The sequence below is a fragment of the Pseudoalteromonas sp. SCSIO_11900 genome (assembly GCF_000576475.1).
GTDB classification, from domain to species: Bacteria; Pseudomonadota; Gammaproteobacteria; order Enterobacterales; family Alteromonadaceae; genus Pseudoalteromonas; species Pseudoalteromonas tetraodonis.
This window is the reverse complement of sequence record NZ_KK070025.1, coordinates 456,974-572,316: the sequence shown is the minus strand read 5'-3', so window position 1 is coordinate 572,316 and position 115,343 is coordinate 456,974. Positions and strand designations below refer to the sequence as shown.

At 39.9% G+C, this 115,343-nt stretch carries 111 protein-coding genes and 4 pseudogenes (2 of these 115 running past the window's edge); 54 read left to right on the top strand and 61 right to left on the bottom strand.

The features are described 5' to 3' along the window. Positions 1 to 117: the 5' portion of an alcohol dehydrogenase AdhP gene (gene adhP, locus BG00_RS16800; RefSeq protein ID WP_036984016.1), read on the bottom strand. The gene continues 894 nt to the left of window position 1, outside the view; only the first 117 of its 1,011 coding nucleotides appear in the window; it begins with the start codon at positions 115 to 117; the stop codon falls past the left edge of the window. Between the two features lie 217 nt (positions 118 to 334). On the opposite strand from adhP, the gene BG00_RS16795 reads away from it, so the two are divergent. Continuing rightward, positions 335 to 883, top strand: a complete 549-nt coding sequence (locus tag BG00_RS16795; protein ID WP_013463314.1) for a GbsR/MarR family transcriptional regulator — start codon at positions 335 to 337, stop codon at positions 881 to 883. A 48-nt stretch (positions 884 to 931) separates the two neighbouring features. Here BG00_RS16795 and BG00_RS16790 read toward each other — a convergent pair whose 3' ends face one another. Together BG00_RS16790 and BG00_RS16785 are read right to left on the bottom strand one after the other, a co-directional pair. Further along, positions 932 to 1,948 (bottom strand): lytic murein transglycosylase, encoded by a 1,017-nt coding sequence (locus BG00_RS16790; RefSeq protein ID WP_016900168.1) that lies wholly within the window; start codon positions 1,946 to 1,948, stop codon positions 932 to 934. Next, positions 1,941 to 2,222, bottom strand: coding sequence for a YcgL domain-containing protein (locus tag BG00_RS16785; protein ID WP_036984015.1), 282 nt, complete (start codon positions 2,220 to 2,222; stop codon positions 1,941 to 1,943). Before BG00_RS16785 ends, BG00_RS16790 begins: the two co-directional genes overlap by 8 nt. A gap of 155 nt (positions 2,223 to 2,377) precedes the next feature. Between BG00_RS16785 and minC the strand changes: the two genes are divergently transcribed. The 3 genes from minC to minE are packed head-to-tail and all read left to right on the top strand — an operon-like array spanning position 2,378 to position 4,162. Then, positions 2,378 to 3,082 carry a septum site-determining protein MinC gene (gene minC / locus BG00_RS16780; RefSeq protein ID WP_036984014.1) on the top strand — a complete coding sequence of 235 codons (705 nt, stop codon included), beginning with the start codon at positions 2,378 to 2,380 and terminating at the stop codon, positions 3,080 to 3,082. Positions 3,083 to 3,087: 5 nt separating this feature from the next. Next, positions 3,088 to 3,897 (top strand): septum site-determining protein MinD, encoded by an 810-nt coding sequence (gene minD / locus BG00_RS16775; protein WP_013463309.1) that lies wholly within the window; start codon positions 3,088 to 3,090, stop codon positions 3,895 to 3,897. A gap of 1 nt (position 3,898) precedes the next feature. After that, the gene (gene minE, locus BG00_RS16770) at positions 3,899 to 4,162 is read left to right on the top strand and encodes a cell division topological specificity factor MinE (RefSeq protein WP_008111532.1); all 264 of its coding nucleotides are present in this window, start codon (positions 3,899 to 3,901) and stop codon (positions 4,160 to 4,162) included. 54 nt (positions 4,163 to 4,216) lie between these two features. On the opposite strand, the gene rnd is transcribed toward minE, so the two are convergent. The 3 genes from rnd to BG00_RS16755 all read right to left on the bottom strand — a co-directional run bounded on the left by rnd (position 4,217) and on the right by BG00_RS16755 (position 8,017). After that, positions 4,217 to 5,347, bottom strand: coding sequence for a ribonuclease D (rnd, locus tag BG00_RS16765; protein ID WP_013463308.1), 1,131 nt, complete (start codon positions 5,345 to 5,347; stop codon positions 4,217 to 4,219). Positions 5,348 to 5,397: 50 nt separating this feature from the next. Next, a complete protein-coding gene (fadD, locus tag BG00_RS16760) occupies positions 5,398 to 7,050 on the bottom strand; it encodes a long-chain-fatty-acid--CoA ligase FadD (protein ID WP_036984013.1) in 1,653 nt (550 codons plus the stop codon). Positions 7,051 to 7,165: 115 nt separating this feature from the next. Then, positions 7,166 to 8,017: an alpha/beta hydrolase gene (locus BG00_RS16755; protein WP_036984012.1), complete on the bottom strand. Its 852-nt coding sequence runs from the start codon at positions 8,015 to 8,017 to the stop codon at positions 7,166 to 7,168. 187 nt (positions 8,018 to 8,204) lie between these two features. On the opposite strand from BG00_RS16755, the gene BG00_RS16750 reads away from it, so the two are divergent. Beyond that, on the top strand, positions 8,205 to 9,491 hold the full coding sequence (locus BG00_RS16750; protein WP_036984011.1) for an alkaline phosphatase: 1,287 nt from the start codon (positions 8,205 to 8,207) through the stop codon (positions 9,489 to 9,491). Between the two features lie 68 nt (positions 9,492 to 9,559). On the opposite strand, the gene BG00_RS16745 is transcribed toward BG00_RS16750, so the two are convergent. The 8 genes and pseudogenes from BG00_RS16745 to BG00_RS16720 all read right to left on the bottom strand — a co-directional run bounded on the left by BG00_RS16745 (position 9,560) and on the right by BG00_RS16720 (position 15,661). Then, positions 9,560 to 9,889, bottom strand: coding sequence for a hypothetical protein (locus tag BG00_RS16745; RefSeq protein ID WP_013463304.1), 330 nt, complete (start codon positions 9,887 to 9,889; stop codon positions 9,560 to 9,562). Between the two features lie 74 nt (positions 9,890 to 9,963). Beyond that, entirely contained in the window at positions 9,964 to 10,665 is a 702-nt protein-coding gene (tsaB, locus tag BG00_RS16740; protein ID WP_036984010.1) for a tRNA (adenosine(37)-N6)-threonylcarbamoyltransferase complex dimerization subunit type 1 TsaB, read from the bottom strand. Between the two features lie 8 nt (positions 10,666 to 10,673). Further along, positions 10,674 to 12,590: a DNA repair helicase YoaA gene (locus BG00_RS16735; protein WP_013463302.1), complete on the bottom strand. Its 1,917-nt coding sequence runs from the start codon at positions 12,588 to 12,590 to the stop codon at positions 10,674 to 10,676. Positions 12,591 to 12,690: 100 nt separating this feature from the next. Further along, a complete protein-coding gene (locus BG00_RS18340; protein WP_253861425.1) occupies positions 12,691 to 12,861 on the bottom strand; it encodes a hypothetical protein in 171 nt (56 codons plus the stop codon). A 78-nt stretch (positions 12,862 to 12,939) separates the two neighbouring features. Beyond that, complete coding sequence (locus tag BG00_RS18335; RefSeq protein ID WP_253861432.1) at positions 12,940 to 13,170, bottom strand: PPC domain-containing protein; 231 nt, start codon at positions 13,168 to 13,170, stop codon at positions 12,940 to 12,942. 26 nt (positions 13,171 to 13,196) lie between these two features. Then, the gene (locus tag BG00_RS18330) at positions 13,197 to 13,469 is read right to left on the bottom strand and encodes a hypothetical protein (RefSeq protein ID WP_253861424.1); all 273 of its coding nucleotides are present in this window, start codon (positions 13,467 to 13,469) and stop codon (positions 13,197 to 13,199) included. A gap of 175 nt (positions 13,470 to 13,644) precedes the next feature. Continuing rightward, positions 13,645 to 15,045, bottom strand: a pseudogene (locus BG00_RS16725) (pre-peptidase C-terminal domain-containing protein); the annotation flags it as partial. Between the two features lie 382 nt (positions 15,046 to 15,427). Continuing rightward, the gene (locus tag BG00_RS16720; RefSeq protein ID WP_036984009.1) at positions 15,428 to 15,661 is read right to left on the bottom strand and encodes a hypothetical protein; all 234 of its coding nucleotides are present in this window, start codon (positions 15,659 to 15,661) and stop codon (positions 15,428 to 15,430) included. A gap of 396 nt (positions 15,662 to 16,057) precedes the next feature. On the opposite strand from BG00_RS16720, the gene hisG reads away from it, so the two are divergent. The 10 genes from hisG to BG00_RS16670 all read left to right on the top strand — a co-directional run bounded on the left by hisG (position 16,058) and on the right by BG00_RS16670 (position 23,988). After that, entirely contained in the window at positions 16,058 to 16,957 is a 900-nt protein-coding gene (gene hisG / locus BG00_RS16715) for an ATP phosphoribosyltransferase (protein WP_036984008.1), read from the top strand. A gap of 5 nt (positions 16,958 to 16,962) precedes the next feature. Further along, positions 16,963 to 18,264 (top strand): histidinol dehydrogenase, encoded by a 1,302-nt coding sequence (hisD, locus tag BG00_RS16710; protein WP_036984007.1) that lies wholly within the window; start codon positions 16,963 to 16,965, stop codon positions 18,262 to 18,264. Continuing rightward, positions 18,254 to 19,354 carry a histidinol-phosphate transaminase gene (gene hisC / locus BG00_RS16705; RefSeq protein WP_036984006.1) on the top strand — a complete coding sequence of 367 codons (1,101 nt, stop codon included), beginning with the start codon at positions 18,254 to 18,256 and terminating at the stop codon, positions 19,352 to 19,354. Before hisD ends, hisC begins: the two co-directional genes overlap by 11 nt. Beyond that, on the top strand, positions 19,351 to 20,412 hold the full coding sequence (gene hisB / locus BG00_RS16700) for a bifunctional histidinol-phosphatase/imidazoleglycerol-phosphate dehydratase HisB (RefSeq protein ID WP_036984005.1): 1,062 nt from the start codon (positions 19,351 to 19,353) through the stop codon (positions 20,410 to 20,412). Before hisC ends, hisB begins: the two co-directional genes overlap by 4 nt. After that, the gene (gene hisH, locus BG00_RS16695) at positions 20,409 to 20,999 is read left to right on the top strand and encodes an imidazole glycerol phosphate synthase subunit HisH (protein ID WP_036984004.1); all 591 of its coding nucleotides are present in this window, start codon (positions 20,409 to 20,411) and stop codon (positions 20,997 to 20,999) included. Before hisB ends, hisH begins: the two co-directional genes overlap by 4 nt. A gap of 28 nt (positions 21,000 to 21,027) precedes the next feature. Beyond that, on the top strand, positions 21,028 to 21,762 hold the full coding sequence (locus tag BG00_RS16690; protein WP_036984003.1) for a 1-(5-phosphoribosyl)-5-[(5-phosphoribosylamino)methylideneamino] imidazole-4-carboxamide isomerase: 735 nt from the start codon (positions 21,028 to 21,030) through the stop codon (positions 21,760 to 21,762). Beyond that, the gene (gene hisF / locus BG00_RS16685; protein WP_036984002.1) at positions 21,744 to 22,520 is read left to right on the top strand and encodes an imidazole glycerol phosphate synthase subunit HisF; all 777 of its coding nucleotides are present in this window, start codon (positions 21,744 to 21,746) and stop codon (positions 22,518 to 22,520) included. Before BG00_RS16690 ends, hisF begins: the two co-directional genes overlap by 19 nt. Beyond that, positions 22,514 to 23,128 carry a bifunctional phosphoribosyl-AMP cyclohydrolase/phosphoribosyl-ATP diphosphatase HisIE gene (hisIE, locus tag BG00_RS16680; RefSeq protein WP_013463284.1) on the top strand — a complete coding sequence of 205 codons (615 nt, stop codon included), beginning with the start codon at positions 22,514 to 22,516 and terminating at the stop codon, positions 23,126 to 23,128. The genes hisF and hisIE overlap by 7 nt, the downstream gene beginning before the upstream one ends. 141 nt (positions 23,129 to 23,269) lie before the next feature. After that, positions 23,270 to 23,785 (top strand): hypothetical protein, encoded by a 516-nt coding sequence (locus BG00_RS16675; RefSeq protein WP_036984001.1) that lies wholly within the window; start codon positions 23,270 to 23,272, stop codon positions 23,783 to 23,785. Positions 23,786 to 23,799: 14 nt separating this feature from the next. Next, the gene (locus tag BG00_RS16670; protein ID WP_036984000.1) at positions 23,800 to 23,988 is read left to right on the top strand and encodes a DUF1289 domain-containing protein; all 189 of its coding nucleotides are present in this window, start codon (positions 23,800 to 23,802) and stop codon (positions 23,986 to 23,988) included. A gap of 16 nt (positions 23,989 to 24,004) precedes the next feature. On the opposite strand, the gene BG00_RS16665 is transcribed toward BG00_RS16670, so the two are convergent. Both BG00_RS16665 and BG00_RS16660 read right to left on the bottom strand, forming a co-directional pair. Continuing rightward, the gene (locus tag BG00_RS16665; protein WP_036983999.1) at positions 24,005 to 24,664 is read right to left on the bottom strand and encodes an NADPH-dependent FMN reductase; all 660 of its coding nucleotides are present in this window, start codon (positions 24,662 to 24,664) and stop codon (positions 24,005 to 24,007) included. Between the two features lie 68 nt (positions 24,665 to 24,732). Then, positions 24,733 to 26,004 carry an O-acetylhomoserine aminocarboxypropyltransferase/cysteine synthase family protein gene (locus tag BG00_RS16660; protein WP_036983998.1) on the bottom strand — a complete coding sequence of 424 codons (1,272 nt, stop codon included), beginning with the start codon at positions 26,002 to 26,004 and terminating at the stop codon, positions 24,733 to 24,735. A 317-nt stretch (positions 26,005 to 26,321) separates the two neighbouring features. Between BG00_RS16660 and BG00_RS16655 the strand changes: the two genes are divergently transcribed. From BG00_RS16655 to BG00_RS16645, 3 genes are all read left to right on the top strand, one after another. After that, entirely contained in the window at positions 26,322 to 26,645 is a 324-nt protein-coding gene (locus tag BG00_RS16655; RefSeq protein ID WP_036983997.1) for a hypothetical protein, read from the top strand. A 154-nt stretch (positions 26,646 to 26,799) separates the two neighbouring features. After that, entirely contained in the window at positions 26,800 to 27,681 is an 882-nt protein-coding gene (locus BG00_RS16650; protein WP_036983996.1) for an NAD-dependent epimerase/dehydratase family protein, read from the top strand. A 279-nt stretch (positions 27,682 to 27,960) separates the two neighbouring features. Beyond that, positions 27,961 to 28,323, top strand: a complete 363-nt coding sequence (locus BG00_RS16645) for a hypothetical protein (protein ID WP_036983995.1) — start codon at positions 27,961 to 27,963, stop codon at positions 28,321 to 28,323. Between the two features lie 175 nt (positions 28,324 to 28,498). Here the strand turns inward: BG00_RS16645 and BG00_RS16640 are convergent, their stop codons facing one another. Together BG00_RS16640 and BG00_RS16635 are read right to left on the bottom strand one after the other, a co-directional pair. Next, positions 28,499 to 30,670, bottom strand: coding sequence for a S46 family peptidase (locus BG00_RS16640; RefSeq protein ID WP_036983994.1), 2,172 nt, complete (start codon positions 30,668 to 30,670; stop codon positions 28,499 to 28,501). A 149-nt stretch (positions 30,671 to 30,819) separates the two neighbouring features. After that, positions 30,820 to 32,607: a M61 family metallopeptidase gene (locus BG00_RS16635; RefSeq protein ID WP_036983993.1), complete on the bottom strand. Its 1,788-nt coding sequence runs from the start codon at positions 32,605 to 32,607 to the stop codon at positions 30,820 to 30,822. A gap of 489 nt (positions 32,608 to 33,096) precedes the next feature. Here BG00_RS16635 and BG00_RS16630 point away from each other — a divergent pair, with 489 nt between their 5' ends. The 8 genes from BG00_RS16630 (at position 33,097) to ilvN (ending at position 42,829) form a co-directional block, all read left to right on the top strand. Further along, the gene (locus tag BG00_RS16630; protein ID WP_081762936.1) at positions 33,097 to 34,605 is read left to right on the top strand and encodes a GGDEF domain-containing protein; all 1,509 of its coding nucleotides are present in this window, start codon (positions 33,097 to 33,099) and stop codon (positions 34,603 to 34,605) included. 77 nt (positions 34,606 to 34,682) lie between these two features. Continuing rightward, entirely contained in the window at positions 34,683 to 36,026 is a 1,344-nt protein-coding gene (ppnN, locus tag BG00_RS16625; RefSeq protein ID WP_036983991.1) for a nucleotide 5'-monophosphate nucleosidase PpnN, read from the top strand. An 8-nt stretch (positions 36,027 to 36,034) separates the two neighbouring features. Further along, positions 36,035 to 36,808: a flap endonuclease Xni gene (gene xni, locus BG00_RS16620; protein WP_013463270.1), complete on the top strand. Its 774-nt coding sequence runs from the start codon at positions 36,035 to 36,037 to the stop codon at positions 36,806 to 36,808. A 69-nt stretch (positions 36,809 to 36,877) separates the two neighbouring features. Next, complete coding sequence (locus BG00_RS16615) at positions 36,878 to 37,273, top strand: DUF3192 domain-containing protein (RefSeq protein WP_036983990.1); 396 nt, start codon at positions 36,878 to 36,880, stop codon at positions 37,271 to 37,273. Beyond that, on the top strand, positions 37,273 to 38,955 hold the full coding sequence (locus BG00_RS16610; protein ID WP_036983989.1) for a hypothetical protein: 1,683 nt from the start codon (positions 37,273 to 37,275) through the stop codon (positions 38,953 to 38,955). The genes BG00_RS16615 and BG00_RS16610 overlap by 1 nt, the downstream gene beginning before the upstream one ends. A gap of 179 nt (positions 38,956 to 39,134) precedes the next feature. Further along, complete coding sequence (locus BG00_RS16605; RefSeq protein ID WP_036983988.1) at positions 39,135 to 40,142, top strand: isocitrate dehydrogenase; 1,008 nt, start codon at positions 39,135 to 39,137, stop codon at positions 40,140 to 40,142. A gap of 462 nt (positions 40,143 to 40,604) precedes the next feature. Beyond that, entirely contained in the window at positions 40,605 to 42,329 is a 1,725-nt protein-coding gene (locus BG00_RS16600; protein ID WP_036983987.1) for an acetolactate synthase 3 large subunit, read from the top strand. After that, positions 42,329 to 42,829 carry an acetolactate synthase small subunit gene (gene ilvN / locus BG00_RS16595; RefSeq protein ID WP_013463265.1) on the top strand — a complete coding sequence of 167 codons (501 nt, stop codon included), beginning with the start codon at positions 42,329 to 42,331 and terminating at the stop codon, positions 42,827 to 42,829. Before BG00_RS16600 ends, ilvN begins: the two co-directional genes overlap by 1 nt. 64 nt (positions 42,830 to 42,893) lie before the next feature. Here the strand turns inward: ilvN and BG00_RS16590 are convergent, their stop codons facing one another. The 15 genes from BG00_RS16590 to BG00_RS16520 form a co-directional block, all read right to left on the bottom strand. Next, positions 42,894 to 43,169 (bottom strand): HU family DNA-binding protein, encoded by a 276-nt coding sequence (locus BG00_RS16590; RefSeq protein WP_008112559.1) that lies wholly within the window; start codon positions 43,167 to 43,169, stop codon positions 42,894 to 42,896. Positions 43,170 to 43,377: 208 nt separating this feature from the next. Continuing rightward, on the bottom strand, positions 43,378 to 43,917 hold the full coding sequence (locus tag BG00_RS16585) for a DUF3833 domain-containing protein (RefSeq protein ID WP_013463264.1): 540 nt from the start codon (positions 43,915 to 43,917) through the stop codon (positions 43,378 to 43,380). A 1-nt stretch (position 43,918) separates the two neighbouring features. Then, the gene (locus BG00_RS16580; RefSeq protein ID WP_013463263.1) at positions 43,919 to 44,407 is read right to left on the bottom strand and encodes a chalcone isomerase family protein; all 489 of its coding nucleotides are present in this window, start codon (positions 44,405 to 44,407) and stop codon (positions 43,919 to 43,921) included. Positions 44,408 to 44,437: 30 nt separating this feature from the next. Next, entirely contained in the window at positions 44,438 to 44,938 is a 501-nt protein-coding gene (locus BG00_RS16575; RefSeq protein ID WP_036983986.1) for a DUF2878 domain-containing protein, read from the bottom strand. After that, positions 44,916 to 46,178: an SAM-dependent methyltransferase gene (locus BG00_RS16570; protein ID WP_036983985.1), complete on the bottom strand. Its 1,263-nt coding sequence runs from the start codon at positions 46,176 to 46,178 to the stop codon at positions 44,916 to 44,918. The genes BG00_RS16575 and BG00_RS16570 overlap by 23 nt, the downstream gene beginning before the upstream one ends. 49 nt (positions 46,179 to 46,227) lie before the next feature. Further along, the gene (locus BG00_RS16565) at positions 46,228 to 46,965 is read right to left on the bottom strand and encodes a DUF1365 domain-containing protein (protein ID WP_036983984.1); all 738 of its coding nucleotides are present in this window, start codon (positions 46,963 to 46,965) and stop codon (positions 46,228 to 46,230) included. After that, positions 46,958 to 48,211: an NAD(P)/FAD-dependent oxidoreductase gene (locus BG00_RS16560; RefSeq protein ID WP_036983982.1), complete on the bottom strand. Its 1,254-nt coding sequence runs from the start codon at positions 48,209 to 48,211 to the stop codon at positions 46,958 to 46,960. Before BG00_RS16560 ends, BG00_RS16565 begins: the two co-directional genes overlap by 8 nt. Further along, positions 48,208 to 48,918: an SDR family NAD(P)-dependent oxidoreductase gene (locus tag BG00_RS16555; protein WP_036983981.1), complete on the bottom strand. Its 711-nt coding sequence runs from the start codon at positions 48,916 to 48,918 to the stop codon at positions 48,208 to 48,210. The genes BG00_RS16560 and BG00_RS16555 overlap by 4 nt, the downstream gene beginning before the upstream one ends. 2 nt (positions 48,919 to 48,920) lie before the next feature. Beyond that, the gene (locus BG00_RS16550; protein ID WP_036983980.1) at positions 48,921 to 49,349 is read right to left on the bottom strand and encodes a nuclear transport factor 2 family protein; all 429 of its coding nucleotides are present in this window, start codon (positions 49,347 to 49,349) and stop codon (positions 48,921 to 48,923) included. A 1-nt stretch (position 49,350) separates the two neighbouring features. Beyond that, complete coding sequence (gene phrB, locus BG00_RS16545) at positions 49,351 to 50,745, bottom strand: deoxyribodipyrimidine photo-lyase (RefSeq protein WP_036983979.1); 1,395 nt, start codon at positions 50,743 to 50,745, stop codon at positions 49,351 to 49,353. Next, positions 50,745 to 51,698, bottom strand: a complete 954-nt coding sequence (locus BG00_RS16540; protein WP_036983978.1) for a YbgA family protein — start codon at positions 51,696 to 51,698, stop codon at positions 50,745 to 50,747. The genes phrB and BG00_RS16540 overlap by 1 nt, the downstream gene beginning before the upstream one ends. Positions 51,699 to 51,706: 8 nt before the next feature. Then, entirely contained in the window at positions 51,707 to 52,372 is a 666-nt protein-coding gene (locus BG00_RS16535) for a ChrR family anti-sigma-E factor (protein WP_036983977.1), read from the bottom strand. Continuing rightward, positions 52,365 to 52,988, bottom strand: a complete 624-nt coding sequence (locus BG00_RS16530) for a sigma-70 family RNA polymerase sigma factor (RefSeq protein WP_036983976.1) — start codon at positions 52,986 to 52,988, stop codon at positions 52,365 to 52,367. Before BG00_RS16530 ends, BG00_RS16535 begins: the two co-directional genes overlap by 8 nt. 70 nt (positions 52,989 to 53,058) lie before the next feature. After that, the gene (locus tag BG00_RS16525) at positions 53,059 to 53,637 is read right to left on the bottom strand and encodes an LON peptidase substrate-binding domain-containing protein (RefSeq protein ID WP_036984076.1); all 579 of its coding nucleotides are present in this window, start codon (positions 53,635 to 53,637) and stop codon (positions 53,059 to 53,061) included. 228 nt (positions 53,638 to 53,865) lie between these two features. Beyond that, positions 53,866 to 54,144 carry a hypothetical protein gene (locus BG00_RS16520; RefSeq protein ID WP_036983975.1) on the bottom strand — a complete coding sequence of 93 codons (279 nt, stop codon included), beginning with the start codon at positions 54,142 to 54,144 and terminating at the stop codon, positions 53,866 to 53,868. 281 nt (positions 54,145 to 54,425) lie between these two features. On the opposite strand from BG00_RS16520, the gene trhA reads away from it, so the two are divergent. The 4 genes from trhA to BG00_RS16500 all read left to right on the top strand — a co-directional run bounded on the left by trhA (position 54,426) and on the right by BG00_RS16500 (position 58,416). Next, positions 54,426 to 55,055, top strand: coding sequence for a PAQR family membrane homeostasis protein TrhA (trhA, locus tag BG00_RS16515; protein ID WP_036983974.1), 630 nt, complete (start codon positions 54,426 to 54,428; stop codon positions 55,053 to 55,055). Between the two features lie 295 nt (positions 55,056 to 55,350). Beyond that, positions 55,351 to 55,938, top strand: a complete 588-nt coding sequence (locus BG00_RS16510; protein ID WP_190276285.1) for a cold shock and DUF1294 domain-containing protein — start codon at positions 55,351 to 55,353, stop codon at positions 55,936 to 55,938. 198 nt (positions 55,939 to 56,136) lie between these two features. Further along, on the top strand, positions 56,137 to 56,793 hold the full coding sequence (locus BG00_RS17180; protein ID WP_051498262.1) for a hypothetical protein: 657 nt from the start codon (positions 56,137 to 56,139) through the stop codon (positions 56,791 to 56,793). A 180-nt stretch (positions 56,794 to 56,973) separates the two neighbouring features. Then, complete coding sequence (locus tag BG00_RS16500) at positions 56,974 to 58,416, top strand: IS1182 family transposase (protein WP_004589456.1); 1,443 nt, start codon at positions 56,974 to 56,976, stop codon at positions 58,414 to 58,416. Positions 58,417 to 58,879: 463 nt separating this feature from the next. Here BG00_RS16500 and BG00_RS16495 read toward each other — a convergent pair whose 3' ends face one another. Beyond that, on the bottom strand, positions 58,880 to 59,185 hold the full coding sequence (locus BG00_RS16495) for an MGMT family protein (RefSeq protein ID WP_036983973.1): 306 nt from the start codon (positions 59,183 to 59,185) through the stop codon (positions 58,880 to 58,882). After that, positions 59,175 to 60,077: a LysR family transcriptional regulator gene (locus BG00_RS16490; RefSeq protein ID WP_036983972.1), complete on the bottom strand. Its 903-nt coding sequence runs from the start codon at positions 60,075 to 60,077 to the stop codon at positions 59,175 to 59,177. Before BG00_RS16490 ends, BG00_RS16495 begins: the two co-directional genes overlap by 11 nt. Positions 60,078 to 60,199: 122 nt before the next feature. On the opposite strand from BG00_RS16490, the gene BG00_RS16485 reads away from it, so the two are divergent. Both BG00_RS16485 and BG00_RS16480 read left to right on the top strand, forming a co-directional pair. Beyond that, entirely contained in the window at positions 60,200 to 61,282 is a 1,083-nt protein-coding gene (locus tag BG00_RS16485) for an efflux RND transporter periplasmic adaptor subunit (RefSeq protein ID WP_036983971.1), read from the top strand. A gap of 2 nt (positions 61,283 to 61,284) precedes the next feature. Further along, positions 61,285 to 64,350 (top strand): efflux RND transporter permease subunit, encoded by a 3,066-nt coding sequence (locus BG00_RS16480; protein WP_036983970.1) that lies wholly within the window; start codon positions 61,285 to 61,287, stop codon positions 64,348 to 64,350. Positions 64,351 to 64,410: 60 nt separating this feature from the next. Here the strand turns inward: BG00_RS16480 and rluF are convergent, their stop codons facing one another. The 10 genes from rluF to BG00_RS16430 all read right to left on the bottom strand — a co-directional run bounded on the left by rluF (position 64,411) and on the right by BG00_RS16430 (position 79,816). Continuing rightward, on the bottom strand, positions 64,411 to 65,400 hold the full coding sequence (rluF, locus tag BG00_RS16475; RefSeq protein WP_036983968.1) for a 23S rRNA pseudouridine(2604) synthase RluF: 990 nt from the start codon (positions 65,398 to 65,400) through the stop codon (positions 64,411 to 64,413). Positions 65,401 to 65,443: 43 nt separating this feature from the next. Further along, positions 65,444 to 66,529 carry a DUF418 domain-containing protein gene (locus BG00_RS16470; RefSeq protein WP_036983966.1) on the bottom strand — a complete coding sequence of 362 codons (1,086 nt, stop codon included), beginning with the start codon at positions 66,527 to 66,529 and terminating at the stop codon, positions 65,444 to 65,446. Positions 66,530 to 66,556: 27 nt separating this feature from the next. Then, positions 66,557 to 67,771 carry an EAL and HDOD domain-containing protein gene (locus BG00_RS16465; protein WP_036983965.1) on the bottom strand — a complete coding sequence of 405 codons (1,215 nt, stop codon included), beginning with the start codon at positions 67,769 to 67,771 and terminating at the stop codon, positions 66,557 to 66,559. An 83-nt stretch (positions 67,772 to 67,854) separates the two neighbouring features. After that, a complete protein-coding gene (locus tag BG00_RS16460) occupies positions 67,855 to 69,387 on the bottom strand; it encodes a glycogen synthase (protein ID WP_036983964.1) in 1,533 nt (510 codons plus the stop codon). A gap of 48 nt (positions 69,388 to 69,435) precedes the next feature. Then, a complete protein-coding gene (glgC, locus tag BG00_RS16455) occupies positions 69,436 to 70,698 on the bottom strand; it encodes a glucose-1-phosphate adenylyltransferase (RefSeq protein WP_036983963.1) in 1,263 nt (420 codons plus the stop codon). A 20-nt stretch (positions 70,699 to 70,718) separates the two neighbouring features. After that, positions 70,719 to 73,244, bottom strand: coding sequence for a glycogen/starch/alpha-glucan phosphorylase (locus tag BG00_RS16450; protein WP_036983962.1), 2,526 nt, complete (start codon positions 73,242 to 73,244; stop codon positions 70,719 to 70,721). Next, complete coding sequence (gene glgX, locus BG00_RS16445; RefSeq protein ID WP_051498261.1) at positions 73,237 to 75,300, bottom strand: glycogen debranching protein GlgX; 2,064 nt, start codon at positions 75,298 to 75,300, stop codon at positions 73,237 to 73,239. The genes BG00_RS16450 and glgX overlap by 8 nt, the downstream gene beginning before the upstream one ends. Further along, complete coding sequence (glgB, locus tag BG00_RS16440) at positions 75,293 to 77,515, bottom strand: 1,4-alpha-glucan branching protein GlgB (RefSeq protein WP_036983960.1); 2,223 nt, start codon at positions 77,513 to 77,515, stop codon at positions 75,293 to 75,295. Before glgB ends, glgX begins: the two co-directional genes overlap by 8 nt. Next, positions 77,516 to 79,504 carry a 4-alpha-glucanotransferase gene (gene malQ, locus BG00_RS16435; RefSeq protein ID WP_036983958.1) on the bottom strand — a complete coding sequence of 663 codons (1,989 nt, stop codon included), beginning with the start codon at positions 79,502 to 79,504 and terminating at the stop codon, positions 77,516 to 77,518. 9 nt (positions 79,505 to 79,513) lie between these two features. After that, a complete protein-coding gene (locus BG00_RS16430) occupies positions 79,514 to 79,816 on the bottom strand; it encodes an isoamylase early set domain-containing protein (protein ID WP_013463235.1) in 303 nt (100 codons plus the stop codon). A 384-nt stretch (positions 79,817 to 80,200) separates the two neighbouring features. Between BG00_RS16430 and BG00_RS16425 the strand changes: the two genes are divergently transcribed. Continuing rightward, positions 80,201 to 81,124, top strand: coding sequence for a hypothetical protein (locus tag BG00_RS16425; protein WP_036983957.1), 924 nt, complete (start codon positions 80,201 to 80,203; stop codon positions 81,122 to 81,124). A 1-nt stretch (position 81,125) separates the two neighbouring features. On the opposite strand, the pseudogene BG00_RS18505 reads toward BG00_RS16425, so the two are convergent. The 3 genes and pseudogenes from BG00_RS18505 to BG00_RS16410 form a co-directional block, all read right to left on the bottom strand. After that, a pseudogene (locus BG00_RS18505) lies at positions 81,126 to 82,004 on the bottom strand (GGDEF domain-containing protein). Positions 82,005 to 82,300: 296 nt separating this feature from the next. Further along, positions 82,301 to 82,675, bottom strand: coding sequence for a hypothetical protein (locus BG00_RS16415; protein ID WP_036983956.1), 375 nt, complete (start codon positions 82,673 to 82,675; stop codon positions 82,301 to 82,303). 255 nt (positions 82,676 to 82,930) lie between these two features. Further along, positions 82,931 to 83,359: an Lrp/AsnC family transcriptional regulator gene (locus tag BG00_RS16410; protein ID WP_036983954.1), complete on the bottom strand. Its 429-nt coding sequence runs from the start codon at positions 83,357 to 83,359 to the stop codon at positions 82,931 to 82,933. A 190-nt stretch (positions 83,360 to 83,549) separates the two neighbouring features. On the opposite strand from BG00_RS16410, the gene BG00_RS16405 reads away from it, so the two are divergent. From BG00_RS16405 to BG00_RS16390, 4 genes are all read left to right on the top strand, one after another. Continuing rightward, a complete protein-coding gene (locus BG00_RS16405; protein WP_036984073.1) occupies positions 83,550 to 84,755 on the top strand; it encodes an aspartate aminotransferase family protein in 1,206 nt (401 codons plus the stop codon). A gap of 81 nt (positions 84,756 to 84,836) precedes the next feature. Continuing rightward, positions 84,837 to 85,871 (top strand): arginine N-succinyltransferase, encoded by a 1,035-nt coding sequence (astA, locus tag BG00_RS16400; protein ID WP_013463229.1) that lies wholly within the window; start codon positions 84,837 to 84,839, stop codon positions 85,869 to 85,871. Positions 85,872 to 85,879: 8 nt separating this feature from the next. Next, positions 85,880 to 87,346: a succinylglutamate-semialdehyde dehydrogenase gene (astD, locus tag BG00_RS16395; RefSeq protein WP_036983953.1), complete on the top strand. Its 1,467-nt coding sequence runs from the start codon at positions 85,880 to 85,882 to the stop codon at positions 87,344 to 87,346. Between the two features lie 27 nt (positions 87,347 to 87,373). Further along, positions 87,374 to 88,177, top strand: coding sequence for a DUF1338 domain-containing protein (locus BG00_RS16390; RefSeq protein ID WP_036983952.1), 804 nt, complete (start codon positions 87,374 to 87,376; stop codon positions 88,175 to 88,177). A 218-nt stretch (positions 88,178 to 88,395) separates the two neighbouring features. On the opposite strand, the gene BG00_RS16385 is transcribed toward BG00_RS16390, so the two are convergent. After that, positions 88,396 to 89,676: a flavohemoglobin expression-modulating QEGLA motif protein gene (locus tag BG00_RS16385; protein WP_036983951.1), complete on the bottom strand. Its 1,281-nt coding sequence runs from the start codon at positions 89,674 to 89,676 to the stop codon at positions 88,396 to 88,398. 146 nt (positions 89,677 to 89,822) lie between these two features. On the opposite strand from BG00_RS16385, the gene BG00_RS16380 reads away from it, so the two are divergent. The 7 genes from BG00_RS16380 (at position 89,823) to BG00_RS16350 (ending at position 96,635) form a co-directional block, all read left to right on the top strand. Next, a complete protein-coding gene (locus tag BG00_RS16380) occupies positions 89,823 to 90,080 on the top strand; it encodes a DUF3081 domain-containing protein (protein ID WP_013463225.1) in 258 nt (85 codons plus the stop codon). Further along, on the top strand, positions 90,080 to 90,382 hold the full coding sequence (locus tag BG00_RS16375) for a hypothetical protein (protein WP_024600891.1): 303 nt from the start codon (positions 90,080 to 90,082) through the stop codon (positions 90,380 to 90,382). The genes BG00_RS16380 and BG00_RS16375 overlap by 1 nt, the downstream gene beginning before the upstream one ends. Before the next feature lie 438 nt (positions 90,383 to 90,820). Next, the gene (gene betI / locus BG00_RS16370; RefSeq protein ID WP_008111458.1) at positions 90,821 to 91,396 is read left to right on the top strand and encodes a transcriptional regulator BetI; all 576 of its coding nucleotides are present in this window, start codon (positions 90,821 to 90,823) and stop codon (positions 91,394 to 91,396) included. Position 91,397: 1 nt separating this feature from the next. Beyond that, complete coding sequence (betB, locus tag BG00_RS16365; RefSeq protein WP_036984072.1) at positions 91,398 to 92,861, top strand: betaine-aldehyde dehydrogenase; 1,464 nt, start codon at positions 91,398 to 91,400, stop codon at positions 92,859 to 92,861. A gap of 9 nt (positions 92,862 to 92,870) precedes the next feature. Then, positions 92,871 to 94,538, top strand: a complete 1,668-nt coding sequence (gene betA, locus BG00_RS16360) for a choline dehydrogenase (protein ID WP_036983949.1) — start codon at positions 92,871 to 92,873, stop codon at positions 94,536 to 94,538. 166 nt (positions 94,539 to 94,704) lie between these two features. Beyond that, the gene (locus tag BG00_RS16355; protein WP_036983948.1) at positions 94,705 to 95,922 is read left to right on the top strand and encodes a BCCT family transporter; all 1,218 of its coding nucleotides are present in this window, start codon (positions 94,705 to 94,707) and stop codon (positions 95,920 to 95,922) included. An 8-nt stretch (positions 95,923 to 95,930) separates the two neighbouring features. After that, the gene (locus tag BG00_RS16350; RefSeq protein WP_036983947.1) at positions 95,931 to 96,635 is read left to right on the top strand and encodes a TorF family putative porin; all 705 of its coding nucleotides are present in this window, start codon (positions 95,931 to 95,933) and stop codon (positions 96,633 to 96,635) included. Between the two features lie 96 nt (positions 96,636 to 96,731). On the opposite strand, the pseudogene BG00_RS16345 reads toward BG00_RS16350, so the two are convergent. Together BG00_RS16345 and fdxA are read right to left on the bottom strand one after the other, a co-directional pair. Beyond that, positions 96,732 to 97,896: pseudogene (locus tag BG00_RS16345) on the bottom strand (DUF5916 domain-containing protein); the annotation flags it as partial. 10 nt (positions 97,897 to 97,906) lie between these two features. Next, complete coding sequence (gene fdxA, locus BG00_RS16340) at positions 97,907 to 98,230, bottom strand: ferredoxin FdxA (RefSeq protein WP_008114035.1); 324 nt, start codon at positions 98,228 to 98,230, stop codon at positions 97,907 to 97,909. Positions 98,231 to 98,417: 187 nt separating this feature from the next. Here fdxA and BG00_RS16335 point away from each other — a divergent pair, with 187 nt between their 5' ends. Next, a complete protein-coding gene (locus BG00_RS16335) occupies positions 98,418 to 100,025 on the top strand; it encodes an NAD(P)/FAD-dependent oxidoreductase (RefSeq protein ID WP_036984071.1) in 1,608 nt (535 codons plus the stop codon). 92 nt (positions 100,026 to 100,117) lie between these two features. Next, a complete protein-coding gene (locus tag BG00_RS16330) occupies positions 100,118 to 101,620 on the top strand; it encodes an amidase family protein (protein ID WP_036983946.1) in 1,503 nt (500 codons plus the stop codon). A gap of 32 nt (positions 101,621 to 101,652) precedes the next feature. Here BG00_RS16330 and BG00_RS16325 read toward each other — a convergent pair whose 3' ends face one another. After that, a complete protein-coding gene (locus BG00_RS16325; protein ID WP_036984070.1) occupies positions 101,653 to 102,954 on the bottom strand; it encodes a DEAD/DEAH box helicase in 1,302 nt (433 codons plus the stop codon). A gap of 339 nt (positions 102,955 to 103,293) precedes the next feature. Between BG00_RS16325 and BG00_RS16320 the strand changes: the two genes are divergently transcribed. After that, positions 103,294 to 103,614, top strand: a complete 321-nt coding sequence (locus BG00_RS16320; RefSeq protein ID WP_051498260.1) for a hypothetical protein — start codon at positions 103,294 to 103,296, stop codon at positions 103,612 to 103,614. A 41-nt stretch (positions 103,615 to 103,655) separates the two neighbouring features. Beyond that, positions 103,656 to 103,829 (top strand): hypothetical protein, encoded by a 174-nt coding sequence (locus BG00_RS17835; RefSeq protein WP_171034703.1) that lies wholly within the window; start codon positions 103,656 to 103,658, stop codon positions 103,827 to 103,829. Between the two features lie 68 nt (positions 103,830 to 103,897). On the opposite strand, the gene dapA is transcribed toward BG00_RS17835, so the two are convergent. Further along, positions 103,898 to 104,815 (bottom strand): 4-hydroxy-tetrahydrodipicolinate synthase, encoded by a 918-nt coding sequence (gene dapA / locus BG00_RS16315; protein WP_036983944.1) that lies wholly within the window; start codon positions 104,813 to 104,815, stop codon positions 103,898 to 103,900. Positions 104,816 to 104,987: 172 nt separating this feature from the next. Between dapA and BG00_RS16310 the strand changes: the two genes are divergently transcribed. After that, the gene (locus tag BG00_RS16310) at positions 104,988 to 105,641 is read left to right on the top strand and encodes a DUF6058 family natural product biosynthesis protein (RefSeq protein WP_036983943.1); all 654 of its coding nucleotides are present in this window, start codon (positions 104,988 to 104,990) and stop codon (positions 105,639 to 105,641) included. 36 nt (positions 105,642 to 105,677) lie between these two features. Here BG00_RS16310 and BG00_RS16305 read toward each other — a convergent pair whose 3' ends face one another. From BG00_RS16305 to BG00_RS16295, 3 genes and pseudogenes are all read right to left on the bottom strand, one after another. After that, positions 105,678 to 105,965 carry a putative quinol monooxygenase gene (locus BG00_RS16305; RefSeq protein WP_036983942.1) on the bottom strand — a complete coding sequence of 96 codons (288 nt, stop codon included), beginning with the start codon at positions 105,963 to 105,965 and terminating at the stop codon, positions 105,678 to 105,680. Positions 105,966 to 106,031: 66 nt separating this feature from the next. Beyond that, positions 106,032 to 106,847: a 2,5-didehydrogluconate reductase DkgB gene (gene dkgB, locus BG00_RS16300; RefSeq protein ID WP_036983941.1), complete on the bottom strand. Its 816-nt coding sequence runs from the start codon at positions 106,845 to 106,847 to the stop codon at positions 106,032 to 106,034. Between the two features lie 161 nt (positions 106,848 to 107,008). Further along, positions 107,009 to 108,182, bottom strand: a pseudogene (locus BG00_RS16295) (MFS transporter). 115 nt (positions 108,183 to 108,297) lie between these two features. On the opposite strand from BG00_RS16295, the gene BG00_RS16290 reads away from it, so the two are divergent. Further along, on the top strand, positions 108,298 to 109,185 hold the full coding sequence (locus BG00_RS16290) for a LysR family transcriptional regulator (RefSeq protein ID WP_036984069.1): 888 nt from the start codon (positions 108,298 to 108,300) through the stop codon (positions 109,183 to 109,185). A 113-nt stretch (positions 109,186 to 109,298) separates the two neighbouring features. After that, positions 109,299 to 110,339 carry a metal-dependent hydrolase gene (locus BG00_RS16285; protein ID WP_036983940.1) on the top strand — a complete coding sequence of 347 codons (1,041 nt, stop codon included), beginning with the start codon at positions 109,299 to 109,301 and terminating at the stop codon, positions 110,337 to 110,339. Positions 110,340 to 110,407: 68 nt separating this feature from the next. Here the strand turns inward: BG00_RS16285 and BG00_RS16280 are convergent, their stop codons facing one another. From BG00_RS16280 to BG00_RS16270, 3 genes are all read right to left on the bottom strand, one after another. Then, positions 110,408 to 111,319, bottom strand: coding sequence for a sensor domain-containing diguanylate cyclase (locus BG00_RS16280; RefSeq protein ID WP_036983939.1), 912 nt, complete (start codon positions 111,317 to 111,319; stop codon positions 110,408 to 110,410). A gap of 4 nt (positions 111,320 to 111,323) precedes the next feature. Continuing rightward, on the bottom strand, positions 111,324 to 112,130 hold the full coding sequence (locus BG00_RS16275) for an alpha/beta fold hydrolase (protein ID WP_036983937.1): 807 nt from the start codon (positions 112,128 to 112,130) through the stop codon (positions 111,324 to 111,326). 271 nt (positions 112,131 to 112,401) lie between these two features. Then, on the bottom strand, positions 112,402 to 112,671 hold the full coding sequence (locus BG00_RS16270; protein ID WP_036983936.1) for a hypothetical protein: 270 nt from the start codon (positions 112,669 to 112,671) through the stop codon (positions 112,402 to 112,404). A 252-nt stretch (positions 112,672 to 112,923) separates the two neighbouring features. Here BG00_RS16270 and BG00_RS16265 point away from each other — a divergent pair, with 252 nt between their 5' ends. Both BG00_RS16265 and ykgO read left to right on the top strand, forming a co-directional pair. Beyond that, on the top strand, positions 112,924 to 113,190 hold the full coding sequence (locus BG00_RS16265) for a type B 50S ribosomal protein L31 (protein ID WP_028834757.1): 267 nt from the start codon (positions 112,924 to 112,926) through the stop codon (positions 113,188 to 113,190). Further along, complete coding sequence (gene ykgO / locus BG00_RS16260) at positions 113,187 to 113,321, top strand: type B 50S ribosomal protein L36 (RefSeq protein ID WP_002958669.1); 135 nt, start codon at positions 113,187 to 113,189, stop codon at positions 113,319 to 113,321. Before BG00_RS16265 ends, ykgO begins: the two co-directional genes overlap by 4 nt. A gap of 52 nt (positions 113,322 to 113,373) precedes the next feature. On the opposite strand, the gene BG00_RS16255 is transcribed toward ykgO, so the two are convergent. Beyond that, positions 113,374 to 113,760, bottom strand: coding sequence for an OsmC family protein (locus tag BG00_RS16255; RefSeq protein ID WP_016899710.1), 387 nt, complete (start codon positions 113,758 to 113,760; stop codon positions 113,374 to 113,376). A 9-nt stretch (positions 113,761 to 113,769) separates the two neighbouring features. Beyond that, on the bottom strand, positions 113,770 to 114,159 hold the full coding sequence (locus BG00_RS16250) for a cytochrome b562 (RefSeq protein ID WP_036983935.1): 390 nt from the start codon (positions 114,157 to 114,159) through the stop codon (positions 113,770 to 113,772). Between the two features lie 136 nt (positions 114,160 to 114,295). On the opposite strand from BG00_RS16250, the gene BG00_RS16245 reads away from it, so the two are divergent. Continuing rightward, on the top strand, positions 114,296 to 115,343 hold the 5' portion of the coding sequence (locus tag BG00_RS16245; protein ID WP_036983934.1) for an ABC transporter substrate-binding protein. It continues 32 nt past the right edge of the window; 1,048 of the gene's 1,080 nt are visible here — the first part of the coding sequence; its start codon is at positions 114,296 to 114,298; its stop codon lies off the right edge, out of view.

The following is a 115,343-nucleotide window of genomic DNA, read 5'->3' as shown; positions in this document are numbered from 1 at the left end:
GTGACATACACCACAAGCGGCTATTTTAACCAGCACATCGTTAGGACCTACCTCTGGGATTGGTAAATCGGTGATCGCCAACTTGCCTTTATATTCTGTATTTATTGCTGCTTTCATAGTCATTCCATCGTTTATAAAAAATTTATGCTATTTAACAAAGACGTTAAACAACAATGTCATGTTACATACCCGCAACATAACCTACTATAGATGCTTTAATATTAATCTATATCAATCATTAGTCGTAAAACGTGGTTTTTTATCCAAGCTAAACGCTTGCCATACTTAACCAGCGTGCTAGCATAGCTTTCATTTATTTTTGAAACTTGTAACAATGACATTATCAGAAAAAAACTTTGCCTTTGTAATGCATTGTGGCGAGATGGGCAGCCGCTGGGGATTTAATCGTACAATCGGCCAAATGTGCGGATTACTTATTATTACCAAAGATCCAATGACGGCAAACCAAATCGCAGATGCACTGAGTATTTCACGCGGTAACGTAAGTATGGGAATTAAAGAATTACAATCTTGGCAGCTGATCAAGGTAATGCATATCCCAGGAGATAGAAAAGAATACTATGCACCTGCAGGCGATATTTGGGATATGGCTAATCGCGTGTTTGAAGAACGTAAAAAGCGTGAAGTAGAACCTACGCTTAGCTTACTTAGAGATAACTTATTAGATGAAGCAAGTAACGACGATGAAATTTATGCACAAAAACAAATGGGCGAAATTCATAACTTACTTGAAACAGTGACTAAATGGTCGTCAGAGTTACAACGCTTAACCCCAGAGCAGCTCAACAAACTAATGAAGCTAGGTTCAGGCATTGGCAAAGTCATTGACCTCAAAGATAAAATATTCAAAAAAGAGCAATAACCATTAAAAAAAGCCGCAATGAGCGGCTTTTTAGTTATTCGCTTAAGCTTAAATTTTTGGGTAAGCAATTCTATCTGACAAATAACCTACGCTGGTTGCAAAGTAGTATGAACGATTCCAGTGCATAAATACTTTGTAGTTATCGTATGCTAAATACATGCGTCCATTTATATCATCCGGCATGACTAATGCTGCATCTACAGCAACCGTAGGCAAATCACTGCCATCAACACGACGAACACCTAATGCTTGCCAATCTGCTAAGGAGCGCTCTGATTTATCCCAATACTCTAGCCATTGCTTTCGGGTTTTAGTACCGCGCTTTAATATATACTGCTTATCAAAGTCAGCGGGCAATTGTACCTGGCGACCCCAGGTTAAATTATCATTCCAACCCTCTTGCTTTAAGTAATTAGCAATTGAAGCAAACGCGTCTTCTTTGGTTGTCCAAATATCTTTGCGGCCATCGTTGTTGTAATCAACGGCGTAGGCATTAAATGAGGTTGGCATAAATTGGGTTTGACCCATAGCACCCGCCCAAGAGCCTTTAAATTTATCAAGCGTGATATGACCCGACTTTAATATATCCAGTGCTGCCCACAATTGGCGTTTGTATAACGCTTCACGACGTCCATCAAATGCTAAAGTTACTAAGGATGAAATAACATTGTGGCCGCCTTGAATAGCGCCAAAATTGCTTTCTAAACCCCAAATAGCCACAATAAAACGCGCTTGAACACCAAAGTCTTTTGCTACTTTTTCTAAGACTTCTTGGTTTTCTTTATACAATTTACGCGCACGATCTATTTTCCATTGCGGTACTCGTTTTGGTAAATACGTTTCCAGCGTTTCTTTTACTTCTGGCTGGTTTTTGTCTGCTGAAATGACTTTTTCTTTATAAGATGCAGTGGCAAATGCTTGCTCAATTAACTGAGTATCGTAGCCTTTTGCAATTGCCTCTTGCTTTAAATTAGTAAGATATTGTTGAAACTCAGCTTGTGTTTTTGCCATTACCGATGAGCTTAAACACACACCACACAATACAACCGCTAATTTTTTAATCACTATCTACTCCATTTTGTTTTCTTAATTGACTTAGCAAGTTTTCCTCAGGTGGCGGAATTTGTAAATAATAGCCTTGGTCGCTAAGCGACTGTTTTAAAGTGTCTAAATCCGCTACGCCTAATTGAGTTCGCTTCGCTAAGTTAATGATCATCACGTACTGAGGTTGACCAAACATGGTCATTAAAGGTTCCGGAACTTTACTAAAATCGTCTCTTTTTTCAATAAATAAGAAAGTATCTGCTTTTTTCTTACTTTTATATACCGCAGTTAGCATTATGGCCCTATAAAATCTTGCTTAACAGTGCTACACACTATAACATGGCAATAATAATAAGTTATAAAAATTAGTGTGGAAACTGTAATAAAAGCCTTGTTCAGCCTAGGTTTATATAAAGTTACATGCTAACTAGACAATCCAGTTGAGCATCTATGTCGGACCAAATTTTTGAGCTAAAAGGCAACCTTTTTACGTTATCAGTTTTGCATCTTTATAGTACTGATATTAACCTTTTAGCAGAACAACTGTATGTAAAAATTGCCCAAGCCCCAAAATTCTTTGAGGGTGCCCCTATCGTCGTCAATTTAATTGAAGTAAAAAACAGCGCAATCGACTTTGTTCACTTAAAATCGCTTATTGAACGCATGAGCTTTAATGCTGTGGGTGTATGTAATGGTTCGGATGAACAGCATAAACAGGCAAAAGCCGCAGGGTTGTCTGTTTTAAACTATTCTCAAGACGTTAGGAGCGAAGGCGCAAGAGTAGAGCCAAATACTTCGGTTGTAGAAAAAACCGTGTATTTACCAGCGCAAATTATTAATGGTGCGGTGCGCTCAGGCCAACAAGTTTACGCCAAAGACCGCGACTTGGTGGTGTTAGGCGCGGTAAGCCATGGCGCAGAAGTTATTGCCGATGGCAATGTACATATTTACGGAACCCTACGAGGGCGTGCAATTGCCGGTGCAAAAGGGCTCGAAAACGCATACATATTTTGTAATAAATTAGAAGCAGAACTCGTTTCAATCAATGGTAATTACTGGATCAGTGACTCACTGCAAGGTGAACACTGGGGTAACGCAGTTCAAATACAACAAAAAAATGAATCTTTAGAAATTTCAGCTTTGGTTAAAGGATAAATCTCATGGCAAAAATAATTGTCGTTACCTCGGGTAAAGGGGGTGTTGGTAAAACAACATCAAGCGCAGCAATTGGTACAGGCTTAGCATTAAAAGGCTACAAAACTGTTATCATCGATTTTGATATCGGCTTACGTAATTTAGACCTCATCATGGGTTGTGAACGTCGCGTAGTGTATGACTTTGTTAATGTGATCAATGGCGAAGCTAACCTTAATCAAGCACTCATAAAAGACAAACGTGTAGAAAAGTTATTTTTACTTCCTGCTTCACAAACTCGCGATAAAGACGCACTCACCCGTGATGGTGTTGAACGCGTATTGAACGAGTTAAAAGAAGACTTTGACTATATTGTTTGTGATTCTCCTGCAGGTATTGAAGCCGGAGCTATGATGGCGATGTACTTCGCTGATGAAGCTATAGTTACAACCAACCCTGAAGTCTCGTCAGTACGAGATTCGGATCGTATTCTAGGCATTTTACACAGTAAATCGAAACGTGCCGAAGAAGGATTAGAAAACATTAAAGAGCATTTGCTAATAACACGCTATAATCCAGATCGTGTATCAAAAGGTGAAATGCTATCTGTTGAAGATATCCAGGACATCCTAGCCATAGACTTACTAGGTGTCATTCCTGAATCTCAAGCAGTACTTAGTGCATCAAACTCTGGACAGCCGGTAATTCTTGATAGCGAATCAGACGCAGGTCAAGCTTATGCTGATGCGATCAGTCGTTTATTAGGCGAAACGGTTGAATTTAGATTTTTAGATGTAGAGAAAAAGGGTTTATTCAAACGGATATTTGGAGGTTAATGTGTCTTTACTTGACTACTTCCGCTCAGAAAAGAAAAACAGTGCGTCATTAGCAAAAGAGCGATTGCAGATCATTGTCGCGCACGAGCGTTCTCAGCGTGGAACACCAGATTACTTGCCACAATTAAAGCAAGATATTCTTGATGTGATCCGTAAGTACGTTAATGTAGGCGCCGATGCGGTTCAAGTTCAGTTTGATCAAAATGAAGACGATTTAGCGGTACTCGAGCTCAATGTCACATTACCTGACGAAGAAAAGAAATAACAAACAAGGGCGCTAAGCGCCCTTTTTATTTGTTTGTAACTCGCCTTTATGACTTTAATTATCCCACTCTTTAAGAGCGTCTTTAACAAAGTCATAGCGCCATGAACTGAGTAAATCTGGCTTTATGTGTTTTTCTTTTTGCTGAGCAGTTAACTTCCAGTTCCAACTAATTAGCTGATTTATTTGCTTTTTAGAGGCCATAACGTCTTCTGGAATGTTATGCTCTTTAGCAACTTTAGTAATTTTTTGTTTGATCTCCTTCGCTACTTTTTTATAGGTAGGAAAATCAATTAACCGCTTTAATACTTGTGGGTGTTGCTCAGCTGGAATGGCTTTGGCCTGCTCAATACACTTTAAAATTTCAACCCCAGAACGATTCACTTCAATGGGTTCTACCCCAGGAATTTGTCTCAGAGCATTTAAACTTGAAGGGCCTCGTTTGGCAATTTCGGTCATATTGTGCTCTTTAAGTACAAAATTAAGCGCTAGATTTTTACGAATGGCTTTATTTCGACGCCATACTGCTAACTCTTTAAGTACCGCTAGTTCATGCGGCTTAAGTTGCCATGCATTTTTAATTTCTTTGTAAAGTAGCTCATCCGGAATTTGAAAAGCACGTTTATTGGCAACTAATTCACTTTCATTGATCACAATATCAAATAAATCAGCGGCTTTAATGCTATCTATAATTAACTCAAAACATGGCAGCAGGTGATACGTATCAGCAGCAGCGTATTCAAGTTGCTTTTGAGTAAGGGGGCGTTGTAACCAATTAGTGCGCGATTCGCTTTTATCAATCTCAATATTCAATAATGTTTTCACCATTAAGGCAAAGCCCATACAGTTTCCCTCACCTAATAGCTGAAGTGCAAACTGGGTATCGAATAAAGGATAAGGAACAAACCCTGCGTACTTTTGAAAAACTTCAATATCTTCTGAGGGTGAATGGAGTACTTTTAGCACTTTAGGATCTTTAAGTATTTGCCAAAAATCAAACAAGGAAAGCTCGGCAAGCGGGTCAATAAGCGCTAAATGTTCGCCATCATAAACTTGAATAAGTGCAACTTCTGGATACAAAGTACGGCGGCGCATAAACTCGGTATCAATAGCAAGAATGGGTTTGTTTTTAATTTGTTCTACAAACGTATTAAGCTCATTTTGGGTTTGGATCAATTGGTAGTGCACTGAGTCTCCTACAATAAAAAAGCCGACTGATGTCGGCTTTTTTATAGTTGCTAATCTTTTAAGGCTCTTCTGAGAATTTTACCCACGTTAGTTTTGGGTAACTCATCCTTAAACTCAACGAGTTTAGGAACCTTGTAATTAGTTAAATTATCACGACAATGTTTTATTATATCTTTTTCAGTTAAAGAAGGGTCTTTTTTCACAACAAAAACTTTAACTTGTTCACCACTAATGTCATGAGGGATACCAACCGCAGCCACTTCAAGGACGCCTTCGTGCATGGCAACCACTTCTTCTATTTCATTTGGGAAAACATTAAAGCCTGAAACAATAATCATGTCTTTTTTACGATCAACAATGTAGAAAAAACCTTCGTCATCGTAAGTGGCAATATCACCAGTTGCAAACCAGCCATCTTTTAAACATTCAGCCGTTGCATCAGGGCGATTATAATAACCAAGCATCACTTGCGGACCTTTTACCCACAGTTCACCCGGCTCACCTTTAGCAGCTTCTTCACCGTTATCGAGCATTAATTTAATGTCAGTACTTGGCGCAGGTAGACCGATAGAGCCATTATAAGCTTCTAAATCATACGGGCTAATTGTGACTAAAGGAGAACATTCTGTCAGGCCATAGCCTTCCATTAGTTTGCTGTTAGTGACCTTTTGCCATTTTTCTGCAACAGGGCGTTGTACTGCCATGCCGCCGCCTAATGACATTTTAAGGTGACTAAAATCAAGCTCAGAGAAACCAGGGGTATTTAATAAGCCATTAAATAAAGTGTTCACCCCTGTGATAGCAGTAAATTTATGCTGACTAAGCTCTTTTACAAATCCAGGCATATCACGTGGATTAGTAATTAAAACGTTTAAGCCGCCGTATTTCATAAATGTTAAACAGTTCGCTGTTAATGCAAATATATGATAGAGCGGTAGCGCGGTAATAACCACTTCTCTACCACGCTCAAGCACGTTATCTAAACAACCAGATACTTGCTCAAGGTTACCCACCATATTACCGTGGCTCAACATTGCCCCTTTAGATACACCGGTTGTACCACCGGTGTATTGTAAAAATGCTAAATCGCTTAAGTTAACCTCTGGGCGCTTATAGCCATTCAGATCAGCTTTTAATAAATCACAAAAGTTAATCGTGTTAGGCAACGTATAGCTTGGTACCATTTTTTTGAAATGCTTAACAACAAAATTGACTAAATGCTTTTTGAGTCCGCCCATCATGTCACCAACCTGCGTAACCACAATGTGTTTAACGTCAGTATTAGGCAGTGCTTTTTCAAGCGTGACAGCAAAGTTAGCAAGAATAAATATTGCTGATGTTTCAGAATCTTTTAATTGGTGCTCTAGCTCACGAACGGTATATAGCGGATTAACGTTAACCACCACACACCCTGCGCGTAAAATACCTAATATAGCAATTGGGGTTTGCAACAAGTTAGGCATCATAACAGCGACTTTATCGCCCTTTTTTAACCCTAAATCGTTTTGAATATAAGCCGCAACACGTTTTGTTGCCGCGTCAATTTCGTTATATGACAATGTTTTACCCATATTAGTAAATGCAGGTAAATCTTTGTAATCATTAAAACTTTTTTCAAACACTTCGAGTAACGAGTTGTAGTGCTCAGGATCGATTGTTTCAGGCATACCTTCTGGGTAGCGCTTAAGCCAGATTTTTTCCACTCTTAGCCCCTGTTTATAATTATATTTTTATTAACCTTAATCTAAGTAAGGCACTTTCACAATTGAGCAAATACTCTAATCTAGAGATAATCCCACATTTATCGGTAATATACAATTAACATGCACTACTTTGCACCATAAATGCGTGAATGTGTTCAAAACATAGTCCACTACTTTGCATATGGCAATGATGCCCACCAGGCACATCTATTACACTCAAGTTATTGTAATATTTACTATACTTGTCTAGATTTTGTTTTACAAATGGATAACCTTTATCACCTAATATTAATTGACATGGTGCAATTAATTCTTTTATTGCACCAATACATTGCGATTCATCAAATCGAAAACCTGAGTGATTTTTAAGCTTAGGATCAGTCGTTAACTCAAACCCACTGTGCATTTGTTTTATGTTTCTGTCCATCAACAACGCGATTAGTTCATCATTTAAATCAGTTGTTTTTGCACGCGCTTGATAAATTTGTTGTTTTGAAGTGTATACCCGTGATTTTTTTGTACTAAACCTTGCTCGGTTTAGTATGGCACTTCTTAGCTGAGAACACACTTCATCGCTATCGGTGGTAACACAGCCTATACCTTCAATAAAAGAAACAGATTTTACGTACTCACTAAAACAACTAGCAAACAGCCCTGCTACCATAGCCCCCATAGAATGACCAACCAAGTGTACCTTCTTTAACTTAAGCGCTGTGATTAATGCATACACATCATCCACATAATCAATAAAGTAGTAATGTGCTTGAGGGCTTCGCCAAGATGACAGTCCATGCCCTGGAAAGTCAATGCAATACCATGTTTGCGAAGGTGCAGCACGACTCAGCATAGGCACGAAGCTAGCACAATTATCTAGCCAGCCATGCAAAGCGATAACGACGTCTTCACCGTCTCCAAATTTAATACCGTGTATATCTAAGTCATTAGCTTTTACCGAAAATGGTTGCAACGCAAACCTCAACTTTTTTATTTGGTTATGGCCATAACATACAAGAGTTAATACACAAATAATAGAACTGAACTAATAGAACACACACTTAAGTTTCAAGATTTCATAACATATTCATTTATTTATCTTGCTATCGGTATACAATAATAGTCGCTATTAAAATTAGTACACTTAAAGGGTACGCACAATGAAAAAACAGTTCGGCTTATTAGCGCTTTTATGTACAACAGGAGCATTCGCTCAAACAGCGCCTAAAAATGTTATTTATATGATTGGTGATGGCATGGGTCCCGCTTTTACTACCGCTTATCGTTATTACAAAGATGACCCTACAACAAAAGAAATAGAAACAACCGTTTTCGACACTATGTTAAAAGGCATGGCGCACACTTATCCTGATGACCATACTTATGTAACAGACAGCGCAGCAGGTGCAACTGCACTTAGCAGCGGTCATAAAAGTTATAATGGCGCAATCGCTGTAGATACGGCTAAAAAACCGGTTAAGACCATGCTAGAAATTGCAAAAGAGCAAGGAATGACAACAGCGTTAGTGGCTACTTCACAAATTAACCATGCAACACCTGCAAGCTTTGCCGCGCATAATGAATCAAGAAGAAATTATGATGACATCGCAAACGACTACATTGACAATAAAATTGCTGGTAAATTACCGGTTGATTTAATGTTAGGCGGTGGAACTCAATATTTTATTCGTGATGACAGAAACTTAGTCGACGAATTTAAAAAAGCAGGTTATCAATACGGTGACGATATTAAAAACTTAGGTCAAATTACACAAATCCCTGCTATTGGTTTATACGCACCTAAGGGATTACCTTTTGCGCTAGATGAAAACCCTACGAGATTAAAACAGTTAACCTCTAAAGCGTTTGATTTGCTTGATGGGCAAAACGATAAAGGCTTTTTTGTGATGATTGAAGGCAGCCAAATTGACTGGTGTGGTCACGCAAATGATATTGCTTGCGCAATGGCTGAAATGGACGACTTTGCAAAATCAATCGAAACGGCAAAAGCCTATGTAGATAACAACCCAGACACTATTTTAGTGATCACGGCTGATCACTCTACAGGCGGTTTAACCATTGGCGCGCATGGCCAATACAAATGGGGAACCGACATCATCAAAGGTGTTAAAGCCACTGCGGGTACATTAACCAAATTATTAATGGGATCAGATAACCTTAAAACGGTATGGCAAGCCAATACCCGTATTGAGTTTACAACTGAAAACGAAATTAAACTTAAACAAGCTAAAGCCATGGGTGAAAAAATCCTTAATTTAGCGGTTAAAAGCATTATCAATGATTTAAGTTTCACTGGTTGGACAACGGGCGGACATACCGCTTCTGATGTGCAAGTATTTGCCTATGGTAAAAATAGCGATGACTTTATTGGTTCACAAAACAATACTGACATAGCTAAAAAACTGATTAGTTACATAAAACAGTAATCACTGGTATAAAAATAAAAAGCCCGAATAATCTATTCGGGCTTTTTATTTGGCTATTAATTTTATAATTAAGCATATATATCAACACCAATTAAGCTTTGAACTTCAGCTCTTCGCTCTAAATTAGCAAACTCAGTGTAAGTAGAAATTGCCTTACTAACTTGCGCACTCGGTTGATCGTAAATAGTTTGGCTATATTGGGCCTCTTTGGTGTTCGCTTTTACAAACTCTTTTGCGAGTTCAAGCCCTTCGGGGCTGCTCTTAACATAGTCTGTATTGGTTTTCTGTGGTATTGGCTGCTCTGATAGTCGTTCGGGCTTTGCCGTAACAACAGCAGTAGAGCGCACCTTAGCAGGGATATCACCAGTAAAAAAACCAGAGCTTATAGGCAGCGACATTACGCTTCTCCAACCAACAACATGCTTAAATTATGATTTAAAATAGCTCAATATGCAAACAATACAACTTAGCGTTATTCGCGGCCTGGTAATTTTTTCCAGGTCACTGTGTCACGCACATACTTAGGCTGAGCATCGCTGGCTTTTACGCCATTACCTGCAAGGTACTGTGCATCCACTAACGCCAACATGTATTGTGCATCGGGTAGCGTAATTTCAGGGTGTACACTCACATTTGTAAATGCAGTTAATGCATCGGGATAACTTTTAAATCCAGTCCCCACGCCGGTTGCTGTTTTGTTTGTGTCTATCAATGAAGCATCAAGCAGTTCAGGCTTAAAAACACGTTCTTCACCTTGAAGTTTCATCAAATTATTATTAACTTGGTATTGAGCAAAGTATATTTCCCCCATACGCGCATCAATGCTTGAATAAACCACTTCATCGCCAAATTGTTCAAACGCTTGTTGCGCCATAACCGCTAAGGTAGAAACCCCCACTAGCGGTAAATTCGTTGAATACCCAAGCCCTTGTGCTATGGCCACGCTAATACGCACACCCGTAAAGCTGCCTGGACCTTGGCCAAAGCCAATAACATCTAAATCTTTTAATTTACAATTGGCTTTATTAAGCAGCTCATCAATAAGTGGCAGAATTTTTTGACTATGCTGCTGCGGACACTCTTCAAAATGATGAAACGTTTTACCTTGATAATGCAAAACAAGCGATAAAGCCTCTGTAGAAGCGTCTAGGGCGAGAATGTTACTTTTGATCATTTTTGTACTCAATTAATATGTTTTAAAAATGTATTTGCATCTTCTAAGCTACGTGTACGGCGCATTGGCGGTAAACTCTTTAAAAATACTTGTCCATATTGGCGTGTAACTAAACGATTATCGCAAATTACTAACACACCTTTATCTTTGTTATCACGAATTAAGCGACCTACGCCCTGCTTTAAGGCAATAACCGCTTGTGGTAACTGAATATGCGCAAAGGGATCTTTTCCTTGCATTTGGCAATCCTGCATTCTAGCTTGCAAAAGCGGATCATCGGGCGCCGCAAACGGCAGTTTGTCGATAATAACACAGCTTAAAGTACTGCCTCTTACATCAACCCCTTCCCAAAAGGACGCTGTGCCGAGTAACACGGCATTACCATGACGGGTAAATTTTTCTAATATAATGCGTTTAGACATTTGCCCTTGCATGTAAACCGGATAGTCCATTTGTGTGGTTAAGCCCTCAGCCACCAAATGCATCATTCGGTAACTAGTAAATAGCACAAAACAACGCCCTTTTGCTGATTTTATGAGTTCGAGAGTTAACTTTACAATCGCATGCGGCATATTATCGGCGTGCGTTTCAGGTAAATAGCGCGGCAAGCACAAAAGCGCCTGATTTTCATAATCAAATGGACTGTCTACCATCATACTTTGCTTTGGTTTTAACCCAAGGCTGGCATTAAAATGAGTGAGTTCGTTGTCGACCGATAACGTGGCCGAGGTAAACACAAACCCTGCGCCAGACTCTTTCATCATCAAAGCAAATTTAGCCGATACATTCAGCGGCGTTATATTTATGGTTAAATAGCGCCGCGTGGTTTCGTACCAATAACTAAAGCCTGTTTGGGCGGTATCAAATACGCGCTCTAACTGGCCTTTAAATGCCAACACCCGCTCAAATGGGTGTTCAATTTTATCACTTCGTTCTAAGCAATGTTTTAAAACCTGATACACAAATTCTAAATCACTAATAACGCGGTGTAATGCAGAGCAAATAAGCTTATTACTGAGCTTTTCACGCCAATCCCCGCGGCTACCGTCCACACCAAACTGCAATCTTAAATCGGCGACACTGGTTTCCAGTTTATTCAAACTTTTTCCTAATTGCAGCATGTCTGGAATTTCAGCGCGGTAAATAGCGCGTAAATCATTAATTAAATCCACCAGCTTTTTAGTACTCATGGTTTCGCCAAAATAGTCACTGGCAATTTCACTTAACTGGTGGGCTTCATCAAATATATAGGCATCTGCGTTGGGCATTAGCTCTGCAAAGCCAGACTCTTTAACCGCCATATCGGCAAAAAATAGATGATGATTAATTACGACAACGTCGGCATCCCCTGCTTTTAAACGCGCTTTACGAATATAGCACTCTTGAAAGTCAGGGCACTCTTTACCTAAACAGTTATCTGCAGTAGAGCTGACATACGGCAACACTTTGGCATCTTCTTCAATACCAATACAGTCGGCTAAATCGCCGGTATGCGTTTCACTGGCAAATTTAGCAACCATAGCAAGTTGGTGCATTACATCAGGGTCGTCTGTGGGTACGTGTGCAACATGTTGGGTAAGCCGATAAGTGCATAAATAATTGGCACGCCCTTTTAACAATGCCGTTTTTTTAGCCGCGCCTAAGGCTTTTACTAACACTGGTAAATCACGATGATACAGCTGTTCTTGCAGTGCTTTAGAACCGGTTGAAATTATTGTTTTGCCTTTAGATTTGAGGGCTGGCGCTAAATAAGCAAAGGTTTTACCTGTGCCAGTACCGGCCTCAACAACAAGCTGGGAACTTGTTTTTAATGCATCCTCAACAGCCACAGCCATATCAATTTGAGGTTGGCGTGGTGAGTATCCATCTATTGATAAAGCCAAAGGCCCGGTTGCACTAAACAGCTGTTTGATAATACCAATCACTTTATAAAAAATAATAGCGGGATTCTACGTAAGCTATTGATGAAGGGCAAGCCAAATAGCGTGAGAATTTGGCCTTTAAAGGGGCTTATGTCCCTATTAATTATTGTGCATTTATAGTTAACTTAATGCCACTTGCATCATGATAGCCTTTAACATCTATATGCCATATACCTGCCTGGGTTGCAGAAACAGTGCAACTTTCTGTGTTGCCGTTTATATGGCCTACACACAAATTGTGTATTTGAAGATACGCACCGAAATTTAAATACAAATCAGCATCGCCGCTTCCGCCTGAAATAGCAACGTTTAGGGAGGCATAACCCGCGGCTAAACGTTGTTCAAAACGCTGCTAATCACCTGTATTTACGCTAATGTTATCTTCTACGCGATTGATAGGCTCTAAAGCGCCTGCGGGCTCAAAACTGCCCGTCAGATAAACATTATTAATTGCGTTGTATGCCTCAACCATGACATAGTAAGTGCCTTCATTGCTGGTTGGAATGTCGCAACGCTCATTACTTGTGGCAGAGGTACTTTTACAGTCGTAATCAGTTAACGTGGGCGCCTGATTATATTTAATGTCTAAATCGGCATCGCCATTACCACCTAGGTTTCAAAGCTTAAGTTTTGCGCTCCTTTTGGTACATTCAATGTATAGATAAGCTGCTCTTTAGCAGTGGCATTGATACCAGAAATTGGTTCACCATTGACTAACTCATTATTATTTGGCGGAGTGACTTCACCGGCATTTTTTGCCAATTCAGCAACAAAGCTAACGGCTAAGTTAGCAAATTTAATTGCATGATCAGCATCAAAATTACTGTCGTTTTGTGTATGTATCAGTGGGTTAATGTCATTCATTTTTGATTCAAATGGCATTGAGGTCGCAAACCCTTGTTGATACCAAGAAGCATGAACGGAGCAACCATAACCACATTGTTCAAAGCCATAACTAATTTGTGGTAAATAGGTGTCTATCAGCTGGGCTAAAAATTGATTTTGAGCATTGGGGTGTAATCCGTCATCATAATAATATCTTCGATACTGCCGTTATTGTCACATTAATATTAGACTCAATTCTGTTGATAGGCGTTACCCCACCATTATCACCTGAGTAACTACCCGTTAATGATACGCCAGATTTCGCACTCCATGCTTCAACCATTACATGGTAAGTTCCCGCTTGTGCATTACTTATGTTACAGCTTTCTGTACTAGTAGATGTTGTGCTATTACAGTCGTAGCTATTTAAGGTCGGTCGGCTGGCAAATTTAACGTATAAGTCTGCATCACCTGAGCCGCCAGTAGTATTAAACTGAAGATTTATCGCGCCAGCGGGAACATCCAAAGTAAAGAATAGTTGCTCTTTGTCTGCACCGCTGATACCCGTACGGGTTACCCCATTGGTTAATGCTTCATCGTCAGTCGGTGGTTGTGTTGTAGCACATTCACTACCTGAACTAAGATTTGAATTAACGCCTACCGCAGCCAAAGCGGCTTTAACATCATTAGGGTCATAATTTAAATCACAGGCTGCATCCATCACACCGTTACCGGCTAAATCCCAGCCTACACCCGCACTCCAATATAGTTGGTTAGCACGTGCCATTACGATAAAGGCTTTTTGTGTATCCCAACCCGGCGTGGTTGCTAAATTATAAAATGCCTTATTATAAACCCCTGTACTATAATGCACGTCCATACCTGAATAATAGTTACTTTGATTATCTATGGAATGACCACCTTGAGTAGGGTTATTCATATAACGCAGTGCACCATTACCTTTAAAATATCCTTTGCGACTAGCCAATAGGACATGTAAATGGATACGCAGAAGAGCCACTTGTTCCGCCATTTAAATTAATAGTGCGAACATTTGCGTTATTTATGCTACAAGTATTACCTGATTGACTAACATCTAGGCTGTCAAAATCAGTTCCATATAAATACTTGCCTGTTTTTAGATTACCCCCAGGGCATGTTGCAGGTTATCGTAACTAAGCAAGACCTCACCGGTATTAGCATCAATGATCAGGTATGGCCTTGATGGTGACTTGCCATAAGTAACATAAGACACTTCATAAACTAAATGCGCTTTATTTTGATCGTCAACCCAGATAGCAAGTCTGGATTGCTCATTATGTTTTTTTAAGCCTACTGATTTTGCAGCTATACCCGTTTTAGACCCTTTTAAAATCGCATCTTTTATTGTCAATTTAGCCGATACATCAGATAAATCTTCCTCAATGTTATATACAGCTGCACCGTGGTCTTTTTTAAGCATCCCATTATTAAATGTTAAGCTGACCGTATCACCAATGACAGGAATGCCCTGATACGTTTGTTGATAGCGGCGGGTTACTTCTCCGTTATTGCTAGTAAATTCTTTTAATACAACTAATTCGTTCCCTACACTCAACCCAATCAACTGATTTGTACTTACTGATAACAAGGAAGTAGGCCACAAACTTAAACAACGAAAAATAAACTTTTAATTTACAATGATTTAAAGACTACTGCTTTAACTAATGAAGGCCAGAGATAACATTTCGTATACATATATTTACATAAGACAGCCAGCAAAAAGCATTAGATTTTAAAATCACACGCTTTATTGTTAATCACTAATCGACTGCTCAATGAGTATGTAGTTGCAAAGGAAAATACTTTACTTGTTGAGCTTTAAAAGAGGGGTAATCTATTTTAAATGGGTAGGGAGTAGCTTTAAAAATACGCAGTTCATAGCCATGCACCACTATTTGCTATGTTTAAACAAATTTGCTTTTATTGAGGGCGATTTAAACTTGAGGCAATAACGGCATCGCCAATCACTTGTACTAAGCCCATGTATCTAAATGGGGTTTGTCGTCATCTTCTTCAGCGGTTTTATTGCGCGATTTATTTTCGTCAAACGCCAGCTTATGTTGCTTTTCTACTTCTCTTTTTTTACGCTCTTCTAACTCGACTTTTTTGGCACTGGCACTTTGTTGAACCCCAGCAACATGAAAAGCCCCTTTAGATTCAAGCGTTAAACGCGTAATAGGCCCTAAATAAGGGATCATTATATCCATGCTTGCCTCCATTGAATTGAACGTAATTTAATCACTATAAAACTGTTGATAAATAAAGCAAACCTTTAGTTACTATCGACAGTTATAAAATATTCTTTAATTAAAGAATATTTTTCTTGCCATGCTATTGGTTAATGTGTTTTTATGAATGCGAAATTTATTAAACAAACAGCAGCTAAGCGTTAACATAATAACGAATAGCTAAACAGGATAAAAAATGCGCAACACTCTGACAGCAGTACATCACCACCATCATTCATCGGAATAACCTGTCAGGTCTTTCGCTGAGAGGTTGTTCCTAAAAGGAAACCTCTGGCGAATCAACATACCAAGATTCATTTTCGCCCTGAGGTTTTCCTCGGGGTTTTTAGTTTTTAAATTAAAGGAAAATGAGTAATGAATAATAGTAATCGTCTTCGTATCGCCATCCAAAAAGGCGGCCGCCTATCTAAAGATTGTCAAGATCTGCTTAAACAACTGGGTGTAAAACTCAACCTTCGTGAGCAGCGCCTTATAGCACACTCAACCAACATGCCTATTGACGTATTACGTGTGCGCGATGACGATATCCCGGGCTTAGTTATGGACGGTGTATGTGATTTAGGTATTGTTGGCGAAAACGTATTAGTTGAAGTACAAGCAGAAAGAGAGCGCCAAGGCGTTCCAAGCGAAGTAACTAAATTATCAAAATTAGACTTTGGTTACTGTCGTCTTGCACTTGCATGGCCACAAGAACTAGGCAAGCAAGACAAAAGCTGGTTTGAAGGCAAACGTATTGCAACCACCTACCCTGAAATTTTAAGCCAATATTTAAAACGTGAAGGCATCAACGCCAGCACTGTAATGCTAACTGGCTCTGTTGAAGTAGCGCCGCGTGCTGGTCTTGCTGATGCCATTTGTGATTTGGTATCAACAGGTGCAACCCTTGAAGCCAATGGCTTAATGCAGGGTGATACCATTTTAGAGTCAAACGCCTGTTTGATTCAAAACACTCAACTGCAAGACTCTGAAAAATTAGCACTTATTAATAAATTAATGCCGCGTTTACGTGGTGTTAAGCAAGCCAAAGAAAGCAAATACATCATGTTACACGCACCAAAAGACAAGCTGGATGAAATTTGTGAAATCCTGCCAGGTTCTGGTCAACCTACCTTACTTGCCCTTGCAGGTAATGATGAATATGTCGCCCTACACATGGTGAGTAGCGAAACCCTATTTTGGGAAACCATGGAGCAACTTAAGGCCCTTGGTGCCAATTCTATTTTAGTTATGCCAATTGAAAAAATGATGGAGTAACAGCCATGCTTCGTTGGAATGAAGAATCATCACAGGTTCAAGCAGCGGCGCTGATGCGCCCTGCTGTATCAGCGAGTGAAAAAGTAGAAAGTATTTGCCAAACTATTTTGGCAAAAGTAAATGCGCAAGGCGATGCAGCATTACTGGCGTTAGCAAAAGAGTTTGATAACCGAGCTGAGCCACGTTTACGTGTTCCACTTGATGAAATTAATGCCGCTGAGAAAATGCTAAGTCCTGAACTTAAGTATGCAATTGACACCGCTTATGCAAATGTAAAATGTTTTCACCAAGCGCAACTGCCTAAAGATATTAAGTTATCGACTCAACCGGGCGTTGAATGTGAACTGAAATATCAAGCCATCGAAGCGGTCGGTATTTATGTCCCTGGGGGCAGTGCCCCATTGCCATCGTCAGTTATAATGCAAGGTGTATTGGCGCAGTTAAGCGGTGCAAAAACCGTGGTACTAACTACCCCCGTACAAGGCGATAAAGCAATAAACCCTGCTATTTTATATGCTGCTAAATTATGTGGTATCACCACTATTATTGAAAGCGGTGGTGCAGGCGCGATTGCTGCAATGGCCTACGGCACTGAATCAGTACCTAAAGTGAATAAAATTTTTGGCCCAGGTAATAGCTTTGTGACTATGGCAAAGCAGTTAGTTGCACAAACAATTCCAGGAATGGCGATTGATATGCCAGCAGGGCCATCTGAAGTATTAGTGATAGCAGATGAACGAGCAAATCCAGAGTTTATTGCGGCCGATTTACTCTCACAAGCAGAGCATGGCGCCGACTCGCAAGTTATTTTATTGTGTAACAGTGAAACTATTATTAAACAAACACAAGACGCGCTTACTCGTCAATTAGCTAACTTAAGCCGAAAAGACACCGCTGAACAAGCGCTGGCCAATTCGTCACTTATTTTAGTGGATTCAATAGCGCAAGCATTTGATGTATCAGCGCAATATGGGCCAGAGCACTTAATTTTACAGCTGGCAGATGCAAGCCCGTACCTTGATTCGGTTAAAAATGCAGGTTCAGTATTTGTTGGCGACTACACACCAGAATCGGCTGGCGATTATGCATCGGGTACTAACCACGTATTACCTACTTACGGTTATAGCGCGACATACTCAAGCTTAAACTTGCTTGATTTTTTCCGCACATACACAGTACAAACTATTAGTAAAAGTGGCTTAACTGAGCTTTCAAAAGCTATTTTACCACTGGCAGATGCCGAAGGCCTTGATGCCCACGCTAATGCGGTTTCAATTCGTTTAGAGGCAATAAAAAATGAGCAATGAGAGCGCCCAAGCACCTGGCTTATTACCTGATAATATTGCAGCGCTTGCTGCTTACAGCTCGGCTAAAAGTGAAAAGTTAACAGGCACAACGTGGCTCAATGCCAACGAAAGTCCGTATGCTAAAAACCTTGAGCTGAGTATTGAAGATTTAAATCGCTATCCCGATCCACAGCCACAATTGGTTATTGATCGCTATGCAGCTTACACCGAGCTTAAAAGCGACAATGTCCTTATGACGCGAGGTGCAGATGAAGGCATTGAACTTTTAGTACGCACGTATTGCCAGCCAGCTAAAGATAGCATTGCGCTGTTTTTGCCTACCTACGGTATGTATAAAGTGACTGCTGATACGCACAATGTGGCTATTAACGCGCTTACTCAAGAGTTATTATTAACAGCCAATGTTGATGATATTGTGACTGCGGTCGGTAGCTCAAAACTGGTGTTTATTTGTAATCCAAATAACCCAACAGGTAGTTTAACGCCGCTAGATAAAGTAAAAGCCATTGCCACCGCTCTTACTGGTAAAGCATTGGTGATTGTTGATGAAGCCTATATAGAGTTTTGCCCAGAGCAAAGTGCAACACAACTTATAAACGAGTTTAGTAATATTGTAGTGCTACGTACACTGTCAAAAGCGTTTGCGTTGGCAGGCCTGCGAACCGGGTTTACCCTCGCTCAAGCCAGTGTACTTGCGCCCATTAGTAAAGTCATTGCACCGTATCCGGTATCGAGCGTGGTAGCCAATATTGCAGCGCAAGCCATTGCCCCTGATGCCATTACCTCTATGCGTCGCCAGGTGAGCATTTTAAACAGCTTAAAATTAAAGCTAATAGAGTGGTTAAACGCCTCCCCTGCTGTATTAAAAATTCTCACTGGTGAAGGCAACTTTGTTACCTTAAAATTGGCCGATAAAAACAGCTTTAAAGTTGCCCTAGAACAAGGCTTAGTCATGCGGGCATTTACCTTATACGGTGAAGACGACTGGCTACGCATTTCAATTGGTAGCGAACAAGAATTAGAACAAGTAAAAATTTGGCTCGATGGTTTAACCACCCCAACAGCCCTATCACAACAGGAAGTATCATGAGTAACCCCTATTTATTTATAGACCGTGACGGCACCATTATTGAAGAGCCAATCACCGACAAACAGGTTGATAGCCTAGAAAAATTAGTGTTTTTGCCAAATGTGATCCCTGCTCTATTACAACTTCAAGCGGCAGGTTACCGCCTTGTAATGGTTTCAAACCAAGATGGTTTAGGTACTAACAGTTTCCCTACTGCGGATTTTGATATAGCCCAAGACAAAATGATGGACATACTCAACAGCCAAGGGATTAAATTTGATGAAGTTCTGATCTGCCCTCACTTTGATGAACAAAATTGTGACTGCCGTAAACCAAAAACTGGTTTACTTACTGAGCTTATGCGCTCTGGCAACGTAGATTTAGCGCGCTCTTTTGTAATTGGCGACCGCCAAACTGATATTGGCCTTGCGCAAAACTTATGTTGTGAAGGTATTTTATACGATGGTAGCTGGCCTGCTATTGTTACTAAGCTGACCACGGCAAACCGTGAAGGCCGTGTCACTCGCAACACTAAAGAAACGCAAATCGATGTGCAAGTTAACCTTGATCAAACCAAAAATGGCAGCATTGAAACTGGCCTAGGTTTTTTTGATCACATGCTGGATCAAATTCGCACTCACGCCAATATTGGCTTAAATATTAAAGCCAAAGGCGATTTACACATAGATGAGCACCACCTAGTTGAAGATATCGGCATTGCACTTGGCCTTGCCCTTAAACAAGCGCTAGGTACAAAAACGCAAATTGGTCGCTATGGCTTTGCACTCCCTATGGATGAATGTAAAGCAGAAGCGCAAATTGACTTATCGGGCCGCGCCTCGTTTGTATTAAATGCCGATTTTAGCCGTGAAAAAGTGGGCGACTTAGACGTGCAAATGGTTGAACACTTCTTTAAAAGCTTAAGTGATAATGCCGCCATGAGCCTTATTTTGTCGGTTAGCGATGGTAATTGTCATCACCAAGTTGAAGGCCTTTTTAAAGCGTTTGCAAGAGCACTTCGCGCTTCAATTGCAAAAGATGCCTCGCAACAAACTGCTAGCTCTAAGGGGTGTTTATGATTGCCATAATTAATACCGGTTGTGCCAACATTAACTCAGTTCGTTTTGCCTTTGAGCGCTTAGGCAAAACGCCTGAGGTGATCACCTCACCTGAGCAACTAAAAGGCTTTGAACGTGCTATTTTACCCGGCGTAGGCCATGCCTCTGTTGCCATGAAACGCTTAAAAGACGCTGGTTGGCAGCAAGCAATTGATGAATATCAGCGCCCGCTGATGGGCATTTGTTTAGGCATGCAATTACTTTGCGACAGCACTGAAGAAGGCAACGTTGATTGCCTTGGCAAAATTCCGGGTGTTGTTAAGCACTTAGAAGTGGGCACATTAACCTCACCACATATGGGGTGGAATGACCTAAGCGTGCTAAAAGAGCATGCCCTTACCAAAGGGTTATCGGCGCAAGATCAAGTGTACTTTGTGCATAGCTTTGCGCACACAGTAAACGATGCCACCCTAGTTAGCGGTGAATACGGGCAAGCTTTTTCAGCGATAGTTGCCAAAGATAACTACGCAGGCATGCAGTTCCACCCAGAGCGAAGCGCCAAAATAGGCACCCGACTTTTACAAAACTTTTTAGATTGGCAGCTGTAAGCGCAGCAAAAAAATAAGAGAAATAAACGTGATTATTCCAGCACTCGATGTATTACAAAACCAAATTGTGCGCTTATACCAAGGTAAGTATGATACAGCACAATTTTACCCTTTTGAGCTTGGCGCACGCTTACAAGAGTACGCAAATAGCGGCGCAGGTAAGCTGCACCTGGTTGATTTAGAAGGCGCGCGCGATCCAAATAAAAAACAGTGGCAGCATATACAAGCTGCGACTAAAGCGCTTAATGTTCCCTACCAAGTGGGCGGCGGTATTCGTTCAGAGCAAGATGTTGCTGACTGGCTTGAAGCCGGTGCTAACCAAGTCGTGATTGGCTCAATGGCCGTTGAAAAGCGTGAGCAAGTAAAGGCGTGGATTGAAAAGTTTGGCAGTGAACACTTTGTTATCGCACTAGATGTTAATAAAACTGATAACGGCTGGGCACCAGCAACACATGGTTGGTTAAGTGAATCTGAGTTTGGCTTGTTCGAACTTGTTGATTTTTACGTGGCACTTGGCGTGGTTGATTTTCTGTGTACTGACATCAGTAAAGACGGCACCATGACCGGCCCTTCGTTTGCACTTTATGAAGACTTAACAAACCACAACAGCGAAATTAAAGTTCAAGCGTCAGGCGGTGTAAGCTCACTGGATGATATTGCAAAGCTGAAAAAACTGGGCGTTGGTGGTGTTATTTTAGGTAAATCATTACTCGATGGTGCCTTTAATGTTGAGGAGGCGTTAGCATGTTATCAAAACGCATAATTCCTTGTTTAGACGTAAAAGACGGCCAAGTCGTTAAAGGCGTTAAATTTAAGGGTCATGAAATAGTCGGCGATGTTTTAACACTTGCTAAAGCCTACAGTGAAGCCGGTGCCGACGAACTGGTATTTTACGAGATCAGTGCAAGCGTTGAAAAACGATTACTCGATGTAAATTGGGTAGAAAATATTGCCCGCCATATCGATATTCCCTTTTGTGTAGCGGGTGGCATTAAATCGGTAGCCGATGCAGCGCGCGTACTTGAACGCGGCGCTGACAAAATCAGTATTAATAGCCCTGCCATTGCCCGTCCTGAGCTTATAAAAGAGTTACACGATGAGTTTGGCAAGCAGTGTGTGGTTGTCGGTATTGATAGTTTTTACGATGAAACAACCGGTGAATACTTAGTGTATCAGCTTACAGGCGATCCTAATGCGTCAAGCCGCACCCGATATAAAACCGAAGAATGGGTTAAACGCGTACAAGACTTAGGCGCTGGCGAAATTGTTTTAAACTGTATGAACCAAGATGGCGTTCGTAATGGTTACGACAACGAGCAACTAAGCAAAATACGCGAGCTATGCGACATTCCTTTAATCGCCTCAGGGGGCGCAGGCACAATGCAAGATTTTGTTGATGTATTTAAACAAAGCAAAGTAGATGGTGCACTCGCAGCCAGCGTTTTTCATAAAAACGTGATTAATATTGGCGAACTAAAACAATTTTTAATAGATAACCAAGTGGCAGCCAGATTATGCTAGTAACGCAAGAAAACCTAACTCAAGTTGATTTCGCTAAAAGCGAGATGATCCCTGCCATTGTTCAAGATGCACGCTCTGGCGTTATTTTAATGCAAGGTTTTATGAATAGCGAAGCGCTTGCTGTTACGCTTGAAAGTAATAAGGTGACTTTTTATTCGCGTTCTAAATCGCGTTTATGGACCAAAGGCGAGTCATCAGAAAACTACTTAAACGTGGTCTCTGTGCATACAGATTGCGACTACGATTCAATTTTAGTATTGGCAAACCCAGAAGGGCCAACGTGCCATTTAGGCACGCAAAGCTGTTTTGGCGATGCTGCAAAACCAAGTTTAAGCTTTCTAGCGCAACTTGAAGATGTAATTGTTGCACGTAAAAATGACGATCCAGCTAAAAGCTACACCGCGTCTTTATTTGCTGAAGACTTAAGCCGTAGCTGTCAAAAAGTAGGTGAAGAAGGTGTTGAAGTGGCGCTTGCGGCAATGAAACATGACAACAATGAGCTTACTAACGAATCGGCCGACTTGTTGTATCACTTAATTGTGTTATTACAGCGCCAAGGCTTAGAGCTCACCGATGCAGTTGCTTGCCTACAAGGGCGTCATAAGTAAAACTGTCTGTTACTGTGTGCGCCATTTTGTGGCGCACTCAGTATGTTAAAACCATAAATTCACTTTAAATTACACCTTGCGAATAGCATTTACTCCCTCCCTTAGGTATTCTTAATAGCTATTACAAAAGGATAGCGCATTATGAAAACCTATATATCGCTGGTATTAACTGGCCTAATTTTATCTGGCTGTAGCAGTTTAACCACTGAGCAAAAAGCTAAACTAGATAACCTAACCCCCTGCGAAAAAATGGATGGGCTAATTGCCGCCTATGACAATCACTTTGAAGCATTAAAAGACACCAAAGTAAAAACACCTTATTTAGATGTGTGGAGCGCAAAGTACAACGTATTTGGCAATAACTGCCAAGTAACCAGCTTTAACAATCAAACCGTGACCTATCGCTGTCAAGAAAACTACAAAGACCAGCAACAAGCCGTTGCCATGCATAAACAAGCCGTTGAGCTCACTCGCCAATGTTTAACAAAAAATAGCAACTGGCTAGAAACACAAAAAGAGTCGGAAACCTCTCTGCGCACCACCTTTGTACTTGATGAAAAGTCACCGGTTATTTCTGTTTATACCAGCAAAACTTTATCAAAAATTAAAACCTGGTCTACCTCGTTAGAAGTAGGAAAGCCCGTCGCTACTAAATAATAACGAGAGAATGTATGCGCCAAACACCCAGTAAACAATCCACTTATTTAAAAACAGACTGTATCGGTGAATGTTATAGACTGAATGGCTACTGTACTGGGTGCGGGCGCACAAGTGACGAAATATTCGACTGGATTATTTTAACCGATGAGCAAAAGCAAGCTATTTTGGCTTCCCCTCGTGAAGACGCCAAAAAAGACTAGCTTAAATTTATAACTATTAAGGCGCATTACGTTGTGATGGGTCGCGTTTAAAATCTTTAATTAATTGCTTTGGATCTAACGCTTCACGTTGTTTACTTGCGCCTTCAGCCCACCAAATTAATTGATTGAATGTGCGCGAAAAATAGCTATCCCACGATGTTTGCTCTGCCGCATTATTTGCGTCACCACTTTCAATAAATACATCCTGTGCTTTTGGTACATGGATCATTGCTGATACCGGCAAACAGCCAAGTTCACTCAAAAAGCTGCGCATGCCAACAGCAGCGCGTACGCCGCCCCACTGCCCTGCAGAATACGTAACAATCGCGCTGGGTTTATAGCCAAATAAAGAACTTCCAAAGTGGTTTAACAAATTAGCGAGTGCTGGACTCATCGAATGATTATATTCAGGGCTCACCATAACAAAGCCATCGCTGGTTTTAATTTTTGCCGCTAAGGCATTAAGCGACTCTGGCGCATCGCCCTGTGCGTAAGCAAAATGCGGCTTAAAGATAGGGTCTAAATCATAATCAAGCGGATCAATAAGCTCTACTTCATGCTCAGAGTAGAGCTCAAGCAAACAACGCTCACATGCTTTTGCTACTCTTTTCCCTAAACGCGCAGGCTTAGGTGGAGTACTTTTTCTAACCGAACCGAGAAAAATTAATAACTTCATGTAACGGCACTCCTTTTTGATTACAAAAATAAATACCTCAAAAAAATCTGAGGTATTTAACGTACGATTTAGGCTTTATCGAGCGCTTGGCTTACATCGGCAATAATATCGTCAATGTTTTCAATACCCACCGATAAACGAATTAAATCGCGGCTAACGCCCGCATTGGCCAGTTCTTCATCATTTAATTGGCGGTGCGTAGTAGATGCTGGATGACACGCCAGCGATTTAGCATCGCCGATATTCACCAAACGTAAAATCATGTTTAGAGCATCAATAAAGCGCGTACCGGCTTCAAGGCCACCGGCAATGCCAAAACTTAAAATACCTGACGCCTTACCATTGGTAATTTTTTGGCTCATTTCGTTATAGGGGCTTGATTTTAATCCCGCGTAATTAACCCACAGCACCTTAGGGTGGCCCTCTAGGTATTCAGCAATTTTTTGCGCGTTTTCGCAGTGGCGATCCATTCGTAAGCCTAAGGTTTCTAGGCCGATTAAAATGTCAGATGCGTTTTTAGGCGCAAGTGCTGCACCGGTATTTCTAAGTGGTACAACGCGGCAACGACCAATAAACGCCGCTTCAGCAAAAGCTTCGGTATAAACCACATTATGATACGACGGATCGGGCTCGTTCATCATTGCAAAGCGCGTGGCATTGGTTTTCCAATCAAACTTGCCCGAATCAACAATCATACCGCCAATAGCGGTTCCATGGCCGTTTATATACTTTGTCAGTGAATGAACCACTATATCAGCACCCAACTCAAATGGACGACACAGATACGGCGTAGCCACGGTGTTATCTACAATTAAAGGCACCCCTTTGCTGTGGGCAATGTTAGCTAAACGCTCAATATCGACAATATTACCTGCAGGGTTACCAATGGACTCACAAAATACTGCACGGGTGTTTTCATCAATCGCGTTTTCAAAGGCGCTAAAATCATCAGCTTTAATCATGCGAGCTTCAATACCTTGGCGCGGTAACGTATGAGCAAATAAGTTATATGTACCGCCATATACTTGGCTAGTGCTTACAATATTAGTGCCCACTTCACATAAACATTGAATCGCATAGGTAATGGCCGCCATACCCGAGGCCACCGCCAGCGCACCAATGCCGCCTTCCATCGCCGCAATACGCTGTTCAAGTACCGCATTGGTCGGGTTCATAATGCGGGTATAAATATTACCCGGCACTTTTAAATCAAATAAATCAGCGCCATGCTGGGTATTATCAAAGGTGTACGAAGAGGTGTTATAAATCGGCACCGCCGCCGATTTAGTGGTGGCTTCAGATTCATAACCATGGTGCAACGCTAAAGACTCAAGTTTCATAATTTATCCCTTCAATATAGTTACACCTAACGTAGCATTTAATGGTTACAAAGTGCACATGAAATATACTAAAGAATGTTGAGGGAAATAGATTGAATACTGTATCTAACAAAGCGTTCAAACTACCGTTTGCTCATATATTCAAGAAAATGGGCCAAGCGCGCATATTAATCTGTTCTTTATCACTTAATAACAATAAAAACTTAGTGATAGTAATATGTTAGATAATTTGTTAAAAATATATAAAAATGAGCGTATCGTTGGCAGAAATATGCGCGATGAGCGCACTATAAAATGTTATGTACTTAGGAGAAAAAATGTTCTCATTCAAATCTGACTCAGGCTGGAATTTTGAAACTGAATTAAGATGCTTAATTATTTATAAAACTCTCGAAGATCTTGAGTTTCCGAGAGGGTTGCAAAGTGAATTATGTTCTGCGCTTTCCGAATCTTCAGGGCTCAAATTTGAATCGGTAAAAGCAAAGGTTGGTAACTATAAGTCTGAGTTTGGTATTACGAACCCATCAAATTCGTCTGAAGCAACTAAATATCTAGTAAAAAACTTTGGTCATATGAGTCGTCACGAATTGGATGCATTATTGACAGAGTATCTTTTAGGTAAAGGTGAAGAACGTACATAACAAAGCGTTTAAGACAGATTCCCAACGCATGGCATTTTTCATTCCATCGTTGGGTTTTGTGTTTACGGTGGTATGGTTAAGTTCTGTGGCGGCGTTGCTCACTACTTAACGCGGCGTTAGCTGCTTTGAGGTTAATCATTAGTAAGGTGTCGGAATGAGAATTTTGGTAACAGGCTCTGCGGGTAGGGTCGGGCGTGCGATCTATATTAAATTAATGCGTACACATGACGTAGTTGGCATTGATAAAACACCTTGCTCAACAGCCGATTACATTGGTGATATCCGTGACAGTGCCCTGATTGGTGGGGTTCTTGAAAATATTGATGTCATCGTTCATACAGCGGCTCTTCATGCTCCTCATGTTGGTTTAGTACCTGATTTAGAGTTTCAATCTATCAACGTAGACGCGACTGAAAAACTGGCTTTGGCTGGTGTAAAAGCAGGTGTTAAACACTTTATTTTTACCAGTACAACTGCGTTGTATGGCTATGCCTCGACACCTAAAAATATTACAGGTTGGATTGATGAGGACGTTACTCCACAACCCAAGTCGATTTATCATAAAAGTAAAATTGCTGCTGAAACTAAGCTAAAAGAAATTTCAAATCTGTTTCAGCTTCCCGTGACTGTGCTGCAAATGTCGAGATGCTTTCCTGAGCCAGCGGATTTAATGGCAGTATTTCGTCTGACTCGTGGCATTGATGCTCGCGATGTAGCAAATGCTCATTTATGTGCAGTGGAAAAACGTTTAAACGGTTTTAATCGCTTTATCATCTCAGGTGCAACACCTTTTCATTTTTCTGATTGCGAAGCTCTATATACTGAAGCTGGAGAGGTTATCAAACGTAAGTGCCCAGAAATCGCTCTAGCATTTAAACAAAGAGGCTGGCAATTACCTCAAAGCTTAGATCGCGTATATGATTCATCGTTCGCACGTGAGAAATTAGGTTGGTCACCTATACATGGTTTTGAAAGTGTTTTAGAAATGCTAGATACTGAAACGGCAGAAGTATTACCAATTTTGAAACGCAGCTAACAAAGCGTTTAAGAGTGACTCCAAACGCGTGCCGGTTTCGCTTCGCTCACAGTATGACACGCTATGTTTGTCGCACCTTAAGGCGGCGTTAACTGGCTAGGAGTTTTCATGGCATCATGGTCAAATAAAGAGTTATTGAGTTTATGTAAATCGAAAATTTCTTGTGAGTAAAAGCTGTTTAATATTGAGCAATGCATTTTTGCAATTCCAGAAAGACTGAAATTAATTGATATTGCGGCTGCTCAAGTTGATTCTAGTGTTAGAAGTGTTATCGAAAGCATGGAGCTAGATGAATATGTTCTAATTGATCAAGTACTCGGTGTTGCTGAAGAAAAAGTAAATATTGAAATATCACATGCTAGATTAAAAGGTCTTATTAATTTAGATTTTATAATTCAAAGCTTACACTGTTGCTGTGAAATGCTTGCTCATTTAATTAATTTAATTCTAATAGGCGATAAGAAAAATCACTACCTTTATACTACCACTGAAAAGTTTTCTAAAAATGGCGACTTTTCCGAGTTGGCAAAAATGATAAGTAAATTATTAGAAAGCGAAGGTTTTAAATATATTGCAGCATATACAAATGAAAGTAAGCACCGGCAATTAATTCAAGTTAGGCTTAACTCTGACGCGATATAAAATCGCTGCTACTAAAGATACTTACTGCTAAAAACAAATTAACTCCCCCCGCAACCCGAACCTCGTAGCTCTTAGCCCGAAGCCCGTACCCTAAGTTAAATTAATCAGAAAATGTTTAAACCAAAAAAGGCGCTTCCAATTAAGGTAAGCGCCTGTTTGTTATTTTAACTGCTTCTTATTTTACGATTTTCATTTCGTCTAATAAGTTTTGTGCGTTATCTACTTTATCCATTACCCACAGCATGTAGCGTGAATCTACATGGATTGAGCGATTTAGCTCTGGGTTGTAATCCCAATCACCAATAATGCTTTCGTACACACCGTCAAACAGTAACCCTACCAGCTCAGCTTTACCATTAAGTGTTGGTGAACCTGAGTTACCGCCAGTCGTGTCAACGTTTGATAAAAAGTTAACCGGTACGGTATTCATGCCACCTGTGTAATCACCATAAAGCTTGGCTTTAATTTGCTCTTGCAGCTTTTTAGGCGCATTAAATGGGTCAACATCGGTGTTTTTAGCCAGCAACCCTTCAAGTGAGGTAAACGGCGTGGCCACTAAACCATCTTGCGGAGAATACCCGCCTACCGTGCCGTAAGTTACACGTAATGTGCTATTTGCATCGGCGTAAACCGGTTTGTTTTGCGCTTTGTTAAAGGCAATAATCGCACTCATTAACTCTGGGCGAGCGGCTTGTAACTTACCTGCAAGGGCTTTTGACTTATCTTCCTCAGCTTTCATTACCGTGAATATGGTTTTTGCATATTGCATGAATGGGTCTTGGCTTTGGTTTAATTGGCTAAGCGTTTGCTCAAATAATGAATTACGTACAATTTCGTTATCAAGCGTTGATTTAGCGTACATTTCATCAAGTAATGCACTTTGTTTTGCTTTATCAAAACCGTTTTCTAAAGCAAAAGCTTTATCAATTTCACTAAAACGCTCTGCTTTAGGTAATGCTGCATATTGCTCTAAAAAGTGCAGTAATATAGCTTTATCTACGTTTGCATCAAAGCGACGTGACATACGCTCTAAACCCGATTTAATACGCGGTAAATCACGTTCTTGATAACCCGATTCACGCTCGCTATTTGGCTTTTGTTTTTCATAAGCTAAACGGTATAAACGACGTGCCGTGCTGATCATTTGTGAACGGTGAACATAGCCTACCATACGGTCGCGCTCACTGTGCTCTTGCGATTGTGCAACAAGTGCTGATAACTCATTAAGTACATTACCGTAGCGCTGTTTACGCTCGCTATCGCTGTTTATCCAGCTTGTAAGTTCTTGTTCAAACTGCTTTTTACGCTCAAACATGGTGCCTTTTTTAAAGCTTTCGATCATCGAACCATAGTTTTTAATGTAGTTGTTATAACCAGCTATGGTGCTTTCGTAAGCAATACGTGCTTTGCTGCCATCTTCTGAGTTTTCTTCAATCAGTGATACGTATTTAGTATTGTGCATACGCGCTTTAGGGTAACTGTCGTTAAATACATAATCGACCTCTGCCGCAATACGGTAACGATTGGTTCGTCCTGGATAGCCAGTCACCATGACAAAATCACCCTCTTGCACGCCTTTAGCACTTACACTTAAGTAAGACTCAGGCACGTACGGTACGTTGTCTTCGCTGTACTCTGCTGGTTTGCCGTCTTTACCTACATAGGCGCGGTAAAAACCAAAATCGCCTGTGTGACGCGGCCACATCCAGTTATCGATATCGCCACCGTATTTACCTACGCCCATAGCAGGTGCATACGCTAAACGTACATCTTTAATTTCCAGCGATTTAATAAGGTAAAACTCTAAACCACCATGAAACGAATATACATTACAACGGTAGCTTTCATCGGCTTCACACTGTGCAACGAGAGCTTTTTGATTTTTTTCTAACGCATCGTAGCGTGCTTTTGCACTTAGCTCGTTAGTGCCGCTAATTACTTTATCAGTCACGTTGGTCACTGTTTCTGTAACGTACACACGCGAACCTGGCGCAGCAGGTAAATCTTCAGCCGGTGTTTTTGCTAAAAAGCCGTTTTCAAGTATGTTGTTTTCAGGTGTTGAATTATATTGCACTGAGCCATAAATACAGTGATGGTTAGTAACAACCAACCCCTTTGGCGAAACAAACGAGGCTGTACAACCGCCTAAGCTAATAACCGCATTCATTGGAAATTCGGTTAATTTTGAAATTGAATCAACACTGATTTCAAGGCCTTTGGCTTTTAAGATTGATTCCAGCTCTGGTAGCTGATGAGGTTGCCACATACCTTCATCGGCATTGGCCGCAGAAGAGAGTGCCAGTGAACAGGTTGCTACCAAAGTGGCAACAAGAGGTTTTAAACGCATTATAGAATCCCTTTTATTATTGAACCTGCAGATTACTCATTAAGTATGAGTAAGGTCAACTGCGCTGAGATAAATTGTTACAATATAGCGCCCAATAAACAAAAAAGGAGCTAAGCTCCTTTTTTAACTGTTGATGATGCGTTGTTTTATTAATCTTTTTTCACATCGTTTGGATGCGCAACACCGATCCATGCTTTAAATAATGCTTTTTGTTCATCAGTGGCATTTTTATTCGCAACCACTTTTTTAGGTTTGTCGAAATCTTCAGACAACACAAGCTCAGTCGCCATTAAGGCATCACGACGAATAAAATCAACAGTGACTTTATCGCCTACTTTAAAGGTTTCTAAGCTGGCTGTTAAGTCTTTACCTACATGCTTTTTATTAATAGCGACGAGTTTATCGTCGGTGGTTAAGCCGCCTTGCCATGCTGCACCATCGCGGCGTACATGGGTAAGCGTAAGTAACTCGCCAGTATTTTTAGTAAATGCATCTAAGCTTGGTGTGGCCTTGGCTTTTTCTGGTAATTCAAAGCTTAAACCTACTTTTGCTAGCAGTGCATCAAAATCAAGGTTGGCTGGTGAGTCAACATTTGCCTGCCACCACGCGCTATAATCACGCCCTGATAGTTGTTTTAAAATAGCCAGTAAGTCTTGCTCAGTAAACCCTGCCGGTAATCTATGCTGCTTATAAAGTTCGTTGTGTACGTCTTTATAGCTAATTTTACCTTGGCTATTTTCAAGTAGGTCGATATCTAACGCCATCGACAATAATGAACCTTCAAGATAAATATTAGTGCTGTAGTTACGTGCGTGATCGCCGCCTTGGTTTATCCATTTATCAAAACTGGTTTCGCTGGCACTTTGCACTTCACGCCCCGGTGTTGTGAGGTGGCGGTTAATGGTTTTGCTTAATACTTTAAAAAATTCATCGGTGGTTTGAATACCCGACCGCACTAATAAATGATCTTCAAAATAGCTGGTAGAGCCCTCTGCTATCCAAAGCAATTTTGAGTAATTAATATTAGTGTAGTCATAGGGCGCAAGCCCTTTTGGACGGTACGTTTTTACATTCCAAGTATGTATAAACTCATGAGCTGCAGTACTTATAAAACCTAAATAGTCTTCACGTTTAGCAAAGCGGTCGCGTGGGCGCTGAATAATCGTTGAGTTTAAGTGCTCAGTTGCCCCGCCTGCGCCTGATGTAGCGTGTACCATAAATACATAACGTTCATACGGGTAGCTGTCCCAAATCACATTGCCGGTAGCCACTAGCTTTTTCAAATCAGTTAGCATCAGTTCAATATCGTAATTACCCTCACCCCATACCACCAGTTCGTACTCACGACCATTAACTTTAAAAGTGCGTAGCTCGTTAATACCGGTTTCGATTGGCGAATCAACTAATACATCGTAGTCACTGGCTTTGAAGCTGTGCTTATTTTTATAATTTTCCATGCCTGACACAGAGCGCCATGCTTTGGGGACGTTTAATTCAACCGTTACTGGCTCTTGGCGAAATGATTCGCTAAACATAAAAAAGCCTGATGCATCAATAAAGGCATGGCTGTCGTCTATATGGCGGGCACGTTTACCTAGCTCATTGGCATAGACTTGGTAATCTATATTTACTTCAGTGGGTTCATTAAAATGAACGCGCCATGTGCTGTGATCAATCTTTTCCCACTTTAATTCATTACCTTCATCATCACTGGCTTTAAAGTAGCGAACGCCATTGGCAAGATTTAAAATTTCATAACGACCAGTGCGCCATGCTGGAAGTTTCACATCTAAGAAAGACTGCGCCGTTTTAGGAAATTCTACGTTCACATCACCTAAATGATGCTCTGGCTGAGAAATGTTTAAAGCGTAATTAACGTCGGCAAATACCGGTGCTGAACAGGCAGCTAAAATTGATAAGGCAAGTAGCTTTTTCATAAAGGCTCTTTTTATATAACGTATTGTTGCCCAAGGTTAACAAGACCCATTTTAAAAGTGAATTAAAAGCGATAAATACACTTATATTTAAGATCGTTCGTATTTTGTTGCTAGGGTCTGTTGACCTTTCAGGATTAAAATTTGTTCAACCTAGGTGCGATTTAATCGCGGCGCGAGATTTGTAACCTAGTGGGCTAAGTAAAAATCGAGCAACAAAGAGTTAATCGCACCTAGGAAGAACCCAAAGGGCAGCGCGCGTTTGGCATTTATGCTGCGTTATCGCCTATTTATGGGGAACAACCACACTACGTAGGCTCTGCCTTGCCTAAAAACCAAACGCACTGCTGCAAAATCAACCTCGAAAGATAAACAGACCCTAAAAACATTAAGTTTTTGATCTCATACCTACTATTAATATGTTTTTGTTGTAAACTAAAACAATAAAGGTATTAAGATAATGGTGTGTAGGTGTCTAGGAGCTCCAATACGGTGGAACAAAAACTAAAGCAAGCAATCGACAGTAGAAAAGTAATAGAAAGCGCACGTAAACATCAAGTGAGTACCCTTTCTAACTTTGCAGCTAAGTTATCTTTAAGCTGTAAAGGACTTGATATTGAGCTTGATAACCGCCTAGCAAAGTTCCGTAGCGCATTAAACAAAGGAATGGATTTTGAAGACTTCTCTCCTTTGGTAGATGATATTTTGGCCTTGCTAAAAAATCAGGAAGCGATTCAACTAGCGCATCAACGCGACCTGTTAACCAGCGTACAAAATGCAGGAAAACAGTTACAACAAACGAAAGGCCTGCCTGACGAAACCCGCAGAACGCTGCGTCATTTATTAGATAACCAACTTGACGATATACAATCGGTGCATGGGTTTATCCCAATATTAAACCAATTGATCACCTTTTATCATCAAGCTTTAATTGCTAAGAGCAATAATACCTTTAAACCACCCAATTTAAGTGTGCTCACTGAAAAGCTGTTTAAATTAGTTAGTGAGCTCGAACTAGAAGAAGAAGCCAACGAATCACTGTATTTAATAAAAAAACGCATTGCTAAAAATAAAGCCGTTGACCAGCTACTTGATGCCGCAATAGATGTGATTACTTTAATTGTTAAAAGTTTTCACGTTGAGCGTGAATCAGCGCAAAGCTTTTTAGCTTCATTAAACCAAACACTTGAAGAGCTGCATCGCTCATTGGTATCAACCAGTGAACACTCTCAATCGATGAATGTTGAATTTGACTTAATAAATAAACGCATTGGTGAAAAGCTAGAAAGTCTAAATACACAAACAAAAAATGCGACCTCAATCACAGCGTTAAAGCAGCTAGTTGAAAACGAGTTACGCTCACTCAGTGCAGATATTTTAGAAAAAGAGCAACTCGAACAAAAAGATCGCAGAATTTTAGTTGCCAGCTTTACACAAATAAATGAAAGAATTAATAGCTTAGAAAACAAAGTCAGTAACTATAAAAAACGTTTAAATGAGCAACGATTTAAAAGCTTACTCGACAGCCTGACAAAACTGCCTAATCGCGCGGCATTTGATGAGCGTTACAACTACGAAATTAATTTATTTAACGAACAACCGTCAGACATAACGCTAGTTGTTATAGACGTCGACCATTTTAAATCAATCAACGATCGATTTGGCCATACTGCGGGCGATATTACTTTACAAGTTATTGCCAAAGCGTTGCAAAAGTCGATTAGGCAATCAGACTTTATTGCACGCTATGGCGGCGAAGAGTTTGTGCTATTAATGCCACGCACTTCACTTGAAAACGCGACAGCGCACCTCAATAAATTAAAACAGTCTATTAAAAAGATACCGTTTAAATTTAAAGACAAACAAATTGAAATTACTGTTTCGATAGGCGCAACCCAATTTAAAGAGGGAGATACCCCTCTAAAAGCATTTGATAGAGCCGATCAAGCTTTATACGATGCTAAAAATTCAGGCCGGGATCGTCTGTGCATTAGTAAATAGTGTTATGCATTTCTACCTTTGAGTACAAGGCATAATTACGCAGTAAATTTACCCAAGAAGTTTCAAGGAGAATGCCGATGCTAATACAGTTAAACCCAACAGGGGTATTAGATTTATTATCGCAGCTAGAAGTAGACCTACTAGAACAGTCATCAACAAGCGAACGCTACAGGTTATTCAGAAATTGTGTTTTAGCTGTGCTTAATGTAGGCAGCCATACCGATGTAAGTAATGATATATACGAAAAACATAAAGATTTTGATATTCGTTTGGTAAGCCGTGAACGCGGTATTAAAATTGAATTAGAGAACCCGCCGCAAACGGCCTTCGTTGACGGGCACATAGTCACCGGCATACATGAGCACATATTTTCGGTTATTCGCGATATCTTATTTATTTGCCAAAAGTATGAAAAAAATCTCAAAGAAACTAAAGCCATTACCCACATGGTTTTTGACATGCTTAGAAATGCCGACGCTCTTAAAGTAAATAGTGAACCTAACATGATTGTATGTTGGGGCGGCCACTCTATTAACGAAATAGAATATAAATACACTAAACAAGTAGGTTACGAATTAGGCTTGCGCGGGTTAAATATTTGTACTGGCTGTGGGCCTGGTGCAATGAAAGGCCCGATGAAAGGCGCCACTATTGGTCATGCCAAACAACGTATAACTAACAACCGTTATTTAGGTTTAACTGAGCCCAGTATTATTGCAGCTGAGCCACCTAACCCGATTGTGAATGAACTGGTTATTTTACCCGATATTGAAAAGCGGCTTGAGGCCTTTGTTCGCACCGCTCATGCCATTATTATTTTTCCTGGTGGTGCAGGCACAGCTGAAGAACTATTGTATTTATTAGGCATTTTGTTACACCCTGAAAACGAAAAGCAATGTTTACCTGTTATTCTTACCGGTCCAAAACAAAGTGAAGCTTACTTTGAGGAGCTGTGTCAATTCATTCATATGACTTTAGGCGATGCAGCCCTAGATAAATTTGAAGTAATTATTGATGACCCTCAATTAGTAAGTCAAAAGTTAAAGTCGGCAATGAATGGTGTACGCGAATACCGTAAAAGCCAAGGGGATGCATATTACTTTAACTGGACCTTGAAAATAGACAGTGATTTTCAGCAACCTTTTTACCCCTCTCATGAGGCTATGGCGTCGCTTGATTTGCACCTTGATCAACCCAAACAACAATTAGCAGCTAATTTACGCCGTGCGTTTTCGGGAATAGTGGCGGGAAATGTAAAAGAAGAAGGTTTACATGCGATTAAAAAATACGGCCCGTATGTCCTCAGTGGCGAGCCTGATTTAATGAAAGCAATGGACACACTTTTACAAGCGTTTGTAGAACAAGGTAGAATGAAGCTCCCTGGCAGTAAGTATATTCCTTGTTATACAATAAAAGCGTGAGTTTATAATTGAATCCCCATTTACTTCTTATTGATGCGCTTAATTTAATTAGACGCATCTATGCTGTTGATGCTAACCAAACGCATCACAGCGACGAACATATGTTAAAAGCATGCTGCGCTCGAGTAGCACATGCCTGCAAAAAACTCATAACAACCACTAATGCAACCCATGCAATTGCTGTATTTGATGGCGATAAAAGTTGGCGCTATCACTTTTACAAAGATTACAAACATTCGCGCGCCCCGATGCCACAAACGTTAAAAGAAGCCTTGCCACATTTTAAAGCGGCCATTGAAGAAACCGGCATTGTGGTATTTGAGCCGACTAACGATGAAGCCGATGATATTATTGCAACATTAGCCCATAAAGCCGCCAACAATCAGATAAACAACACTATTGTCTCTACCGATAAAGGGTTTTTACCGCATTTAAATGAGCAAATTGAAGTGTATGATTACTTTAAAAAGCAACAGCTCACACAGCAGCATATCCAAGAACGTTTTGGCGTAGCACAACACAAACTAATAGACTTTTGGGCTCTGGCAGGAGACAAAACCAATGACATTCCAGGTGTTAAAGGCATTGGTGTTAAATCGGCGCAACAATTGGTGAATCAGTACAACACTCTCGAAGAGGCATTAAGCGATGAATCATTAAGTGCGCGCTTACAAAAAAAGCTTGCTGATGATATGGATATGTTTGTGATTTCTAAACAACTGGTGAGTTTGCGTACTGATATCCACTTAGGCTTTAGTTTAAAGCAGTTAAGGCTTAATTAGTCGCAAGTTAATGGCACTGAACGATCGCAATACGTATACTAGTAATAGTTATCTTGGTCTGGGTAGGCAATGTTTAAGAAGTTTTTTAGGTATTTGATATTGGGATTAGGTTTATATGCATTAATAGCCACGTCGGTTATTATGTTTTATAAAGACGATCCACAAGCAATGATTTGGCAAGACCGCGAAGCATTCAATAAACGCTATATTGAAAAACTGCGCTTAGAAGATGCTTTTACGCTAAATGCTGTGCTTGAATATTTAGGCAGCCCAGATTTAACCTACGCCAAGCGCGATGGTGAACAGGTGTGGCAAGTTTTATTTTATCGTACACAACATAAAACCTCGGATGGCATTACCACCATGGATGAATGTACCGGGTTATTATTTAAAAACGGCCAACTAATAATGTGGGGCCCAAGTGCTTATGAAAAATACCTTGAGCAAAATGATGGAACAATTTAATGGAAGCACCACTGTCGGGTAACCTAAACAAGCTACTCGAAAGCACACAGTTGCTTTTAAGTTCACATAATAATAAAAACCAGTGGCATACTTTTTATCCGATTGTTTGTAAACTTGCAGAGCAATACGCAGCGTTATATAAACAAAACCCAGCAGCGTTACAAGCTCAGCTCAATTTGTATAAAACACACTATAGCTTTGCAACCAATGTAGTGGTTAATCAATGTGTTTTAACTTGTGCATTAAGTGCTAGCCAAAATTACGATAAACACTTAACAGAGCTTTATATCAGTGCCTCATTGGTGGAACACCTTTGTGTTGCTGATCAGTTGAATAAACTAGCCCAACAGCAAACATTTACTAATACCGACACTAAAATGTGGCAGTTACGCCATAAACTCGCAGCCAAAGTGATATTGACATCACAACAACCAGCACATCAAATTGCCCATATTTTAGCTAAACTAGCCAAATACAAACACGCATTATTAAACACGCCTAAAATCATGCTTTATGACGGAGCCAGTGTATTGGTTGCTTTGGCAAATATTTTGGCGCTTAACGTAACCTGCAACGCAAAACAGCAGCATATTAGTTTTTATAAAGCAGTAGCTGATTTGTACATAAGAACCCCCAACACATTTGCACAGAGACTATTAAAAGACTTAGTGGCACACGTTGGACAATATGTACCAGGTAGCCAAGTGGTTTATGCGGACCAAACAATGATTTATTTGGCTACAGATTCGGCAGGCCGTCATATTATCGTTAATAATGCCAATACAAAAATGGCCTGGTATCGAATAAAAGCATCATTAGAGGATGGCTCAAAGGCATGGCCGTGTAATGACGATCGCTTGTTTTTAAAAGTTTGGGACAGTGAATACCTGCATATTGTTCATAAGAGTGACAATACACAGTCCTCTTTGTACGAATTAGTTAAACGAATAAAAAACCAACAAGAGTACAATTACAAAGCATTAAATACATTACTTACCCCTTATCCTAATGTTATAAAATCAGTGTGCCATGCAGTAAAACAGTATAATAAAGAGCTGCAACCGGCAAAAGATTTAAGGCATAGCTTGTCTATGGTGGGTTACGATAAGGCCCCTGCGATTATTCAAGGCATGGTTTTCGAGCAGTTGGTAAATAGTATTGCCCATCCTTTACATACATTTTTGTGTACCCGCATGGGTTGTTTAGTCAACATTGTAGAGCTGTTAGTAAAACACGATAAAAATTTGCAAAGTGAACGCATTAGTTTGAGCCTATATGCCTATTTATATTATCTATTAATTAATTACAGCCCAGAAGTTTCTAGAAAAATCACCCTAGACCAAACACCGAATAAATCCTTAGATACGCCAATATGCACATTTTTTGGCATAAACAATGTTGATACCCCTCATTTAACTAATGAGCTTAATGAATTACTTAGTAGCGACCCCTGGGCAATAGCGTTATTAAAAGCTGAAACATTGCCTAAAAAGCAGCTCGATGATAGCGCTAAGTTGTGGGCAGCTTTAAAAGTTGTAGCCCAGCGCGTACTTAAACCTAACCAGCCATTAACAGCATGGCAACAGCAGATATTAAATCAACAACTCACCCGCCATGGCTGGAAAAGTGAGGCCATTTTTTATCAATCCCTGCAGCAATTAGGTCTGCACAATAGTATTTAGCTGACTTATTATAATTATAAATTTAATTTATACCCTGTATTTGCAGTATAAACTGGCAAAATGTTCAATAAATTGGTATAAATGCCGGCTTAAATTTAGCACCCCTGTCATATAAGTAGTCTAAACTCTGTGAGTATTTTTTATTTATGTGTGTATCCAAATCTTTAAAGGAAAAGTTCATGGCCAAACAAACCATAACAGTGATCAAAGGCGACGGCATCGGCCCAAGCATTATCGACTCAGCACTTGAAATACTAAAAGCCGCAGGATGCGATTTTGATTATGAATTTGTTGACGCTGGCCTCGCTGCGCTTGAAAAAACGGGCGAATTGCTTCCACAAGAAACAATTGACACGATTGCTAAAAATAAAATCACTTTAAAAGGTCCATTAACGACCCCTGTAGGCGAAGGCTTTACATCAATCAATGTAACACTTCGTAAACAGTTTGGTTTATACGCTAATGTTCGTCCTGTTAAGTCGTTCGCAGGTACTAAAGCACGTTACGATGACATTGATATTATTACTGTTCGTGAAAATACCCAAGGTATGTACTCAGGTGCAGGTCAAGTAGTGAGTGCTGATGGCAACGAAGCTGAGGCAATGTCTGTTATCACGCGTGAAGGCGCTGAAAAAATCGTTACTTTTGCATACGAGCTAGCTGTACGCGAAGGCCGTAAAAAAGTAACCGCTGTTCATAAAGCAAATATTTTAAAATCAACATCGGGTTTGTTCTTAAAAGTTGCTCGTGAAGTGGCTGAACGTTACCCTGAGATTGAATCAACTGAAATGATTGTTGATGCAACCTGTATGAAACTAGTAATGACACCGGAAGAGTTTGACGTAATTGTAACGACTAACCTATTCGGCGATATTTTATCTGATTTATGTGCTGGTTTAGTTGGTGGTTTAGGCATGGCGCCTGGTGCTAACATTGGTGAAAATGCGGCTATCTTTGAAGCTGTTCACGGTAGCGCACCTGATATTGCAGGTAAAAACCTAGCAAATCCAACGTCAGTTATTTTAGCGTCTATTCAAATGCTAGAGCATTTAAATATGGGCGATACGGCAGAGCGCATTCGTAGCGCAGTGGCTGATGTAATTAAATCAGGCGACCGTACTACTCGCGATTTAGGCGGCAGCCATGGTACAACTGACTTCACTCAGTCAGTAATCGACCGTCTGTAACAAGTATAATTGAATTATAAAGCCAACATCTGTTGGCTTTTTTTATGCCTGCTCAAAACCGCCTGTATCACTTTAATGTAATTAATGTGTATTTAAGCTCCCTACTCCTTAAAATTAAAAATGCATAATTTCTGCTTTTAACGTGAGAATACTTCATAGCAATTAGAATTTAAGATTAAAAAAGATATAAAAATGAATTTTTAATCCAAAAACTTTAGTTTTGGGTTGACATGAGCGCGCAAAAGCCTTAAAAATAACCACATACAAAAATTGTAATTTAAACAGCATTTTATTTTAAAGAGCACCACATTATGAACACACAATTTCGTCTTTTAGTCTTACTCGTACTGGTCTTAGTGATAAGCCCAGCGGGGATGTATTAAAAGGTGAAACATGCTTTTTTAAACCCTCGCACTACGCGGGGGTTTTTTTTTGCATAAATCAGTCAACAGAGGAATGAGGATGAGTAAACAAGAATATAATGGCTCTGAATTGGTTGTTAAGTCATTAAAAGAGTTAAACGTTAAGTATATATTCGGTTACCCCGGTGGCTCAGTATTAGACTTATATGATGCGCTATTTCAGCAAGATGATATTGAACATATTTTAGTCCGTCACGAACAGGCCGCCACACACATGGCCGATGGTTACGCAAGAGCAACCGGTGAAGTCGGTGTTGTACTTGCCACTTCTGGACCAGGGGCAACAAACTGTGTAACAGGCATAGCAACTGCGTATATGGATTCTATTCCGATGGTGGTGTTATCAGGTCAAGTGCCAACCAACTTAATTGGTGATGACGCGTTTCAAGAAACGGATATTGTTGGCTGCTCTCGTCCGATTGTAAAGCATAGCTTTAATTGTAGAAGCGCTAGTGAAATTCCCAATATTCTTGCTAAAGCCTTTTATATTGCCAGCTCAGGTCGCCCAGGCCCAGTTGTCGTTGAACTTCCTAAAGACATGCTTAATCCTGAGCTAACCTTTGCTTACAACTTTCCAGCGGCAACAGAACTCAGAACCTACAACCCTAATACCAAGGGTCACTCTAAACAAATTCGTAAGGCCGTTGCTGCTATTTTAGAAGCGAAAAAGCTGGTTATTTATTCTGGTGGCGGAATTGTGCTTTCAAATACATCAGAGCAACTAACCCACTTAGTCGAATCGCTTAATGCACCTATTACCAATACCCTAATGGGACTAGGCGGTATATCAGGCATTCATCCTAACTTTATTGGTATGTTGGGTATGCACGGTACATTAGAAGCAAATAAAGCCATGGCCTATGCTGATGTTATTTTAGCCCTTGGCGCAAGATTCGATGATCGGGTTACCAATAACGTACAAAAGTTTTGCCCTAATGCCACTATCGTGCATGTAGATGTCGATCCGACTTCAATTTCCAAAACCATAAAAGCACATATTCCGGTTGTTGGCTGTTTAGCCACGGTACTTGAACAGTTACAAACTGCTATAGATAAAAGCCCAATAAAAATAGACCGCAGTGCACAAGAAGATTGGTGGCGACAGGTGATCAGTTGGCGCGAACAAAAATGCTTAAACTACAATACCGATGGCGATAAAATTAAACCTCAAGCAGTTATAGAGGCTATTTATAAAGCGACTAATGGTGATGCTTATGTCAGTTCAGATGTGGGCCAACACCAAATGTTTGCGGCGCAGTATTATCCATTTAAGCACCCTCGTCAGTGGATCAACTCAGGCGGCTTAGGCACCATGGGCTTTGGTTTACCGGCTGCAATGGGGGTTAAGCTCGCCTTTCCTGATAAAGAGTCTTTATGTGTGACTGGCGACGGCTCTATTCAAATGAACATTCAAGAGCTTTCTACCTGTTTACAATACAACTTAGCGGTAAAAGTGATCTCGTTAAATAACCGTTCACTAGGTATGGTTAGACAATGGCAAGATATGATTTATGGCGGCAGACACTCCTCTTCCTATATGGAATCACTTCCTGACTTTGTAAAACTTGTACAAAGCTACGGCCATGTAGGAATACGAGTCAATACACTGGATGAATTACAGCCAGCAATAGACAAAGCCATGTCGATAACCGATAGATTAGTGTTTTTAGATATTTTAGTAGACGAAAAAGAACATGTTTACCCGATGCAAATTAAGCACGGTGGCATCGATGAAATGTGGTTAAGAAAAGGAGTAAAGGCATAATGCGTCGTATATTATCTATATTATTAGAAAATGAACCCGGTGCGTTATCACGTATAGTGGGGCTTTTTTCTCAACGAGCTTACAACATTGATAGTTTAACTGTTGGAACCACTGATGATGAATCACTCTCGCGTATTACTGTCACCACTAAAGGCGATGATAGAATTGTTGAGCAAATCACCAAACAGGTAAATAAACTGGTCGATGTACTTAAGGTGATTGATTTAACCGAAATGAGCCACATAGAGCGCGAACTGTTATTAGTAAAAGTATTTGCTCAAGATGAAGCTACGCGAGCTGCTGTAACGCGGGTTGTAGATGTATTTCAGGGCGCTATTTTAGATATGGGCCGTCAAAGTTACAGCCTACAATTGGTAAGCAGTACCGATAAAATAGAGTCGTTTTTAGATACCTTACGTCATGAAACAGACATTATAGAAGTGGTTCGCTCTGGCGCGGTCGGCATTGGTCGCGGAGATAAGGCGCTTAAAGCTAAATAAGCGTTAAATTTACGGCAAAAAAAAGGGCTTAATAGCCCTTTTATTATTTTTATAAACCTAAACCTTATAGGTTTACTTGGTCTTTAAGACCTTTACCTGGTTTAAAGCTTGGAATAGTCGCTGCTGAAATTTGGATTTCTGCACCTGTTTGTGGGTTACGGCCTGTACGAGCAGCACGTTCTTTAACTGAAAAAGTACCAAAACCAACTAATGCAACAGAGTTGCCTTCTTTTAGTGAAGAAGTTACAGCGCCTGTGAATGCATCAAGTGCACGTGTAGCGGCTGCTTTAGAGATTTCTGCGTCAGTAGAGATTTTTTCAACTAGTTGAGCTTTGTTCATTATTAGATTCCTATTCGTTATTATTTTGCCTTCGCAAATCCTATCTTTATGCATTTTCGAAGAGTTAGCAACAGCAAATTACGTTTTTTAACTTAAATACTAAAAAATTAGTAAAATTATAATAATTTACTGTAAAATACAGCGAGTTGGGTTAACAAAAACTTAATTTAAGCACAAATATAGTGCAGCTATGCACTGTGATGAGTCGCTATATTTTTTCAATTACTAAGGTCACTTCCCCGACCTCAACGCCAAACTTAACAATAGATGTGCGGTTTATCAAGCGCGTGTTGGTGACTAAATACATCCAATCGTCAAAGTTAACTTCAAAAGTGCTGCCATCATAAGGAATTTCCACATTGTAGTTCCAATGAAAAACACTGCCTTCACTTTTGCCTGTGGCCGTACCTAAAACATCAGAAGCAGTACCGGTTAACGTGTTGTCGTCGTTTAAGGTTATTTTCCAAATACGTTTTTGGGTTTCGCCGTCATCATAAACGAAGTCTTCCTCAATAACGCCTTGGTTGCCATCCCACGTAGCGCTCAAGTCTACAACAAGCTTACGGGTTAATTCGCCTTTAAAGTCTTGTACAACACCGTAGGCTTTTAAATCGCCGCTAAAAAAAGTCTTAAAATCGAAATTAGGCTCTGAGCCTTTGTAGTGCTCTACACTCGGCGCTGAACAACTTGCAATAAAGAAGCTTACTACCAGCAGCAAAGTTACTTTGATACGTTTTAGATTAATCATGTTAAATCCCTAAAAGTTGATTTCTAATCGATGGTTCTGAGGTGTTCTCACTTAGCCAAATAGCTAAAAAGTCATCTGCAAAAGTGGTGTCTTCTATGCGGCCTATTTCATTGTCATTGTGAAAGAAAATACTGTGTCCTTGCTGATCGGTCAGTAAGGTTAACGATTCACCCTTTTTAATGTCTGGCCATATCGCTAATAATTTATCTGCATAGCGAGCTGATAATTGTGATTTACCTAAATGTTGCCATTGCTCTTTAGTGGCTTTTACAATGTCTTTAGCATCAAAGTCTCGCAGGTAAGTTAAAGTAAATTTAACTGGCGTTTGCTTGGGACTATAAGATCCAGAGGGAGTAAAAAGCGTTGCATCATAAACATCCCAAAAAAGGTATTCCATACGTGCCTCGCCCACTTTGTTAAACTGGGTATCAGCATAAGCAGCATGGTTAAACAGGGCATAAATTAGTACTAAATTTAAAAGCGTTTTCATAATCAGCTCCAAGCAGTAAATACAATTGTTTTATTGCTTAATAAACGCGCCAATTTTACCGTTAATAAATAAAATAACGCTAAACGTTGCAGCCCATAAAGCACCGTATAACGGCCAAAATTGCCATAGCGGCAAGCCGAGTTCTAACACGTCGAATCGCGCCCCCGCCCAGTAACTTCCTGGTGCAAACGCTAAACATACAATAAACGCTTGCCAAGGTTTAAGGGTTGTTAAAAACGACATTGAGGTGTTAATACATAGCAATAAAGCAGCCCATAAAAACACTAACCAAAGCGGAAATGGCGCTACTTTAAATTCAATCAGACCGAACTTAACCGCGATAAATTCACTTAGTAAGGCTAGTGGTAAGCACTTTAGAAGCAAAAAAGCATCTTGTTTTTTTTGCGCTGACAAATAAAACATTAATGCAATGATAACAGTTGAATAGATAAATGAGTGCTGTTCAAGCAGTAGGCATAAAAACCACACTACTTGAAACAGAACAAAATTAATAAGCGAGTGCAATCTCATCATTACTACTCTTAAAACGGGGTTTGCGTGCCATTAAATGCACGGTGCTTGTTGCGCGAGTTCTAAATGCGCCCTCGCAATAAGCAAAATAAAATAGCCATAAACGATAAAATCGCTCATCAAATTTATTACTATCGAGGTTTGGCCAACTTGCAATGAAACGATCTCGCCAATCAGCAAGGGTTCTTGCGTAGTGAACACCAATATCGTTAACTGTGTGGATATTCATATCGGTATGATTTTTTATTTGCTCACTCATTTCGTTGAGCGAAGGCAAACACCCACCAGGGAAAATATACTGCTGAATAAAGTCAGAATTTTTTAAATAATGTTGGTAACGCTGATCGCTAATTGTAATTGCTTGAATAAGCATAGCACCATCGTCTTTTAATAGCTGACCGCACTGAGTGAAAAAACTAGGCAAGTACTCATGACCAACCGCTTCTATCATCTCAATTGATACTAGCTTATCGTATTTACCGGTTAGTAAACGGTAATCTTGTTTGAGCAAGGTTATTTTGTTTTCAAGTCCAAGCTCTTTAATTTTATTTGCAACATAATCGTGCTGCTCATCAGAGATGGTAGTGGTTGTTACATGGCATTCGTAGTGAGTAGCCGCGTAAATTGCAAATGCTCCCCAACCTGTACCAATTTCAATGACGGTGTCGCCTTGTTGTAACTCGACTTGTTCACAAATACGCTGTAGTTTGTATTGCTGTGCTTGCTCGAGGGTGGCGTCTTTACTTGGGTATACGGCACTTGAGTAAAGCATTTCTTTGCTTAAAAAAGACTCGTATAAGTCATTGCCTAAGTCGTAGTGTGCAACAATATTCTTTTTAGAACCCGCATGTGAGTTCTTGTTTTTAATGTGGTTTATACGATGAGCGATGTTACTAAAAAAAGCGAATTTCTTTTCAAATGCGTCTAGTTGGTCTTGGTTTATTGCAAAAATTTCTATCAACCGAGTTAAGTTATCACACTGCCACTGCCCTAATATGTAAGATTCTCCCGCGCCAATACTTCCCGACAGCGCAAATGCTTTATACATAGCAGTATCATTAACGGTTACCGTTACTTTAAGCTCTGATGACGTATCGCCAAATACAGACTGCTGATTATTGTCTACAAGCACTATTTGACCTGTATCAATTGACGAGAACGCTTTAAACACTAACTTTTTATAAAAATTAGTAAACCAACTGGTGCGTTCCTGAACGCGTAAGCTCGATACCTTTTCCATATACTTACCTATATTATTGTTATTACTTATAAAACAACATAAATTAAATTTAAAGTTTGCCTGAATGACCTAAAAAAGGGACTTTTTTAACAAACAATTTAAATGCCTGATAGTAAATACCTCTGAAAATAGACCATGTCATTGCAGGAAAGCGCTTCAACAACTTGCTCATTTGTTTATTGCACAAGGGTTGGCGCTGTAACCTTAACGAAGCATCAAAAAGTAGTTCTTCATCTCGCTTATTTTCTATACGTATCAGTATATTGTCTTTCTTTTGTCGAACAGTCCAATGATAGTTCATATCCAAATTCATAAAGGGTGATACGGAAAAAACTTTCTTAAAGTTCACTTTTTTTTGTAGTGGAACCAAGTAGTAATGTCGCTCATTCCATGGGGTATTACTTACCTCGGCCACCATGTAGCTAAATTGATTATCGTCATGGCCAAAAAAATAAAAATTAACGGGGCTAAAGTAAATACCCAAGCAGCGTAACTGCCCTAGCAGGTACACATGGCTAAATTTCTCATCTACCCCTAACTGGGCTAGCTGCGCATGAGCTCGCTCTATGATGGGCTGATGATGACTATCGGGTAACCCTTTTAAATAATCAGATTGCTCAAACTTCAATGCTTTAAACCCTGAAGTTCCAAGCTGCTTATGGACGCCATTAAGCGCATGAGTATTATTTAAATCAACCCACATCATATAAAGCGGGTAATTAAACGCGTGATGTTTAACAGCAAAACGGCGATGTTTAACATCGCCTAAATACACTGCATTAGTCAAACTCTACTCCAAGTTGCTTGGCCACATCAACGGCGCTGCGCACACCATCCTCATGAAAGCCGTTATACCAATACGCTCCGCAAAAGTACGTGTTATTTTGTCCATCAACGGTATGCTTTTGCTGTTGAGCGGCAATAGATTGTTGATTGAACACAGGATGATGATAGGTAAATTCACGTAAAATTTTACTCTGATTAATACCTTCTAAGTGGTTCAAGGTAACGCAGAACTGTGTATCTGATTTGATCCCTTGCAGTATATTCATTTGATACGTAACCACCGCCGCTTTATCGGTATTGTTATTGAGCAAATAGTTCCAACTTGCCCATGCGGCTTTTCTATCTGGTAATAATGAAACATCGGTATGCAATACCACCGAGTTCTCAGTGTATGGAATAGCACCCAACACCTTATTTTCTTGCTCGCAGGCATCACCAAGTAACGCTAACGCTTGATCTGAATGACACGCAAAAATAACCTTATCAAACAGGGCTTGCTGGCCATCAACAAATGTAATGGTGGCTCCCTGCTCGTCTCTGGTTACCGATTTAATGTCAGTGTTTAACTGTATTTTATCAGCAAAACCAGCTATCAACGGTTTAATGTATTCACGAGAGCCACCGGGAATAACGTACCATTGAGGTCTATTGGTAATGTCTAGCAAACCATGGTTAAAGAAAAACTTTACAAAAAACTCAACCCCTACATTTTCCATTTCTTTAATGCTAGTAGACCAAATGGCAGCACCCATAGGTAAAATGTAGTGATATTTAAAGAAATCATTAAAACGATGTTGTTGTAATAATTGACCTAGTGATTGCTCTGTGTAGTGACCTTTTGCGTGCAAAGCCTTACATAACTTATTAAAACGCACGATGTCATACAATAAACGCCAAAATTTAGGTCTAACTATATTTCTGCGTTGAGCAAATAAACTACTAAATGTATGCCCATTGTATTCAAAGCCGGTTGCCTCGTTATGCACACTAAAACTCATTTGGGTCGGTTTACGTTTCACACCAATGCGTTTAAGCAACTTTTCAAAATAAGGATACGTTCTATCATTAAATACAATAAAACCCGTATCTATCGCGTAATTAATACCGCTGTGCTCTACATCTACAGTTGCGGTGTGACCACCAATATAATCATTTTTTTCAAATAATGTGACATCGTAATGCTTGTGCAGTAAATGTCCGCAGGTTAAACCTGATACGCCAGTCCCAATTATTGCTATTTTTTTCAACGGGTTAATCCTTTTGCAATTTTAAGCCAAAGCGAAAGTGGCAATATTCGCAATGCTTTAAGTATAAATGTAAAACGATAGGGGAAATGAACATCTTTACGACGTTTAGCGACGCCTTTTATTATATAGTCAGCCGCTTTTTCAGCACTAACAGCCATCGGCATAGGGAAATCATTTTTGTCTGTAAGCGGTGTTTTTACAAAACCAGGGTGTACTAGTGTTACATCAACATCGTTTAAATCAACCGCAAGGGTTTTAGCTAAATAGCTAACGCCTGCCTTTGATGCACCGTAGGCTTCTGAACGTGGTAATGGTAAATAAGTAACACTTGAACTAACCATCACTAATTGCCCGCCAGAGACTATTTTTGGCAAAAGCGCCTCTAAGCAGTAACCCATTGATAACAAATTAACGTTAATAACACGCTCAAATAAGGCGCTATCAAAATTACGTGCATCGTCAACATACTCGCAGTTGCCAGCATTGAGAATTACGCGGTCAAATTGAGTGTACCCTAACGTTGCCGCTTTTATATCTTGCAAATTGGTTGCATCAAACTGGCAGGTTTCTATGTTGTTATGTTTGGCAAGTTCAGCGAGCTTTTGCGTATTACGCCCGCAGGCGATCACTGTATCACCCTGATCGGCATACTTAATAGCAAGTTGCTCACCAATACCCGACGTTGCACCTGTAATAAGGGTAATCATAGTTAACCAGCCCTTTTATCAATAAAATTAATAATGTTGCCCAGTAATGGAATATGCTTATACAAAAGCTCACCAGCATTAAAGTAATCTCGATGTTTTACAATCTTGTCGCCTTCAAATACCAACTTGCTGTGCCCTTGCACTGAAATTGTATTGCCCGCGTTAAGTTTTGGGTGAGAATAATGCATTGTCCAATACACAAATGCGTTATTATCGTTGGTAAATGAGTCGGTTATGTCAAATCGACAATGCTTAACATTACTATATAAACCACAAAAATAACGCCTTAAATCTTCAAGGCCATTAATCTCGTGCAGCGGATCTATAAAGTGAATGTTTTGAGCGTAAATTTCAGTTAATAACTCTAGGTTATCTTTATCAAGCTTTTGATATATTTCTACAAATTTATCGACTGATAATTGGTTATCCATATCACACCTTAAATGCAGCTAAAGCCCTCGCTCGTGCCGCTTTATGATCAACTATTGCTGGCCAGTAACAGTGTTCACTTTGTCCCGTTGCTGCTAAGTAAGTATGTGGGAAATGAATGTGTTTATCTGGCACTTTTTGTAATTCAGGCAGATATTTACGGATAAAATCACCATTTGGATCAAAGCGTTCGCTTTGGGTAATGGGGTTGAATACCCTAAAGTAAGGTTGTGCGTCACAGCCGGTACTTGCAGCCCATTGCCAACCACCATTGTTTGAGGCTAAATCGCCATCAATAAGATGCTGCATAAAAAACTGCTCGCCTTTGCGCCAATCAATCAGTAGGTGCTTAGTTAAAAAACTCGCAACCACCATTCTTAAACGATTATGCATCCAGCCTGTTTGCAATAGCTGTTGCATGGCGGCATCAACAAGTGGATAGCCTGTACGGCCTTCGCACCATTGCTTAAACTCAGCGTCACTGTCACGCCAACTCACACTATCGTACTTTTTGTTAAAATTGGCACCGCGTGAAAGTTTTGGGAATTCCGCAATTAAATGTTTATAAAATTCACGCCAGATCAGCTCGTTAACCCAGGTAAACGTTTTACTTTTTGAGGTGGTCAGTATATCGGGGTAATGTTGTTGTATATTAACCATTAACTGCTTACTGCTAACAACCCCTAATGCTAAATAGGGGCTTAAACCCGATGTTCCTTTTACACTAGGTATATCGCGTACATCATCATAACTTGCTAATTTATCATGGATAAAATTATCGACTACATTAGCTAAAGTGTCGTCATCAACCGGCCATTTTTTTGAGCTGTCATCACTGCTGAGTAATTCACACGATTCAATCTCAATAGGATTTGAAGATAATGGCCACGGCACCAAGCTAAAGTGAGTATCTTGATACTGTTTTAGCCACGCCCGCTTAAAGGGCGTAAACACTTTATACATTTCATTATTTTGAGTGCGTACACTACCTACGGGAGCAATGATATCACCTTCGTATAAAGTAAATGTTATTTGCTGTTGATCGCATTGCGCTTGAATCGCTTTATCTCTATTAAACTCATTAAGTTCATATTCTTTATTGGCTATTATGTGTTTAATCTCATACTGCTGACAAAAATCGAGAAGCTTAGTTTGGCAGTCTGTGAAATAAGGAGCCTCTATCACGTGTAAATTAATGCCATACTCAGCTAATTTTTCACGGATATAACTGACTCTGCGTTTTAGTAAGTCAATTTGAATTGGGGCAGTATTATGCTGTGCCCATTGTTTTTCGCACACAAAAAAAATGGCGTGTTTAGCACCATTATTTAGCGCTTCAATAAGCGCTTCGTTAGAAAAAAGGCGCAAATCGCGCCTAAACCAAAATAGTGTATTCATTACAAACCGTAACGTAGCTTAAGTTCATTAGGATAAGGGTTAAAGTATATTTGCTTGCTTAAATACTCATTCGGGTGAACCTTTAAATGATGTTTAAGCAAGGTTAGTGGTACATAAAGCGGCACCAACCCTTGGCGATACTCGTCAATTGCATCTCGCATTTCTTCTTTTTCGATTTTTGATAAATCTTTTTTGAAGTAACCTTGCAAATGCATCAACGTGTTAGAATTATTTTTTCTTGAAGCAGGTCGTTTAAGCGCGGTCATTAAACCTAAAATGTACTCGTCGGCTAGAGCATTAACATCGTCACCTACAAACGTTCCAAGTAGATTGCCTAAATCACGATACGCTTGATAATTATGAGCCATTAACAAGTATTTGTATTGAGCATGGAACTGGGTCAAACGATGTACAGTAACCGGCTCTTTCACTAACTGTTGCCAGTTATGTAATGTATAAACACGCATTACAAAATTCTCGCGTAAATGAACGTCATTTAAACGTCCATTTTCTTCGCAAGGTAGTAAAGGATTGTGTTTCATGATTTGTTCAGCAAAGAAGCCAACGCCCTCAGAGGTGTTACCCGTTCCTGCTTCATTGTAAATTTTTACCCGCTCCATGCCACAGCTTGGGCTCTTAGCACAAAAAACGAATCCGCTTAGATGCCCCGCTTGTTCTGTAGCTATTTTTTTACCGTATTCTGTGAGCTGCGGGCCAACATCTCCCGTACCATCCGGACGACACACTTTAATAGTATCGCCTGTTTTTACTTGACGAATTGTTGGACGGGGTATTGGTAAACCTACCGCAACCTCAGGACAATACATTTTATATTCAACATGTTTTGCCAGCTCTTCCATACAAAAGTTAGATTTTTTGTGGCCGCTGTCAAATCTTACCTTTTCGCCTGCTAAGCAGGCGCTAATACCTATTTTTATTGTATCTGTTTGCATAGATTCTCTTAATAAATCAAGCCACCAATTGGGTTAAGTAACTTGCTAAGTCCTTTATTGAAATGTAGCGCACTACTAACAACAGTAAAGCACAAACATCCCTCTTTTGTTAAAGGAGTATGTTGATGACGGCCATCTTGCCAAATAAAATCACCTGGTACATAACTGCCTTCTTCATCTGTAAATTCGCCATCAAGAAGTAGCGTAACTTCAAAACCTGTATGTGTATGCTCAGGAATTTCGCCGCCTGCGTCTATGTGCAATAAACTCGAACGCAAATGCCCATCGTCAAGCGCTATACGTGAACGAGCAAGCTTACCTACTTGTGTAAATTTGCTATAAGAAATACGTGTTAATGCTCTTGGTAAGCTGTAATTATGGTCATTCACATCAATAGTAACAGGTTCAACAGCATAAACTTCATCAATCGAATCGTCTGACGTGATTAATTCAAGCAACCCTGAGTCCGCTATATCGTCGCTTTGCTCATCGTTATTAACATTCATGTTGTCACTAAACACTGCTTTTGCATTACTTGCCTCGAGTTTTTCAACCTCAGCTTGGCATATTGGGCACATGTCTACATGAATAGATACGGCTAAGCTTAGTGATGCGGGAAGTGTTGCTGCACAGTATTGTGTAAGTAGTGTTTCACTCGGGTGATGTTTAATCATGCTGATCTCCCATTTCATTACGTAATTTCTGCAAGGCTAAACGTAATCGTGATTTTACCGTGCCTACTGGAATGTTTAATTGTTGAGCAAGCTGCTCTTGCGACATATCTTGAAAGTAAACACCGCGTACCACTTCTCTTTGTGCTTGTGGCAGTTTATCTAGGTAGCGCTTAATTTGTTTATCTTCAAGGTGGTCACTGTATTCGTGATGTGTATCTTCTGATTCATTCAATAACGGCCAGATGTCTTCGCTAATATTTTCTTCTTTGTTGCTTTTCATCTTTCGAAGCATATCAAAGGACGCATTACGCATTACCGTATAAACCCACGTAGTGGCTGCGCCTTTGTCGCTGTTGTACAAATGCGCTTTTCGCCACACTGAAGTGAGCGTTTCTTGCACCAACTCCATTGCTTGGGCTTCTACACCAAACTGCTTAATGCCAAAGCGTTTGATCTTTGGTGCAAAATATTCAAACAAGTACGCGAAAGATTTTTTATCGCGAGATTGGGCTACATTAACTAATGCTTCCCTGAGCTCCGTACTTGGCGTTTCTGGCATGGCAGTATACTTACCTGTGTTAGGTTCACAACGTAATATTTGTTGTTGACTTACCATAGTAAAATGTCCCGTTATAGCTTTTGTAAGTACCACTACGAGCTAAGAATATAAGCGGATCATAATTATTTTAGGCAAATTCATTATTAATCACAGTATGGAGGAAATTCAGCAAGTTATCAAAATTAGTTTCAAATGCAAGTTGTTGTTTTTTCTCAATAGAAATAGGGAGAAGCTCAAGCCATCTGGCAACAACCCAAGTAAGTTGATTAAACTGGGTATGTTTATAAAGAGACTGTAGCTGTGGATTATTAGAGAATACTTCTTCTAATGCCACTTGAAGTAGTTGATGTTCGCCAATGTCATGATTACTGCTATTGTACCAATAAGGTGTATTGCACGCAGAGACCTCACCATAGCGTAACTCCTGTTCGTCTTGGTACACGTTATCTAGTTGCACACTTTTTGATGCAAAAACATCAATCAACAGCATACCGCTTTCGTCTTGGTCGAAATCAATAATATCCATTAAACACCCTTGGGCGCTTATATTAAATGGTGTGTCGTGTTCGAAGGTGCAAAGTACAAAACCGCTGTTTGTTTTTAATGCGTTTTTAACCATCGTCAAATAACGAGGCTCAAATATACGTAATCGCGTATAGCCTTCAGGTAATATAAAAATAGGTAATGGGAAAATCGCACGTTTCATAAAGTCTACTTCTTTCAAACACTCTGCCTTTATTTACGTGCGCTCTATTGAAGTCGATCAGCTTTAGTTACATCGATTGTTTTACCGTGTAAGTGCATTCGCTAATTAAACCTCGTTCCCACATTTTTTATCATGTAAGCGATGTAATATACACTCAGTACACTTGCCACTGGCGCCAACATCAGAGCTAACAATTCGAACTCGCTGTTCATCACTTATTCCCTATTTTTATTGCTTTTGTTGTGTTTTTACTACAAGTTGCTTTTCATCAATGCCACTATTATCAACAACTGGGCTGGTTTGTAATAAACCATCTAAAATAGCGTGGGCATCAAAAGAAACAGCTTCTTTTACTGACTGTTCAAGTTCATAGGTTGCTTGTGATACATAAGTAGACACTGTTTTAGTTAGCATATCTGTAATATTTAAATCGACTTCTGTCGCGTTAACCTGAGTTGAGCCTAATACAAGTAAGCTAGCGATTGTCATGTTGATTGAAGTTTTCATAATAGTATTCCTTGTTTATTTATTGGTTAGTACACTTAGTTACTATCAAGGGCTATGCCATAAAGAAAAAACTTTATAAGTCATTGTTTTAAAATCAAATAAACAAATTAAAATGAAATCAACAAAATTTAAATTAGTAATTTTGACCAATGAATTTAAAAATAAAACCAAATAATAGTGTGTTTGTTAATGTTCAGTAAATTAATGACTTTATTTCGTATTTGAAAGTTTCAGCGTACACCTGTACACTAAAAATCATTCGGAAAGTGGTAGGATCTGTTATGTCTGTTGAAGCTCCCTATTCTAAAAAAGAAGAGCTGTTAAATGTTATTAGTCATGCCTTAGGCATTGTATTTGCTGCTTTTGTTTTTTGGGATTTAGTTAAACAAACTAATAGTGTGAAAAGCTATGCCAGTACTCTGATATACGGCAGTAGCTTACTAATTTTATTTTTATCTTCAACGCTTTATCACGCCAGTGTGCGCCCAAGATTGAGAGCGTTTTACAAAAAATGTGATCATTGCGCCATCTATTTACTGATTGCAGGCACCTACACGCCCTTTTTGTTGCTGTCGTTATCTGGGCTCTGGTCTTGGGCTACCTTAGCCTTTATTTGGACAGTAGCGTTTGCAGGCATCGCTTATAAGCTATTGGTTAAAAATGGCAATAAAAAAGTATCACTGGCTACTTATTTATTAATGGGATGGTTTGCATTAGCCATTGTGTATCCGCTTTATTTAAACGTGCCTATCAATGCACTTTATTGGCTATTAGCTGGCGGCTTATTTTATAGTGTAGGTACTATTTTTTACAGTGCAAAAAGCACTCAATATAGCCATGCTATTTGGCACCTTTTTGTTATTGGTGGATGTGTTAGCCATTATATTTCGATCAGTAACTATGTTTATTAGGCTGGTTAAGCCATTTAGATTAGTCTGGTTTGAGCGAGAAGCGGTCATTGAAATTGGCTAAATATCGTAGTTAATTGATTGGTGAAACTGCTCTTTGCGCATATATTTATGAAAATGAGCGGCGCGCGTAAATTATTCTATTTAACTTTACTTTAAAGTTTTAAAAAACTTAGTGATAGTAGTGCCTTAGGTAATTTGTTAAACGTAGATAAATAAGCGTTAAATCGGCAAAAATATGCGCGATGAGCGCACTATTAAATTGTTAGCCCACAGGCGTCAGAATTAGCGAAGGATTATGATAAAAGGTCAAATAGTAGAATGGAACGATACTAAAGGTTATGGGTTTATATCGTCTGTTGATGGGAAAGTGAGAGTATTCTTCCATATTTCATCTATCACTAACCGAGGTTATCGCCCTAAAGTAAAAGATAGCGTTACTTTTGACGTCGCTGAGGATAAAAAGGGACGATTCAATGCTGAAAATATTGTGGTGCGAGGTGTCAACGGATTCCCTTATACAGTGCTATTTGGTTTTAGCTTCTTGGTCGCAGCAATAGCATCGGTAACAGTATTTAATGGTGAAATACTTCTAATTCCTTTGTATTTAGTATTGAGCATCTTTACATATTTTATGTTTGCGTGGGATAAACAAGCGGCACAGAATGGTAGTTGGAGAACGTCAGAAAGTACATTGCATACATTATCTTTGGTCGGTGGTTGGCCAGGAGCACTACTGGCTCAGTTTCAACTACGACACAAATCAAGGAAACAACCTTTCAAGTTCATTCTATGGATTACAATTTTTATCAACATTGGTGGTTTTGTTTGGTTGTTGAGTGAATCAGGACGGCGTATAGTCCAGAGTGTTTTAGGGGCGTTTTAGCGTCTATCAAACTTGCAAAGTAATGTGGGCTAACAAAGCGTTCAAGACGGATTCACAACGCTTGGTAGTTTTGGTTTGGTTCAGCTTTAGTGGCTACGGCACAATGGTTTAGGTTTGGTGGTCGCGTTTTTCACCACTTAACGCGGCGTTAGGTGATTACTTTTGTGCGCTTATTTTAAACCATGAGAAGAGGTAATAATGGGAATAATAACACTTATTATATTATTAGTAGTGGTGCTTGTGGTTGTAGTCACTCTTACACAAACAAGAGCCTCTTCGACTCAAAAAGTGGTAAGCAATCAGGTTGTTTCGCGTAGTGGTATGAAAGATGCTAAGTATTCAGGGACTATGTTTACAGCATCGCACTCTAAAAAGAGTAATGTAGATGACAACATACACAATTCCAGTTATTGCTTCGATACTAATGATTACCTTGGCAAAGCTGCTGATGCGAAAAGTCAGGCTAAGCAGGCAGTTAAAGAGCGAGACTTTGATAAGGCGTGGCGATTATTTCATGAACAAAAAGAATATTATGTGAAGCATGCAAATCGAATTGGATTCAGTGCGCGAGATGCCCTTTCATTGGATTCTACTGTACATGAAGATTTAGCAAATATACTACGCGTTGGTGGTAAGCATCATGATGCTTTCTTTAATATTCTGTATTGGGTTATTGCTTCTAGGCATAGACCCATCAAACGTCATGAGCAAAAATTGAAAGCCTATTTCAATCGCTGTAAATTCAAGAATACAACTATTGAGGATGTATGCGACTATATTGCTGGTTGTGGGAACACGATAGTTAACCCTATAAAGATTAGAGAGCAAGTCGAAAGGTGGCGCGCTTGCGAATAATCACCTAACAACTGACTAAGGCTATGAATGTCCGCTTATGGCACAGACTGTGTGAAAACTCTGATCACCTTTTGGTCTAAGTATGTTCTGCTTATGATCTATTAATCTATACATTTAGTTCACTTAATATACTGATATTTATATAATTAGACTATTGATTCAGTTGAGGGTTGAGGCAGTATGTCAAAGTTTATAAGCGGTGAAAGTCGTGACCAATCAACGTTATTTCCAGAATCGTTGGAAGACTACGTCAGTGAAGATAATACGGTCAGAGTGATTGATGTTTTCATTGAGGAACTAAATCTAGCTGAATTGGAGTTTAAAGGGTTAACTTTAAAGTCCACAGGCCGCCCTAAGTATCATCCAGCCACATTATTAAAACTGTATCTTTATGGTTACCTCAACCGTATTCAATCATCCCGCCGATTAGAAACCGAATGCCAACGCAATATTGAACTGATGTGGCTACTTGGTAAGTTGGCACCCGACTTTAAAACGATTGCTGATTTTAGAAAAGACAACGGAGATGGTATAAAAAATGTGTGCAAAACGTTTGTTGAAGTCTGCCGTCGTCTGAATATGTTTGAGAAACCAGTTGTTGCCATCGATGGTAGTAAGTTTAAAGCTAGCAACAACAAAGGCAATAATTTTACGCCAAGCAAAGTTAAATTCCACATCGACCGAGTCGAAAAGAACATTGAACGTTACCTTGAATTACTTGATGAAGCCGATAAAGAGCAAGCTAACGTCACAAAAATTAAAGCCACAAAAGATAGGCTAGCTGACTTTCGCAGCCAGTTAAAAAAACTACACGAGATTAAAGAACAAGTTGAAGCTCATCCTGACAAGCAAATATCCACTACTGATCCTGATTCACGTTTAATGAAAACTCAAGGTTTTACAAGAGTTGTGAGTTATAACGTGCAAAGTGCGGTTGATACCAAGCACCACCTTATAGTGGCGCATGAGGTGACCAACGTGCCAGATAGAGGCCAGCTTGCGTCAATGACAAAACTCGCACAAAAAGCATTGCGCAAGGAAGATATAAGGGTATTAGCAGATAAAGGTTACTTCAGTCAGCCCGATATAAAAGATACTATCGATTTGGGTGCAGAGCCAATCATGCCCAAGACGGATACATCGTCCTCTGAAAAGAAAGGGATATTTAACCGCTCACTCTTCAAATACGATGCAAATAAAGATATTTACTTATGCCCCGCTGGTAATGAACTTCAAAATCGAATGCAGGTATTTGAGCAAGGTAAATACCTTGATGTTTACTTCAATCACATTGCTTGTCGAGATTGTAAAATAAGAAGTCAGTGCACTAACTCTAAAAAAGACCCTAGGCGAATAAGGCGGTGGGTGCATGAGATTCTGACAGAAGAAATGCTTCAAAAGCTAAAGAATGAACCTGAATTGATGCTTCATCGCAAGCAAACTGTTGAGCACCCCTTTGGCACAATTAAACTCTGGATGGGAGCTACCCACTTACTAACACGAGGTTTAAAAAGCGTGGGGACAGAAATAAGTCTTCATGTCCTAGCTTACAACTTCAGAAGAATGATAACAATTATGGGAGTTAACGGCCTAAGTAAAGCAATTAGAGTAGCGTTGCCATAGCAGTTTCGTTCGCGCGGAGAAAATTGCGATACTGAGAAAAAATCGATCGCAACCATCTTAAATGGTTTCAAACTAAGAACATACCCAAGACAATTTATTAAAAATTAGTTTTTACACAGTCTGGGCACTCAGCCGACAGTCAATATATATGGTTTAACTTACAGTACAAATCAGTTATTTATATCGCTAACGGGTAAATTGGGCTGTTTCTGGTAAATTCATTATTTTTGTCGGATGGCGTGGCTCCGCCACTTGTCCAACCTACATTAAAAGCTAGGTTGGTTAAGCCGAAGGCGCCACCCAACAGATTTTCAGATACACGCCTTTAAAATCCGCTCATGGCACTCTCTGGCTACTCGACAACATTAAATATTGAGAATTATTGGCAAGGTATTTTACTTTGTCGGATGGCGCTTCGCTTATCCGACCTACGCGTACACTTATATGTTTGAGAGTGGTTATATCACTCCCATCTACACTCGCGCATATTCACTTTATTATTGTTAAAATTAACACCTTCTAATAACAGTTTTTGTCGTTGTTCTTGGTATTTATCACTCCCTTCGGGAAACGATATTTTACCTTGGCTATTAACCACTCGATGCCACGGGATCGCCGAATCTTTTGGCATCTCTTTTAATAAACGACCTACCAACCTAGCATTATTAGGATACCCTGCAAGCGCCGCTACTTGCCCATAACTGGCAACACACCCTGAGGGTATACTCGCAATAATAGTGTAAATAACCGTTTCTTTATTAACGTCCATTCTTGCTTAAATACTCCTGACTGAGTAATTCAAATTGCTGCCAAATTTTACGGGCAACAGGACCATGGTGCATAGCATGTTGACGAAAAACACGAATTTGCGCGCTAAACTGATGCTCTCTGTCTGTTACTATTATTTGCTGTAATGAGCCCGCGGCAATTTCTTTTTTACAGTGGCCTAAGCTCATCATTGCCCATCCTGCACCTGACAATAAAAACGACTTTAGGGTAGATATGTCATCTATTTTCATTACCGCAGCCCCTTTAGAATAAGATAACCTGTCGCTGTCTATGCTCAAGCCACTTTCAAACATCGCTAAACACGGGTAAAGTTGTAACTGATCGTAGGTAAGCTGCTTAGGTAAAATCCCTTTTGCGCCAACAATGCCTATATCAAGCTTGCCTATCGGTAAGCTTTCTAAATCGCCGGTGGCATGAAATAAATCAAACCATGGGCCAATCCCAAGCTCGGCTTGGCCGGTATTAACTTGCTCTAAAGATACAAACCGTTTACCACTGGTTAAACGAAATTCTGTACTAGAAAAATGCTTAAAAGTATTACTTATGATCTCGTTATAACTTTGCATATGACAAATTTGCTCGTAGCAGACTCTATATTGCGCTTCATTGCCTAATGCCAGCTCTGTTGCGAGCTGAGTAAGTTGCTCATTAGCGGCTAATAACTGTTTAGCCTCGCGATGAAAAATACGTCCTTTTTCGGTAAGTTGTAATCGGTATTTAGAACGGTCGAGTAGATCAAAACCTAATTTCGCCTCTAAGTTTTTAATCGCTAGTGTCAATGCAGGCTGAGTTTTATGTAGCTTTAATGCAGCGCCACTTAAGCTCGCACTTTGCACAATAGCATCTAAAATTTGTAATTGATTAAGTTTCATAGTCAGCCCGGCACATTATAAGTAAAACTTATTGAGTTTCTAAAATTTAATGAATTTTATTTTATATGTTTGCAGCGTATGCTGCACACACTTATTTAGCCTTTTTTTATCATGGAGATATCATGCCACTGTTTCGCTTATGTTTACTATCTGCGACATTACTAAGTTTAATAGGCTGCTCAGAGCCCGAGAAAATAGCTAAAGAAGAGCCTATTCGTCCGGTTAAATTATTTAGCATTGGTCATGATTCACAAACTAACATTCGCAGCTTCCCCGCTGAAGTGGTTGCAAACCAAGGCTCATATCTTGCTTTTAGGGTCAACGGTGAGTTGGTTGAATTTCCTGTATTAGCTGGTGAACAAGTTGAAAAAGGACAACTATTGGCTAAGTTAGATCCTGAGGATTTTCAATTACAATATAACGAACGTAAAGCACGATACGAACTGGCAAAATCACAACTAAAACGCATTAAACAACTATTTGATAAAAATATCACCAGTCAATCTGAGCTTGATCAAGCCGTTGCCAATAAACAAGTCGCTGAGTCAGCGTTTAAAATTGCAGAAACAAATTTAGAGTACAGTGAACTTCGTGCTCCTTTTGCTGGCATAGTAGCCAAAGTGTTTGTAAAAAACTTTGAGAGTATTCAAGCAAAACAAAATGTTCTGCGCCTAGAAACTCGCGATTTTATGGATGTAGAAATACAGGTTCCTGAAAAAATCGTGGCGCGCATTCAAAAAGATACCCAATACCAACCTATGGTTGAATTTGATGGCTATCACGACAAGCAATACAAACTAACGCTTAAAGAATGGGACACCCAAGCCGATCCGGCAACGCTTACCTATAAAGTGGTTTTTTCATTACCGGTGCCAAAAGATTTTAATTTGCTTGCGGGTATGTCGGGACAAGTGATGATAGATTTGAGCAAAGTTACACGCTCACAAACCCCTTACACTATTTTACCTATTGAGTCGGTATTTTCAGATCCTAATAAAAGCCTAAGCGATAATGCCTATGTGTGGGTTTTTAATCAGCAAACTGGCACTGTGCATAAACAAGCAGTACAAGTGGGCCAATTGCATCACGACACTATCGAAGTGCTTAGCGGCGTAAAAGAAGGCCAACAAATTGTCTCTGCCGGTGTTCACTCTTTAAAAGAAGGCATGTCTGTTCGTCCTTGGAATAAAGAGCGAGGCTTATAATTATGGGCTTTGCGCAACTATCTATTGAGAAAAAAGTCATTAGCTGGATGTTTACGCTGTTGCTGTTAATTGGCGGCAGTGTATCTTATTTTGATTTAGGCCAGCTGGAAGATCCTGAATTCACTTTAAAAAAAGCCATGGTGATCACTTTATATCCAGGCGCCTCTCCACAGCAAGTCGAAGAAGAAGTGACATTTCCGATTGAAAATGCCATTCAACAGCTCCCCTATGTTGATTATGTCACCTCTATTTCATCCAATGGTAAATCACAAATTACCGTAGAAATGAAAAGCACCTATCGGAAACAGGAGCTAAGACAAATATGGGATGAAATGCGTCGTAAAATAAACGACCTTAGCCCGTCGCTGCCAAGTGGTGTTTACCCCAGTAATGTGATTGATGATTTTGCCGATGTTTACGGCGTTATGTTTGCCGTCACGGGCGATGGCTACTCGTATGATGAATTAAAAGACTATGTTGATTATTTAAAACGTGAACTTGTTTTAGTTAAAGGAGTGAGCAAAGTTACAATTGCGGGCCAACAGCAGCCACAAGTAATGGTTGAGGTATCGACGCAAAAGCTTGCCCAACTCGGTATTGCGCCTAGTCATATTTATGATTTACTGCAATCACAAAACACCGTATCTAACGCTGGACGTATTCGCGTGGGTGATGAGTCTATTCGCTTGCATCCTACTGGTGAATTTAAAGATGTAAAAGAACTTGAAACCTTATTAATTTCAAAGCCTGGTGCCAGCGAACTCATTTATCTAGGCGATGTTGCAAAGGTTTACCGTGAATATGCTGAAGTACCGACTAATGTGATTCATTACAATCAACAACATGCTCTGCTTATTGGTGTGTCGTTTATGTCTGGGGTTAATGTTGTTGATGTAGGTAAGCACATAGATGAGCACTTAGCATCTCTTGAGTATCAACGCCCGCATGGTATTGATATTAGCTCAGTGTATAACCAACCTAAAGAAGTAGAGCAGTCGGTAGATGGCTTTATTGTTAGTTTAATAGAGGCCATTGCAATAGTTATTGTAGTACTACTTATTTTTATGGGCTTTAAAAGTGGGGTTTTAATCGGCGGTATTTTATTACTGACCGTATTAGGCACCTTTATATTTATGAAGCTGTTTGCGATTGACTTACAACGTATATCATTAGGCGCGCTAATTATTGCGCTAGGTATGCTGGTCGATAACGCCATTGTTGTGACCGAAGGTATTCTCATCAACCTCAAGCGCGGTCAAACAAAGCTTAAAGCCGCAGTTAATATTGTCGATCAAACTAAGTGGCCACTACTTGGCGCAACAGTTATTGCCATAACCGCTTTCGCACCGATTGGTTTAAGCTCAGATGCCAGTGGTGAATTTGCTGGCAGCTTATTTTGGGTGCTGTTTATTTCTTTGCTCTTGAGCTGGATCACCGCAATTACGCTCACGCCGTTTTTTGCCCACTTGATGTTTAAAGAAACCGAATTTAAACACGAACATAATCAAGAGCATGAAGACCCTTACCAAGGCATCATATTCAATGGTTATAAAGCGATATTAAATTTAGCTATGCGCTTTAGAAAAACAACCTTAGTCCTTATGGTTGCCCTTTTATGCAGCGCTGTAGTGGGGTTTGGTGCAGTAAAGCAATCATTTTTTCCAGCCTCAAATACCCCGATGTTTTATGTCGATTACTGGCAAGATCAAGGCGCTGATATTCGCGCAACCCTTGAGGGCATTAAGCAGCTAGAAGCTTATTTACAAAAGAATGAACTGGTCACAGAAATCACCAGTACAGTTGGCCAAGGTGCGCCGCGTTTTATGCTGACCTACGCGCCTGAAAAATCCTACCCTGCTTATGGGCAGTTAATTATTCGTGTCACCAATCGTGAAGCCGTCGCAAAAGTCATGCAAAAAGTGCGTGATTACGCACAGCAACATCCACTGTCTGCAAAGTTAAAAGTAAAACCAATGGAAATTGGTCCGTCAACCGATGCTAAAATAGAGGCGCGGTTCTCAGGCCCCGATCCGGTTGTTTTAAGACAGCTTTCATCACAGGCTAAAGAGATTATCGCCAAAGACGACGGTGCCTTTAACATTCGAGATGATTGGCGTGCACGCACTAAAATGATTCGTCCGCAATTTAATGAACAAAAAGCGCGCCGTTTGGGGATCACCAAGTTTGACCTTGACCAAGTTCTGTTAACTAGCCTGTCGGGTAAGCAAGTGGGTGTGTATCGTGATGGTACGCAATTATTGCCTATTATTGCCCGCTCACCGGCAAGCGAGCGCTTAAATGTAGACAGTGTTCACGATTTACAAATTTATAGCCCTGTTTTACGCGTGTTTGTGCCGGTTACCCAAGTGGTTGATGAATTTATTGTTGAGTGGGAAGACAGCTTAATTATGCGTCGCGATCGTAAACGCACCATTACTGTGATGGCAGATCATGATGTATTGGGTGATGAAACGCCTGCAAAATTATTTGCTCGGGTTCGCGCTGAGGTTGAAGCAATTGATTTACCCCGTGGCTATGAAATGCAATGGGGCGGCGAGTTCGAATCATCAAGCAAAGCGAAAAAGGCTATTTTTGGCTCGTTACCACTGGGCTATTTAGCAATGTTTGCAGTAACAGTATTACTGTTTAACTCAGTGAAAAAACCTTTGGTTATTTGGGCAACTGTACCGCTGGCTATTATTGGTGTTAGTGCAGGCTTATTAGTGATGAATGCGCCGTTTAGCTTTATGGCGCTACTAGGCTTACTAAGCTTAAGCGGCATGCTAATTAAAAACGGCATTGTACTGGTTGATCAAATAAACTTAGAACTGAGTGAAGGTAAATCACCCTATCAAGCAGTGTTTGACTCAGGCGTCAGCCGTGTGCGCCCTGTAGCCATGGCCGCTATCACAACAATACTTGGCATGATCCCGTTATTATTCGACGTATTTTTTCAGTCGATGGCGGTCACCATTATGTTTGGCTTAGGGTTTGCTACCATACTGACGCTAATTGTAGTGCCGGTTTTATACACTGTGGTATTTAGGATTGATTACCCTAAAAAATAGTAGGCTAACAAAAAACGCAGCTAAGGCTGCGTTTTTATTTGCTTTGTTAAACAAGCTTAATTACTTTTTTAAGCTTAACGTGCTACTGCTGCGGGTTTTATTTCCTGTGGCAGTATTTGCTTTGTGAGTCTTTGATTTACCTACATAGGTAGTAGAGCGTTTTTGATAAGGCGTATTTCGACTACTTTTTTTAGCGTGCTTTTGTTGCTCGTCATTATTTTCACGACGTAGTTTCCCGCCCTGAAAGTCACGCTTATGAGCAGATTTAGCGCCATTATTTTTAGCTTGTTCAGTGTAATTGCGCTGTTCAGTATCATCATAAAGTGAGTGTTCTTGCGTTTTACCTGAATCAGCAATTGAGTCGTTAATGACCGCCATTTCAGCGTCGCTTAAATGTCGCCACTGCCCTACTTTCAATCCTTTGAGGGTTACGTTCATAATACGCACACGTTTTAGTGTAACCACTTCGTAACCTAAGTATTCACACATACGGCGAATTTGACGGTTTAAACCTTGGGTTAAAATAATGCTAAATTGCTGCGCACCGGTCTGAGTAACTTTACACTTTTTAGTCACGGTATCTAAAATAGGAATACCGTTCGCCATTTTATTTACAAACTGACGATTAAGTGGTTTGTCTACAGTAACCACATATTCTTTTTCGTGGTTATTGCCAGCTCGTAAGATTTTATTAACGATATCGCCTTCATTGGTTAAAAAAATCAGCCCTTCTGAGGGTCTGTCTAAACGACCAATCGGAAATATACGTTCAGGATAATTAACAGCTTTAACAATATTACTTTGAATTTTACGCTCTGTGGTACAGGTAATGCCCACAGGCTTATTATAAGCAATATACACACGTTTAGGTGGTGCTTTTAATGGTTTACCATCAACCAAAACTGCATCTGATTGGGCAACTTTAACACCCATTTCTGGTAATTCGCCATTAACGGTAACACGACCTTGCTCAATATATTTATCGGCTTCGCGGCGAGAGCAAAACCCGGTTTCACTAATAAATTTATTTAAACGCTTCAAGTCTGTCATCTGGCAAATCTTCTTAAATATAAAGGCGCATAGTTTAAACTACTCAAGCTATTTTTTCGCGGTTAATTTTTGCTAATTTACGCCATAGGTATTCAAGCGGGCCTTGCTTAAAATAACGGCAATAAATAGCTGTAAATATAAGCTGTACAATCACTAAGCTAATGGCGAGCAGCCAATAATCGAGTCGATTAAAACTAAGCGTCCACTGCGGAAAAAACACTTTAAACAATAATAACTGCATAATGGTTTGGCTTATATATAAAGTAAAAGCTAAACGTCCAACTTGTTGGATAAGCCTCCCTATGTAGGCGCTGTTGTCGCAAAGTTTAACAATTAAATGAATATAAAGCAGTGCAACACATAAGGCAGCAAGTTCATTAACAGGCTCTTGTAACGCATAACCAATACCTTGTTCATATGACTCTAACACTAATCGTAAGCTAGTCAGCAACACACTTAACACTGTAAATTTAATTAGCCCCGACCTGCTAAATCCATCACTAAACACATTACATTTGTAGGCAACAATACCAATTAGCATAAACCCAGCACTAGCCCACAATAATAAAATTGGCACAGCCAGCAACATATAGGCGCTCATTGTTATATTTTGGCTAAAGTGAGCACCAATACTTTGGTAATAACTATTATATATCTGGTAAAACTCGGGAGAATCCCTATAGAGTGGTTCCTCATTAAGCCCTAACATAAACATTGCTGTGGCAAGTAAAGCGATAAAAGTAAAAAAGGCCGCTTTGTTTTTAAGCTCTTCGTCCGTGTAATCTAAATAGCGTAATACCAGTAATGCTGACACCCCATATAAAAACAAAATGTCACCCGCCCACAGTAACAACCCATGTATTAAGCCAAACACAATCAGCCAATGTAATCGTTTTTTTAGTGGCTCAGTGCATTGGTATCGCTGATACTGAATATAAAGACCAGCACCAAATAATAACGTAAATAATGTGCGAAACCGCCCTTCAACAAATATAAGGCTTAAGGTGTGTAAAAAATTATCGCTAGCTGGAGGCGTGGTAAGTGGAGTGTAATTGAGTTCAAAAATTGCAAAGGAATAGCAGTTAATAAATACCAGGCCAAGTACTGCTATGCCCCTTATAAAGTCCATATTATAATTGCGCAAAGCATGAATTCCCTAAATATTATCTTTATAGCTATCGGCCCATTGTACCGCTTGTTTGTATAATTTTGGTAAAAAAGCACTGTCTAAATTAATCAGTAATACCGCTTTCTCAAGCGCCCACCAGCTTCCTGTTTCGTAGGCTTTGACTGTTTCAAGGATATAATATAAGTTATTTTTTTCACCAGTTAACGCTGCTTTTATATCTTCCGGGAATGGAAGTTTATCAACCAGCAAGTCCATTGGCTTGTCTAAAATAGCATCGAGCAGTGAAAAAAGCCCCGTTAAAAATGCTTCACCTTGAACCTGCTTAGCAACTTTTGCGGCTATTAATTCACAAAACCGTGCGCGAATAACGCACATCTGCATGAGCTCTATAGGCTTAGAGCGAGCTGTATGGGCAGTGACAATTAAGTTAACAAACTTTTTTAAACGTGCTTGGCCGAGGTAAACTAACGCTTGTTTTAACGACGAAATTTGGCTTTGTAGCGGAAACACACCGCTATTTAATAAACGCAGTAACTTGTAAGCCAATGCCGCATCAAGCTCAAATAAACCGGTGATCACTTTAACATCAGGATCTGGCTTCATTACTTCTGAGTAAATGGCGATCACTAGGCCGTAATTATAGTGCATATCTTTTTGTTCTATCATCACTGGGCGCGCAAAATAATAACCTTGAAAATAATCAAAGCCCATTTTACGGGCCAATTTATATTCTTCAACGGTTTCTATTTTTTCGGCTAGTAGTTTAATATTTTTGTATTTTTTAAGCTTATTCACCACCAGCGGAATTTCAGCAAGTGGAGTAAGGCGAATATCAAATTTAATTAAGTTGACCAGCTTTAAAAAGCGCTCCCACTGCGGCTTATAAACAAAATCATCAAGGGCTAATTTGTAGTTACTGTGGAATAGTTTACGACATAGCTCGTAGGTATCGTCGGTGGGCTCTATGGTCTCAAGTAATTCAATAACCACATCTTTACAAGGTAAAAAATCACACAAATCAAGTTTTAACGACTCAGGGCCAATATTGATCAATGCTTTTTTACCCGAGGTAATGTGACGAGTACCTAGGTTAAGCTGGTTTTCCATGATAAGCCTCGCCGTTGCTTGGCCATCAGACACACCAGGAAAGCAATTTTCAGGACTATCGCGAAATAGCAGTTCATAAGCAACTACATTTTGATTCCTATTTAGTATTGCTTGCCTTGCCACAAATACAGACACATTACCTACTTTATATTATTTCCACCAGACTAAGTAATTAAAGCGTAAACAAGAAGGGATGTCACTGAACTTTATAAAACTTTTTAATATAAGTATGTTATATAATCAGTTACCACACTATCCCAACTAAATCGTGCATCAGCAGCTCGCCTTTTTATTGCTTGCCATTGCTTAGGGTTTGTTTGATATAGGCTAAGTGCCTCAGTTAAACTCTGCAAGAGTGCATTAGCTTGTGTACTTAGCGTATCGCCGTTAAAACAAAATCCACTGACATTATGCTCTACGGTATCTTTTAAACCTCCGACACTGTGCACTAAGCAAGGTTGGCCGGCTCGCATTGCGAGCATCTGGCTAATTCCACAGGGCTCAAAAGAACTCGGCATTAAAAATAAATCACCTAATTGATACATTAAATCGCCAACACCTTGCCCATAGCCTTTTAAAAACAAAAAGTTGTTATTACGTGCCATGGCGTAGGTAAAAAGGTGTTCAAGTTTACTATCACCAGAGCCAAGCACAAGTAAACGCCCCTTAAATTGATTAATGATCTGACACACTGAATCAATAGTCAGGTCTTTGCTTTGTTGCTGGCAAAGTAACAATACTTTTTGATCAGTGAGCCGCCCTACACTTGTTACAAGTGGCCCTTGCTTATCACACGCCATAAATTGTAAAACACGCTGATGGGCGATGTAGTGGCTGCTGTGTAATTGCGCGCTTTTTGCCATCCAACTAAACAAAGTCGATTCTATTTGCTCTAATAGCTTACTATAAGTTGCTTCATGTTCGTCTTGAATTGCGTAATCACAGCCGTTGAGTATGCCAATTAATTTGCCTTGCTCAGCCGCTTGCTGTAAATCTCGTTCAAGCCCTTCGCCACCAAAGAATCCGTGGGCGTCATTACTTGCTATTTGCACTTCTTGGCTATAACTCGGTGAAACCACATGTACTTTGTCGGCTAAATTAATGGCACTGCGCATAGGGTTAAAGCAATGCGGATAACGAGGGTCGCATAATCGTTGCCCGTCGTAACTTAACGAGGGAAACCATGCTTTTAAGCTTGAATCATCCCCTTTAAAAGGACGAATTCCCTGCAAAGCTAAATTGTGCACCGTATATACCAAGCGCAGCTTAGCAAGCTTGCCATAACGAGGATTAAATTTAAGTAACACGGCCACACAGGCACTATGCCAATCATGCAAATGTAACGTGTTGGGTTGTGTTAATACCCCTTGTAAAAGCGCTTCACAAATAGCGGCATTAAACAGTGCAAACTTGGTTGCATCGGTAGCAAATGGTCTATTATCGTTGTCGTTACAATACACACTCAATGATTGACTAAAAAGAGGATGACTTATCACTATTTGCCTCACCCCTTTTTGATTCTGTGGAATTTCAAACAAAGATAAAACGTGGGTCTGTGACTTAAATGCCACACTCACTTCACCAATAAAACAGCGCTCACCTAGTTCAAAACCATAATCAGGAATAACCACATCTACCGTCAGCCCCTGCGCCACTAACGCCTTTGGTAAATCACGAATAACATCAGCAACACCACCAACTTTGGCATTAGGTAACGCATCATTCTCTGCAGCAACCATTAATATATGCATTAATTTACTCTTATAGTTTGCTGCAAGGCTTTCGCCTTGCTCTTTTAATTATTGATTTAACTTTGTCAGCATCTCACGGGTTACCAAAACAATTCCCTTTTTAGATACTCTAAAGCCATTGGCTTCGTCAGATTGGCGATCATAACCAATTTCTAGTCCAGGTGGTATCTCACAGCTTCTATCAATAATGGCACGTTTTATTTTACACCCACGGTTAACTATAACACCGGGTAAAACCACCGACTCTTCAATAGTACAATATGAGCGAATATGTACATTCGAAAACAGTAATGACTTTCTTACTAATGAGCCTGAAATAATACAGCCACCGGATACGGTTGAATCAACAGCCATACCCCGGCGATCGTCATCATCAAAAATAAACTTAGCTGGAGGAAGCTGCTCTTGGTATGTCCAAATTGGCCAAGTAGGGTCGTACAAATCCAATTGAGGCTCAGGCATAACCAGTTCCATATTAGCTTCCCAAAATGAATCTAAGGTCCCTACATCGCGCCAATAAGGTTGCCCTACTTGTGCGGGATCTCTAAACGGATAAGCAAACACATTATGTTCTTCAATAATGGCTGGAATAATGTCATGGCCAAAGTCACGCCCTGAGCCCTCTGTTTGCGCATCTTTTTGTAGCTGCTCAAATAAAAACTCAGTATTAAATACATAATTTCCCATTGACGCTAAACACGTACCAGGTTTACCAGGTACAGAGCTTGGTTCAGCTGGTTTTTCATCGAATCGTCGCACTCGGTTTTCTTGATCAACTGTCATTACGCCAAAGGTACCCGCTGCTTCTTCAACCGCGACTTCTAAACAGCATACGGTCATATCAGCACCATTTTCGACGTGCTTTGCTAACAAACCGCCGTAATCCATACGATATACATGATCGCCTGACAAAATCATTACATATTTAGGTAATTCATGGCGAATAATATCCATATTTTGAAATACCGCATCGGCAGTACCGCAATACCATTCTTCACCATGGCGCTGTGACGCAGGTAATATTTCAACTGACTCACCTAATTCCTTTTTAAAATGCCCCCATGCACGATTTACATGGCGTATTAGCGAATGAGATTTATACTGCGTTGCAATTCCGACACGTCTTACACCTGAGTTAATGCAATTTGATAGTGGAAAATCAATAATACGATGTTTACCACCAAAATAAACGGCGGGTTTAGCACGCCAGTCGGTTAGCTCATGCAAGCGAGAACCGCGACCTCCGGCAAGAATTAAAGCGTAGGTTTCTCTGGTTAAATTACTTATATAACGATTTGCATAACTGGGCATATTACTCTCTCCGTTTAGTGTCAGCTGTTAGTGTCAGTGTTTGTTTTTACTGTTTGGTGTGTGGTATCAAGTGGAGTTAAATGCCATATATCATCACAATATTGACTAATTGTTCTGTCACTAGAAAATGAGCCACTGGCGGCAGTATTTAAAATACTCATTTGAGTCCAGTATGTTTGATCTGCATAGGCTTTATCAACATCACGTTGCGCAGCTATATAGCTGGCAAAGTCATGGGCGGTTAACCAAGGATCGTTGTTACTTTTAATACCATTAATCACGTCGTCAAATAAGCCAGGTTCAAATAGATTGAAATGGCCACTTTCGAGTAAATGCATCACACTATTCAAATCAGGGTTATTCGCAATTATTTCACTAGGGTTATAATGCGCTTTTATGTCGTCAATGTGCTCAGCTTGTGCGCCAAATAAGAAGAAGTTCTCAGCCCCAACAGCGTCACGTATTTCAATATTAGCGCCATCTAGGGTGCCTATTGTTAGCGCGCCATTCATCATAAACTTCATGTTGCCGGTACCTGAGGCCTCTTTGCCCGCGGTTGATACTTGCTCCGATAAGTCCGTTGCAGGGCAAATGGTTTCCATGGCGGTTACATTATAATTAGGTAAAAACGCGACTCTTAGAAAAGCAGATACCTGTGGGTCTTTATTGATCACCTCAGCAACATTATTAATCAGCTTAATGATTTTTTTAGCCACCATGTAACCCGGTGCTGCTTTACCACCTAATAAAACGCAGCGAGGCACCATGCCTTGTGTGTCGCCACGGCGTATGCGGTCATATAAATGAATAACGTGTAAAATGTTAAGTAACTGACGTTTATATTCGTGAATACGTTTTACCTGCACATCAAACAGCATGTTAATATCAAACTCTACGCCACATCTTTGTTTTACTAAATCAACTAAGCGTTGTTTGTTTTGTTGTTTTGCTTGTTGCCAATTTATATGAAACTGGGGGTCATCGTAGTAACGACGTAATTGGCTAATTTGTGCAAAATCACCTATCCAGTCTTTACCTATTTTTTCGCTAATGATCTGGCTTAAACTCGGATTGCAGTATGCAAGCCAGCGCCGTGGAGTAACACCATTGGTTTTGTTGTTAAATTTGTCAGGCCATAGCGCATAAAAATCTTTAAACAAACCCGCGGTTAATAACTGCGTGTGTAGTGCTGCCACACCATTAACAGAATAGCTGCCGACAATGGCTAAAAAGGCCATACGTATTTGCGGCTCGCCCCCTTCTTCAATTAATGATAAATCCCGTTGTTTTTGCACATCACCTGGCCAATGCATGGCCACCTCGGCTAAAAAGCGGGCATTAATTTCATAAATAATCTCTAAAATACGCGGTAATAATTTAGCAAATAACGATACCGACCACTTCTCTAATGCCTCTGGTAGTAAGGTATGATTTGTGTAAGCCATGGTTTTGGTGGTGATATTCCATGCCTGATCCCAATCCAGTTCATGGTCATCAACTAAAATTCGCATCAGCTCGGCAACCGCAATACTTGGGTGGGTATCGTTAAGCTGAAACACATGATGCTGAGCAAATTCAGTAAAATCATTACCGTATTGTTCAATCCATTGTGTAAGTACATCTTGAATACTTGCCGATGATAAAAAGTATTGTTGACGTAATCTCAGCTCTTTACCATTTTCACTGCTGTCGTTAGGGTACAACACCATGGTTATTTGCTCAGCGAGATTTTTTTGTGCTACCGCTTCAGAATAACTTCCGGCATTAAATTCTGTTAAGTTAAATTCGTCCGTTGCTTCAGACTTCCAAAGTCTAAGGGTATTAACAATATTATTTTTATAGCCTGGAATAGGTACATCATAAGGCACTGCTAATACATCTTGAGAACTGATCCATTGGCGATGCTCACGGCCAAATTTATCGGTGTAGCTTTGTACATAACCAAAAAACTTAACCAGTTTAGCTTGCTCCGGTGCGCTTAATTCCCAAGGATGACCTTCTCGTAACCAGTTATCTGGTTGCTCAACCTGATTACCCTCTTTTATTGACTGATTAAACATGCCATATTCATAACGAATACCATAACCGACCACTGGCAGCGCTAAACTGGCACAGCTATCTAAAAAGCAAGCCGCTAGTCGCCCTAAGCCGCCATTGCCTAAACCGGCATCATGCTCAGCTTGTTCCACACTTTCAAGCTCAGTACAGTAAGCTTGCAGTGCCTTTGTAACTTGTGATTCTAAATCTAGATTTAATACCGCATTACCCAGCGCTCTGCCCATTAAAAACTCTAACGATAAATAGGCTGTTTTACGGCGTTTTTGTTGTTTTATTTGTTGATTGGTTTCCCTGCAGCGTGCCACTAATCGGTCTCTGATCGTCAGTGCTAATGCATGATACAAATACAACTGTGACTCGCCCACCACATCACGTCCTAAGGTGTAATAAAAGTGCCGTGTTAAATCATCACTTAAAGTACTTTTGTCTATCACTGGGCCTGCTTGCCAGCCTTTTACTACACACACTTGCTCGTCTTGCTTAGTCATAATCATCGCCTTCTAAATTGGCACTAAAAACCCAACTACTTTGTGCTGAAATATTCACGGTTGCATCTTCTTGAATAACAGATGATGCGTTATTTACACTTGATAACACTAACGTCCATGGCGCGATAATGGGCGATTGTGGTAATTGGCAGACCACAGGCTGTTTACTAGCATTAAGAATAATTAATAACGCATGCTTATTTTGCTTATCAAGTAAGCTATACATTAAAAATTGACGTGTATCTTCATGCCAATGTGTTTCATCCATTTTTTTACCTTGCTCGGTAAACCATTTAACGGTGAAGCGCTCATCAATATCATCCAAAAACACACTGTGTTTAAATGCACTGTGACCACGCCTGATTTTTAGCGCATCATCAATAAACTGAATCAATGAATGATTCAGTTGTGAGTCTTTCCAAGCAAGCCAGCTGGTGCGATTATTTTGACAATAAGCGTTATTATTACCGCCTTGCGAGTGCGCCATCTCACTGCCAGCGGCTATCATTGGCACGCCTTTGGAGAGTAATAAGGTGAGTAGAAAGTTTTTTTGCTGTTGTAAGCGCAAACTCATTACTTCTGAGTCGCTGGTAAATCCCTCAACCCCGCAGTTAAACGAATAATTAGCGCTATGACCATCTTGGTTGTTTTCACCGTTGGCCTGGTTATGTTTTTGCTCATAACTGACTAAGTCGGCTAACGTAAACCCATCATGGCTGGTAATAAAGTTAATGCTATTTAGCGGGCCTCGGTTACTGTGTTCAAAAATATCAAACGAGCCATGTAAACGCTTTGCGACATCACTAATAATGCCTTTTTCACTTTGCCAAAAGCGTTTAATCACATCACGATATTGATCGTTCCACTCTCGCCAAGGTGAAGGAAATGCACCAAGCTGATAACCACCAGGGCCTATATCCCACGGCTCACTGATCAGTTTAACTTTATTTAACACAGGATCTTGGGCAATTGCTTGTAAAAAGGTGTGAGACGCACTAAAGCCCGTATTTGAACGCGCTAAAATGGTGGCTAAATCAAATCGAAAGCCATCAACGCCCATAACTTCAACCCAGTAACGTAAGCTGTCGAGTACCAATTGTAAGGTTTTAGGGTGATCGATATTTAACGTATTGCCACACCCTGTATCATTAATATAAACATTGGGTTGCCCGTCAATGGTGCGATAATATGTTAGGTTGTCGAGCCCTCGCAGAGATAAAATAGGGCCATCATTTCCTCCCTCTGCGGTGTGGTTGTATACCACATCCAAAATAACTTCAATATTGGCGCGGTGTAACTCGCTCACCATTTGTTTAAATTCGTTTATATCGTCATTAACCAAATAGTCTTTATGAGGAGTGAAAAAGTTAAGACTATTATAGCCCCAGTAATTTTGCAGTCCTTTAGCGGTTAAAAACTGCTCACTTATAAAAGCATGCACAGGCAAAAGTTCAATAGCTGTTACCCCTAAACTTTTTAAATGATCAATAAAACTGGGATGACTCAAACCTAAAAATGTCCCTTGTAGTGCTTTAGGGATATCAGGATGGCGACAGGTGGCACCTTTAACATGGCACTCATAAATAACGGTATTGGCCCAACTATGCTGTGGCTTTGTTTGTGTATAAGCTACCGACGCAGTCACTTTTGATTTAGGCATATCTATCGCATTATTAACCACACTTTTAGTGCCAATGGGCATTTGCCCATAATGTCGTTCGCTCCAAGTAAATTCGTTAAACAAGTCTTTTGCATACGGATCAATCAGTAATTTATGTTCATTAAACAACATGCCTTTTTCTGGGCTGTATTCGCCATCAACCCTAAAGCCATACAATGCGCCTGTGCTTAATGGGGCTATGTGAATGCTCCATACGCCGCCTTCATTAATATTCATGGCTATTTTTAATATTTCTGTATGGCCGCTTTTATCAAATAAGCACACAAAAGCCTGGCTTGCATTAGGGGCATACAAGGCAAAGTTAACGCCTTGGTTTTGTACACTCGAACCCAGTGGCAAAGGCGCACCCTGAGTAACCTCAAAGCAATTACTCATCATTCACCTTTTCTAAGTAAAGTGTGGTTAAGCCACCAATATTAACTGTAATACTGTGATCAAACCCATGACTTGGCTGAACGACTGAGTGGATAAGCTGGTTTTTATCCTCTGTGACACGATAACCTGAGCCAAAAAAGCAAACCTCATCGGTATTTAAAACCACTTTATATGTGCCCTTCGCTGGCACACCTAAGGTGTAGTGTTGATAAGCCGTTGGTGTAAAGTTAGCGACAATAACCATAAAGTGGTCAGCATTTTTAGCATAACGAATAAAGCTAAACATACTCTGCTGGCTGTTATTATTATCTATCCATGAAAAGCCCGTTGCACAGCTATCAAGCTCATATAAAGATGGATGCGCTTGATACACTTGATTAAGACGTTTAACCGTATGCTGAATACCTTGATGGCTTTGATGCTCAAGCAAGTGCCAGTCTAGTGAATGGTCATGATCCCACTCTTTACGCTGTGCTATTTCGGCGCCCATAAACAGTAATTTTTTGCCTGGATGTGCCCACATAAACGCATAATAAGCACGCAAGTTTGCAAACTGCTGCCAATCGTCACCGGGCATTTTGTTTAGTAGTGATCCCTTTCCATGCACCACTTCATCATGACTGAGCGGTAAAATGTAATTTTCACTAAATGCATACACCATAGAAAATGTCATTTTATGATGGTGATGTTTTCTAAATAACGGATCTTGCTGCATATAATCTAAGCTGTCATTCATCCAGCCCATATTCCATTTATAACCAAAACCTAAGCCATTGTGTTCAACACTTTGCGTGACCCCAGGCCAAGCCGTTGACTCCTCGGCAACCATCATAATGCCGGGGTTATTTTTATAACTGCGTAAGTTCACTTGTTTTAGGCACTCTATAGCCCCTAAGTTTTCTCGACCGCCATAACAATTAGCTACCCACTGTCCTTCTTTACGACTGTAATCAAGATAAAGCATCGACGCCACCGCATCCACACGTAGTCCGTCTATGCCAAATTGGCTAAGCCAATACATCGCATTAGAAATTAAAAAGCTTTTTACTTCAGGGCGGTCATAATTATAAATATAGGTGTTCCAATCAGGATGAAACCCTTGGCGCATATCAGCGTGTTCGTATAAATGGGTGCCATCAAAGCAATGTAAGCCATGCGGATCGCTTGGAAAGTGCCCAGGGACCCAATCAAGTAATATGCCTATATTAGCTTTATGGCATTGTTCAACTAAGTATTTAAAGCTGTTGTAATCACCAAAGCGGCTCGTAGGTGCAAACAGCCCTACTGGCTGATAACCCCAAGAGCCATCAAACGGGTATTCACTTATCGGCATAAGTTGTAAATGCGTGAACCCCATTTCAATCACGTAGCCTACAAGCTTATCTGCAAGCTCGGTGTAGCTTAAGTAACGGTTATGCTCAGCGCGTTGCCAAGAGCCTAAGTGCACTTCATAAATACTAATAGCGGCATCAATATGATTACGCTTTTGGCGATTTATAATCGCTTGTTCACTTAGCAAAATAGGCGCTGGTTTGTACTGTAATATACTGGCAGTACCCGGTGCTTGCTGCATTTTAAACGCAAAAGGATCGGCTTTATCTAAGACCTCGCCACTGAGCGTAGTAATAGCAAATTTGTAGCACATGTCTGCACTTAAATCCGGGATAAATAATTCCCATACCCCACTGGCCGGATGAAATCGCATAAAATGGCGATTCGCTTGCCAAAAATTAAACTCACCAATAACCGATACACTGGCGGCATTAGGCGCCCACACACAAAAACGAACACCATCTACCCCTTGTTGTGTAGTAAATTGCGCACCTAGGTGAGTATAAGCATGCTCAAGGCTACCTTCGTTAAACAAGTACATAGCTTGTTCATCCAATGTACTGCTGAAGCTGTATTCATCGTAAAATGTAACATCGCTATTTTCATAACTAACCTGGCATTGGTAAACACTGCTAGGCATGCTTGATAACTCAGCGATAAATAAATCACTGTGTTTATAGCGTAACGCGCTAATAACTTGACCATCAATTAACAGTTCGACGCGTAATGCCGCTGGCAAATACACGCGTATTTCAGTGCCACTTTGGATGTTGTGCGCGCCTAAAAAACTAAACGGGTCTTTAAATCGCCCTGCAGTTAAAGCGTTTACCTGTGCGTCATAATCAACTAATTGCGTTGATACCCTATTTTTAGTACTGCCCATTTACGCATTCCTTATTGAATGTATTGCAGCCAAAAGAGCAGCATTATCTTTAAAAATATCGTCGCACGTATGTGTGAGTACCCGTCGCCAATTAGGATACTCTTTGTCGGTGCCAGGAATATTGACTGGGTAGTGTTGCTTGTCTAAATCATCAAGCTGTAATGCAAATAAACGAGACGGCGATTTAGCTAAACATACAGCCAAAGCGCTATAAACGTCAAAAGCATCCGTGTTAAGTGACAAGGAAGTGTTTTGCGGATTTAAAAAGCGTAATAGCCGGTGCTGCTCTTGCTCTCGCTGCTGAACTAACTGCTGATACTCATCAGTATCAATCAGCCCATACTGCTGTTTAATTTTTAAATCGCTATGCTGCCACCAGCCCACAAATGGCGGTACATCATGATTGGCTATCATCAGCAGGCATTGCTCGCTAAGGTCATCGCTATTTACAAATTCATCATTTTGTTGTTTTTCAAAATAAAATAAGCTGTTTGAGAAAATGCCACTATCAACCAGTGCCTCTTTTACCTCCGGTGGAACAACCCCTAAATCTTCGCCTATTACTATGGCCTGATTAAGATGAGATTCAATTTTTAAAATTGCTAATAAATGCTCAAATGGGTAATACACATAACAGCCATCTTGGGTATTATTGTTTATGAAACACCACCACAAACGCCTAATCGCCATTACATGGTCGATTCGTAACCCGCCTGCTGCATCCATATTGGCGCGTATGAGTGAGCGATAAAACTGATAGTTATTGTCAGCAAGGCGCTGCGGGTTTATTGCTGGCAGCCCCCAATTTTGGCCGTTAGGTGCCCAAGGATCTGGTGGTGCGCCAAGGGTTGCATCTTGACTAAATAATCCCTGCTGGTATTTAAATTCAGTGCCCTCATTAGCACAACCCACCGCTAAATCATTAATTAAACCAATCGCCATCCCTTGCTCAATACAATGCTGTTGGCATAGCGCGAGTTGGCTGTGTGCTTGCCATTGGAGGTAATATTCAAATGTGGGCTCTGTGGTTTCTAACATAGCAAGTAGATCACAGTACTGTTTACAAAACGCACTAAATTCGTTTTGCCGTGTTTGACTGCCCTGTTGTTGAAAATGCTTAAAAAGCAGCTTAAAAGCAGCATATTTGCTCTCAGTAACCGTTCTATAATCAATAAACGCTACATTTTGGTCGCTGTATTTGCTTGAGGTATTAGCAGATAACAACTCAGTTAAATCCGGATTGTTAAAGCTGTCTGGCGATAAATTAATTGCGATATATAGCGGATTGAGTAAGGCACGATTGTTTGGGTTGTAGGGGCTGGCGCACTCAGGGTTATCTGCAAACAATAAGTGCAATGGGTTAAGTAAAATATAGTCCATATTTTGCTTTGCACATAAGGTTGCCAACTCAAGTAAATCACTAAAATCGCCAATCCCGAGTCCGGCTTTATTTTTTAATGTATATAACTGAATTGATAAGCCAAAGCGTTTTTTATCCGCTATTTGGTAGGCTTGTTCAGGGGTCGACCAAATTTGTGTTTTAGCAGATTGCTCACCCATCGTTAATAACGCATCATAATAGCCGGTTGGTAAATGCGTCAGTGGTAGCGCTATTTCTATATAACGACACCCATTTACAAAGTACTCACCTAATGCTGCATACTGAGCAATGTGTTCAAATTGCAGCTTTATATTTAATGCTGCCACAGTTAATGTAATTTTATGATGCGTATCAGCTTCATTAACACGCACCTTTAGCACATTACTAGCCTGATCTATTATGCTAACAGCAGGTGCGAGTGTTAACCATGTAGCCGCATCCAATTGATAATTTAACTGGGTTATTTGCGCCGTATCACGTGTGTCAACGCCACAGCAGTGCAAAGCAGATTTACGGGTGTCTTCGCTAAATATAACGTGTTCACCCGTATACTTAGTGTATTCGTAACCAATACCATGCAAATAAAACAATTGCGATAGTGCGTCCATTCAGCGACCTTAATTAATGCGTTGTGTATTTACTATACTATTTTCTGTACCAAAATTATTAGCAATATACCCATCAGCCTGATGATCGTTATCCCACTGTTTACCATTTATTAAATAGCGAAAATGAAACTCTTTATCAACGGGAAGACGTTGCTTGCATTTAAATACGCCAAGCTTTTTGTTGTGCTTCATTGGCACCGGCTGCCAATCATTAAATTCTCCAAGTAAACAGACATCATCTGCATCTGGGTGAGAAAATTCAAAGGTTACTTCTGCTTCATTTTTTGTTTTAAAAAAGCGTTTATTCAACATAATAGGCTCCAACTAAACCATAAGGGTTATTCATCTTTGCCACAGGCCAAACAGCTTAAAAAGGCGATGTGGAATCCATTCATTCACATAAAAACAGCTTTAAAGTTAATCAAAACTTTATTTACGCATTATTACAGTGCGTTATTTATTTTATCGCACTGATTTGGTGCAATTTTAACCATTAAAACTGATTTTTAAGTAAACACTGCAACTGAGCAACTTTTAAACCAACTACACCATAACAGCTAATTAATTTGCTTTTGTCCTTATACACATACTTATTAATTTTTATTACTACATTAAAACTATAAAAACCTTTAGCTTAACAACATCATCAGCGATAATAACTATCTACTCAGCTAACCCAATGAACACTTAAATACAATGTTGAAAAAAAGCATCCTTATTACTTCTGTTATCGTCTTTAGCATCATTACGGCTGTTGTAGGCAGTTCAATTTATACACTATATAGTAAAAAGGTGGTCTCTGTAGACCCAAAACTAAAAGAAATTTCAGGCATTGAGTTTGATAAACATAAACGGCTTTGGGCTATTAACGATAGTGGCGACGAGCCTAAGCTTTATAGGCTCAATGACGATGGTTCAATTGCAAAAGAAGTACTCGTCACGAATGCAAAAAATATAGACTGGGAAGATATGACGCAAAATAAGTTTGGTCATTTCTTTTTAGGCGACTTTGGTAATAATAAAAATGAACGTAAATGGCTAACAATTTATAAAATAGAAAACCCCATAGATATAAAAACCAATACAACAGAAGCTGAAATTATAAAGTTTACCTACCCAGAATTAGATGGCAGCCCAATACAGCCTGATCAACGTAATTATGACTTAGAAGCGTTTGTGGCTTTTGGACGACATTTATACTTGTTTACTAAAAATCGCACAGAGCCATTCGATGGAATTACTAACGTTTACAAAGTAGGCGACCATGCAGCGAATTTTGATGCCCAGCTGATAGACTCATTTAAAACGTGCACCACTATGGAAAAGCTTTGCTGGATCACATCCGCAGCACTTAGCCCAGATAGAAAAAAGCTCGCACTACTAGATTCAACCAGTATTTGGCTGTTTGAAAACTTTAAAGGCGATAAGTTTTTCTCTGGCGATGTATTTAAAATTGACTTAGGTATTGTAACCCAAAAAGAGGCAATCAGCTTTTATGATGACAACACCATCGCCTTTACCGATGAAGAATTCAAAGGCATTGGCGGCAATGTTTATTTTATAAAGCTCGACCAAGTAACCAAAGTAAAAGTGCAGCGAAGCCATCCTCAGCCGCAGTAGTTTAAAATAAATCTATTTCTGAGAAATTAACTTGTACACTTATTAAGTTCTCGGCAAGTAAATCTTCATAGATACAAAATTTATCTCGGCCATTATTTTTTGCATAATAAAGCGCTTTATCTGCGCTTTCTAGCACTGCAATTGGAAAACATAAGGACTAATACGCGCTAAACCAGCACTGATCGTCATATTTTCAACAAAAGGAAACGATGTATTACCTAATGAGCTGTATAAATTCAGCCATTTTATTACTGATTGAGTCAGCATCTGTGGGCTCAAAAACAATCACGAACTCTTCCCCACCAAAACGAAAAATTAAATCTGTTGAGCGAAAAAAGTGACGCATTTTTTGCGCTAATACCAGTAACACTTCATCTTTACAGATATGACCTTATTGATCATTTATATTTTTAAAATGATCAATATCTAAAATAGCCAGCCAAGATGTTGATGCCTGCTTTTGTTGCCTTTTATCCTCATCTCGGGATGAGCCGTGCATTTTTAATACTTGTTTTTCAATTAGCTGTTTTATTTTTTTCTCAAAGGTCTATCTATTTAACTGACCCGTTAATTTATCTCTTTCGCTTTCATGGAGTATCACTAAATAGTTTTCAAATATGCGACAAAAAGCATATAGCATCACTTGAGCCGAACTATCTAAACTTTTTGAAACCACAGAAATGGCAGCAACTGTTTTTTCTTGGCGGGTAATGGGGAGGCAACGGCGTTCAATTCCATCGGCAGACTGAACAGTAATAATACAGGCAGAGCGTAAACACGATAGAAGTTCATCCTCAGGCTGTGCAACAATTTGTCGTTGTACCCACTCTAATTGCTTTTCACCCGTCACTTTTAAGCAAAGACTTTGCTCAATAGTCAGTTGGCCTTAAAATTCTATATCTTTATAAACTAAGACCTTTTTACAGCCTATAAATTCTTGGATGGTCGATATCAAACTATATTCAAGAGAATCTACATCTCTATTTTTTGCTATTTTGATGACTGAATTCAGTAAATTTTCTTGCATTGTACTCCCTAAAGCAAACTGGGCGTTTGAGCATTAATAAAATTTAGAATAGACCACGCAGTGGAATATGCTAAATAAAAATTCAAGCATCAATGCTCATTCAGTTAAGGAGCCGCGCTTTTAATATATTAAGAACTGTAAGTGCTATTTTAGCTATTGGTCATGCAATTAATAAACTTCTCAGAGAGCTGTGTTATAGCCACTTTATCAGTGTACATAGGCTCGTTATTTTTTATTATAAACTCAGCACATTGTGCTTGAGATTGTTTGAATTTTTGCTTACATGAGTTTACCGATTCGCCAATTACTTCTTGGTAGATAGTTTCATCACACAAGCTATCGGCAAATTGACTCGCCCCGGTAATAATTTCATTAATGCTGACAGGAGAGGATTCTAATTTGAAGAATATATCGCTGTAAGTTTCAACCGTTATGCTCTGTGCAGGGTCAAATAAAGTCGTTTTTGCACTTAAATATGAGCCACCTATTAATAATGCCACAGCAGCCATTGTTGTGTATTTCATAACATTTCCTTGTAAAGTCTTAGCCCAGTGGTGCTAAAAACGTCCTATTTCACTCACATCTTATTAGCCAATGCTAATAAAATTAGTAACTGTATTGATGAGATTTATTAAGTACCGGAGAATTGCAACAAATGCAGGGCAATAAGCCTATTGATTTGGTTAAAAATATTCCTTGTTCCTAATATCGAGTAGACTACAATCAAGTTAGCTTAAATGCAATAATTAATGCTCACTGAATGTACTAAATAAATCGAATTAACGCTTAAATTTAGTCTCTAAAATAACCGAGGAACGGGTACGCTCTACCCCATCTAAGTTACCAATATCATCAAGTAAGTGGCTTAACTTCTCAAGGTTCTGTGCTTCTACAATGGCAATTAAATCAAACTCTCCACTAATTGCATACAACTGAGAAATCGCATCAATTTGCTTTAATTCAATATTAGTTTTTGTTGTTAGCTTATGTTTTACTTTTATTGAAACATGCGCAGAGACCAAGCTATTTAAAAAGTCATCTCCAAAGTCAACGCTATAACCCTTAATGATCCCACTTTGCTCTAATTTTAGCATTCTGCTTTGCACCGTTGAACGAGATAAACTCAAGTGCCTTGCAAGATCAGAAATGCTAGCGCGGGCGTTCGTTTTTAATACTGAGAGTAGTTTTTCATCTTGGGGAGTTATCATAATGCTAATTAAATTCGTTAATTTGACTATTATTCTAATCATTTTTCACAAAATAGCACTGCAAATTTCATTCATAACCTTTGATAATGACATTTTTAATAAGTAAAACACATTGTATTGCTGAATCATCTTGACCTTATCGTTATTTTTTCAGCAACGTATTTTTTATGTGAATAATTTAGGTGTAAAAATGCAAGTAACCAGAGATTTATTTAACGACGTAATGGTCCCTAATTACAACCCTTCAGCTGTTGTTCCTGTTCGCGGTGAAGGCTCACGTGTGTGGGATCAGAACAATAACGAATTTATCGATTTTGCCGGTGGTATTGCAGTTAATTGTTTAGGGCATTGCCATCCTGCATTAGTCGGTGCACTTAAAGAGCAAGGCGAAAAAATTTGGCACTTATCAAATGTAATGACCAATGAGCCAGCTCTTCGTCTAGCTAAAAAAATGGTTGATGCCACGTTTGCTGAAAAAGTTTACTTTGCAAACTCAGGGGCTGAAGCAAACGAAGCAGCATTAAAATTAGCACGTCGCTTTGCACTGGATAAATTTGGTGCTGAAAAAACTAAAATTATTGCTTTCAATAAAGGTTTTCATGGTCGTACATTTTTTACTGTAACAGTGGGTGGCCAAGCTGCTTATTCTGACGGTTTTGGTCCAAAACCTGCTGATATTGTGCATTGTGACTACAATGATATTGCCGCTTTTGAAGCCTTAATTGGTGATGATACCTGTGCGGTAATGATGGAGCCATTACAAGGTGAAGGCGGCATTGTGCCACCAACTAATGAATTTGCACAAAAAGTACGTGAACTGTGTACTAAACACAACGCACTACTTATTTTTGATGAAGTGCAAACCGGCGTTGGCCGTACAGGTCACTTATACGCATACGAAGGCTTAGATGTTGTTCCTGATATCTTAACGACGGCTAAAGCCTTAGGTGGCGGTTTTCCAATTGGCGCTATGATCACCACCACTGAAATTGCAGCACACCTAAAAGTAGGCACGCATGGGTCTACATATGGTGGTAACCCGTTGGCTTGTGCTGTTGCAGAAGCGGCATTTGATACCGTTAATACACCTGCTGTATTAGATGGCGTAAAAGAGCGTGAACATATGTTCCGTGATGGTTTAAATGCAATTAATGAAAAATACCATGTATTTAGCGAAGTCCGTGGTAAAGGCTTACTAATCGGTGCGGTACTAAATGAGAAATTTGAAGGCCGCGCTCGTGACTTTTTAGTAGCAAGTGCAAATAACGGCTTAATGAACTTAGTAGCCGGTATGAACGTTATTCGTTTTACACCTTCATTAGTGATCCCATTTGAGGACATTAAAGAAGGCTTAGCTCGCTTTGAAAAAGCAGTAAGCGATGTAGTAAACGGTTAATAACTAAGTAAAACATAACTAAGTCCTGAGGCAAACACACGTTTACCTCAGGATTTTATATGTTGTTGGAGCAAGTAGTTAATGCAAGTATTACGTCCTATTACTGTCAATGATTTTGCAGCACTTAAAGAGATTGCCATTGAGTCTGGCCATGGCTTTACCTCTTTACCTGTCGATGATGGGCAACTACAAGAAAAAATTGATCGTGCGCAAAACAGTTTTACTAAAAACGTAGATAAGCCCATCGACGAAAGCTATCTATTTGTTTTAGAAGACAGTGAAACCGGAAAGGTAATTGGTACTACCGCCATTGAAGCGGCCGTCGGGTTATCTGTACCTTTGTATCATTATCATCTAGGTAAAACCGTTCATCACTCACCTACCTTAAACGTTTACAATACCGTAGATATTTTGAGTATGTGTAATGACTACACTGGCTGCTCAGAAATATGTACTTTATTTTTACGTGAAGACAGTAGAAAAGGCCTGACGGGACGTTTTTTATCACGTTCACGTTTTTTATTTATGGCGCAACACAGCGAGCGCTTTGCCGACACAGTAATTGCTGAAATGCGTGGTGTTAGCGACGAAGACGGTCACTCGCCATTTTGGCAATGGTTACAGGAACACTTTTTTAGCATTGAATTCCCACAAGCCGATCATTTAGTGGGGTTAGGCGATAAAGTGTTTATTAGTGAACTCATGCCTAAATACCCTATCTATGTGAATTTGCTGAGCAAAAAAGCACAAGCGGTGATTGGCCATGTGCATGATAAAACCAAACCAGCACTTAAACTGCTTGAAAAAGAAGGATTTGAACACCGCGGATATGTTGATTTATTTGACGCAGGCCCCACTGTAGAAGCAAAACTCGGTAATATTCGCAGTATTCGTGATTCACAGGTGTGCCCTATTACTATCGGCGAGCTTGAACATATCAATGAGCAAAGCTCAGACACCCTTGCTATTTGTAATCAAGGGGTTAGTGACTTTAGAGCCACATTCACTAAACATGCTCATTACAATCAGGCAAAGCACACCTTAATCATCAGCCAAGAAGTAGCTGATGCACTTCATTTAAAACAAGGAGATGCAGCGCGATTTTTCCGCCTGTAACATTATTTATGAACACACAACTAATTAATAATCAATGGCTTGTAGGCAAAGGCCCAGCGTTTGATTCTATTAACCCAAGTAATGGTGAAATTGTATGGCAAGGTAATGGCGCCAACGCAGAGCAAGTTGACAGTGCCATTAAAGCGGCAAGAGCCGCGCAAGCTCAATGGGCAGACATGCCAATTGAGCAACGTATTACTATTTTAGAAAACTTCGTAGCCCAACTAAAAGAACACAGCGAAGAGTTTGCCACTATTATTGCTCGTGAAACAGGTAAACCGCTATGGGAAACACGCACAGAAGTGGGCGCGATGACAGGCAAAGTGGCCATTGCGATCCGTGCTTACAATGAACGTACTGGTACAACCGAAAACCCAATGCCTGGTGCAAAAGCCTTTATTCGCCACAAACCTCACGGTGTGGTCGCTATTTTTGGTCCGTATAATTTCCCTGGGCATTTACCAAACGGCCATATTGTACCAGCCATACTAGCCGGTAATACCGTGGTATTTAAACCATCAGAATTAACACCTCATGTAGCGCAGTTTACCTTAGAACTATGGTTAAAAGCAGGCTTACCTGCTGGGGTTATAAACCTTGTTCAAGGTGAGTTAGAAACAGGTAAAGCGCTGGCCTCACATCAAGATATAGATGGCCTATTTTTTACTGGTAGCTCAAACACAGGGCATTTATTACATAAACAATTTGCTGGCCACCCAGGTAAAATTTTAGCGCTTGAAATGGGCGGTAATAACCCGCTAGTGGTTAAAGATGTTGCTGATGTTAGCGCCGCCGTGCACGATATTATTCAATCGGGTTTTATCACCTCAGGCCAACGCTGTACTTGTGCACGCCGTTTGTTTATTGAAAAGTCGCCCAATGGCGATGCTATTTTAGAAAAGCTGATTAGCGCCACCAAAAATATCTTAGTAGACGATAGCTTTGCGGACGATCAACCTTTTATGGGTGCCATGATCAGTGAAAAAGCCGCATTAGGCATGGTGGCAGCGCAAGCTGAGCTAGTTAAACAAGGTGCTGAGATTCTTGTTGAGCTTAAGCAGTTAAAATCAGGCACTGGGTTTGTAAGCCCAGGCATTATTGATGTCACTAATATAAGCGAAATTGCCGATGAAGAACACTTTGGCCCGCTTATAAAAGTATATCGTTACACTGATTTCAATAGCGCTATAACAGAAGCAAACAACACCAGCTTTGGTTTATCTGCTGGTTTACTTGCTGATAGCGAAGATGATTACAGTCACTTTTTAAAACGTATTCGTGCCGGCATTGTTAACTGGAACCGCCCTATTACAGGCGCATCAAGCGCAGCGCCATTTGGTGGTATAGGTGCCAGTGGCAACCACAGAGCCAGTGCGTACTACGCTGCAGATTACTGCGCATACCCAGTGGCCTCAGTAGAGTCAGAAAAAGTTAACTTACCGCAAACCCTCGCGCCGGGCTTAATAATTGAATAACAATTTAAACAGATTTAAGGATTTACCATGCATACTGATGTAAACACATTATTTGATAACCTGTGGCAAAACTACCTAAGCGTAACGCCATCGGCTGACAAAATTCATGACCTATTAGGCTCAACGCAAAAAGACGATATAATCAACGACCATATTGCGCTGCGTACTTTTAATATTGAAAAAGTAGGCCTTGAAAAACTAGCTGCACACTTTTTAGCCATTGGCTACAAAGAGTGTGGTGAGTATCATTTTGAAGCAAAAAAACTCTACGCTAAGCATTACGAGCACAGCGATCCAACGCAGCCTAAAGTGTTTATCTCTGAGTTATTAGTTGAAAAATGCTCGCCTGAACTACAAGCAATTGTCACTGATATGGTTTCACAAATTGACGAAAGCGCAGTGACTGCCGATAACTTTTTATATTCAGGCACGCATTGGCAAGTAAGCACCGATACATACAAAAAGTTATTAGCTGAGAGCGAATATGCGGCGTGGATGTCTGCGTGGGGTTATCGTGCCAATCACTTCACCGTGAACATTAATACTTTGGCTAAGTTTGATAACATCCATGATGTAAACCAAGCTCTTAAAGATGCAGGTTTTGCACTCAATACCTCAGGGGGTGAAGTAAAAGGCTCACCAGAGGTGCTATTAGAGCAATCATCAACATTAGCTGATGAATACGCAGTAACCTTTAGCGATGGCGATATGCGCATTCCTAGCTGTTTTTACGAGTTTGCTATTCGTTATCCAAAACCTGATGGTGAAATTTACACCGGTTTTGTCGCTGCCTCTGCAGACAAAATATTTGAAAGCACCAACGCACGATAACCAAAGTGTGTTGAATTTAAAAAGCCCACTTTTGGGCTTTTTTTGTGCCTAATGAATGGTTTAAAACAATTTTATGTATCGATAAAACGATAAATAAAAATGAGAACAATCAATTGCCCCCTTATGGGCATGCAGGCTTATGTGTGTAAACTTAAACGCAGTTGCTTATTCCAACTGCGTTTTTTGCTAAAAAAAGTAGCCGCCCTTCCTCTTTAATATTATAAAAACAACGGCTTATAGTCGTTTTCTAGTTGTTTGAATGACAAATCGCCAATAAATCGACCAAAGCTGAGCCACGTAGCAAGGCCTCTTAAATCTTTAAAATGAGGCGGCACAAATTGCGGATTTTCAATGACACCTAAGTCATGCAATTGCGAAATTAATCTAAAGTCATCAATTGATATTTTACCCACCAGCAATAATGGCAACTGATCAATTCGACCAAGCTGTATCGCCACCCTAATTAAGTTGTAAACTAAAACAAAGCCTTTTATGTAAGCAATATCTTTGGTAAAGGGTAAGCCGGTTGCGGTACTGCCTCTAAAAACGCGCTGTGCAAGGGTATAGCTGTCGTCTTTTGATAAACCTTGAGCAACGTAATCTCGGTAAATATCGATAAACTCAGCGCCATCAATTACTTTCGTCACCGCTTGAATACGGTTTACTAATTTTGATAAGCGACGTGGTGTTGATTTAAGAGTAATAATTTCCGTCAGTACTGCAAGCCCCTCTTGGGTCACCGTAGAGCTTGGTGTGCCTTTACTCAAGCAAGTTAAATAAGGTTGCGCTAAGCCATTTTGAGTGGTGCCTACATGGATCCAGCCCTCGTGCACCTCTAAAATATCTAATTCGCGCTGAGAAAACTTAACATCTTGATTGAGCTTAATATTATTAGCACCTGCTGCCGCATCGCTGACAATACCATCACTTAGCATCACTTCTACGTTTATTCCCGGCATGCTGGCATTGACCTGTTCAGATAAAATCCGCACCGCGTCGCTGGCCTCAATATTTTTAGGATCTTCTGGCAAAATATCCGCTGCAAGTAAATTTTTTAAAGGCTGTTCGAGCATATTAGCCAGTTCTGATAGCGAAGGCTCACCGGCATGAAACAAATCTTTAGGATGACCAAATAGCTCCACTGATAAGTCATGAAACTCTGGCGTACCGCGGTATTCAAGCATACTCAGAACCGTTTTATATTCGGTACACATTTTACCCATATATTGTGCAATTGGGTTTAATTGTCCCAACTGGTTAATAATATTGCGGTGCAGTGTTGAAAATGCTTGGCGCAACTCGCTAGGAACAAATCCTAAATCGCGCTGTTGATAATAAGCACGATCAATAAGTGGATTTTTTTGACATTTTTGTCTAAAAAATTCCTCTTTAATTTGTTTATCCCAATTTATTGCATCGAGTATTCTAATGGGTGTTTGCAATGCAATGAGTTGGTCGGATAATTCACGAGTTTTCAAAAGTAACGCTTTGTCTATCATGGTAAAAGCTCAACAAAAAGTGAACTTTGAGCATAATTTATAAATGAAAAATAACAAAGCAATATCATACTTTTTAGACTATTGTTTTTATGATGATCGACCCTCACTTCTATAGCGTATGAGTGATTAAATAAAAGGGACAAACAATGAAAAATGAAATCGACAATAAACAGATTCTAGCGGTTTACGAACGCATTCAACAACGCGGAGAAGTCACAGAAGAAGGTAAATTTTATCAAGGGATCACTGCATATTCTGACATAGATGGCTATACCGTCTATTTACAAGGTAGTGGTGTTTTACTTCGCTTTGGGTTTCATAATACTTATCACCTTGATTATGAACATGACAAACACAAAGACGACTTTTTGAAAAAACTTTACAACATAGCTAATGAAGAGTGATGCGATCAACTAATAGAAGAAACAGACCAACCAGTTCGCGCAATTTGCAGTTTATTAATCAAGTTATTGCGCAATTAAAAGCAGAGCCTGAAAAACTGCAACTCATCAAAAACAACCTTGCTTATTACCGTGCGCAAACGCATTTAAAACGTGGATTTTTACTTGCAATAGAACGTTTTGATTGGGTATTTGAAGCGACCGATAATATTGATGAAATTTGCGACCAAATTATGGCTGACGATTATATTGGCAACCGTTTAAGACGTTATCCTTTGTTATTTAAAGGCGTTGTTGAAACCTAAACAGCGTCTTTATTTATCTCTTCACTAAGTTAACATTTCTGTAAATTAATCTCATATTTCACTTCCTGAATCTTTTTTCTTGGATCTTCCGACAAACTCGCCTTACCGCTTTTTAAAGTAATCTGCCCACAAAAAATACAATTAGTACTCTAATAGTTATCACACTAATAAATAAATCACTAAAAGTTTCACCAATTATGTAAACAAATAATTACACCGCAAAATACAATCAAAAAAACACACGTAACAAATTGTTATTAAATGATATTTTACAAAAATCCAGCTTGTTAATATAACTTCATTTTAGACTTATTTTATTAATTATTTATCCACATTTCAGACACTCACCATTTGCACGAACCTTGAATTGTTAGAGCTATTACCTTAAGCTTATCTTTATTGAACGATCAATTAATAAAAATTATGCCTAAAGTTGGAATGGAACCTGTAAGGCGTCAGCAGCTAATTGACGCAACAATAGAGTCAGTTGCGCAAAAAGGGTTACAAGCAACCACAATTAATAGTATTAGCAAAAATGCGGGGATGTCCTCTGGCATAATTAGCCATTATTTTGGTGGGAAACAGGGGCTAATTGAAGCAACTGTGCGTTACTTACTGTCTAACTTGAAAGATGATTTGATCAGCAAAGTAGATGAAAAGACCACGCCAACTCAAAGGTTAATGTTTATTGTTGAATCAAACTTTGCGCTAGTACAACAACGAAAAGACACCACTCGGACGTGGTTAAGTTTTTGGGCGCAATCAATGCACGACAAGGAACTTCATCGTTTACAAAATGTAAACAGCAAACGCTTGCAAAGCAATTTAACCGTTTCATTTAAGCAATTAATGCCTTTAGCGCAAGCAAATCTCGCGGCAGAGTTAACCGCAGCAATGATTGATGGTTTATGGCTACGAGCCGTATTAAGCCAATCAGACGAAAATCAGTTTAAACACAGTGAATCACTGGCTAAAAACTACGTGCATTCACTTATCAAGCAATATGGAGCCTAACGTGACTACACCTATCTATCAAAACTTTATCAACGGTCAATTCCTTGCAAACAAAAGCGGCGAAACATTTGATGTAGTAAACCCTGCAACCGGCCAAGTAATTTATGCCGTTGAAGTTGCCGATGAATACGTTCAAAACGCAGCAATTGAAAGTGCAAAACAAGGCTTTAAAGTCTGGTCAGCTATGACCCCTATTGAGCGCAGCCGTATTTTATTAAACGCCGTTGCTATTTTACGCAAGCGTAATGATGAGCTTGCACTAGTTGAAGTGCTCGATACCGGTAAACCAATGCAAGAAGCTAACTGCGTAGATGTTGAAACAGGTGCAGATGTAATTGAATATTTTGCAGGCCTTGCCCCTGCGCAAGTTGGTCAACAACAAATGGTTGGCGATGACTTTTACTACACACGCAAAGAGCCTTTAGGTATTTGTGCTGGTATTGGTGCATGGAACTACCCATTACAAATTGCATGTTGGAAGTCTGGCCCTGCCCTTGCAGCGGGTAATGCATTTATTTTTAAACCTTCAGAAGAAACCCCGCTTGGCGCAATTAAATTAGCCGAGGTGTTTATTGAAGCAGGTGTACCCGCTGGCGTATTCAATGTAGTTCAAGGCGCGAGTGAGGTAGGCCAATGGCTTACTGCACACCAAGATATTGAAAAAGTATCATTTACTGGTGAAGTAGGTACCGGTAAAAAAGTCGTCGCCAGTGCTGCAGGTACATTAAAAGATGTGACTATGGAACTAGGTGGTAAATCGCCGTTACTTGTCTTTGACGATGCCAATATAGAGCAAGCAGTAAGCGCGGCAATGTTAGGGAACTTTTATACCCAAGGTGAAATTTGTACTAATTGCACTCGTATCTATGTTCACAAAAATGTGTACCAGCAGTTTATTGATGAGCTTAAAACACGCACCGAAAACAATATTATTGCCGGCGATCCACAAGATTTAAACACTAACTTTGGCGCGCTTATTTCTAAAAAGCATCAAGATTTAGTGCTGAGCTACATCAACAAAGGCATTGAGGAAGGGGCAACGCTATTAACCGGTGGCTCAACGCTTTCACCAGCATCAGCGCCAAATGGTTATTTTGTAGCGCCAACCGTATTTGTTGATTGCAACGATGAAATGACCATCGTCAAAGAAGAAATTTTTGGCCCAGTAATGAGCGTTTTAGTGTTTGATGACGAAGATGATGTTATTGCACGTGCTAACGGCACTCACTTAGGTTTAGCTGCAGGCGTTTTCACTAGCGATATTAAACGTGCTCATCGCGTTATTCATCAGCTACAAGCGGGGATTTGTTGGATCAATGCTTACGGTAACTCGCCGGCAGAAATGCCTGTAGGTGGCTATAAGCAATCAGGTATCGGCCGCGAAAACGGCATACAAACGCTTGATCATTACACGCAAACTAAGTCTGTTTATGTTGGTATGGCTGACATAGAAAGCCCATTTTAAGGAATCATTATGAACCACTCTTTTGATTATATTATTGTAGGCGCAGGGTCGGCAGGCTGTGTGTTAGCAAATCGCTTGTCTGAAGATTCAAGTAACAAGGTATTGTTACTTGAAACCGGCGGCAGCGATAAAAGCATCTTTATTAAAATGCCCACTGCTCTGTCGATTCCAATGAATACCGATAAGTATGCGTGGCAATTTCATACGCAGCCAGAAAAGTACTTAGATAACCGTGAAATGCACTGCCCACGCGGTAAAGTGCTTGGCGGCTCATCATCTATTAATGGCATGGTGTATGTACGTGGTCATGCAAAAGATTTTGATGAATGGCAGCAACATGGCGCTAATGGCTGGAATTATCAAGCCTGTTTACCGTATTTTAAAAAAGCAGAAAGTTTTTACCTAGGTGAAAACAGCCATCGTGGTGGAAAAGGCCCCCTTGGCGTTAATAACGGTAATAACATGGAAAACCCTTTGTATAGCGCCTTTATTGATGCTGGTGCTCAAGCGGGTTATGCCACTACAGCTGATTATAATAATGCTCAACAAGAAGGCTTTGGCCCTATGCACATGACCGTTAAAAACGGTGTGCGCAGCTCAGCCTCTCGTGAATATTTAGATCCGATTAAACATCGCAGTAACCTAACAATTGTAACCGATGCACTTGCGCAGCGCGTTATTTTAGACGGTAAAAAAGCAACCGGTGTTGAATACAAGCTCAATGGCACAGTTAAAACAGCCACAGCAAGTAAAGAGGTTATTTTAAGTGCGGGCTCTATCGGTTCTCCTCACCTGTTACAACTGTCCGGTATTGGTGATACACAAATACTTGAAAAAGCAGGTGTTGAAGTAAAACATCACCTACCAGGTGTTGGTCAAAACTTGCAAGACCATTTAGAGTTTTACTTTCAATATAAGTGTAAACAACCCATTACCTTAAACGGTAAATTAGGCTTGTTTTCTAAAGGTTTAATTGGTGCAAAATGGCTGCTTAACCGTAAAGGTTTAGGCTCAACTAATCACTTTGAATCATGTGCCTTTATTCGCTCAAAACCCGGTGTTGAATGGCCTGATATTCAGTATCACTTTTTACCCGCAGCAATGCGTTATGATGGACGCAGTGCATTTGCAGGGCATGGTTTTCAAGTGCATGTAGGTCATAACAAACCTAAAAGTCGTGGTAGTGTCACCATTGCCTCAGCGGATCCGACGCAGCCACCAAAGATTGTGTTTAATTATCTTGAGCACCAAGACGACATTGAAGGCTTTAGGGCGTGCGTACGTTTAACGCGTGAAATTATTGAACAACCTGCCTTTGACGACTTTCGTGGTGAAGAAATTCAACCAGGGCAACAAGTTCAAACGGATGAGCAAATTGATGCCTTTGTGCGCAAAGCAGTGGAAAGCGCTTACCACCCTTCTTGCTCTTGTAAAATGGGTGAAGACGACATGGCTGTAGTTAACTCAAATACCCAAGTGCATGGCATGCAAAGCTTGCGTGTGGTTGACTCGTCGATTTTTCCAACCATACCTAATGGTAATTTAAATGCGCCTACCATTATGGTGGCCGAAAAAGCCGCTGATATTATTTTAGGTAATAAGCCTTTAGCTCATACAGGAGTTGATGTTGTGAATGCCACTGATTGGCAAACTTCACAACGAAATAAAACCCTTTAATTTAGCCTGCCATAAAGGCCACTCTTTTAAGCAAAATGCTTTAAGGAGTGCCTTTATGCGCCTTGCAGTGGCTCACAAGCATAAATAGGTTATGCCTGTGTTAATGCAAGCACAATAAAAAACGGAGTATATATGTGTTATTTTTATTCATTCTGGGAGGGCGATAATGACTATTTGGCTTAATGCAGGCATTATTTTCACCTTACTTGCCATTGTTACTATTTTAATAAAATGGGGCAATGTACGTGTAGTAGGCGTCACACCAGTGAGAACATTCACTTTTATAGCAATCCTGTTTACCTCAGGCCTAGACGTTGGCCTTATTATGTTTCCTTTAACCGAATTTGCCGGTTATGCAGACATAAAAGCAAGCCCAGAATATGCATTTGCCAACCCACTCTCTATTGAGTTTGGTTATTGGGGATTTTTAATTTGGGGATTTTATTTTCTTACGTGCTTTTATTTCTGTGTAATAGAACCCAAAGTGAAATTTTTTGAAATTCCATGGGTTAAGTTTATAAATAATGTCGTTATTATTGGTACCTGTGCGTTTACCGCTTACTTATTACTGAGTAACTTGCCGTGGTATTTACCTGAACTCGGTGATGGCTCAAATGTTATTCCTGCGTTTTACTTAATCGTGCTTGCCGCTATTTGCTTTGCGGTGTATTCAAGTACCGATATTAAATATGTACGCTTTTTAAGTATTGCAACTACTTGGTTGTTTATAGCCCTAATTGGCTTTATGTGGGCTGATGCCTTCTTATTTGGCGACAGTGAACTCTCTGCATTTACTAAAAACATCGGATTAATTGGTAATTACTTTGCCAACATCAATGAGTTTGTATTACCACTGAATGATTACCATGAGTTTTACTTATTTTGGTGGTTTGCGTGGAGTATTATGATTGGTCAATTTACATCGCGTTTTGTGGGCGGTTTAAAAACATACCAAGTACTGGGCGCTATGTTAATTTTCCCGTCAATTCCAATCGCTATCTGGTTTAGTGTGTTATATCACTATCACGAAGCCGGCATTCCAACTTCAGGTATTAAAAACTTTGCCATGGTGTTTGTAGGTATCGTGTTTGTTATCAACTCGCTCGATTCACTGATCCGTTTATACACAGATAATTTAAACTTAACTGTAAAACGCCTTGGTAAATTTAAGTACATTGCCATGAACGTTGTCGCTTTGTCGCTACTAACATTGCTATTTAAGCTTGAGTTTTTACAAATTCAATGGGTTGGTGCTTTAGTTATAGGGTTATTCTTTATTTGTATTGGTTTTATTGCCTACAGCAAACTTAAAACAGTCAGCAATATCGAAGGATCGCCTAAAGCGAATAAAATTGATTACACAAAAATAGAAACAATCAGCTAGGAAATCACATGAACAATAAATTAAAACACCTTTTTATCGCTTTACCATTAACTGTTTTATCAACAACAGCAGCGGCTAACTGGTCAACAACGATTACGGCTGCATCTGATTACACCTTTAATGGTGTAACTCAAACAGATAACGATCCTGCGCTACAAGCAAGCCTTGACTACGCGTATGATAACGGTGTTTATGCCGGTGTATGGGCATCAAACGTAGATTTTGGTGATGACACCGACTTTGAACTAGATGCATACGTAGGCCGATACATTCAGTTAAACGAACAAGTAAGCCTTGATTACGGTATTGCTTATTACACTTACCAAGGTAATAACAGCGATGGTAACTACGCAGAAGCGTATACTAAATTTGGTTACGCCAGTGACTACGGCCAAACAGAGCTTAACTTTTGGTACAGCTGGGATTACTTTGGCTACGATACTGGCCATGTGATTTCGATGATTGCGCACACTTTCGAGCTTGCGCCAAATCATGCGATTAGTGCCAGCTTTGATATTTCAAACTCACTCGATGGCAATAAGTTCCAATGGGATGAAGCTAAGGGCGACAAATCGTATTATCACTACCGCTTAGCGTACCAAACAAGCTATGAAGGGTTTGGTATTGAAGTAGCAGCTGAGAATACCAGCTTGGACTACGATTACGCCGATGAGCGAATTGTACTTGCTATCTCACGTACTTTTGACTTGTAATAACTAGGTTTACCATTTAGTAAAACAAAAAACACGCTACCCAGTAGCGTGTTTTTTATTGCCTAGCAAAACCTTGCTTTCATAATGTTTATAACCTTATAACTGCCACGCATAACTGACTTTAGTACAGAAAGTACGTTGGTCACGCTCAATGCTTTTTAACGAGTCACCCTGATAACCTTTATCTGAATAACCTAAATAAAATAACGTTTGTGCGTTAATTTTGTATGAGTAAACCAGCTGACTTCCATAATCTTTGTTGATTTCACTAACCTGATAAAAGTAAGCATCTTCATTTCTGTCTATATCTTCAAACTGTAAAATCAGCTTAAGCATAGCGCGCATGCTAAACTTATAATAAAGCCTAAAATCAATAAGGTTTGCGGTAAAAACACGTCGCCCTTGGTAATCATCTAAATGACTATAATTATGCCTAACATCGACCTGCCAATGATTATTAATATCCCAAACAGCCTGCGGTTGTGTAGTTAAAACATCACCTAACTGCTCATTAGTGTAATCTATACGGCTTACGTATTCGGCGTAAAACGATAATCTTAGATCTTTTATAGGTCTAAAAGCGGCAAGTTATTGGTATCAGCATTCGCGATTTGATAATTAAGCGTATCTGACTGATTAAACCATAGCTGCCATCAACCGATAGCACCGTATTATGGTAGTCACTACTTTCTCTATGTGTAGAAGTGACACCAATAGTACCTTGTTGGCCAATATCATATTGATATCGCGCCACCGCTGCTTTGGTTTTATCATTTAGGTTGGCAAAGCCCGAGCCTTGGTTAGTTGGCAATAAAATATTACCGTTATCGTCATCTGCAAACATTAGCGCATAACTGTGGCTGTCGGTTTTACCGGTGAGCTTGGCGCCAATAGTAGGCTCAGCTATGGTACGGGAATAAAGCAGTTCAAATAAGTTACTTTTAAAGTAAGATGCGCCATCTAAGAAAAACGGGCGTTTTTCAGCGTAATAAATAGAATATGTGGTGTTTACATCCAGTTCTAACGAATCGGTTTCTACCTGAGAAAAGTCAGGGTTTATGGTGGCATTAATTACGGCATCTTTAGTAATACTCCAACGAAGATCAAGCCCTAATTCAGTGTCTACATCGCCATTATCCCACGCACCAGGTACTTATGTTTTTTGATCGTTTCTTAATGCGGTTAATGTTGGCGTTAATTGCAGGTTTTTACTCGGTGCTAAATTATTAAATCCGCTTATTTTGTCAAACTGACACAACGAAGTAGAATGATTATGTGTCGAGAAGTTTTAATTTATTAGCCACACCATTCCAACTATCGGCATCTTCCGGGGCGGGTTTAACTTGGGTGATGCGTGGCCATATTTCTGCTAGCTCCGCATTTAATTGGGTAAACTCTTTTTGCGATTCAGGTAATTCATCTTCTTGAAAAATAGCATCAGCGGCACACTCAGGTACGCATAAACCACAGTCAATACAGTCAATAGGGCTAATAGCCAAAAAATTAGGGCCTTCAAAAAATGCATCTGCAGGGCATACTGATACGCAATCAGTGTACTTACATTTTATACAGTTTTCGGTGACTACAAACGCCATAATGGTTTAATACCTAATGTTTCACAATAACAGCTGCGGATCATACCCAACCCTTACCAAAACACAATAAATAAGTGCCAAAAGTGGGCAATTTAACGTAACATATGTCGCTTATAAATCAGCGCTTTGTGCCCCCCCTTATTGTGAGCGGAATTTAATCCCCGCTATGACACCTAAAGAGATATTAATGATACGTTTAACCGAAATAAAGCTGCCGCTTGACCATGACGAAAATGCCATAGGCCAAGCCATCATCAATAAATTAAATATAAGCCCAGAGCAGCTACACAGCTACAATGTGTTTAAACGCGGTTACGATGCACGTAAAAAAAGCGCTATTTTACTGATTTACACGCTTGATGTTGAAGTGGATAACGAAGCACAACTGTTAACCTCGTTTGAAAAAGACCAACACGTTAAAGTCTCCCCTGACACCAACTACAAATTTGTAGCGCACGCCAATAGCAGTATTAAAGAACGCCCTGTGGTAATTGGCTTTGGCCCTTGTGGCTTATTTGCCGGTTTAGTGTTGGCACAAATGGGCTTTAACCCAATTATTTTAGAGCGCGGTAAAGAAGTGCGTGAGCGCACCAAAGACACCTTTGGCTTTTGGCGTAAAAAGGCCCTTAATACAGAATCAAACGTACAGTTTGGTGAAGGTGGCGCAGGCACGTTCTCAGACGGTAAGCTCTACAGCCAAGTAAAAGATCCAAAACATTATGGCCGTAAAGTCATTACTGAGTTTGTAGAGGCCGGCGCGCCTGAAGAAATTTTATACGTTAGTAAGCCGCATATTGGTACTTTTAAACTAGTAACCATGATTGAAAAAATGCGTGCCCGTATTATAGAACTTGGTGGAGAAATTCGTTTTAGCACCCGCGTTGACGATATTCATTTAGACAAAGGCCAAGTGACTGGGCTTACACTTTCTAATGGTGAACAGCTTGAAACTCGCCATGTGATATTAGCGGTTGGCCACAGTGCCCGCGATACGTTTAAAATGATCCACGATAAAGGCATTTATGTTGAAGCTAAACCCTTTTCAGTGGGCTTTAGAATAGAACATAAGCAATCAATGATTGATGAATGCCGCTTTGGCGATAATGCGGGTAACCCTATTTTAGGCTCAGCAGATTACAAATTAGTACACCATTGTAATAATGGCCGTACTGTATATAGCTTTTGTATGTGCCCTGGCGGCACAGTAGTAGCCGCTACATCTGAAGAAGGCCGAGTCGTCACCAATGGCATGAGCCAATATTCACGTAGTGAACGTAATGCTAACAGCGCTATTGTAGTGGGTATTTCGCCAGAAAAAGACTTCCCTGGGCATCCCCTAGCCGGCATTGATTTACAGCGTAAGCTAGAAGAGCAAGCCTATGAACTTGGTGGTAAAAACTACGATGCCCCAGCACAGTTGATTGGTGACTTTTTAAAAGGTAAATCATCGGCTAATTTAGGGGATGTACAGCCTTCATATACACCAGGTATAAAACTGACTGATTTAAGCAACGTATTACCTCCTTTTGCGATTGAAGCCTTGCGTGAAGCAATTCCTGCCTTTAACAAACAAATTCGTGGTTTTTCAACCAAGGATGGCTTACTAACGGGTGTAGAAACGCGTACTTCATCACCTATCAGTATCAAGCGCGATAAAACTTTCCAAAGTATTAATACTAAAGGGCTTTACCCTGCAGGTGAAGGCGCAGGTTATGCAGGCGGTATTTTATCAGCGGGTATTGATGGCATTAAAGCCGCAGAGGCGGTTGCGTTATCGATGTTAGAAAACGCCTAACTCGATTTAATCGACCTTTACCGAAAAACCTCACAATGTGAGGTTTTTTTGTGCTAAAAATGTCCTGTGTTTCCATAAAATAGATAATAACAATGAGTATAAAACGGCTACTTTTAATCTTATGTGTTTGTACAATAACTAACTTACACGCAGCGGCTAACAATACAGAGCTTAAAACCATTAGTGACATTCACAGTGCCTATAAAAATAATACCACCACCGCTGAGCAGCTTACCCGCACTTATATCAACAGAATAAACGAGCTCAATCCTAAATATAATGCAGTAATTAGTATTGAGCCCACTGCAATTGAACAAGCCAAACAACTCGATGCACTGTTTAAAGCCGGAAAATGGGCAGGCCCTTTACATGGTATCGCGGTATTACTAAAAGATAACATTGAAACAACAGGTACATTACCCACCACAGCGGGCTCACTGGCACTTAAAAATAACATTACCAATAAAGATGCCTTTGTGGTTAAACAATTACGCCAAGCAGGCGCTATTATTTTAGGTAAAGCGAACTTAAGTGAATGGGCTAATTTTCGCTCATCGTATTCATCATCTGGTTGGAGTGCAATAGGTGGGCAAACCCATAACGCCCATGATGTAACTCGTAATCCGTGTGGTTCTAGCTCGGGCTCTGCTGTGGCGGTTGCTTTAAATTTTGCGCCTATTGCGCTGGGCACTGAAACCGACGGCTCAATTACCTGCCCTGCTTCGGTTAATGGGGTGTACGCCATTAAACCCAGCATGGGGCAAGTTTCGCGCGCAGGCGTGATCCCTCTTTCTAGTAGCCAAGATTCGGTAGGCCCAATGGCGCATTCTTTAAAAGATGCACTCGCAGTATTATCAGTCATTCAAGATGAAGACTCAGACGATGTATCGACACTCAACGTAAATAGAAAGCTTGATAGTATAGCGCCTAAGCCATCACTGAGGATAGGCGCGTTACCTGCCAGTAAGTTTACTGTGGCAACTCAAAAGCTTTACGCTAAGCAGTTACAAACATTAAAAGACGCAGGTCATACCGTTGTCAATGTTGCAGTAAAAGATGACTTAAGCACGCTTTACGTTGATGAATACGCCATCCTACTTTACGACTTTAAAGCCGAAATTAACCACTACTTAAGCAAAACACCAACGCAGGTAACCGTAAAAAGTTTAGATGAGTTAATCGCATTTAATAGCGCAAATAAACAGCAGGAAATGCCCTACTTTGAGCAAGATATTTTACAACAAGCTAACGCGGTTGATTTGAGTGAAATACAACGATACAAAAGCACCAAAGCGCGATATCGCGCACTAGCAAACCGCGCTATTAGCAATTTATACCGCAATAATCAGCTCGATATTGTAATTGCCCCCACCGTTTCGCCCGCGTGGAAAACCGATTTAATTAACGGTGATAACTTTAAAGGCAGTAGTAGTTCATTGCCTGCTATTGCAGGAACAACCCACATCACTTTGCCAGTAGGTAAAGTAAGCCACTTACCGGTTGGTTTATCAGTTATAGCTAATCAGAACGATGAAGCGGCTGCGTATAAGTACGCTGCTATTATTGATAATGTATTAGGCATAAAAAAAACCTGAGTAAACTCAGGTTTTTTAATGGCTTAGCTGTCTTACTTTTTAAGTGATAGCTTTTCGCCTTTTAAGCTTTTACGTACATTAGAAATTCGCGAACGGTTTTTCGCTCTCGCTTCACCGGTAGCTTGGCCTGATGGCTTATTAGCACGGGTGCGGCGTAAATGCGCTGGCTTTTTACCAATTTTATCAATCAGTACTTCACGATTACTTACTTCGTAACCTTCTAAGTAAACACGTTTAATTTTTTGACCAATTAAGGTTTCAATTTCAAACAACATGTTTTCTTCTTCGCGACTCACAAACGAAATTGCTTGTCCTTGGTTACCAGCACGACCGGTACGGCCAATACGGTGAACATAATCTTCAGCAAGCCAAGGTAAATCAATATTAATAACACGTGGTAAACCGTCAATATCAATACCACGGGCCGCTACTTCTGTTGCAACTAGAACCCGTACTTTGCCTTCTTTGAATTCACGTAACGCACGACGACGGTTACCCTGCGATTTATCACCATGACACACTGCAGCTGGGATACCGTCTAGGTTAAGTTCAGTGACTAGCTCATCTGCGGTTTCTTTCATGTTTACAAACACCAGCACTTGCTGCCAGTTTTTCTTACCAATTAGCTCAGAAAGTAACTCTTGCTTACGGCGCTCTTCTACTGGGTAAACCACGTGTCGTACTGTGCTTGCGGTGCTGTTAGTTTGATCAACACGCACAATTTCAGGTTGCTTTAGCACTTTAGAGGCAAATTGTTTAATTGCTGCTGGGAAAGTAGCTGAAAACAATAAAATTTGACGCTCATCAGCACAGCTTTTTATTACGCTTTGCATGTCATTAATAAAGCCCATATCGAGCATACGGTCAGCTTCATCAAGTACTAAGTGTTTTACTTGGGCAAGGCTTAAGTTACCTAAACGAATATGATCAAGTAAACGCCCTGGTGTTGCTACTACAATATCCACACCTTCTTTGAGTGCAATTTCTTGTCCTGCGGTATTAACACCACCAAATAAACTCACTACTTTTAGCGAAGTGTACTTAGCAAAGTCTTTAAAGTTATTCGCTATTTGCTCTGCAAGCTCTCGCGTAGGCGCAAGGACTAAGGCGCTTGGCGCATTCGTAGTACTGCTATCTGACTCAAATAACTTTTGGATAATAGGGAGTGCAAAGGCAGCGGTTTTACCTGTACCGGTTTGTGCACTTGCTAAAACGTCTTTACCTTTACGAACAGCCGGAATAGCTGCGCGCTGAATGGGCGTAAGGGTGTGGTAATTAAGTTCGTCTAACGCCTGAATTAGTTCAGGGGCAAAACTAAAAGATTTAAAATTCATTGCTGTATAACCTGCGGCCACATTATCAAGGGTCGCAAATTATACAGTAAAATCGCTTAAACAGTTAGTTTTAAACACCAGAAACCGCTAATTTATAAAATGCAGGGTAATTAGCTATTTCCTACAATGGCTATTCTAAATAAAGTTAATCAATAGAAGGCTTTTGTACTTGATTAAGGATTAAAATTTTGATTTACAATTTGGGTAGGTATGCCTATGTTAGTTTTTGACTAGAAATTTAAATAAATTGAGTTATATAGTGAAAAAATACTCGCTTGGGGTTTAATCCTTTGTTCAATCATTACGGTAAGTGGTTGTGCAAATAGCGGTAACCCGTCAATGGAAGATTTAACAGAAGTAGATGCCAGTGCAAAAATAATAAAAGGTAAAACAACTCAGCAAGAAATACGTATAGAATTTGGAAGCCCGTATAAGACGAGCTATACAGATGGTGGACTATCAATATGGAAGTATCGTTATGATAATACTTCAGCATTTACGGTTGAAACAGTTGGCTCTATCTTATTTGCCTATGGTTTAGCTAGTACAAAATCAGAAGGCACACGTAGTGAGCTAGTAATGTTATTTGATGAAAATAATGTTGTTAAGCAGTTCAATATGTCAAATATTCCTATTGAATCTGGAACTGGCCTTTTTTAGTGTGCTAAGTATTTTAGTAAAAAATAGCCAAAGTGAGATAGGTGGGATATAAGCTCAGAGCATCCTATGAAAAGTCATTCTTAAATGCCAAAAACCCTGCGCAAACCAAACTAGAACTGGCAGTGCCTATAAGCCAAGATATTGATATTAGATTGGCGGTCACTCATGCTAATTCAGCTATGTGGCAGCTTAAACTCAACTACTATTGGCAGTGATATAAAAAGCAGCCTCTGTGTTCACAGTAGGCTGCTTTAAAAACGTGTCTAATAAAGGATTTAAGAATTTAAGATAAAATCAAAACCTTACTAATATCAACACACTGCGCTCGGCTACCGACAAAATCTTGCTCATTCAGCTGATTAATTAGCGTTTCACCTTGTTGCTGTTGCTCATCGTTGAGCGGCACGTAAGGCATTCTAAACACTGGGTTAACCGCGCCGGTCATGATCATCGCGGTGTTAATGGCAATTGGGTTTGGCTCGCAAAACAGCCAGTTCATTAATGGTTGTAATGAATTATTAAGCGCATCATTTTTGCTATCCATTAATTGGCGGAACAACCCTGGGATCAGGTTAGATGTAACTGAAATAACACCATGTGCTCTATGGGTGTGGCGTGCATCGTGTGCTTCGTCATCATTCCCAGACCAACACGCGATACCTTGTTGTTCATAGTGCGCTATACGCTCATTGCCACCACATTCTTTAACACCAATAAAGTGCTCATGCTGGGCCAGTGGTTCAATAATATCAGGGGTGAGGTCTTGACCTGTGCGCCCTGCTACGTTGTAAATAAACGCCGGACCAATATCAAGCACACGTTTAAAGTGTTCTTTAACACCCGCAATAGATGTGCGCCCGTAGTAAGGGTTAATTTGCAATGAGGCATGCATGCCGCTGGCAAAACCATATTTAGTTGCCTTAATTGCTTCGCGCGTATTATTACTTCCGGTGTTACCTACAATCAGTAATTGCTCACCAAATTTATTGGCACTGTGCGCAATTAGCATTAAGTGCTCTTCCCAGTTCATTAACTGGCCTTCACCGGTGGTACCACCAACAACTATGCCGTCAACACCCGCTGCAATTTGTATTTCAACGAGTTCATCATACTTTGCAAGATCGATTTCACCATTTGTTAAGTAAGGTGTTTTAATTGCAGTAATAAGGCTTGCTTGTTTAATTTGTTCTAGGGTGCGCATAAAAAAATCATTGTTATTAATACTTGGCCTATTTGTACCATATTTACTGCGCTATTTGCAGTGATAGCCAGTATTTAATTATAAAATGGCTTGTGTTATTGGGTTTGATGATACAAAATAAACAACTGTATAAATAAACAGTATTTTGTTTTTTACTATTAAGCGAGCCACTATGCGTTTATCTGACTATTTAAGCACTCACTTTTATCACACTGATGAGTTATGCCAAGCACTCAACATAGACACTGAAACCCTTGAAAACTGGCAAGCGCAAAGCATTTTCCCTAAGCCAAGTTATTGCATTAAAAACCAGATGAGTTGCAGCTCTTATTCAGGCTTGTATGAATGTGAAGAATACGACGATTATTATCCCCGAGGTTGTGTAAATTGGGGGCAAGGGTTAGTTAAACAAAAAATTGAGTCATCTAACCAAGCTTTTAATCTGTTTGCCCAGCACTATACCCAATGTTTGGCAAAGCTTGCACAGCAAGGCTTTATATTTAACGAAGAATTGTTTGGCTGTGAAATAGAAGAACATTTACAGCAAGTGTGGCAACAATTTCTATGCAGCAAATATGGGGTGCTTACCCAAAATGGCTTAATTGATGAAATTGTGGCTGTGGATATTGGCAGATTATTAGTGGACGATATAACCGAACTGCGCAGTAAAGCTAGTTTAGATAAGGACGAGCGCGCCCGCATTCACCCCGCCATGAAGCTTTTAAATAAAGCCCTCAGCCATGGCGCCGATCACGAAAAGCAACTCACATTACGTAGCCGCTATATTGATGCCCTTATTTTAAAATACGACTTATCGATTAAATAAAGTTACAGCTCCTGCTTTGCTATTAGCTTTGTGCTGTTAACCAATGGTTTTATACACATCAATATTGGTAGAGGTAATAAATGTACCTACTGCATCACCAAAGGCTTTAAAGTGTGGTGCGTTTTTATGGGCTTCAAAATGCTCAGTAGACGCCCATTGCTCACTCACTAAATAGATGGTTTGCTCAGCATCGTTTTTAACTGATAGCTCGTAACGCAGGCAGCCTACTTCTTGGCGCGAGGTCTGTTGTAAGTTTTCGAGCTCGGTTAAAAGGCGATCTGCATCGCTATTTTCACTCGATAGTGTGGCAATTACCGTTAACATGGGTGTTCCTTGTTTAAAAAATAAAGGTGCAGCTTTGCTGCACCTGTTTTAGCTTTAGCTCTTTAGTTATTGATCCCACTGCGGTGCAAAGTCGGGCGTTGCTTGGCGGTCGTTGCAATTAAGGCCATCTATACGCGCTATGTCTTCATCATCAAGTTTAACTTTGTCGTTAAAGTTATCTTCTAAGTTTTTACGCTTGGTCGATGATGGAATGGTGGTCATGCCATTTGCATTTTCCCATGCAATAACCACTTGCGCTGGCGTTGCATCGTGTTTATTGGCAATATCTATAATGGTTTGATCGTTCAACACTTTACCAACCACAAACGGCATATAGGCTGTTACATGTATGTCATGCTGAGCACAAAAGGCGCGCAGTTTAGTGTTGGTTAAATATGGATGTACCTCAATTTGATTAGTGAATATTTCGCGAGGATCTAAGGTTTGCATCGCTTCTTTTAAGTTCGCAATAGTGAAGTTTGATACGCCAATATGTTTAGTTAACCCTAACTTTTTAGCTTTTAGTAGCTCAGTCAGGTATTCGCTCATAGGCTCATTGTTTGAGGGTGCAGGCCAGTGAACTAGCAATAAATCAACCGAGTCAACTTGCAGCTTTTCTAATGACTTTTCTACACTTGCGATAAAGTCGTTTTTATTGAGTTTATTGTTCCATACTTTGGTGGTAATAAATAATTCATCTCTGGGGATATTACTGTCTTTAATAGCTTGGCCAACTTGTTCTTCGTTACCATAAATTTGCGCGGTATCAATATGACGAAATCCTACTTCTAACGCCATTTTTACAGATTCATAAGCAGTTTTACCTTCTAAACGAAAAGTACCCATACCTAAGTCTGGCATTTCAATTACACGTTGTGTCATAGCTTTATCCTTATTAAATAATTGGTTTAAAATTCAAACGTCGCGTTTACTAGTCGCGTTTACTAAATACACCGATTATTTTTTTGATTTAAAATTTTGACCTCATATAAACACTGAGGCCATTCATTTTTATTTCAAGACTAACCTATATGAGTTCGGCTTTATTTAGCCTGAACATTATGTTTATCTAGCCTGCCACTGTATCGAGTGACTATTAAAGCCAGTAATGAAACAACGGCCCCAATCCATGCGGTATCTTTTAGTTCCATATGCTCGACTACAAGCCCCCCTGTAACAGAGCCTAAGGCTATTCCAATATTAAACGCTGCGATGTTTAAGCCCGATGCGACATCTACCGCATTAGGAGTGTGCTTTTTTGCCTGTTTTACTACATAAAGCTGCAATCCTGGTACATTACCAAATGCAAATGCCCCCCCATATTAAAATAGTCAGCACCGCGGCTACTTTTGATTCCATAGTAAAGGTGAAAGCCAATAAAATAATTGTTAACGCGCTAAATATAATACTCAGTGCGCTAATTGGGCCTCGCTTGTCGGCTAATTTTCCGCCCCATATATTACCAACAGCCACCGACACACCATAAACCAGCATTATTAAACCAATAGCGGATGGTGCAAAGCCAGTTTGCTGCTCTAATATAGGCGCTAAGTAAGTAAACGCGGTGAACGTACCGCCGTAGCCTAATATAGTCATTAAATAAACGAGCAATAAGCGCGGCTTAACAATAACCTGTAGCTGCTCTTTAAACGTCGCCGGAATAGACTGCTTTAAGTTTTTTGGTACTAAAATAGCGCTGCCAATTAGCGCAATTAAACCTAATGCCGAAACCACTAAAAAAGTTGCACGCCAGCCAAAGTGCTGGCCAATCCATGTTCCTAATGGCACACCCGTTACAAGCGCTACCGTAAGGCCGGTAAACATAATTGCGATAGCGCTCGCCTCTTTGTCTTTACTTACCAAGCTTGTTGCTATCATTGAGCCAATAGAGAAAAATACACCGTGAGCTAAGCCAGTTAGTATGCGCGCCAGTATTAGTGTTTCGTAACTCGGCGCTTGCCAAGCTAATAAATTACCCATAACAAATAAGCCCATAAGGCTTATAAGTACCACTTTTCGGTTCCAGCGCCCCGTTAATGCAGTGAGTACCGGTGCGCCAATAGCTACACCAACTGCATATAAGCTCACTAGTAAGCCTGCTGATGGTAAGCTCACGCCTAAATCGTTTGCAATAGTTGGCACTAAACCCACTATAACAAACTCGGTTGTTCCAATTGCAAATGCGCTTAAGGTAAGCGCCCATAAAGCCAATGGCATAAATACATCCTCATTTTTAAAATAGATGCATAGTGTGTGTAAAAATACCTTTGCAATAAATAGCACAAATGGCAAAATACTTTTGTTTATTTTGCAAATATAAATGAGTGAATTTATGCCTGTTCAAGCTAAAACTGAAGATCTAGAAATGTTTATTACCATTGTGGATTGTGGCAGTTTTTCCGGTGCGGCTAGTTTACTTGATTTAAATGTAGCTAAGGTTTCAAGAGCGCTATCTCGCCTTGAAAGCAGGCTAAACTGCACACTATTAAACAGAACAACTCGGCGTTTAGAACTGACCGAGGAAGGACATATATACATAGAATATGCGCGAAAGGCTTTAAACACTCTGCTCTTAGGGGAAGAAACAATAAAGCTACTTAAGCAAGCACCTAGCGGGCACTTGCGTATAGATGCAGCAAGCCCTTTTGTTTTACATCAACTAGCGCCACTAATTAATGAATTTAAAAAGCAATACCCGCAAATCACGCTCGATATTACCTCACACGACAATATTATTGATTTACTTGAGCGCAAAACAGATTTAGCTATTCGCATTGGAGACTTAAAAAATTCAAACCTGCATGCGCGAAAATTAGGCCAAAGTAAATTAAAATTGGTCGCAAGCGCTGATTATTTAAAAAATGCGCCACCGTTACAACAAATTTCAGATCTTAAAAACCATAACCTAATTGGCTTCAGTGAGCCCAATACTCTTAATCAATGGCCCTTGAAACATGAGCAATCACTGCACTTTGATTTAAGGGCTAGCAGCGGCGAAACCATTAGGCATTTATGTATTGCTGATCAAGGCATAGCACTTCTCTCACAATTTATGATTGCAGAAGATTTAGCCAAAAAACGATTAATAGAAGTTTTACCCCACAGCGTGAGTAGCCCAAATAGCCGAGAGTCTATTTATGGCGTTTATTACAAAAATGGGGCGGTTTCTTCCCGTATCGTTGCATTTTTAGATTTTATACAACCGCGGCTAAGTTTATAAATCGCTTTTAAATTCAATCTTAAAAGTAACTTAATGAAATAAAATATAACAATGACGGTTTTAAGATTAAACTGAGTATAAACACTGCAGTTGCATTATTTAGATGAGGTAGTATGGATTCTTTAACACAAGTCGCACTAGGTAGCGCTGTAGGCTATGCAGTATTAGGTAACAAAGTGGGCCGCAAAGCGGTGTTATGGGGCGCTATTTTAGGCACTTTACCCGATCTAGATGTATTTTTACCCTATGGCGGTAGTGTAGAGGCGTTTACCTATCATCGCGGTTTTAGCCATTCTTTATTTGTGCATTTATTAATAAGCCCGCTGATTGTGTGGCTAATATTAAAAATACACACAGGCATGCAAGCGTATAAAACGCGTTGGTTTTGGTTGGTTTTTTTGTGCTTATCAACACATGCTTTATTAGATTCACTCACTGTGTACGGTACGCAATTAATGTGGCCACTTACAGAGCATCCGTTTGCGGTTTCAAATATGTTTATTATTGATCCCCTCTACACGTTACCACTTTTAGTAGGGGTTATAAGCACTTTAATACCAAAAATAACCGCCCCGACCGCCTACAAAATTAACGCAATTACGATCACGGTAAGTACTCTCTATTTATGCTGTTCGCTTATTCTTAAAGTTGTTATTGACGATAAAGTCAACACTGCGCTGCAAAACAGAGGCATCACAGTCAATGAATACATTAGCACACCAGCACCATTTACTACTTTGCTTTGGCGGGTGGTTGTTATGTCGGATGGGAAATATTATGAAGGCTATGCATCGGTGTTTGATACAGCCAACGAGGTTACCTTAAATGCATACCAAACAACCCCTTCTTTACTAAACGAGATTAAAAATGAATGGGGTGTTAAACGCTTGCAGTGGTTTACAAAAGGGTTTTATTCCGTTCGCGAGCAGCAAGACAAAGTTATTCTCTCTGATTTACGCATGGGCATGGAGTGTGCCTATGTGTTTAATTTTGTTGTCGGTCAGAAAGATGGCTCAGCAATCAGTGTCGGTAATTTTGAAAAAATAAGTCAAAGACCCAACTTAAACAACTTACCTAAAATATGGGATAGAATTTGGCACCCCGATACCGTATTGGCATCGCCATTCGCAAAAAATAATTGTGTAGAGCAATAATATCAACTATAACTGCCGTCTTTTGGGTAAGCTCAACTCAATACCTTGTTGAGTTTACCTCTATTTAGTTAGGGGTTATCGTATAATTGAGTTCTGTTTTTTCCGCGCTCTTTGGCTTCATATACCGCATTATCGGCTTGGGCAAATAAATCAGTAAACGTCGTTTTCGCAGTACTCAAACTTGCCCCAATACTGGCGGTTACTGGGCGATTACCTACTTTAATTTCAGCAATTAATAAATGCAGCCTTTGGCAAAATGACAAAGTATCTGCTTTATTTGTATCTGGCAGCATAATTAAAAACTCTTCACCGCCGTAACGAGAAATAAGGTCGGTTTGTCGACCAAAATGTTTAAGACGTTGCCCCAACTCTTTTAAAACTCGATCCCCTTCTAAATGCCCAAAGGTATCATTAACGACTTTAAAATTATCAATATCGATAATTAATAATGCAACCGACTGCTTTAATCGCATAGCCTGTTCGAGTAACAGCACGCTGCGGCAATTCATCTCTCTTCTATTTAATAAGTTGGTTAACTCATCGGTAGACGCTAAAGATTGTAAGCGTTCAGTTTGCGCTTCTAACTTTTCCCGTGTTTTAATCAGCTCGTCGTAAAGCTTATCTCGCTGAGTCGCGTTAAAAAAGCTCCAGTATATATAGCTCTTTTCATCAAGCTGAGCATTAACGGTAACCGCAATCCGCTCCCCTTGAGCACTGAGCATAATTAACTGCATTTCTTGGCATTGCTTTTCATGCAGTAAGGTAGGAAACACATAACTTTGTAAAAATATTTTTGATGATTTAGTTATAATTTTATCAACCGACTTGCCAATAAGCTCATTAGTATTCCACTGTAATTCCTTTTGAAAATAAGTATTTGCATAAACAATAATGTTATCTGCATTTGTCACTAATGCACCATTTAAAAAGTGATCTGCGGAATAATCAGCAAGTTTTTCATCTACTTTATTAAGTGACATGTGGCTAACTCACAAAATCAAAAATTAAACGGCTGACTGTTTCTGGGTGCGTCATATGTATACAGTGGCCATGCGCACTAATAACCTTAAGTGTTGCATTTGAAATTTCATTCGCTACAAACTCCCCCACAGAAGGTGCGGCTAAAGCATCATTTTCACTTTGTAAAATTAAAGTAGGCTGTTTTATATGTTCAAGTATAAAACGGTAGTCGGATAAAAACGTGGCTTCTGCAAAAGTTTTTGCAATAAGGGGATCGGTTGAGCAAAAACTTCCCGATAGTTCCGCTATAAATTCATCTGGATGAGAGCTCCCCATAACCAAAGGCGCTAAGTAATAGGCCCAGCCAATGTAATTTTTATCCATTAGGTTAAGTAGTTCGTGCAAATCTTGTTTTTCAAACCCACCAAAATAATCAGGGGGTAAATTTAAAAAGCACGGTGAGGGGCACACCATAACCAGCTGAGTAAATAACTCTGGTTGCTCAATGGCAGCAAGTGCGCCAATGGTGCCACTAACCGAGTGGCCTATAAATGTAATATCGGTAAGTTCAAGTGCGGCACATATTTCTAGTACGTCTTTAGCATACCCATCAAGGGTTGAGTAGCGCTGTTTATTATATTTAGCCACATCAGAGTTACCTGAGCCTACATAATCAAACAGCACTAAAGTAAAATGTTGTTCAAGGGCAGGAATAATAAATCGCCACATATTTTGGTCACAGCCAAAGCCGTGAGCCAACACCAAGGTTTTATCACCCTTGCCAATTATTTTGACGTTGTTTCTTTTGCGTATTTCATTTAAGTGCGGCATTAGAATGATCCTTTTCTTTGTTCACCTAATAAAAGTAGTGCATTTATTAAACATAGTGAGGGCTACTGTTTATACAAATAAGTGTAACTCATTGCTTTATATATCAATTAGTTATATGAAAGATAATCAAGAGAAAAACTACATACTATTGTATTGAAAAAGTGTGATTTTATATTTTACTTAGGCATAAAAACACACCTTTGTTAACATTAAATTACATCCTTGGCAGCCAGCATCATCTTAAATAAAATGGCTATTACAAGCAAACGGATTAGTTTTGGTGCTCATACTGCCCACGATAAACTTCAAATACTTTTAATACGGTGTGTTGTTCTTTTGAAAGTGAATCAAACCAATCGTCAAATAACTCATCATCTTCTTGTTCGCTTAATGCTAAATAATGAGCAAGTAATTCAATGATGTCGTTATGAGTACATGCGAGTGAGTCAACTTGTTTTGCCAATATACTATGATCGCGCTCTCTAAGAGTATCCATAACTCCTTGGTCGATTTGGTCTTGTTGTGCCTGAGCGTCACTCATAAAACTACCTCTATTAACGTTATTAAATTTTTATTATTTTTTTTGCTGAGACTAGTTATAGCAGCCTAAATACTAATAGCTAGTACTTTTGATCTAAGTGCTTATTTTTTGACTAGATTGTGCAAATACGCAGCAAATACGGTGCATTGAAGACTATTTAACCAAAGTTCAAGCTATTTAATATGATTTGCAAAGGGAAAATAAATACGTTAAATTGAATGATATACTATCACATAACATTTAAGGCATTTTATGAAGCCCAATATTCACCCTGATTACCATGTGGTTGCTTTTCATGATACTGCAGCTGATTCTTACTTTATTATTGGTTCAACCATTAAAACAAATCGCACTATCGAAATAGACGGTAATACATATCCCTATGTGCCTATTGATGTTTCATCTGACTCACACCCATTTTATACCGGAAAACAAAAAACACTTGCTACTGATGGCCGCGTTGCGCAATTTAATCGTCGCTTTAAAAACCTCTCTACAGCTAAAAAGGAAAGCAAATGAAAGTATTAAGTTCATTAAAAAGTGCAAAACAACGACCAGGTTGTCAAATTGTAAAGCGCAAAGGGCGAGTATTCGTGATATGTAAAAACAACCCTAGATTTAAAGCCGTGCAGGGTATGAAGAAAAAATAGTGGGATAAATAATAATGCCGAGTTTATACTCGGCATTATTGTTAAAGGGTATTTACTTTACTTCAACAGAAAACTCAGGCACTGCCTGAATAACCTTTTTCACGGTACATGTATTTACAGCAGCAATAAGTGCTTTTTTATATTTATCGGGGAAACCTTCAGGCAACCCAATTTCAATAGAAAAACGTTTTTTACCGTTTTCATCTACATTTTCGTTATTTTGTGTCAGCGTCATGCCGTCGGTTGAGATCTCTCTTTGCTGACAAAATTTACGCGCATAAAAACCAGCGCACAAAACCATGCTAACCAAAAAGTAGTCAAACGGCTCTGGGTGCTCTGCCCCACCACCAGCGTTTATGCTTTGATCGCTTATCACCTCATGCTCACCAAACTTAGCACTCAACTTTTGACCGTCTAACATTGAAACTGAAATTTCCATTGCTAATCCTTATTTTCCAAACAGTAATTCAAAAAAGCCTGGAGGCTCATGTAATTTATGATATTTTTTGCGTAAATTATCGATAGCTTTAAGTGGTTTTTTTGCAGCTTCGAGTCCCTGCTCATTCGCTACTTTTTTGGCTAACTGGGCTTGAACAAGTACTTTATCGAGCCCTTGCACCGACTTCTCAGCTTCTTTATAAAATTTGGCTTTCTTACCTTGCTCTATCAATCCAATAAATTCATCGATAGCACCATTAAATTCTTTAAGTTGGGTTGCTTCAACACTTTGTTTATAAGCCAGCCCTATATTTTTCATGGTCTTTTCTAAATCACTTACGTCATTAGCGGCAACTGTTTGACTAAAGAGTAATACTATTAACAATAAAACTGCTTTCATTCATAAATCCTAAAAAAATTAATTGCTGCATACATGGTAAACTTACTAGGGTATTATATAGCATAACGCTTAGATGTCACCACGGAGCTAGTTAGCAAGATAAAAATCGAGCTTTATAAAATATATAGAGAAACATATGCCTTTGTTTAAATTACACCGCCTGATAACTTTTTCCTGCCTGCTATTCAGTAGTTACAGTATTAATGCCTTAGAGATCATATTCATCAATCCTGGCTTTTCAAATTCAACTGAAGCTAATAGCAATAAAACCGGTGATTTTTGGTTTCATGTTTCTAAAATTATGCAAAATGCTGCCACAGATTTAGATGTGACATTAACTATAAAATACGCCAATCGAAATCATATTTTAATGAAAGAGCTGATCCAGCAGGCCATTAACGATAAGCCTGATTACCTGTTATTGGTAAACGAAAAAAATGTCACCAGCCAATACCTATCTAAAATAAACAGTAACAATGTTCCCATTTATTTTTTATTAAATCGCCCTCCCCCTGCGTCTCTCGAGCAATTGCAAAAAAATGGCGTCAATGTGGTCGGCAGTATTACCCCAAATAATCGCGTTGCAGGTAAATCATTGATGCAGCAGCTTTATAAAAAGTTTACCTATAAAACAACAACTAGCGCACATATATTGGCGTTATTAGGCGACTATGCAACGCCTGCTTCTATTATGCGCACTCAAGGGTTAATGGATTTTTTAACGCAAACACCGCAAGTCACCTTAACCGCTAAAGAGGTTGCCAATTGGTCTGAACAAGAAGGGTTTACAAAAACCTTGGCGTATGTGCAGCAAGCCCCTGAAATTAACATTATTTGGTGTGCGAATGACGCGATTGCGTTTGGCGCAAAAAGGGCATTAAAACAGCTAAACATACAATCACAGGTTATTGTGGGCGGTATTAACTGGGAGGTTCCACCTAATACTGGTTCAGAGCTTGATGTATCTATAGGAGGTCATGTTTTATTAGGGGCTCATGCAATTATAAACTTATTTGATAACCATACTGATTTAAAGCGTTGGCCACTTTTTCACAGCACTAATGATATTTTTCAGCCACTCAACGATACAAATAAGCCTTTATATAATGCAATTAATGCGAATAACCTAGCCGAAATAGACTTTTCGCAGTTTAGTAAAACCCGCCCAGACAAAGTTGAATTTA

What these genes read in the sequence shown, in the direction of transcription:
- BG00_RS16795 (WP_013463314.1), top strand. Translation starts at nt 335, where the DNA reads ATGACATTATCAGAAAAAAACTTTGCCTTTGTAATGCATTGTGGCGAG.
- BG00_RS16785 (WP_036984015.1), bottom strand. Translation starts at nt 2,222, where the DNA reads ATGCTAACTGCGGTATATAAAAGTAAGAAAAAAGCAGATACTTTCTTA.
- minC (WP_036984014.1), top strand. Translation starts at nt 2,378, where the DNA reads ATGTCGGACCAAATTTTTGAGCTAAAAGGCAACCTTTTTACGTTATCA.
- minD (WP_013463309.1), top strand. Translation starts at nt 3,088, where the DNA reads ATGGCAAAAATAATTGTCGTTACCTCGGGTAAAGGGGGTGTTGGTAAA.
- BG00_RS16750 (WP_036984011.1), top strand. Translation starts at nt 8,205, where the DNA reads ATGAAAAAACAGTTCGGCTTATTAGCGCTTTTATGTACAACAGGAGCA.
- BG00_RS16745 (WP_013463304.1), bottom strand. Translation starts at nt 9,889, where the DNA reads ATGTCGCTGCCTATAAGCTCTGGTTTTTTTACTGGTGATATCCCTGCT.
- tsaB (WP_036984010.1), bottom strand. Translation starts at nt 10,665, where the DNA reads ATGATCAAAAGTAACATTCTCGCCCTAGACGCTTCTACAGAGGCTTTA.
- BG00_RS18330 (WP_253861424.1), bottom strand. Translation starts at nt 13,469, where the DNA reads ATGCCATTTGAATCAAAAATGAATGACATTAACCCACTGATACATACA.
- BG00_RS16720 (WP_036984009.1), bottom strand. Translation starts at nt 15,661, where the DNA reads ATGGATATAATGATCCCTTATTTAGGGCCTATTACGCGTTTAACGCTT.
- hisG (WP_036984008.1), top strand. Translation starts at nt 16,058, where the DNA reads ATGAATAATAGTAATCGTCTTCGTATCGCCATCCAAAAAGGCGGCCGC.
- hisD (WP_036984007.1), top strand. Translation starts at nt 16,963, where the DNA reads ATGCTTCGTTGGAATGAAGAATCATCACAGGTTCAAGCAGCGGCGCTG.
- hisC (WP_036984006.1), top strand. Translation starts at nt 18,254, where the DNA reads ATGAGCAATGAGAGCGCCCAAGCACCTGGCTTATTACCTGATAATATT.
- hisB (WP_036984005.1), top strand. Translation starts at nt 19,351, where the DNA reads ATGAGTAACCCCTATTTATTTATAGACCGTGACGGCACCATTATTGAA.
- hisH (WP_036984004.1), top strand. Translation starts at nt 20,409, where the DNA reads ATGATTGCCATAATTAATACCGGTTGTGCCAACATTAACTCAGTTCGT.
- hisF (WP_036984002.1), top strand. Translation starts at nt 21,744, where the DNA reads ATGTTATCAAAACGCATAATTCCTTGTTTAGACGTAAAAGACGGCCAA.
- hisIE (WP_013463284.1), top strand. Translation starts at nt 22,514, where the DNA reads ATGCTAGTAACGCAAGAAAACCTAACTCAAGTTGATTTCGCTAAAAGC.
- BG00_RS16675 (WP_036984001.1), top strand. Translation starts at nt 23,270, where the DNA reads ATGAAAACCTATATATCGCTGGTATTAACTGGCCTAATTTTATCTGGC.
- BG00_RS16670 (WP_036984000.1), top strand. Translation starts at nt 23,800, where the DNA reads ATGCGCCAAACACCCAGTAAACAATCCACTTATTTAAAAACAGACTGT.
- BG00_RS16665 (WP_036983999.1), bottom strand. Translation starts at nt 24,664, where the DNA reads ATGAAGTTATTAATTTTTCTCGGTTCGGTTAGAAAAAGTACTCCACCT.
- BG00_RS16660 (WP_036983998.1), bottom strand. Translation starts at nt 26,004, where the DNA reads ATGAAACTTGAGTCTTTAGCGTTGCACCATGGTTATGAATCTGAAGCC.
- BG00_RS16655 (WP_036983997.1), top strand. Translation starts at nt 26,322, where the DNA reads ATGTTCTCATTCAAATCTGACTCAGGCTGGAATTTTGAAACTGAATTA.
- BG00_RS16650 (WP_036983996.1), top strand. Translation starts at nt 26,800, where the DNA reads ATGAGAATTTTGGTAACAGGCTCTGCGGGTAGGGTCGGGCGTGCGATC.
- BG00_RS16645 (WP_036983995.1), top strand. Translation starts at nt 27,961, where the DNA reads ATGGAGCTAGATGAATATGTTCTAATTGATCAAGTACTCGGTGTTGCT.
- BG00_RS16640 (WP_036983994.1), bottom strand. Translation starts at nt 30,670, where the DNA reads ATGCGTTTAAAACCTCTTGTTGCCACTTTGGTAGCAACCTGTTCACTG.
- BG00_RS16635 (WP_036983993.1), bottom strand. Translation starts at nt 32,607, where the DNA reads ATGAAAAAGCTACTTGCCTTATCAATTTTAGCTGCCTGTTCAGCACCG.
- ppnN (WP_036983991.1), top strand. Translation starts at nt 34,683, where the DNA reads ATGCTAATACAGTTAAACCCAACAGGGGTATTAGATTTATTATCGCAG.
- BG00_RS16615 (WP_036983990.1), top strand. Translation starts at nt 36,878, where the DNA reads ATGTTTAAGAAGTTTTTTAGGTATTTGATATTGGGATTAGGTTTATAT.
- BG00_RS16610 (WP_036983989.1), top strand. Translation starts at nt 37,273, where the DNA reads ATGGAAGCACCACTGTCGGGTAACCTAAACAAGCTACTCGAAAGCACA.
- BG00_RS16605 (WP_036983988.1), top strand. Translation starts at nt 39,135, where the DNA reads ATGGCCAAACAAACCATAACAGTGATCAAAGGCGACGGCATCGGCCCA.
- BG00_RS16600 (WP_036983987.1), top strand. Translation starts at nt 40,605, where the DNA reads ATGAGTAAACAAGAATATAATGGCTCTGAATTGGTTGTTAAGTCATTA.
- ilvN (WP_013463265.1), top strand. Translation starts at nt 42,329, where the DNA reads ATGCGTCGTATATTATCTATATTATTAGAAAATGAACCCGGTGCGTTA.
- BG00_RS16590 (WP_008112559.1), bottom strand. Translation starts at nt 43,169, where the DNA reads ATGAACAAAGCTCAACTAGTTGAAAAAATCTCTACTGACGCAGAAATC.
- BG00_RS16585 (WP_013463264.1), bottom strand. Translation starts at nt 43,917, where the DNA reads ATGATTAATCTAAAACGTATCAAAGTAACTTTGCTGCTGGTAGTAAGC.
- BG00_RS16580 (WP_013463263.1), bottom strand. Translation starts at nt 44,407, where the DNA reads ATGAAAACGCTTTTAAATTTAGTACTAATTTATGCCCTGTTTAACCAT.
- BG00_RS16575 (WP_036983986.1), bottom strand. Translation starts at nt 44,938, where the DNA reads ATGAGATTGCACTCGCTTATTAATTTTGTTCTGTTTCAAGTAGTGTGG.
- BG00_RS16570 (WP_036983985.1), bottom strand. Translation starts at nt 46,178, where the DNA reads ATGGAAAAGGTATCGAGCTTACGCGTTCAGGAACGCACCAGTTGGTTT.
- BG00_RS16555 (WP_036983981.1), bottom strand. Translation starts at nt 48,918, where the DNA reads ATGATTACCCTTATTACAGGTGCAACGTCGGGTATTGGTGAGCAACTT.
- BG00_RS16550 (WP_036983980.1), bottom strand. Translation starts at nt 49,349, where the DNA reads ATGGATAACCAATTATCAGTCGATAAATTTGTAGAAATATATCAAAAG.
- phrB (WP_036983979.1), bottom strand. Translation starts at nt 50,745, where the DNA reads ATGAATACACTATTTTGGTTTAGGCGCGATTTGCGCCTTTTTTCTAAC.
- BG00_RS16540 (WP_036983978.1), bottom strand. Translation starts at nt 51,698, where the DNA reads ATGCAAACAGATACAATAAAAATAGGTATTAGCGCCTGCTTAGCAGGC.
- BG00_RS16535 (WP_036983977.1), bottom strand. Translation starts at nt 52,372, where the DNA reads ATGATTAAACATCACCCGAGTGAAACACTACTTACACAATACTGTGCA.
- BG00_RS16530 (WP_036983976.1), bottom strand. Translation starts at nt 52,988, where the DNA reads ATGGTAAGTCAACAACAAATATTACGTTGTGAACCTAACACAGGTAAG.
- BG00_RS16525 (WP_036984076.1), bottom strand. Translation starts at nt 53,637, where the DNA reads ATGAAACGTGCGATTTTCCCATTACCTATTTTTATATTACCTGAAGGC.
- BG00_RS16520 (WP_036983975.1), bottom strand. Translation starts at nt 54,144, where the DNA reads ATGAAAACTTCAATCAACATGACAATCGCTAGCTTACTTGTATTAGGC.
- trhA (WP_036983974.1), top strand. Translation starts at nt 54,426, where the DNA reads ATGTCTGTTGAAGCTCCCTATTCTAAAAAAGAAGAGCTGTTAAATGTT.
- BG00_RS16510 (WP_190276285.1), top strand. Translation starts at nt 55,351, where the DNA reads ATGATAAAAGGTCAAATAGTAGAATGGAACGATACTAAAGGTTATGGG.
- BG00_RS17180 (WP_051498262.1), top strand. Translation starts at nt 56,137, where the DNA reads ATGGGAATAATAACACTTATTATATTATTAGTAGTGGTGCTTGTGGTT.
- BG00_RS16500 (WP_004589456.1), top strand. Translation starts at nt 56,974, where the DNA reads ATGTCAAAGTTTATAAGCGGTGAAAGTCGTGACCAATCAACGTTATTT.
- BG00_RS16495 (WP_036983973.1), bottom strand. Translation starts at nt 59,185, where the DNA reads ATGGACGTTAATAAAGAAACGGTTATTTACACTATTATTGCGAGTATA.
- BG00_RS16490 (WP_036983972.1), bottom strand. Translation starts at nt 60,077, where the DNA reads ATGAAACTTAATCAATTACAAATTTTAGATGCTATTGTGCAAAGTGCG.
- BG00_RS16485 (WP_036983971.1), top strand. Translation starts at nt 60,200, where the DNA reads ATGCCACTGTTTCGCTTATGTTTACTATCTGCGACATTACTAAGTTTA.
- BG00_RS16480 (WP_036983970.1), top strand. Translation starts at nt 61,285, where the DNA reads ATGGGCTTTGCGCAACTATCTATTGAGAAAAAAGTCATTAGCTGGATG.
- rluF (WP_036983968.1), bottom strand. Translation starts at nt 65,400, where the DNA reads ATGACAGACTTGAAGCGTTTAAATAAATTTATTAGTGAAACCGGGTTT.
- BG00_RS16470 (WP_036983966.1), bottom strand. Translation starts at nt 66,529, where the DNA reads ATGGACTTTATAAGGGGCATAGCAGTACTTGGCCTGGTATTTATTAAC.
- BG00_RS16460 (WP_036983964.1), bottom strand. Translation starts at nt 69,387, where the DNA reads ATGCATATATTAATGGTTGCTGCAGAGAATGATGCGTTACCTAATGCC.
- glgC (WP_036983963.1), bottom strand. Translation starts at nt 70,698, where the DNA reads ATGCCCAGTTATGCAAATCGTTATATAAGTAATTTAACCAGAGAAACC.
- BG00_RS16450 (WP_036983962.1), bottom strand. Translation starts at nt 73,244, where the DNA reads ATGACTAAGCAAGACGAGCAAGTGTGTGTAGTAAAAGGCTGGCAAGCA.
- glgX (WP_051498261.1), bottom strand. Translation starts at nt 75,300, where the DNA reads ATGAGTAATTGCTTTGAGGTTACTCAGGGTGCGCCTTTGCCACTGGGT.
- glgB (WP_036983960.1), bottom strand. Translation starts at nt 77,515, where the DNA reads ATGGGCAGTACTAAAAATAGGGTATCAACGCAATTAGTTGATTATGAC.
- malQ (WP_036983958.1), bottom strand. Translation starts at nt 79,504, where the DNA reads ATGGACGCACTATCGCAATTGTTTTATTTGCATGGTATTGGTTACGAA.
- BG00_RS16430 (WP_013463235.1), bottom strand. Translation starts at nt 79,816, where the DNA reads ATGTTGAATAAACGCTTTTTTAAAACAAAAAATGAAGCAGAAGTAACC.
- BG00_RS16425 (WP_036983957.1), top strand. Translation starts at nt 80,201, where the DNA reads ATGTTGAAAAAAAGCATCCTTATTACTTCTGTTATCGTCTTTAGCATC.
- BG00_RS16415 (WP_036983956.1), bottom strand. Translation starts at nt 82,675, where the DNA reads ATGAAATACACAACAATGGCTGCTGTGGCATTATTAATAGGTGGCTCA.
- BG00_RS16410 (WP_036983954.1), bottom strand. Translation starts at nt 83,359, where the DNA reads ATGATAACTCCCCAAGATGAAAAACTACTCTCAGTATTAAAAACGAAC.
- BG00_RS16405 (WP_036984073.1), top strand. Translation starts at nt 83,550, where the DNA reads ATGCAAGTAACCAGAGATTTATTTAACGACGTAATGGTCCCTAATTAC.
- astA (WP_013463229.1), top strand. Translation starts at nt 84,837, where the DNA reads ATGCAAGTATTACGTCCTATTACTGTCAATGATTTTGCAGCACTTAAA.
- astD (WP_036983953.1), top strand. Translation starts at nt 85,880, where the DNA reads ATGAACACACAACTAATTAATAATCAATGGCTTGTAGGCAAAGGCCCA.
- BG00_RS16390 (WP_036983952.1), top strand. Translation starts at nt 87,374, where the DNA reads ATGCATACTGATGTAAACACATTATTTGATAACCTGTGGCAAAACTAC.
- BG00_RS16385 (WP_036983951.1), bottom strand. Translation starts at nt 89,676, where the DNA reads ATGATAGACAAAGCGTTACTTTTGAAAACTCGTGAATTATCCGACCAA.
- BG00_RS16380 (WP_013463225.1), top strand. Translation starts at nt 89,823, where the DNA reads ATGAAAAATGAAATCGACAATAAACAGATTCTAGCGGTTTACGAACGC.
- BG00_RS16375 (WP_024600891.1), top strand. Translation starts at nt 90,080, where the DNA reads ATGCGATCAACTAATAGAAGAAACAGACCAACCAGTTCGCGCAATTTG.
- betI (WP_008111458.1), top strand. Translation starts at nt 90,821, where the DNA reads ATGGAACCTGTAAGGCGTCAGCAGCTAATTGACGCAACAATAGAGTCA.
- betA (WP_036983949.1), top strand. Translation starts at nt 92,871, where the DNA reads ATGAACCACTCTTTTGATTATATTATTGTAGGCGCAGGGTCGGCAGGC.
- BG00_RS16355 (WP_036983948.1), top strand. Translation starts at nt 94,705, where the DNA reads ATGACTATTTGGCTTAATGCAGGCATTATTTTCACCTTACTTGCCATT.
- BG00_RS16350 (WP_036983947.1), top strand. Translation starts at nt 95,931, where the DNA reads ATGAACAATAAATTAAAACACCTTTTTATCGCTTTACCATTAACTGTT.
- fdxA (WP_008114035.1), bottom strand. Translation starts at nt 98,230, where the DNA reads ATGGCGTTTGTAGTCACCGAAAACTGTATAAAATGTAAGTACACTGAT.
- BG00_RS16335 (WP_036984071.1), top strand. Translation starts at nt 98,418, where the DNA reads ATGATACGTTTAACCGAAATAAAGCTGCCGCTTGACCATGACGAAAAT.
- BG00_RS16330 (WP_036983946.1), top strand. Translation starts at nt 100,118, where the DNA reads ATGAGTATAAAACGGCTACTTTTAATCTTATGTGTTTGTACAATAACT.
- BG00_RS16325 (WP_036984070.1), bottom strand. Translation starts at nt 102,954, where the DNA reads ATGAATTTTAAATCTTTTAGTTTTGCCCCTGAACTAATTCAGGCGTTA.
- BG00_RS16320 (WP_051498260.1), top strand. Translation starts at nt 103,294, where the DNA reads ATGGAAGATTTAACAGAAGTAGATGCCAGTGCAAAAATAATAAAAGGT.
- dapA (WP_036983944.1), bottom strand. Translation starts at nt 104,815, where the DNA reads ATGCGCACCCTAGAACAAATTAAACAAGCAAGCCTTATTACTGCAATT.
- BG00_RS16310 (WP_036983943.1), top strand. Translation starts at nt 104,988, where the DNA reads ATGCGTTTATCTGACTATTTAAGCACTCACTTTTATCACACTGATGAG.
- BG00_RS16305 (WP_036983942.1), bottom strand. Translation starts at nt 105,965, where the DNA reads ATGTTAACGGTAATTGCCACACTATCGAGTGAAAATAGCGATGCAGAT.
- dkgB (WP_036983941.1), bottom strand. Translation starts at nt 106,847, where the DNA reads ATGACACAACGTGTAATTGAAATGCCAGACTTAGGTATGGGTACTTTT.
- BG00_RS16290 (WP_036984069.1), top strand. Translation starts at nt 108,298, where the DNA reads ATGCCTGTTCAAGCTAAAACTGAAGATCTAGAAATGTTTATTACCATT.
- BG00_RS16285 (WP_036983940.1), top strand. Translation starts at nt 109,299, where the DNA reads ATGGATTCTTTAACACAAGTCGCACTAGGTAGCGCTGTAGGCTATGCA.
- BG00_RS16280 (WP_036983939.1), bottom strand. Translation starts at nt 111,319, where the DNA reads ATGTCACTTAATAAAGTAGATGAAAAACTTGCTGATTATTCCGCAGAT.
- BG00_RS16275 (WP_036983937.1), bottom strand. Translation starts at nt 112,130, where the DNA reads ATGCCGCACTTAAATGAAATACGCAAAAGAAACAACGTCAAAATAATT.
- BG00_RS16270 (WP_036983936.1), bottom strand. Translation starts at nt 112,671, where the DNA reads ATGAGTGACGCTCAGGCACAACAAGACCAAATCGACCAAGGAGTTATG.
- BG00_RS16265 (WP_028834757.1), top strand. Translation starts at nt 112,924, where the DNA reads ATGAAGCCCAATATTCACCCTGATTACCATGTGGTTGCTTTTCATGAT.
- ykgO (WP_002958669.1), top strand. Translation starts at nt 113,187, where the DNA reads ATGAAAGTATTAAGTTCATTAAAAAGTGCAAAACAACGACCAGGTTGT.
- BG00_RS16255 (WP_016899710.1), bottom strand. Translation starts at nt 113,760, where the DNA reads ATGGAAATTTCAGTTTCAATGTTAGACGGTCAAAAGTTGAGTGCTAAG.
- BG00_RS16250 (WP_036983935.1), bottom strand. Translation starts at nt 114,159, where the DNA reads ATGAAAGCAGTTTTATTGTTAATAGTATTACTCTTTAGTCAAACAGTT.